Origin of the sequence: Hydrogenophaga sp., from assembly GCF_050250835.1 — a bacterium.
Lineage (GTDB): Bacteria > Pseudomonadota > Gammaproteobacteria > Burkholderiales > Burkholderiaceae_C > Hydrogenophaga.
The window spans coordinates 1-111,571 of the sequence record NZ_JBFWNX010000003.1 but is presented as its reverse complement, the minus strand read 5'-3'; the positions used below and the strand labels follow the sequence as shown (position 1 = coordinate 111,571).

Below are 111,571 nucleotides of genomic sequence, written 5' to 3'. Positions count from 1 at the left end.
TCGGCGAGGTCGGGCAGGCTGGACGTGGGTTCGAGCTGCAGCCAGTGGCATTGACCCGAGGCGTCCAGACCGATGAGTCCGAACGGCTCGCCCAGCACCACGTACTCCACCCAGTGCTGCTCCGTGTAGGCCCGCAGGGCCTGGGCCACCGAAGGAATCTGCAGCATGGACTGTTGCGCCGGGCGCAGTGCGGCACGCCACAGCGTGTTCAGGCGCGGATGCGGCGTCTGTGACAGTTTGCGCAAAACGCCCAGCAGGTGGCGCGTGATGTCGGTGGTCTGCTTGGGCACGAACTGGTCGATCAGGCCGTTGTTGAACGCCTGGATGGCGATCTGCTCGTCGGCCTGGCCCGTGAGCAGCACGCGTGAACTTGGCCAGTCCAGCAGCGTGTTGAGCACCTTGAGCCCATCGGTGCCCGGCATGGCGTAGTCCACCACGCAGGTCTGGGCAAGTTCGTAGCGCGATGCGTTGATGGCCCAGTAGCGCAGCACCTGGGGCAACAACGGCTGGCCCTGGCGCCAGCGCTCGATCATCTGCAACTGGGTCATGGCGTCTGCCTCCCAGCGGGCGGGCTCGTTCTGCATGCGTGCGAAGAAACCGGAGGGGCGGGAATAAAGCTCGACTTGCCAGTGAGCCGGAATGACCATGCCCAGCATTTCCAGGTAGTCCGTGTCGTCATCCAGGAAAAGAATGCCTCCTGGCCTGTGAAAGAGTGAAATCGTGAGTGCCATGGTGTCGTCAGCCTGGTGCAACCTCGGTCGGGTCGGCGGGGTTGTTGAGCGGCAGGTCGATCATGAAGACCGCGCCGAGCCCGGGTTCGGAGTGCACGCTGAGTCGGCCGTGGGCCGTCTCCACCACGTTCTTGCAGAACGTGAGGCCCAGGCCATTCCCCGCGCCGGCCTGGGTCGAGAAAAAGGGTTCGAAGATGCGTTGTTGCTGTTCGTGGGTGATGCCGATGCCATCATCCGACACGGCAATCCGTCCTTTGCCGTGGTGGATGCCGACGTCGACACGCAAGTCGCCCGGACTGGGTGCGTTGCTTGCAGCGGCCAGCGCATGCAGCGCGTTCTTTAACAGGTTCGTCAGGACCTGGGCGAACAACGGTCGCGATGCGAGGAAGCAGAAGTCATGCTGGATGTGAACCTGCACGCAGTCACGCTCGCGCGAAGAGCGGTAAGGATACTGGCTTACCACTTCCTGTACGAGCTCGGCCGCCATGATGGCGGACTGCTCCCGCGGCAGCCGCATCAATTGGGCGTTGGAGATCTGGGTGTCGATCTGGCGGTTCATGCTGCGCACGAGGTTTTGCAGACGTGTGGCCAGCTCCTCCAGCTTCTTGCGCTTGGCTTCGGGGACCTCGTGCTGCACCAGGTTGCGCAATACATCGCCCATGAGATTCACCGTGGCCAGCGGTGTGCGCAACTCATGCGCCATCACGCCCATGGTGCTCAAGGTGTTGAGCAGGCGGGCACGGCGCAGGTTGGCGCTGGAGAAGCCGAGCATCAAGCCCATCAGCCAGGCGAAGACAATCACCACCGTGTTGGCCAGCGGTTGTTCGATAGCGTGCGTGGAGCCGCTCAGGAATTCGGCAGACAGCCACCCGGCGGTGCCGCCAGAGATCAGCCCCAGGGTCGCCAGTCGCCAGTCGGTGGCGTGGTAGTAGATCAGGATCATGGCCGCCACACTGGCCACCCAGGCCGCGTTGCCCCCATTCATCCAGTACATCCAGGTGAAGAACCAAGGCAGCTGGATCCAGGTGGCGATGCTGAACAGGCGGCCACTTTCGGTGGAGGTGGGGTCCCTGCATGTCTTGGGCAGGACGTAGATGAGCGCCAGAAATGCCATGAGCAGGCGGGCCCAGACGTTCTCATAAGGTTGGGGCACCCAGTGGCCCCAGATGCCATAGATGAGCAGGTGGCCCGAGAAGGTGAATGCGCCGATCCACAACAACCGATTCCGGGAAGGGTGCAGAATAGGCTCCATGGGCGCGTGGACGACCTCGTCCAGCAGCCACCGCCAGAATCGGGCTCTGGCGCTGACCATCCACAACCGGTCCAAAGACAATATGCACTCCTTCGTTCGTCGGACACCTGCCGCGTATGACAACTCCCATCCTGACCCAGATGGCATTGTCTATGCAACAGGGTGTTGCAAACCATGACCTTGCCTGTCAACTTTGACAGTGTCGGCCTGGATGGCATTCTGGCTGACTGGCTGGCAGCCCTTCGCGAGCAAGGTGTGGAAGCGGTGCTGGTGCTGGGCCCCGATCCACTCGGTGGGCGAGACCAGCGCGATGTGCTGGCAGTGCACCCGCCCCGTTTGCTGGGCCCGGCCCAGGCGCTGGCCGAGAGCCTGGACTTCGGCGCCGGCTGGCGCGACAGCGACGCGCCTCTTGTTGCCTGGCAGGATATTTCCAAATCTGCCTTCGAACAGTCGAGCCGCTGGCGGCGCCTGTGGCTCGCTCACGGCTACCAGACCCTGGTGCGCGTGGCCTTCAGCCTGCCGGCGGGTCGCGCGTTCGAATGCTTCATGTTCAGTCCGAGGGCCTTCGCGGATCGCTCGGAAGCGGCGGCGCTGGCATGGTCGGCGTTCAACGTATGGCCCATGCTGCGCCGCTCGATCGCCGAGCAGCGCGTGGCGCTGAGCCCACGCGAGCTGGAGAGCCTCAACCTCGCCTTCGAGGGACTGACTGCGCGCGAGACCGCGCAGCGCATGGACTGCTCCGAGCGCACGGTGAATTACCACCTGGCCAATGCCATGGGCAAGTTGCAGACCGACAACAAACTGGCCGCAGTTCAACGGGCCTGCTGGATCGGGTTGATCTGAACGCATCCCCTCGGCCTGGGGCGGCCCGGCGCCGAACCGTTGAGGACATCTTGCTGCATCGCACCAAACGAACGATCGCCCGGTGGTCATAATCCGCGCATGACTTTTCTGGCCCTTGATGTAGGGAACACCCGTCTCAAGTGGGCCCTGTACGAAGCTCCTCGCGTGGGAGCACCCCTGCTGGCCAGCGGAGCGCAGTTCCTGGAAAACATCGAATCTCTGCAAGACGGCGACTGGCACGACCTGCCCGCGCCGCACAAGGTGTTGGGCTGCGTGGTGGCCGGCGACGCGGTCAAGCGCCGGGTCGAGGAACAAATGGAGATGTGGGACGTGGTGCCCCAGTGGGTCGTCTCCAGCAGCGCAGAGGCAGGGCTGAGCAATGGCTACGACCATCCGGCCCGACTGGGCTCCGACCGGTGGGTGGCCATGATCGGTGCGCGCCAGCGCATGTTGGCGCGGGGATTGCAGCGGCCGTGCGTCGTGGTGATGGTGGGCACAGCCGTGACTGTGGAGGCCATCGACACCGAGGGTCGCTTCCTCGGCGGCATCATCCTGCCGGGCCACGGCATCATGCTGCGCGCGCTCGAATCCGGCACTGCCGGCTTGCATGTGCCTACCGGTGAAGTGTGCGACTTTCCCACCAACACCAGCGACGCCCTCACCAGCGGCGGCACCTTCGCCATTGCCGGTGCGGTCGAGCGCATGGTGGACAACCTGCGCCGCCACTGTGGCGAAGAACCGGTGTGTTTCATGACTGGCGGTGCAGGCTGGAAGATGGCGCCGAGCATGTCCACGCCGGTGGAGCTGGTGGAGAGCCTGATCTTCGACGGGCTGCTGGAGATCGCCGATCGCCGTCTTGCGATGGCTTGACCGAGCGATCTGGCGCCAGGCCGCCCAAGCCGGATCAGCCCCCTCAAGGGGCAGCGACCCGCGAAGCGGCGGAGCGTGGGGGGCTCGTACCGGCCTCACCCCAGGGCAGCATCAAGGTCAGGGTTAGCAAGCGCGCAAACTCGGGCTCGAACTGGTCGATGATTTTCTGCGGGTCCGGGCACAGCGTGGTGTCGGCGATCACGCCAAACTGCACGCCGCCGCCGTAGCTCAGAATCGACACACCCAGGCCCACGGTGCCGGTCTGCGGTACCCAGAACATGGTTTGCTCCAGTGTCGAGCCGCACACCTTCAGTTTGGTGGCGGGCCCCGGCACGTTGGTCATGACCGCCGTGGTCTTGCGGCCGAACAGGCTGAGCATCGCGTCCTGTGCCGGTTTGATCAGCAGGCCGGCCACCGACAGCAGCCCGAAGGTCAGCAGCGGTTGCAGACTGCCCTTGAGGTTGTTCATGCGCGAGCGCACGGTGAACACGCGTTCGATCGGGTTGTCCAGCCCGATGGGCAGCACCAGCGGCACCAGGCCGAAGCGGTTGCCCAGTTTCCAGGCGTCTTCCATCGGACGCAGGTTGATGGGCACCATGGCGCGGATCTCCTTGCCCTGGGTGTCGTCGCCCAGATCGCGCAGGTAGGCGCCGATGGCGCCCGCCACGCAGCCCAGCAGCACATCGTTGACGGAGCTGTTCAGCGCCTTTCCAATGGCTTTCACTTCGTCGAGTGGAATGGGCTGGCACCAGGCGACGCGCTTGGCGGTGCCGGGCTGGCCCTTGAGCCGGGTGGGCGAGTCGTCGGGCATGAGCGCCAGCGCTGCGAGGTCGCTGGCGAGCTGACCGCCCATGCGCGCGAGGTCCGCCGCCTGACCCAGTGTGTCGCTCAGGCTTTGCTGCGGCGCGGCCAGCATCGAGAAAGACTTGGCGGCTCCTCCGCCTGCCGCTTCCAAGGCCTTCGCCGTGATGTCACCGAAGGGTCGGATCAAGGTGTCGGCCAGCCAGTCCTCGGCGCTCTCCAGGCCGGCCCTGGTAGTGCGGCGCTTGCGCTGTGGCGGCGCTCCGCCACCGTCGACCAGGCTCATCATCACGCTGATGAGGGCAATGCCGTCGGCGATGCAGTGGTGGATGCGCGCGATGAGCGCCGAGCCGCCGCCGTACTGTTCGATCAGCTCGAAGCGCCAGAGCGGATGCGCATGGTCCAGCGGCTGCATGGCGAGTTCGGCCACGCGGGCCTGGAGTGCTTCCTGTTCGGTCTGGCCCCGGCTCCGGGCCAGCCGATGGGTGACCACATGGCGGTCCAACTGGAAATCGGTGTCGTCGGCCCAGTGCGCACCTGCAGCGTCCTCGCGGGCGACCTGTACAAAGCGTCGGTAGGGCAGCAGCCGATCCCGCACGCGCTCGCAAAGTGCTGCATGGCCAATGCCGGGGCGCAGGATCCACACGCCCACGATCATCATGAGGTTGGACGGCGAGTCCATGCGCAACCAGGCCGTATCGACCTTGCTCATGCGCTCGCCTTCGATGCCGAGCGTGGTGGCCAGGGTCTGCTTGACCAGTGGCAGCGGCCCCGAGCGGTTGGTGCGAGTTGCGGTCTTGCGCACAGAGGTGCCGCTGCGGGCGGCAACGCGTTGAACCATGAATGCTCCTCGGGTGCGTGAGCCGGGTCGATGTTGCCCGGCGCCGCTGGTCTTGGGGGTGTGGCCCTATTGTGCAGACAGCCCAGCCCGTAAGATAGCGGGACAGCCCTAAGCCCGGCCTCATCGAGCCGGGCGTTTCAATCCCATCAGGAGCAAACTTCATGGCCGATCTCAAGTCCCGTTTCGACGCCGCCGTGGCGAATTCCAAGAACCTGAGCGAGCGGCCGGACAATGCCACGCTGCTGAAGATCTACGCGCTGTACAAACAGGCCACCACTGGTGACAACGCGGAGAAGAAACCCGGCTTTGGCGACATGGTGGGTCGCGCCAAGTGGGACGCCTGGAATGGCTTGAAAGGCACGTCTGGCGATGACGCGATGCAGCAATACGTCGACCTGATCGAGAACCTGAACGGGTCCTAGGTTCCGCGAACGTCCTGAGGAAACCGAAAGCCGGCTCAATCAGCCGGTTTTCTTCTTTTTGGCGGCGGGTTTTTTCTTTGCCAGCAGATCGTCCAGGTTTTTCACGATCTCGCTTTCAATGCGGTCTTTGAACGCGCCGAGCAGGAAGCCCAGCCGGGCGTCAAGTTCGAAGCGCTCGGCCGACACCTTGAGCGTGCCGCTCACGCCTGAGCGCGTGAACTGGACCTCGTCGCATTCGTCACCTTCTTCGTAGGTGCAACTCATGTCGAACTCGCTTTCGGCCTGTTCGGCCCAGCGCCAGGCCAGCTTGCGCGCGCCGCTCAAGCCCAGTTGGTGATCGCGCTCGATGTGGATGTCTGCCATGGTGGTCTTCAACGATGTGTTTCAGGGTCGCCCGGTGGCGCCGCTCGCCATGGCGGTGCCGGCCAGACCATGCAGGCTGGCCTGCCGTTCTTCTTTGGGTCGCGCGGCCAGCGCCCGCACCGCATCATAGAACCGGGCGAAATCCCGGCCCTCGCGCTCGAACAGCGCCAGGAATCCCGGCACCAGTTCGTCGTAGGCCGCCTGGGTGGCGAAGCTGGCGTTGTTGGCGCGGGCCACGAACTGGTCGTATCCCGCAAAGCCTTCCCATCGGGTGCGCAGCCCGGCGTAGTCGCGACGGAAATCGTCCATGATCGTGGCCTTGCGACGGAGCTTGGTGGTGTCGTCGAGCGTCCTGTCGCGATACAGCGTTTGCAGGTGCTGGCGCACGGAGGCGGTGAGGGCCCGGAAGGCTTGGCGGCGCTGGTCAAAGCGCTTGTAGTCTGCTTGCGCCTGTTCGCCCGCGCGGGTCTGCAGCCAGCGTGCGCCGCCCAGGCGCTCGACGGCGGTGGCAAAGGATTCGTTGAACACCGTGTCGTTGCGCACATAGACCACCTGATGGGCAAGCTCGTGGAAGACGATGCGCGCGAGCTCTCCCTCCGGGTAGCCGATGAAGGTGTTGAGCAGCGGGTCACCGCCAGCCCAGTTCATCCAGCCCAGGGTGGAGTACGCCGGCACGGGGTAGACGTTCACCTCCAGGGAGGGGTCCAGGCTGCGCCCGAAGGCCTGGGCGTCTTCTTCACTGAAATAGCCGCGGTAGCCCACACAGCCGACCACCGGAAAACACCAGGATTGCAATGTCAGCGAAAGCTCGGGCGCAGCCACCACGTTGTAGACGGCGGCACGGCGTTGCAGGTCGGCGTAGCGGTGGTAGCTGGCGTTGTCGGGCAGGGCCAGATCACTCACCGCGAAGGCGCGGATCTGCTGTGCCAGGGCCAGGCGGCTCTTGAGCGCCGCCGGGGTCTGTCCGTCGGCCAGCCAGTGCTCCACCGGGCGCGCGGCCTGCATCAGCCGCAAGTGACCGGTGACCGACTGCCAGTAGTAGCCCACGCCCGTGGTGCTGGCGCAGCCAGCGCCAGCCAGGGCCAGCAGCAGGAGCGCCAGGCGAGCGCGCATCAGGCGGCGGCGGGCTCGCCCGCGACTTCAACCAGGCAGTCGTAGAACACCGGTCCCCGGCCCATGTCGGTGATTTTCTGGCTGGTGACCTGGTTGACGTTGGTGCCATCGAAGCCGAGCTTGCGCCACCAGATGCCCAGGCCATTGACCACGCCGGGCCGGGCACGACTGGACACGCGGGCCTTGCAGCGGTACTCGCCCCGGTCGTTGAACACCCGCACCATCTGACCGCTCTGGATGCCGCGCGGCGTGGCGTCGTCGGCGTGAATCTCCAGCAGCGGCTCACCCTCGATGTCGCGCAGGCTTTGCACATTCACAAAACTGGAGTTGAGGAAGTTTCGGGCGGGCGGCGAGATCATCGCCAGCGGGTAGTGCGCGGAACTGCCGGGTGTCTCGAAATTGGGCAGGTGGTCGGGCAGGCCGTCCTGCCCCTGCGCCACCAGCCGGGCGCTGTGGAACTCGCAACGGCCCGAGGGCGTGGGAAAGCCGCCCTGCGCGAATGGCGCTTCGGGTACGGCCAGGGTGGCATAGCCCTGATCGAGCAATTGCTCGAAGTCCACCGCCTTGCCAAATGCTGCGCGGCACAGCGCAAGATCGTCGTCGTCGAAGCAGGGATCGTCGAAGCCCATTCGCGCGGCCAGGGCGCGAAAGATGTCGGTGTTGGTGCGCGCCTGGCCCACCGGGGCGATGGCGGGCCGGTTGAGCAGCACGTCGGTGTGGCCGTAGCTGGTGTGAATGTCCCAGTGTTCGAGTTGTGTGGTGGCCGGAAGGATGTAGTCGGCGTGGTCGGCGGTGTCGGTCTGGAAGTGTTCCAGTACCACGGTGAAGAGGTCTTCGCGCAGAAACCCCTGCACCACCTGGTCCGACTCCGGCGCCACGGCCACGGGGTTGCTGTTGTAGACGATCAGCGCCTCGATCCTGGGGCCGAAGCCGGGCGAACTTTCGCGCAGCAGGTCGTCGCCGATGGTGATCATGTTGATGGTGCGGGGGCGGCGTGCGCCCAGCAGGTCGGGGCGCTGAAGCGCCGCCCGGTCCACCGGGAAGTGGCCCGATGCCGAGAGCAGCATGCCGCCGGCCGGATCGCGCCAGGCGCCCACCAGGGCGGGCAGGCAGGCGATCGCGCGCACCGCATTGCCACCGCCTCGCACGCGCTGCATGCCATAGTTCAGGCGAATGGCCGCCGGCTTCGTGGTGCCGTAGTCGCGCGCCAGGTCCACGATCTGCTGCACCGGCACGCCGCAGACCTCGGCCGCGCGCTCGGGGGGCCACTGCAGGGCACGCTCGCGCAGGCCCTCCCAGCCGAGGGTGTGGCGTTCGATGTAGTCGTGGTCGAGCCAGTCGCAAGTGATCAACTGGTGCATGAGCGCCAGGGCAAGTGCCGCGTCCGTGCCGGGGCGCAGGGCGATGTGCTCGTGGCATTTGTCAGCCGTTTCGGTGCGACGGGGGTCGATGCAGACCAGTCGCGCCCCTTCACGCTTGGCTTGCTGCGCCAGACGCCAGAAATGCAGGTTGCTGCCAATGGAGTTGCTGCCCCAGATCAGGATGAGCTTCGAGCGCGCGAAATGCTCCACCTTCATGCCGACCTTGCCACCCAGCGTCTGCAGCAGCGCTTCGCCGCCCGCCGAAGAGCAGATGGTTCGGTCCAGAAACGAAGCGCCGAGGCGGTGGAAAAAGCGCCCCGCCATGGCCTCGCCTTGCACCTGGCCCATGGTGCCGGCGTAGCTGTAGGGCACGATGGCTTGCGGATCGCGCGCCGCAATGGCGCCGAGCCGTGCGGCGATGTCGTCCAGTGCCGTGTCCCAGTCCACTCGCTCGTATCGACCGCTGCCCTTGGGGCCGTTGCGCCGCAGTGGGTGCAGCAATCGCTCTGGGTGGTAGCTGCGCTCGGTGTAGCGCGACACCTTGGTGCACAGCGCGCCGTCTGTGTGCCGGTGCGCCGGGTTGCCCTGCACGCGAACCGCGACGCCGTCTTCCACCGTGGTGATGAGGGCGCAGGTGTCGGGGCAGTCGTGCGGACAGGCGCCGCGCACATGCAAGGTGGTGTCGGTCGCGGGGGTGTTGCTCATGGTCGTGAGGTCTGGCGAGAGGTCCTGAGGGTGATGATACGGACCCCCGGAAATGGCCCCAGGCGACAAACGGATTCATTGCGGGGATGAGCGTCGGTATCGGTGGGTATTGTGAGAACAAATCCCTTTGCCGATAGGAGGGAAATCGCATACGCTGACCAGCACCCATGACAACACGGAGCGAGCAGACAATGCGACGCAGAGAGCTACTCGGATACGCGGGCCAGATTGCAGGCCTGCACGCATTGGCCAGCGTGGCCCCTCTGGCCCACGCCCAGGCCCCGTCGGCAGGCGTGAGCGACAACCGCATCCTGCTGGGCCAGTCTGCCCCATTCAGCGGCGCAGCCGAGCAACTGGGCCTGCAGTTCCACCTGGGCGCGCAGCTCTATTTCGAGGCGCTGAACCAGAAAGGTGGCGTCAACGGCCGGCGAGTTGAATTGCGCCGCCTCGACGATGGCTACGAGCCCGAGCGCTGCGCGGCCAACACAAAGCAGCTCATCGGCGAGGGTGTGTTCGCGCTCTTTGGCTACATCGGCACGCCTACGAGTGTCGTGGCCCTGCCACTGGCCACCGAGGCCAAGGTGCCGTTCTTCGCACCCTTCACCGGTGCCGAGGTGCTGCGCGATCCCTTCAACCGCTACGCCATTCATGTGCGCGCGTCCTATTACGACGAGACCGCTTCCATCGTGCGCCAGACCACGTCCACCGGCATCAAGAAGATCGCGGTCTTCTACCAGAACGATGCCTACGGCAAGGCCGGCCTCGAAGGCGTGAGCCGAGCGCTCAAGGCGCTGAGCCTGCAGCCGGTGGCGCTGGGCACGGTGGAGCGCAATACCGTGGACGTGGTCAAGGCGGTCAACGACATCATGGCGCAGCGCCCTGAGGCGATCGTGCAGATCAGCGCCTACAAATCCTGCGCGGCCTTCATCCGCGAGGCGCGCAAGCGCGGCTTCGTCGGCAACTTCTACAACGTCTCATTCGTCGGTACCCAGGCCTTGCTGGATGAGCTCGGCCCCGACGCCAAGGGCGTGGTGGTCAGCCAGGTGATGCCCTTCCCCTACACGCCGGTGACCGCCATCTCGGGCGAATACCTCGCTGCGGTCCGGGCCAAGCAAGGCCGTGCCGCCAATTATTCGGGCATGGAGGGCTTCGTGGCGGCCAAGGTGTTCACCGAGGCGGTCAACCGGGCGGGGCGAAACCTCACGCGAGACGGCTTCATCTCGGCCATCCAGAGCATGCGCAACATGGACATGGGTGGCTTCCCGGTGGATTTCGGTCCCAACAAACACACCGGATCGAAATTCGTCGAGCTCACCTTGCTCACCGAAGACGGCCGAATCCGACGCTGAATTCCCGCAGCGGGCCGGGCAAAGCCCCTGCAACCGCTTGGTTGTCGCGCTCGTGGCCCTCGCGCGAGCGGGTCTTCGCTACCATGGCTCCTTTGAAAATCGCTGTGCCCGGCCCGGGCGCTCAGAGGTGCCCATGAAACTGATCGACTCCATCCTCACCCAGGCCGCCGGCATCGCCGCCGTGCGCCGCGACATCCACGCGCACCCCGAGCTCTGCTTCGAAGAGGTGCGCACCGCCGATGTGGTGGCGCAGAAACTCACCGACTGGGGCATCCCCGTTCACCGTGGCATGGGCACCACCGGCGTGGTCGGCATTGTGCACGGACGCGATGGGGGCGCCTGCGGCCGTGCGATCGGCCTGCGCGCCGACATGGACGCGCTGCCCATGCAGGAGTACAACACCTTCGGCCACGCCAGCCAGCACGCGGGCAAGATGCACGCCTGTGGCCACGACGGCCACACCGCCATGCTGCTGGCGGCAGGCCAGCACTTCGCCAAACACCGCAACTTCGATGGCACTGTCTACCTGATTTTCCAGCCCGCCGAAGAGGGCGGCGGCGGCGCGCGCGAGATGATCAAGGACGGCCTGTTCGAAAAATTCCCGGTGGAGGCCGCCTTTGGCATGCACAACTGGCCGGGCATGGCGGTGGGCACCTTTGCCGCCAGCGCTGGTCCGGTGATGGCCTCGAGCAACGAGTTCCACATCGTCATTCGAGGCAAAGGCGCGCACGCCGCGCTGCCACACAACGGCATCGACCCGGTGCCGGTGGCCTGCCAGATGGTGATGGCCTTCCAGACCATCATCTCGCGCAACAAGAAGCCGGTGGACGCCGGCGTGGTCTCGGTCACCATGATCCACACCGGCGAGGCCACCAACGTGGTGCCGGACAGCTGCGAGATCCAGGGAACGGTGCGCACCTTCACCTACGAGGTCCTCGACCTGATCGAGCGCCGCATGCAGGAGATTGCCGAGCACACCTGCGCCGCCTTTGGCGCTACCGTCGAGTTCAAGTTCAAGCGCAACTACCCGCCCACCATCAACCACGTCGCTGAGACCGCTTTCGCGCGCGAAGTCATGGCCGAGATCGTGGGCCACGAGCACGTGGTGGAGCAGGAGCCCACCATGGGCGCCGAGGACTTTGCCTACATGCTGCAGGCGCGTCCCGGCTGCTACGCCTTCATTGCCAATGGCGACGGCGCCCATCGCGAGATGGGCCATGGCGGCGGACCGTGCATGCTGCACAACCCGAGCTACGACTTCAACGACGACCTGATTCCGCTGGGCGCCACCTATTGGGTCCGACTCGCCGAAAAATGGCTGAGTCGCCCACGCGCCGGGGGCGCCGCATGATCTCGCCACAGGCAGCTTTCTCACGGTCCTACGCCAGCGCCCGCATCAAGTTCCTGGAAGGCGCTGCGGCGGCCGGCATGGCCATCTCCAGCCACAACCACCCGCTGCCCGGGCGTGACGGCGAAACCCTGGCCATGGACGTGGCGCTCGATGGCTCGCCCGACGCCGAACGCCTGCTGGTCGTCAGCAGCGCCTGCCACGGTGTGGAGGGCTATTGCGGCTCGGGTGTGCAGGTGTTTGCCGCGCACGACGCCGAGTGGCGTGAGCACGCCCGCAGTGCCGCAGTGGCGGTGCTCTACATCCATGCGCTCAACCCCCATGGCTTTTCGTGGGTGCGCCGCGTCACGCATGAAAACGTGGACCTGAACCGCAACTTCCAGGACTTCAGCCAACCGTTGCCGACCAACCCGGCTTACGCTGAGATCCACCACCTGCTGTTGCCGGACCAGTGGCCCCCGGGAGCCGCCAACCAGGCCGCCGTGCAGGCCTACATCCAGGAGCGCGGCCTCGCGCGGTACCAGGCGGCGGTCTCGCAAGGGCAGCATTCGCACGCCGACGGTCTGTTTTTCGGTGGCACCGCGCCCACCTGGAGCAACCAGACATTGCGCCAGGTGTTGCGCCGGTATGGACGCCGGGCGCAGCAGCTCGCGTGGATCGACCTGCACACCGGGCTTGGCGAGAGTGGCGTGGGTGAGCGCATCTGTGCCTGCCGCGACGACGCCGCCGCTCTGGCACGTGCGCGCGCCTGGTGGGGCGGTGACGGTAAGACGCCGGTCACTTCCATCTACGACGGCTCGTCCACGTCAGCCTTGCTGACCGGGCTGATGTGGAGTGCCGCTTACGAGGAATGTCCGCAGGCCGAGTACACCGGCATCGCCATGGAATACGGCACGGTGCCCATCACTGAGGTGATCGACGCACTGCGCGCCGACCACTGGCAGCACCTGCACCCCGAGGCCGCGCCCGAAATGCGCGCCGCCATCAAGCAGCGCATCCTGGCGGCGTTCTACACCGACACCGACGAGTGGAAAGCGCAGATCGTGGCGCAGGCCCGCCAGTCGATGTTCCAGGCCGTCGACGGCCTGGCCCGTCAGCCCTCCAGCGCCGCGCGGGCCGAGGTCACGTAAAGCCGTTCCATCGCGTCCAGCGGCTCCATGGCGGCGGCACGGTCCAGAAGGGCGGTGGCTTCTGCGAGCCGTTTCTCCCCCTCCAGCATCATCAGGCCGTTGGCGTACTCGGTCAGCGTCACGGCCGAGTCGGGGTTCAGGCTCATGGCCGTTTCGTAAAGGCTCAGGCCGGTCGCCTTGTTGGCGCCGTAGGTCATGCCGCCGATGAGCTGTCCCACCTTGTCGATCACCTCGGCGTGAAACGTGGCCAGCGCCAAGTGCGCATCGGCATGCTGGGGGCAGCGCGCAATCGTGGTTTCCAGGGCGTTCTTGATGCGCACCCCGAGCCCCTGGGTGAGGGCCTTGGCCACGCTGATGCCCTGGCTGTAGCGGCCCAGCGCGTAGGCCTGCCAGTACCACGCGCCTGGATTGTCGGGCTGGTGGTGTTGCAGCTTCCCGGCACGCGCAGCGGTCTCCAGCAGCAGGTCCTGGCGGGTGGCCTCTCGGCGTTCCACGTAGTTGGCGTGGATGGCGGTGGCCTTGTTGGCCACGTTCAGGCCAGCGTCGCCCAGTGCCAGGCCCTCCTGTGCGGCGCGTTCGAACGCGCCGTTGTGAAACAGCAGCCAGGCGTGCTGCAGCGCGGGATCGGTGGGCCAGGGCTCCGCATCACCTTTGTGCAAACGGCTCCAGAGGGCCTGGAGCCGTTCGCCATCCAGCGGCTTGTCACCTGATGAAATGTAGGCGGTCCATTCGGTCATCATGTCTCCTCATGGTTCCGGCTCAGGGTGAGGCGCCATAGGCCCCGGTGATCTGTTGGAGGTGCTGGCGTTGTGCCGTTTCCAGATACGGCGCGAGCAGATTCAGCACGTGCCAGGCGCCCCGCAGCAACGCCTGTTGCGCGTTCTCCGGTTCCAGCGCATGGCGCGGATCGCGCACGTACTCAAAGCTCAACCAGTAGGTGAGCACCACCACCATGCAAGTGGCCGTGGGCTCGACTTCGCGGCTGTCGATGTTCATCGCGCCGTGGCGGCTCAAACCATCCAGCACATGCCGGATCGCACGTGTCTTGTTTTTCAGCACGGCCTGGAAGCGCGTTTCCAGCAGCCGGTTCTTGGAGAGCAGGTCGTTCAGGTCCCGGTAGAGAAAGCGGTACTGCCAGATCAGCTCAAACAGGGAGTGCAGGAAGAACCAGGCGTCCTCGGCGTTGCGCACGCCTTCGCTTGCGCCCAGCAACTCGCCGAGCGAGCGCTCGTAGCGTTCGAAGAGCGAGTTGATCAGCTCGTCCTTGGCCGGATAGTGGTAGTACAGGTTGCCAGGGCTGATGCCGAGTTCGGCCGAGATCAGTGTGGTCGAGACATTGGGTTCGCCGAAGCGGTTGAACAGCTCCAGCGTCACCTCCAGGATGCGCTCGGCGGTGCGGCGTGGGGCTTTCTTGGCCATTCGCGGCGTTCAGCGGCTGCGCGCCGGGCCAGGCACTGGGCGCACGGCACGTTCCAGTTGGCCTTGCAGTTGGTCCAACGTGGCGTGCAGGCGGTTCGCGAGCGCGCTGCGCGCCGGAGGCGTCCGGTTCTGCAGCAAATGCCGTGCGGGGTCCTGCAGCGCCAGGATGTTCAGCTCCACACCGTGACGGGCCAGCATGGGCGCCAGTTGTTGCCGCCGCTCCAGCAGCATGCGCCGCGTTTCCTGGTAGGCGTGTTCGGCGATCTCGCGACGCTGGCGGTAGCTGAAGGTGTTGGCGAAGAACAGTGTGGCGTCGCGCTGGTCGGGTTCGAGCAGGAGGATGTCGCTGTCCGGATAGGCGCGCTCGTAATGCTTCAAACCCAGGGCCAGTCGCGAGTGGATCATGGAACGGAACGTCTGGCTCATGACCGCAGGCAGCCCACCCTCCACCAGCGAAGGAATGCGCCGGCCGTCGCGCAGGCTGGGGCTGGTGTGGAACGGCACAAGCGGGTTCAGGCACAGCAGCAAATCGGCTCCTTCGTCCAGCGCCACCGTGGCGTGCAGCGTTTTCTTGAGCGCACCGTCCACGTAGTGCTGACCGTGAATGTCCACCGGCGGGAACAGCCCGGGCAACGCCGCACTGGCCTGAATGGCGCGCGAGATCGGCACGTGGTCCCAGCCGGGTCGGCCAAAGGGAGCGGCATCGCCCGTGTCGAGCTGTGTCGCCACCAGTGTCAGGCGGGTTCGCAACTGGCGGAAATCGTTGGTGCGGCCAGGCTGGCTGAACAGGCGCTCGATCTGCCGATGAATGCCGTCGTTGTCGAGCACGCCGGTGGGCAGGACTGCGCCCATGCGCTCGAAGGCGCTGGTGAACGATCTGCCTTGCACCGCCCAGTCCCAGGTGGCTTCTCGCAGCAGGCCAGGCAGGCGGCGCAGCCGCGCACCGAACTCACCCCACGCGGGCTTGAGCAGCCAAGACGGATCAAAGTTGTCCTCGCTCGGCCGGTCCTCGATGAAAGCCTCGCAGAGCTGGCGAGGCCGAATGCCATTGGCCAGGCCCGCCGCGATGAAGCCGCCTGCGGACACGCCGACGTAGTGATCACAGTCGTTGAGGTCCAGGCCGATCAGGCCGTCGTCGAGCGCACACAGAGCGCCGATCTCGTAGATTGCACCGAGCGGCCCGCCGCCTGCCAGCGCGAGTGCCATGCGCGGACGACCACCCCGGCGCGAACGGGTGCTGGAGACAGCCTTGCGGCGACGGGCGGGTGAGGACATCGTCATGCGATCGAGTGTAGACGCCGGGGGTCGAATGACTTGCTGCGATGCAGCATGGACAGGGGACGTAAAAACGGGGCGTCGAGCGCCCCGTTCTGATGTGCCATCCGCGGCCTGTGCCCGGGTCAGGCTGCCTTGGTGCTGCGCGCGGTCTTGCGTGCCACTTTGGCGGGGGCCTTCTTGGCTGGGGCGGCCTTGCGGGCGGCGGTCTTGGTGGGCGCCTTCGTGCTGAGGCGTTGCACGTGCTGGTTCAGCGCGTCGATGCGCTCGATCAGCGCCTCCACATCGCGCGCCGAGGGCACGCCGAGCTTGTTCAGCGCCTTGGCCACGCGCTCTTCAAAGATGTTCTCCAGCTTGTCCCACTGGCCTGCGGCCTTGGAGGAAATGTCGGTGGCCATGCTGGTGACGCGGTTGGTGGCCTCGGAGATGCGTTCCTCGGCCACGGCCTGCGTCTTGCGCTGGATCGACAAGCCCTCCTTGACCAGCGATTCAAAGGCCTTGCCGCCTTCTTCCTGCGCCTTGGAGAAAGCACCCAGGCCGGCCAGCCAGATCTGTTGTGCGGAATCCTTGATGGCGCCCGAGAGGGGCGAGCCGGAAGCGGATGAAGCCGCTTGGCTGCTGCTGCCGGTTTTCTGGATTTTCTTGACCATGGGAACTCCTGAAAGAGAAAGTGAGGGGAGTGGCGGCGCCACAGCGTTCGGCCAATGTACGGCCCACGCCGTGCGGCTGTGTAGGGGCGCGCGACTAAACGAACCCCTTGTGGGCCGCGCCTCACGCGGGTTTTTGCGGAAGGCGTGGGCACTTGTGATGGTGAAGAATGGCAGGCTGTCTTTTGCCATTCGGTTTGCAACCTCAACGTCCCAGGAGACCCTCCATGCATTATTTCGTGACCGGTGCCACCGGCTTCATTGGCAAGCGCCTCGTGGGCAAGTTGCTGCAGCGCAAGGGAGCGGTGGTGCACTTCCTGATCCGCAAGGAAAGCGAAGGCAAGGTGGCGGCGTTGCGCGAGCACTGGGGCGTGAGCGCTTCGCGCGCGGTGCCGGTTTTCGGCGACCTCACGAGCAAGAAGCTGGGTGTCTCGGCCGATGACGTGAAGGCGCTCAAGGGCGAGGTCGATCACTTCTACCACCTGGCTGCGGTGTACGACCTGGAGGCCGACGAGGAAAGCCAGATTGCGGTGAACGTGGACGGCACCCGCAACACGGTGGAGTTTGCCAAGGCCATCGGCGCCGGTCATTTCCATCACGTGTCCTCCATCGCAGCCGCTGGCCTGTATGAAGGTGTGTTCCGCGAGGACATGTTCGACGAAGCCGAGAACTACGAGCACCCCTACTTCATGACCAAGCACGAGAGCGAGAAGATCGTGCGCGAGGAATGCAAGGTGCCCTGGAGCGTGTACCGACCGGCTGCGGTCGTGGGCGACTCGCGCACCGGCGAGATGGACAAGATCGACGGGCCCTACTATTTCTTCAAACTGATCCAGCGCATGCGCCAGATCCTGCCGCCCTGGATGCCCAGCGTAGGCCTGGAGGGCGGGCGCATCAACATCGTGCCGGTGGATTTCGTGGTCGATGCACTCGACCACATCAGTCACCAGAAACGCAACAGCGGCGCCTGCTTCCACCTGGTCGATCCCATGGGCTACCGCGTGGGCGATGTGCTCGACATCCTGAGCAAGGCGGCCCATGCGCCAAAGATGAACCTGTTCGTCAACGCCGCGCTGATGGGATTCATTCCCAAGAGCGTGAAGAAGGGGCTGATGGCGCTGGCGCCGGTGCGCCGCGTCTACAGGGCCGTCATGCAGGACCTCGGGCTTCCCGAGGACATGATGACGTTCGTCAACTACCCCACGCGTTTCGACTGCCGGGAAACGCTGGCGGCCCTCAAGGGCAGCGGCATCGCCTGCCCGAACCTGAAGGACTATGCCTGGCGACTCTGGGACTACTGGGAACGCCACCTCGACCCCGACCTGCACATCGACCGCAGCCTGAAGGGCACCGTGGGCGGCAAGGTGGTGCTGGTCACCGGCGGCAGCTCGGGCATTGGTCTGGCGGCGGCGCACAAGTTTGCCGAGGCGGGTGCCACCACCATCATCTGCGGACGCGATCAGGACAAACTGGACGAGGCCTGCAAGGAAGCGAAAGACAAGGGCTACCAGTTCATCGCCTATCCGGCCGACATCGCCGACATGGCGGACGCCGACCGCTTCGTTCAAGTGCTGATCCAGAACCACGGCGGTGTCGATTTCCTCATCAACAACGCGGGCCGCTCGATCCGCCGCGCCATTGAAGGCAGCTACGACCGCTTCCACGATTTCGAGCGCACCATGCAGCTCAACTACTTCGGCTGCCTGCGCGTGACCATGGGCTTGCTTCCCGGCATGGTGGCCAAGCGCAAGGGCCACGTGGTGAACATCAGCTCCATCGGCGTGCTCACGAACGCACCGCGTTTCTCGGCCTACGTGGCGAGCAAAGCGGCGCTCGACGCATGGACTCGCTGCGCCAGCAGTGAGTTCGCCGACCAGGGCATCAGCTTCACCACCATCAACATGCCGCTGGTGCGCACGCCCATGATCGCGCCCACCAAGATCTACCAGAACGTGCCCACGCTCGCGCCCGAGGAGGCCGCCGACATGATTGCGCAGGCCTGCATCTTCAAGCCCGTGCGCATCGCCACCCGCCTGGGTGTGACGGGCCAGATGATGCACGCCATGGTGCCGCGTGTGGCGCAGATCGTGATGAACACCAGCTTCCGCATGTTCCCCGACTCTTCGGCGGCCAAGGGCGAGAAGGGCGCCAAGCCCCAGTTGTCGGCCGAAGCGGTGGCGATGCAGCAGATGATGCGGGGCATCCACTTCTAGCCCCCGCCGCGCTGCGCGCGACTCCCTTTCAGGGGGCAACACCTGCGGCCCGGCGAAGCCGGTTCCGCGGTGTTTCTCGATGGAGGGTTGGCGCTCGAGAAGGTGGTGCTCCGGCCCTAGAATTTGGCTTTGCCCGAACAGCAGGAAATCCCGCATGACCACGCCCGCCGACATCACCTCCATTCCGCCACGCGACAAGGCCGAGATCCTTGCGCAGGCGCTGCCCTATATCCGCAAGTACCACGGCAAGACCATGGTCATCAAGTACGGCGGCAACGCCATGACCGACCCCGCCCTGCAGCAGGACTTCGCCGAAGACGTGGTGCTGCTCAAGCTGGTCGGCATCAACCCGGTGGTGGTGCACGGTGGTGGCCCGCAGATCGAGACGCTGCTCAAGCGTCTGGGCAAGCAGGGCCAGTTCATCCAGGGCATGCGCGTGACCGACCCCGAGACCATGGAGGTGGTGGAGTGGGTGCTGGCCGGCGAGGTGCAGCAGGATATCGTGGGCCTGATCAACCAGGCGGGCGGCAAGGCAGTGGGCCTCACCGGGCGAGATGGCGCCATGATCCGGGCGCGCAAATTGCGCATGACCGACCAGAAAGATCCCAGCCTGGAACACGACGTCGGCCAGGTGGGCGACATCGAAAGCATCGACCCCGCCGTGGTGAAGGCCTTGCAGGATGACCAGTTCATCCCGGTGGTCAGCCCGATCGGCTTCGGTGAACAGAACGAGAGCTACAACATCAACGCCGACGTGGTAGCCGCCAAGCTGGCCACCGTGCTGCAGGCCGAGAAGCTGCTCATGCTCACCAACATACGGGGCGTGCTCGACAAAGACGGTCAGTTGCTCACCGAGCTCACGCCGCGTCGCATCGACGAGCTGGTGGAGGACGGCACCATTTCAGGCGGCATGATCCCCAAGATTGCGGGCGCCCTGGACGCGGCCAAGAGCGGTGTGAACGCGGTACACATCATTGACGGGCGCGTGCCGCATGCCCTGCTGCTCGAAGTGCTGGGCAACGAACCTTTCGGGACGATGATCAAGGCGCACTGAAATGCAAACTCACACGCCCTGTTCCGGAGCAAGGCACCTGTTCCCGGGCACCCGAGGATCCGGCTTTGCCGGTCCCAGGGTGCGTCCCCCTCCAGAGGAATGCGCCAAATGCGGCAGGGGGAGTCACTAGATGCGACTCCTGCTGGTTGAAGACGACGTGATGGTGGCCAGCGGGATCAAGCTGGGGCTTTGCGACGCCGGTTACACGGTGGACTGGGTGGGCAGTGCAGAGCGCGCCGCGCAGGCCCTTCAAAGCGACAGCTTCGATCTCGCCATCGTCGACATCGGCCTGCCCGGCATTGACGGTCTTGAGCTCACACGTCGCCTGCGCATCGGCGGGCTCCAGATGCCGGTGCTGATCCTGACCGCGCGCGATGCCTTGCACGACCGTGTGCAGGGTCTTGACCTTGGCGCCGACGATTACATGGTCAAACCCTTCGAACTGCCCGAGCTGCTGGCGCGGCTGCGGGCTCTGTTGCGCCGCTCACAGGCCGCCACCTCGGCGGTGCTGGGCTTTGGCCCACTGGAGATGGACACTGCACACCGTCGCGTCACGCTCGGTGGGCAGCCCATGGAGCTGGGCCCGCGTGAATGGACCGTGTTGGAGTACCTGCTCATGCAGGTGCCCAAGCCCGCCGCCAAAGACAAGCTGCTGCAGGTGTTGACCGGGTGGGACAAGGAGATCACGCCCAATGCGATCGAGGTCTACATCTCGCGCCTGCGCGCCAAGCTTGAGCCTGCGGGCATCTGCCTGCGTGCGATCCGGGGATTCGGCTACCGGCTCGAACTGGCCGAGAGCCCCGGTCATGCGACCCTCGCCTGAGGGCTTCGCACCGGGCGGCATGATCTGGGGCCTGCAGCGGCGCCTGCTGGTGCTGTTGCTGATCACCGTCGGCGTGATCGTCTCGGTCAGCGTCTTTTTTCATTACCAGAGCGCCGGTACGGCCGCCTTGCAGCAGGACCAGCGCCTGCTCCGGCTGGTGCCCCTGCTGGCGGACTCGGTGGTGGTGAGAAGCCTGAACGCCGATGAGCGCGTGGACCTGGATGAGCCCTTGCAGCGCGCCGCTGACGTGTTGAACCCGCCCGGGCTGTCCATGCTGCTGGCGCCGGCCGTGGCTGAGTTCCTGTCGGAGCGGCGGGGCTTCGCGGCCTTCGGCGTGTTCAACGACCTGGGGAGCCAGATGCTGGGCGAACGCTGGTTGCCCACGGTGCTGCCCAACACGCGCGATGCGGAGTTCCTCAGCGTGGTCGAGGCCGGTGTCACCTATCGTGTGGTGGCGCAGCGCGTAACCACCGATGCCGGGGACCTCATCGTGATGCTGGCCGACGGCTCCGACGCGCGTCAGCAGTGGTTTCGCAATGTGATGCTGCGCGTGCTGCTGCCCAATCTGATCCTGTTCGCCGTGGCGGCTGCGGTGATCGCCTGGGGCGTGGCGCGGGCCTTGCAGCCACTCATCGACCTCAAGCAGGCGGTAGAGAACCGATCCCCGCGCGACCTCAACCCGATTGACGTCGCCGACGTACCGGCCGAAGTTCGTCCGCTGGTGGTCTCGCTCAATCGCCTTTTTTTCCTCGTCAACGCGCAGACCGAAGCTCAGCGACGCTTCGTGGCTGATGCCGCGCACCAGTTGCGCACGCCACTGGCGGGTCTGCAGGCGCAAGTGGAAGCCTGGGCACAAGCTGCGCGCAGCATGGACGGCGGCGATTGGCTCAGCCTGCGCGCGGGTCAGGTCCTGCGCCTGCGCGATGCCACCCGGCGGACCTCGCAGCTCGCCAACCAGTTGCTCGCGCTTTCTCGCGCGGATGCCGTGAGCGCCGACGCACAGCCCATGCAGCGAGTGGATCTGATGGCGCTGTGCGAGAACATGCTCGCCCTATACCTGGATGCCGCAGCCGCCAAACACATCGACCTCGGGCTGGAGACGCGTCCCGCGCAGACCCTTGGGCACGCCTGGCTGCTGCGCGAGCTGCTGCTCAATCTGGTGGACAACGCCATCAAATACACCCCGTCGGGAGGTCGCATCACGCTGCGTTGTGGTCTGGACAACGGGCCCAGGGGCGCACAGGCCTGGATGGAAGTGGAGGACGACGGGCCCGGCATTCCACCCGACGAGCGACTGCGCGTTCTGCAGCGCTTCTACCGCGTGCCGGGCACCCTGGGCGAGGGCAATGGACTGGGCCTGGCGATTGCCGACGAAATCGCCCGCGCCCATGACACACACCTGCATCTCGACGCCGGCGCGCAGGGGTTGGGCCTGCGCATGCGGGTAGCTTTCGAGGCGGTCACTCACTGACTGCGCGCGGGCCTGCCACGCTGGTCGCGGAGGCTTGTAACCGTGTGCGAGAATCGCCGGACGGAAGACACACCAGGGCCGGGTACACGGTCCAGCAGCTCATCACGAACGGACCGATCACCCATGACCTCCAACGTCCCTGAGTCCCCTTCCCCCGCCGATGATGCGGCGCAGGAGGCCGCACACGCCATCGCGGCTGCTGCCCAGCCAGACGGTGCCGCACGCAAACGCCCCAAGCCAGGCGAACGCCGCGTGCAGATCCTGCAGGCGTTGGCCACCATGCTGGAGCAGCCTGGGACGGAACGCATCACCACCGCTGCGCTCGCCGCCCGGCTCGACGTGAGCGAGGCCGCGCTCTACCGCCACTTCGCCAGCAAGGCCCAGATGTTCGAAGGCCTGATCGAATTCATCGAGCAGTCGGTGTTTGGCCTGGTCAATCAGCTTGCCGATCGTGAGCCCGACGCCAACGCCCGCTCGCGCAAGCTGGTCACGCTGCTGCTTCAGTTCGGTGAGAAGAACCCGGGCATGGCCCGTGTCATGGTTGGCGATGCCCTGGTGTTCGAGAACGACCGCCTGCAACAACGCATGAACCTCTTCTTCGACAAGATCGAATCCACCCTGCGCCAGAACCTGCGCGAAACCTCGGTGGTGGCCGGCGTGGCCACGCCCACGGTGGATGCGCAGGCCGATGCCTCGGTCATTGCGTCCTTCTGTGTCGGGCGTCTGCAACGCTTTGCGCGCAGCGGCTTCAAGCGCTCGCCCTGCGAGAGCCTGGAACACAGCCTGAATCTGCTGCTGCCCGACGGCAAGCTCTGAAACCTGAGCCGTGGTGGCGTGATTTAGGGCGCAGCCCCTAGATAAACGCCGCTCGATGGGCCCGCCGGATTGCACCAGGCGGGGGTTTTGCGGTAAAAATAGAACGACCGTTCGATTTATTCGAGCGGTTTCTTCTTTTCACCCGACCCACCGAGGACCGTATCCATGAGCGTCACCCCGATCGCCCGCCGCCCGCGCGCCGACGCCTCGGCGCAGAAGCCACTGCAAAAGGGTCAGCAGACCAAGGCCGCCATTGTGGACGCCGCGCTCGGCCTGGCCACGCAGATCGGCCTCGAAGGCCTCTCCATCGGCGCGCTGGCCGAAGTCATGCAGATGAGCAAGTCCGGCGTGTTCGCCCATTTTGGTTCTCGGGAAGAACTGCAGATCTCGGTGGTGCGGGAGTACCACACCCGCTTCGAGGAAGAGGTGTTCTACCCCGCCCTGGACGCACCTCGCGGTCTGCCGCGCCTGCGCAAACTGTTCGACAACTGGATGAAGCGGACCTCGGTCGAGATCGACTCGGGTTGCATTTACATCAGCGGCGCGGTCGAGTTCGACGATCGGCCGGGCCCGGTGCGAGATGCCTTGGCCAGTTCGGTGAACACCTGGCTCACGGCCATGCGCCGCGCCATTGAAATGGCCATACAGGAAAGCCACCTCGATGCCACCACGGACGCCGCACAGATGGCATTCGAGGTACACGCGCTGATCCTGGCGCTGCACTACGAAGCGCGCTTCCTGCGCAGCCCCGATTCGGTGCAGCGCGCCCTCACGGCCTTTGAAGGCATCGTGCAGCGCTACGGTGGCCTGCCTTCGGTTCAGGACATGTCTTTGCCATCCCCTGGCGCCGCGCGCACACAGGGCTGATCCGCTTTTCGTTTTCACAAACCCAGCACAGGAGTTCCCCCATGCCCGTTTACAACCCACCTCTGCGAGACATGCAGTTCGTGATGCACGAGGTGCTCAAGGTCACCGACGAGTTCAAGGCGATCCCCCAACACGCCGACACCGATGCCGACACCATCAACGCCGTGCTGGAAGAGGCCGGCAAGTTTGCGTCTCAGGTGATCTTCCCGCTCAACATCAGCGGAGATACCGAGGGCTGCAAGCTCGACCAGAAGACACACGAGGTGACCACACCCAAGGGCTTCAAGGAGGCTTACAAGACCTACGTGGAAGGTGGCTGGGCCGCGCTCTCGTGCGACCCCGAGTTTGGTGGCCAGGGCTTGCCGCTGGTGGTGAACCAGTGCCTGTACGAGATGATGAACTCGGCCAATCAGGCCTGGACCATGTACCCCGGCCTCACCCACGGCGCGTATGCCGCGCTGCACACCTACGGCACCGACGAACAGAAGAAGACCTACCTGCCCAGGATGACCAGCGGCGAGTGGACCGGCACCATGTGCCTGACGGAGCCCCATTGCGGCACCGATCTGGGCCTGATGCGCACCAAGGCCGAGCCGCAACCCGACGGCACCTACAAGCTCACCGGCAACAAGATTTTCATCAGTGCCGGTGAACACGACATGGCTGAAAACATCGTCCACCTGGTGCTGGCTCGCCTGCCCGACGCGCCCCCCGGCATCAAGGGCGTGAGCCTGTTCATCGTGCCCAAGTACAACGTGAATGCCGATGGAACGCTTGGCGAGCGCAACGCCATTCATTGCGGCGGCCTGGAACACAAGATGGGCATCCACGGCAACGCCACCGCGCAGATCGTGATCGACGGCGCCATCGGCACCATCGTGGGTCAGCCCAACAAGGGCATGCAGGCCATGTTCGTGATGATGAACGCCGCCCGCCTGGGCGTGGGCAACCAGTCGCTGGGCCTGACCGAAGTGGCCTACCAGAACGCACTCGCCTATGCGAAAGACCGCATCCAGATGCGCAGCCTGACCGGCCCGAAGGCCAAGGACAAACCGGCCGATCCGATCATCGTGCACCCCGACGTGCGCCGCATGCTGCTCACCGCCAAGGCGTATGCCGAGGGGGGCCGCGCGCTGGCCATCTATTGCTCGGTGCTGCTGGAGAAGGTGCACCACCACCCGGACGAAAAAGTGCGCAAGGACAGCGACGACATGCTCTCGCTGCTCACGCCGATCACCAAGGCCTTCCTGACCGACAACGGCTACAACGCCGCCACCCAGTGCCAGCAAGTCTTCGGTGGGCACGGCTACATCAAGGAATGGGGCATGGAGCAATATGTGCGCGATGCCCGCATCAACATGATCTACGAAGGGACCAACACCATTCAGAGCCTGGACCTGCTGGGTCGCAAGGTGCTGGGCAACAACGGCGCCACGCTCAAGAAGTTTGGCAAGCTGGTGGGCGCGCTGGTGATGGAAGAGGGCGTGAACGAAAAGATGGCCGAGTTCATCAACCCGCTGGCGGTGCTGGGCGAGCAGATCACCAAGTTCACCACCGAGATCGGCTTCAAGGGCTTGCAGAACGCCGACGAAGTGGGCGCTGCGGCGGTGGACTACCTGCGTGTGGCGGGTCACCTGGTGTTCGGTTACTTCTGGGCCCGCATGGCGCAGGTCGCGCTGCGCGAGATCGCGGCCGGCAACACCGACCCGTTCTACGCCGCCAAACTGCAGACCGCACGCTTCTACTTCGCCAAGCTGTTCCCGGAGACCGCGACGCTCATGCGCACAGCCCGCGCCGGTTCAAAGGTCGTGATGGACACCGACGCAGCGCTCGCGTGAAATGAGCACCCCTGCGGCGCTGCGCGCCACCCCCTCAAGGGGGCAACACCAGCGGCCTGGCAAAGCCAGTTCCGCGGTGTTTCTGGAATGAGTTTTTTCACACCCGGGAGACAAGCATGATCAAGACCGCACTGACCGCCGTTGCCCTTTCAATGGCTTCCCTGTCTGCGTTCGCGCAGATGTCGCCCGTGGGGCTTTGGAAGACCATCGACGACGACACCAAGAAGGAAAAATCGCTGGTGCGAATCACGGAAAGCAACGGCGTCTACAGCGGCAAGATCGAGAAGTTTCTTGATCCGGACAGCAAGCCCGATGCGGTGTGCGACAAGTGCACCGACGAGCGCAAGGACAAACCCATTCTGGGCATGACCATCCTGCGCAACCTCAAGCAGAGCGCCGACGACAAGACCGTTTATGACGGTGGTGACATCGTCGATCCCAACAACGGCAAGGTCTATCGCAGCCGCCTCAAGCCCATCGAAGACGGCAAGAAGCTGGAGATGCGCGGCTACATCGGCCCGTTCTACCGAACGCAAGTGTGGCTCCGGGTCGAGTGAACGCGGGCCTCATCCCTCTCATGGAAAACCAATGAACCGATTCCAAGTGAAAAAAGTCGCCGTGCTCGGCGCGGGCGTGATGGGCGCGCAGATCGCTGCGCACCTGGTCAACGTCAAGGTGCCCGTGGTCCTGTTTGACCTGCCGGCGAAGGAAGGCTCGAAGAACGGCATCGTCACCCGCGCGGTGGAAGGCCTGAAGAAGCTCAAGCCCTCGCCGCTGGGTGTGGCGACCGACGCCGACCTGATCGGCCAGGCCAACTACGAAGAGCACATGGCGCAGTTGAAGGACTGCGACCTGATCATCGAGGCCATCGCCGAGCGCATGGACTGGAAGCTCGACCTGTACACGAAGATCGCGCCCTTCATTGCCGAGCACGCCATCGTGGCCTCGAACACCTCGGGACTTTCCATCACCAGGCTCAGTGAAGCGCTGCCCGAAGCGATCAAGCCGCGTTTCTGCGGCATTCACTTCTTCAACCCGCCGCGTTACATGACGCTGGTGGAGCTGATCGCCACGCCCACCACCGAGCCGCAGATCCTCAACGACCTGGAGACCTTCGTCACCAGTGGCCTGGGCAAGGGCGTGGTGCGCGCGAAAGACACGCCCAACTTCGTGGCCAACCGCATCGGCATCGCCGGCATGCTGGCCACCATGAAAGAGGTGGAGAACTTCGGTCTCACCTACGATGTGGTGGACGACCTGACCGGCAAGCGTCTGGGGCGCGCGAGCAGCGGCACTTTCCGCACCGCCGACGTGGTGGGCCTGGACACCATGGCCCATGTGATCAAGACCTTGCAGGACAACCTGAACCTGGAGACCGACCCGTTTTACGGCAGCTTCGGCACGCCGCCCGTGCTCAAGGCGCTCATCGACGCCGGCAACCTCGGCCAGAAGGCCAAAGCCGGTTTCTTCAAGAAGGTCGGCCGCGACATCCTGCGCTTCGACCTCGCCAGCGGCGACTACGTGCCCGCCGGCGAAAAGGCCGACGAGGTGTATGGCCGCATGCTCAAGCGCCCCGCCGCTGAACGCCTGAAATTGCTGCGCAACGCCGAGGGCCCCCAAGGCCAGTTCCTATGGGCCATCCTGCGCAACAGCTTCCACTACGCGGCGGTGCACCTGGCCACCATCGCCGAGACCGCGCGCGACGTGGACCAGGCCATGCGCTGGGGTTTTGGCATGAAGCAAGGGCCGTTCGAGCTCTGGCAGGAAGCCGGTTGGCTGGAAGTGGCGAAGATGGTCCAGGAAGACATTGATGCGGGCAAGGCGCTGAGCAAGGCGCCGCTGCCCGAGTGGGTGTTCAGCGGCCCGGTGGCCGAGGCCGGTGGCGTACACACGGCGCAGGGTTCCTGGAACCCGGGCAAGGGTGAATTTGAAGGCCGCCTGCAGTTGCCGGTGTACCAGCGCCAGCACTTCCCGGAGTTGCTGCTGGGCGAAGCGGGTCCGAAATTCGAGACGGCTGGTCACACCGTCGAGGAAAACGATTCGATCCGCGTGTGGACGCTGGACGAGCAGGTGCTGATCGCCAGCCTCAAGACCAAGATGCACGCCATCAGCCCCGAGGCGTGCGAGGGCCTGCTGGCCGCCGTGGACCTGGCCGAGAAGGCGTACCAGGGCCTGGTGATCTGGTCGGGCGATGAACCTTTCAGCGCCGGCGCAGATTTGCAGGCCATGCTGCCGGCTTTCATGGCAGTGGGCGTGAGCGCCATTGAAGACGCCGAAGGCTTCATGCAGCAGACCATGCTGCGCCTGCGCTACGCCAACGTGCCGGTGATCTCTGCCGTGCGCGGCCTGGCGCTGGGCGGAGGCTGCGAAATGGCCGTGTACAGCGCGCGTCGCGTGGTGCACATGGAGAGCTACATCGGCCTGGTCGAAGTGGGCGTGGGCCTGGTGCCCGGCGCCGGTGGCCTTACCTACATCGCCCGCCGCGCGGCCGAGAACGCCGAGACCTCGACCGGCAAAGACCTGCTGCCCTTCCTCACCGAAGGCTTCACGGCCGCGGCCATGGCCAAGGTGGGGACGAGCGCGCTGGAGTCGCGCCAGCTCGGCTACGTGCTGCACTCCGACGTGATCGTGCCGCACAAGGACGAACTGCTTTTCGTGGCGATCAACGAAGCGAAGAGCCTGTTCAACGGCGGCTACCGGGCGCCGCACAAGCGCCTGTTCCCCGTGGCCGGGCGCGATGGCAGGGCCACCATCCTGGGCAGCCTGGTCAACATGCGCGACGGCGGATTCATCAGCCAGCACGACTTTCACATTGCGTCGCTGATTGCGAACGTGGTGACCGGTGGCGACGTGGAGCCCGGCACGCTGGTGAGCGAGGAGTACCTGATGACGCTGGAGCGACGCGCGTTCTGTTCGCTGATCGTGCATCCGAAGACGCAGGAGCGGATTCTGGGGATGTTGAACACGGGCAAGCCGGTGCGGAACTGAGGTGATGAAACCCGCTGAGGCCAACGTGACCTACCCCCTCTCGCGCGCGTGGGAGAGGGTTGGGGTGAGGGCGGACGCCAAGGAAAAAGCGCGTGAGTTGCGCGGTCGGATGACGGAGGCCGAGAACTTGCTGTGGTTGCAGCTGAAGGGCCGCCGCTTCCAGGGCTTCAAGTTCCGTCGCCAGCGTCCTCTTGGTCCCTACGTCCTCGACTTCATCTGTCTCGAGGCCGGTCTGGTTATCGAGATCGATGGTGGTCAGCACGACGCACAACAGGTCTACGACCAGGCGCGAACTGCGCTGATTGAAGCGCAAGGACTCTCTGTCATCCGGTTCTGGAACCACGAAGTCATGAACGAAACACCTGCTGTGCTGGAAAAGATCTGGCAGACGCTGCAGGCCCTCACTCCAACCCTCTCCCACAAGCGGGAGAGGGGGCAAGACACTTAGGACCCACCATGAGCAAACAGATTCAAGACGCCTACATCGTCGCCGCCACCCGAACCCCCATCGGCCGTTCACACAAAGGCGCCTTCAAGAACCTGCGCCCGGACGACATGCTCGCTCTCGCGCTGCGCTCCGCGCTCAGCCAGGTGCCGGGACTCGACCCGAAGGCGATCGAAGACGTGATCTGCGGCTGCGCCATTCCCGAGGCCCAGCAGGGCCTGAACGTGGCGCGCATCGGCGCCATCCTGGCCGGCCTGCCCAACAGCGTGGGCGGCATCACCGTCAACCGCTTCTGCGCCTCCGGCCTTTCAGCCGTGCAGATGGCGGCGGACCGCATTCGTGTGGGCGAGGCCGACGTGATGATCGCCGCCGGCACCGAGAGCATGAGCATGGTGCCCATGATGGGCAACTCGCCCAGCCTGTCGCCCACCATCTTCACCAACACCGATGATGTGGAGAGCTACGGCATCGCCTACGGCATGGGTCTCACGGCAGAGAAAGTGGCACAGCAGTGGAAGGTGTCGCGCGAGGCTCAGGACGCCTTCGCCCTCCAGTCGCACCAGCGCGCCCTGCTGGCGATGAAGAACGGTGAATTCACCGACGAGATCACCCCGGTGGAAGTGACCGAGCGCAGCGTGAACCTGGACAGCGCCGAAATCACCACCAGCTCACGCACCGTGAGCCTGGACGAAGGCGCGCGTCCCGACACTTCCATCGAAGGCCTTGCGAAGCTGCGCACCGTGTTCGCCGCGCGCGGTTCGGTCACCGCCGGCAACAGCTCGCAAACCAGCGACGGCGCCGGCGCGCTCATCCTGGCCAGCGAATCGGCCATCAAGCGGTTTGGCCTCACGCCGCTGGCGCGCTTCGTCAGCTACGCCTCGCGCGGTGTGCCTCCGCACCTCATGGGCATCGGCCCCATCGAAGCGATTCCTGCTGCGCTGAAATGCGCCGGCCTCACGCAGGACGCGATCGACTGGATCGAGCTCAACGAGGCATTTGCCGCGCAGTCGCTCGCCGTCATCAACACACTGGGCCTGGACCCGAGCAAGGTGAACCCCATGGGTGGTGCCATTGCGCTCGGTCACCCGCTGGGCGCCACCGGCGCCATCCGCTCGGCCACCGTGGTGCATGCGCTCAAGCGCCACAACAAGAAGTACGGCATGGTGACCATGTGCGTCGGCATGGGCCAGGGCGCCGCCGCGGTATTCGAGCGGGTCTGACGACGCAGGCGGCGCGGGGGGAGCCCAGCTACGGCCTACCCAGAAAAAGGTAGAGACCCGTGTAGCCGCGCGGCGCGCTCACGATGCTCAGGTAGAGCGGCCCGATGCCGGTGTCTGCGCCCACGAAGAGGCTGCTGCCAGCGCGCATGCCGCGCAGTGTGATGTCGCGGCGCTGTGTCCAGGCGTTGCCGGCTTCCAGCGAGCCGCCCACGAAGAGTGCGCGGGCCACGCCCACGCTGTAGGGCAAACGCTGGTAGTAGGTGAGTCGGCCAAACACCAGGTAGTTGCCGGCCACCTGGCCCACGCGGTAGCCCGAGAGTTGCTGGAAACCCCCGAGCGCGTACTCGTCCACGGCCCCGATGGGGATCTGGCTGGCGTACGCCAACCGAGCGCCGGCATTGAGCGTGTGCACCCCCCAGGTCTTCACACCAGTCGCGGTGCCTTCCAGGCGCGTAAAGCTGTCGCTGCCCGAAGCCACGCCATAGTAGGTGCGCCGCCCCAGCACCACTTCGCCCTTGGCACGGTACCCGTGCGACGGGAAATTGGCGTAGTCGAGCTGGTCGGCAATGACTGCGCCGCGCACGCCCACTTCGTTCCAGCGCAGCGAGCCCACCAGGTCCTGTGGCTGCACACCGGCGATGAGCTCGGGCGTGACCTTGCGGTGCGCCGCCACCAGGCCCACGCGCATGTCTCCCACATTGCCCAGCAAGCCCATGGGCCAGCCCAGGTCCAGGCCGGCCTGGATGCCCTGTCGCCGCACCAGTGCGACCGATTGACCGATGTCGTTGTACAGCTCCACGCGCCTCAGATTGGCGTCCACATAGCCTGACACGAAGCGGTCGCTCTTGAGCGTCAATGGCTGGAACAGCTCCGAGTACAAGCCCAGGGTCTCGCCCAGTTGCACCCGGTTGCGCCACTCAGCTCCGCTCTCGTTGAGCCAGTGGCGGTTGTGGCTCAGGCGCAGGTTGAACGCGCCCTGGCCCTGGAAGTCGGTGCGCAGGTCCAGCCCCACACGCAGGTAGTTAGGTCCCCAGGTGTTCTCGGTCAGCCGCAACGTGAGGTCTTCGGCGCCGTCTTCGCGCCGTGTGAGGCTGTAGTCCACCCGCTCGTAGTCACCTGTGGCCGCCAGTTTCTGCAGGTCGCGTTCAAGACGGGGCACGTCCAGGCGCTGGCCTTCGGTGGTGTCGAGCGCGGTGGCCAGCCGCGCGGCGTGCGCCTCGTTCACGCCTTCGAACTTCACCGAAGCCACCGCGCCGATGCGCGCGGCGTTGGCCGTCGCCCGGGTCTCCCGCGTCTGGGCCCATTGCCGGTAGCGCGGCGCGTCAACGCTGAAACGGGCCAATGCCTCGCCCACCGTCTTGCCGTAGTCGTTGCCCAGCTTTACCAGCTCGGCCACCTTGCCGAAGTCTGCCGAGGTGAGGGCCCCCAGCGGTGGCTGCAACAGCAGGTCGTCGGTCGTGAGCGTGGCGATGCTGGCGCGCACGTTCTGCTCGGTCAGGATGTGCACCATCTGCATGGTCACGCCAAACAGCGTACCGAGCGAAGCACGTCCACCCAGTGGCGTGCCGATGTCCACCGCGATCACCACATCCGCGCCCATGCGCCGCGCCACATCCACCGGCAGATTGTTCACCAGGCCGCCGTCGCCCAGCAGCCGGCCTTCCAGATCCAGTGGTGCAAACACACCAGGCACCGACATGCTGGCGCGCAGCGCGGCGGCCAGGTCGCCATGGTCCAGCACCACGGGCTGGCCATTCTCCATGTCGGTGGCCACGGCACGAAACGGTGTGGGCAGGCCGTCGAAGTTCGCCAGGTGGCGCGTGGAGAGTGTGTAGCGCCGCAACAGCATTTCCAGCGAGCGCGATGACACCGCGCCACTGGGCAGGATGAATTGACCGTTGCGAAAGCCCAGCGACAGCACGGGCGAGAGTTCGAAGTCTTCTTCCTTGCGCCGTTGCGAGAGCAATTGTCTCGGCTCGCGGCGGTCGAACAGGTCGCCCCAATCGACCGCCTGGATCTCGCGCTCCAGTTCGTCGGCGCTCATGCCGCTGGCGTAGAGTCCTCCGACGATGGCGCCCATCGACGTGCCCACGATCACATCCACCGGCACCCGCGCCGCTTCCAGCGCCTTGATCACGCCCACATGGGCAAACCCGCGAGCGCCGCCACCCGAGAGCACCAGGCCAATGCGCGGTCGTCCGGGTGCGCTGGGCTGCGCATTCTGCTCGGGCTGGGCCAGTGCAGAAGGTCCTGAGAAGGCGACGGCAAACCACACGGCGAGTCCGAGCACCGCGGACAGGCCAGGGAACGCAAAACGGGAGCGGCGAAGCAACATGGGGCAGCGCGTGAAAGTAGCGGCAAGTGTAGGCGGCTCATGGTAAGTTTCTCGCTTTCCCACGTTCCCAGCGAGACCACCATGAGCGACATCCTCGTCCACACCGAAGCCGGCGTCTGCACCATCACCTTCAATCGGCCTGACAAGAAAAATTCCATCACCGCCGCCATGTACGGCACCATGGCCGAGGCTTTGCAGTCTGCGCAGGACGATGCTGCGGTCCGCTGCGTGGTGTTCCAGGGCAGCGAGACCATGTTCTCGGCTGGGAACGACATCGCCGATTTCCTGAACAATCCGCCCGCTTCCGCCGGTTCGCCGGTGTTTCTGTTCCTGCGCGGCATCGCGCAGTTTCCCAAGCCTCTCCTGGCGGCCGTGTGCGGCCCTGCGGTCGGCGTGGGCACCACCATGCTGTTTCACTGCGACCTGGTCTACGCTGGCGACAATGCCGCTTTCTCCATGCCCTTCGTCAACCTTGGCCTGTGCCCCGAGGCGGCGTCCAGCCTGCTGGTGCCGCAGATGCTGGGCTACCACCGTGCCGCTGAGGCATTGCTGCTCGGTGAGCCGTTCATGGCCGAGGCCGCGCTCGAAGTGGGCCTGGTGAACCGCGTGCTGCCCCCCACCGAAGCCGCTGGCTACGCGCAATCGGTGGCGCGCAAGTTGGCCGCCAAACCCATCAGCGCGCTGATGGAGACCAAGCGCCTCATGAAGAAGAACCAGGCATCCCAGGTGCTGGAGGTGATGAACGAGGAAGGTGCGAGTTTTGGCCGCATGCTGCGCGAGCCTGCCGCCCGCGAAGCGTTCGGCGCATTCATGGAGCGGCGCAAGCCGGACTTTTCGAAGGTGTGAAAGCGCGGCGGAACATGGGTGGCCGTCTGGAACAAGGCGGGTCCGACCGCGTCGGTGGCCCGTCTGGGACAATCGCGCTTTGCGTTTCAGAAGCCTGCATGTCCACCACCCTGGAGCCCGACGCCTCCATCTCCGCATCCACCGAATCGCTGCCCAATGGCGCCCTGGCGCGTGAAGCCATTGCGCTCGCGGCTTTTGACCACGTGGTGGCCAAGGCACCGGGCTACCGCGCGCGCCCCGGGCAACGCGAAATGGCCGCGCACATTGCGCACACGCTCTCGGGCGTGACGCCGGGTGACGGCGCGGTGAGTGGTGATGCGGGCCTGCCAGCGCGCGGCATCGCCGTGGTGCAGGCGGGCACGGGCGTGGGCAAGTCGGCCGCGTATGCGTCCACGGTGATTCCTCTGGCCCTGGCGCAGCAGAAGCGCGTGATCATCTCTACGGCCACCGTGGCGCTGCAGGAGCAGCTCATGGCCAAGGACCTGCCCGCGCTGGCCGCCGTGCTGCCGCAGCCCTTCAGCTTCGCACTGGCCAAGGGTCGTGGCCGCTATGTGTGTCGCCTCAAGCTGGATCAGCTCAGTGGCGGTGACGCGGCCAGTGCCGATCTGTTCGAAGGCGATGAGCCGGCGCCAGGTGCCGATGCCAGCGCGCGCTGGAAGGAGCGGGGCGTGCAGTACACGCAGTGGGCCAGCGAACTCGACGGCGGCACCTGGGACGGCGACCGTGACCGGCTCGACGATCCACCCGAGGGCGGTCTTTGGGGGCCGGTTGCGGCCGAGCGCCACAGTTGTACCGCACGACACTGCCCCAGTTACAACGGCTGCAGCTACTACCAGGCGCGTGCGCGGCTGGCGCAGGCACAGGTGATCGTGGTCAACCACGATCTGCTGCTCTCCACCCTGGGCCTGCACGCGTTGCCCGCGCCGCAGGATTGTTATGTGGTGTTCGACGAGGCCCACCACCTGCCCGGCGTGGCTCAGGGGCAGTTCACCGCCTCGATGGATCTGATGCATGGCCGCTGGCTCGACCGCCTGCCCCGGGCGGTGGAAGAGGTGGCAGGCGCGCTGGAGCACACGCCCTCCGCCGACGTGGCGTCGCTGGCGAAGGAGCTGAAAAGCGCGCAGGCCGAGCTCGCGCGGCTGGGCATGCAGCGCATCGGGGGGGTCTCCGAGCGACCCTCCGTTCGCCCTGAGCTTGTCGAAGGGCCTGCGCGCGCTGGGCTTCGACAGGCTCAGCCCGAACGGGGAAAGGGAGCGCAACCCGAAAGGGAAAATGGAGCGCAGTCGGAAAGGGGAAATGGAGCGCAGTCGGAAAGGTGGGGTGACAGCCCCACTGTCGACCGCTTCGAGAACGGCCAGCTCCCCACCGGCTGGCGCGAGACGGTGGAGAAGCTGCATGCGAACGCGAGCGCATTGCTCAAGGTGTTCGAAGCCCTGGCCACCCAGCTCAAGGCCAGCGCGCGCGACAACCCCGGCGACGCTGCGCGCTGCGCCAAGCTTTACAGCCGCCTGGGCGTGCTTGCGCCGCGCTTGCAGAGCGCGCAGGAAACCGCAGCGCTGTGGCTGCAAGACAGCGGCGAAGGCCAGCCACCGCTGGCCAAGTGGCTCGAATCGGGTGTGAGCCACGGCCTCGTCACGCTCACCGCGCACGCCTGCCCGCTGCAGCCAGGCAGTCTGCTGCGCAACCACCTCTGGAGCCAGGTGCGCGCAGCGGTGGTCACATCTGCATCGCTCGTCACGTGCGGCAGTTTCGATCACTTCCTCGCCGAGTCTGGCCTGGCCTTCGACGAGGCGGTGGCTGCGCGCGAGGTGCAGAGCCCCTTCGACCACGCGCGGCAAGGCCGCCTGGTCGTGGTGCAGACCGAAGCCGATCCGAAGCACGTGGACGCCTACACGCGCGAGATGCTCGCGGCGCTCATGACCGATCTGCGCGAAGTGCAGCGCGGCGCGCTGGTGCTGTTCACCTCGCGTGCGCAGATGCGGCAGGCGCAGGCGCTCCTTGAACGCGGTGAACACGCGGCGCTGCGCGATGCTGTGCTGGTGCAAGGCGAGGCCTCGCGCACGCTGCTGTTGCGTCGTCATGCCGAGCGCGTGCAGGCCGGCGGCGCGTCCATCCTGTTTGGCCTGCAGTCGTTCGGTGAAGGGCTCGATCTGCCGGGTGAACTGTGCGAATGGGTGTTCATCACCAAGCTGCCGTTTGCCTCACCCGGTGACCCGGTGGGCCAGGCGCGCTCGGACTGGCTCAAGGGCCAGGGCCGCGATCCGTTCAGCGAGCTCGTGGTTCCTGCCACTGGCGCGCGCCTGCTGCAATGGACGGGCCGAGCCCTGCGCAGCGAGACCGACGAAGCGGTGGTGATTTGCTACGATGCCCGGCTGTTGCGCCAATCGTATGGACGGCGCATGCTCAAAGGCCTGCCGCCTTACCGCCTGCAGCAACGCCGCCCCGATGGCGCCCTGCTCGACGTCTGAACCCTGAATCGAACCCCTGACCATGATCTACGCTGTCCTCCAACTCATCCACGTGCTTGCCATCGTCTTGTGGGTGGGAGGGATGGCGTTCGCCCACTTCTTCCTGCGTCCGGCCGCACAGTTCCTGGAGCCGCCCTTGCGCATCCGCCTCATGCACGGCGTGCTCAGGCGCTTTTTCACGGCGGTGCTGGCCGCCATCCTGTTGGTGCTGGGCACCGGTCTGTGGATGATTGGCCGCGTGGCCAAGGAATCGGTTCAGGCCGGGCTGGAGTTCAACATGCCGATGGACTGGATCATCATGGCCACCTTGGGCATCGTGATGATGGCGATCTTCGGCCACATCCGCTTCGCGCTGTTCAAACGCCTTGGCCGCGCCGTGGCATCGAGCGACTGGCCTGCGGGTGCTGCGGCGCTCGCGTCCATCCGCACCTGGGTGGGTATCAACCTCGCCCTCGGCGTGTTCATCATCGCCGTCACCCTGGCGATGTGACTGCCGTTCCCAGCCGGGGCGTTCCTGGTGGCACCAGCGGTGAGGGCAGCGGCTCGCCCCGGAGGCGGCGCCACAACCAGGGCAGGGCGATGCCCAGGTCGGGTCGAAAGCCTGCCTGAGTGGGCCGGTGGCCGCCGTTGGCCCGCGCCGCTTCTGTGCCGAGGTCGAAGTGGAAGGTGTAGCTGGGCTCCTGGCCCATGCGCAGGTCGGTCACGTACAGGTGACCGTGACTTTCCGAGACGCTGTGAAAGCCGTGCGTGAAGGCGGCCATGCGCGCCACGCTGGGCTCGTTCCTGTAGCGCTCCATCAACGCCGCGCCGCGGTCGTGCACCGACCACGCGATGCCTGGGGTCCGGTCCAGCAGCGAATAGTGGCCTTCCAGGTATTGCGTGGGGGTGGTGGCCACCAGCCGCCACAGCACGGTGTTGAACGGCGCGGGAGTGACCAGCAGGCCCTGCGGCGTGATGCCCTCGCGCTGTAGAGAGGCAAGCGCCACCTGCGTGGCCTGCTGCTGTGCCAGCACGCTCCAGCCCAGGTAGAGCGAGCTCAGCAACAGGCCAGCGGCGTTCCACCGGAAGCCGCGGGTGGACTTCAGGCGAAGCGCTGCCACCACGCCCACGATCAGAGGCACGGTGTAGAGCGGGTCGATGATAAAGATGCTGCCCACGCCATAGGGCTCGCTGGTGAAGGGTTGCAGCAGTTGCGTGCCGTACACCGTCATGGCGTCGAGCAATGGGTGGGTGATGAGCACCAGCCACAGGGCGAGCCACCAGCGCTTGAACAGCGCGGCCTCGCCGTGGATGCGGGAGACGACCCACGCCATCAACGGGGCGAAAAGCGTCAGCACCGGCAGCGCGTGGCTTTCGGCGCGGTGGCGCGTCATGTTCTGAATGGCATCGCCGTGGTCGATGAAGGCATCCAGGTCGGGCAGGGTGCCGGCCACCGCACCCCACAGCGCGGCTTTCCACACGGCGGTTCGGCGGCCCATCACGGCCACGCCCACGGCCGAGCCCAGAGCGATCTGCGTGAGCGAGTCCATCAGGCCTGCACGGCGATGGGGAAGGTGGCGCGCACACCGTCGCTGCCGCTCATGAACGGCACGGTGAGTGCCGCGCGTCCTTCTTCGGTGAGGCGGCGCCAGAGGAAGTCGCGCTCGTTGCCCGGATCGCCAGCCACGTACAGCTGGGTGGTGAGCAGCTCCATGCGGTCCAGGCGCACCTTGACGTGGATGTGCGGCGTGCGGCCGCTGTAAGGCACTGGCTTCAGGGTGCGGAAGCGGTAGCGGCCGTCGCGCCCTACGGTCACTTTGCCAAAGCCCTGGAAGGCCGGATCGGCTCGGCCACCATCGCCAGGGTGGTGGTAGTGGCCAGCATGGTCACACTGCCAGATCTCCACCACCGCACCCGCCACCGGCGCACCCCCCAGGTCGGTCAGCGTGCCCTCCACCCAGGCCGGCTGGCCCTTTCCGTAGATGGCATTGCCGTTCTTCAGCAGGTCGGCGTCGCTGTCGGCCGGCAGGTTCACCGGGTAGAACGGGCCTTCGGTCTGGCTGGGCGTGGGGCGCAGGTTTCGCGCCTGCGCCAGCGCCGGTGAGAGCCAGGCGGGGGCGGCCAGGACAGCAGCGCTGGCCAGGACAAGGCGGCGGCGGGTGCGAATGGGGTTCATGGCTGGGATTCGGCGGCGGTTTGAAGGTCCAGCGTCACGAGACGCACCTCGTGGTCGCCCGGGTCGCTGGGGCTGTCCGACTCTTGGAAGCCGAGCGAGCGAGCAAGTTCCAGCATGCCGGTGTTCTCTCGCAGCACCGTGCCCACCAGGCGCTGCGTGCCGCGTTCGCGCAGGTGCTCGATCAACTTGCCCATCAGGCGATGGCCGAGGCCGCTGCCCTTGAGATCGGATCGCACGATCACGCCGAACTCGGCGGCGTGGTTGTCCGGGTCCACAGAAGCACGCACCGCACCCAGGGTTTCCTCGGCGTCCTGGGGCCCGATGCGCGTGGCAATGAACGCCATCTCGCGCGCATAGTCGATCTGGGTGAGCCGGGCCAGCTCGCTGTGCTCGATGTGGCGCCGGCTGTAGAACACGCGCAGGCGAATGTCCTCGGGGTCGAGCTTTTCCAGAAAAGTGCGGTGTTGCGCCTCATCCTCCGGTCGGATCGGGCGCAGCGTGAGCAACTGATCCTGCCACACGAAGGTCTCCACCAGTTCCTGCGGGTAGGGACGGATGGCGAAGTTCGCCGCACCGGCAGGCCGCGCAGCCGACACGCGCACGCGCGCGTCCAGAGCCACCGCGCCTTCGTGGTTGGCCAGCAGCGGGTTGATGTCGAGCTCGGCGAGCTCGGGTACGTCCACCAGCAGTTGCGACACGGCCACCAGCACCTGAGCGATGGCGTCGATGTCGGCGGCGGGTTCGTCGCGGTAGCCGCGCAGCAGTCTGGCCACGCGGGTGCGGGCGATTTGCGACAGCGCCAGCGGCGTGTTGAGCGGAGGCAGCGCGAGCGAGCGGTCGGCCAGCACCTCCACCGCCACACCACCCTGGCCAAACAGCAGCACCGGGCCGAATACCGGGTCCACGCTGGCGCCGACGATGAGTTCGTGCGCGTGCTTCTTGCGCACCATGGGCTGCACGGTGAAACCCTGCACGGTGACGTCTGGCCGCTGTTCGCCCACCCGCGCCAGCATGGTGGCGCAGGCTTCGTGCAGCTCGGCCGCGCTGCCGATGTTCAGGCGCACGCCGCCCACGTCGGATTTGTGCGTGATCTCGTGCGAGAGCACTTTCAGAGCCACCGGGTAGCCCAGCGCCTCGGCCGCTTCCACGGCAGCCTGTGCCTGTGGTTCCACCACGCTCGTGGGCACCACAGGAAGGCCGGCAGCGGCCAGCAGGTCCTTGGCTTCGGGTTCGGTCAGAAGTTCGCGTCCACTGGTGAGCACGCCCTCGACGATGGCGCGTATGCGTGGCAGGTCCACCGGGCGCGTCGCACTGCGCGCTGGTGGCGTCTGCAGCAGCTCTTCCTGGTGCCGGCGGTAGGTGCTGAGCAGCGAGACGGCACGCACCGCGTCTTCCGGGGTGTTGAAATCGGGCACGCCGGCGCTTCGGAAGCGTTCTCGCGCATCGGCCACTGCCGCATCGCCGAGCCAGCAGCCGAGCACACGCCTTGGTGTGGCCGACGCCAGGGGCAATAACGCTTCGGCGATTTCCAGGCTGGGCACGATGGCGGTGGGGGCGTGGATGAACAGCACGGCGCTGCTCTCGTCGCGGACCAACGCATCCAGTGCGGCGACGTAGCGCGCTGACGGCGCGTCGCCAATGATGTCCACCGGGTTGGCATGCGACCAATTGGCGGGCAGCACTTGGTCCAGTCGTGCCTTCGTGTCGGCGTCGAGTTCGACGAGCGGCACATCTTCCGCAGCGGCGGCGTCGGCCGCCATCACGCCGGCACCACCACCGTTGGTGAGCACGATGAGGCGCTCGGCGCGGTTGTCTCGGAAGCGCGAGAGAGTTTCGGCGGCAAGGAAGAGGTCTTGCAAAGTGTTGACGCGCAGCATGCCGGCGCGTGCAATGGCCGCGTCGAACACGGCGTCAGAGCCCGCCAGCGCACCGGTGTGCGAGGCCGCCGCCTGCTGGCCGGCAGCCGAACGGCCGGCCTTGACCACGATCACCGGCTTGTTGCGCGCCGCAGCGCGTGCGGCCGACATGAACTTGCGAGGTGCGTCAATGCTCTCGATGTAGAGCAGGATGGATCGGGTGTTCGGGTCGCTCCCGAGGAAATCGAGCATGTCGCCAAAATCCACGTCGGCGCGCTCGCCAAGCGAGACGAAATGAGAGAAGCCGATGCCGCGCGAGCCCGCCCAGTCGAGCATGGCGGTGACCAGCGCGCCCGACTGCGAGACAAAGGCCAGCTCGCCCGGTGGCGCGTCGCGGTGCGCGAAGCTGGCGTTCAGGCCCAGGTGGGGCACCAGCATGCCGATGCAGTTGGGCCCGAGGATGCGCAGTGTGTGCTTGCGAGCCGCGTCGAGCATCGCCTGTTTCTGTGTGGCATCCAGCCCAGCCGTGACCACGATGGCCGCCCGCGTGCCCCGGGCGCCGAGTTCGGCGATGAGCGAAGCCACGGTGGCGGCCGGTGTGCAGACGATGGCGAGCTCGGGCGCCTGCGGCAGATCGGACACACGGGCAAAAGTGGGCACGCCGTCGAGATGGGCGTGCCTGGGATTGACGGGGTAGAGCGGCCCCTGGTACCCGCTGGCGTTGATGTTGCGCCACACCGTGCCTCCCACGCTGGCTGGGCGCAAGGAGGCGCCGATCACCGCCACCGACGACGGGGCGAACAGGGCGTCCAGGTGGCGGATGCTCATGGGGGCTGGCTCAAGTGCGGGGAGTGGTGGGGGCGTCGGCGTCGGTCCCGCGAGAGGTCGCCATCCACGCCAGCAGCGATGAGCGCATCGCCTCTTCGACCGACATGTCGATCGGCAGGATCCAGCTGCGCGGAACGAAGATGGTGTAGCCGCCGATCATGTAGCCCATGGGCAGGTACACGGCCACCTGGTCGAGTTCGGCCAGTCCCGGCGGCAGGCCGTCCATGTTCTGGCGGGTGACCAGGCCGACGATCGACATCTCGTTGCCGGGGATGCGCAACACCACCACCTGCTGCTGGGCTTCCTTCTTGTGTGGCGAGAAATAGTCGGCAAAGCTCTTGAGCGACGAGTAGATGCTTTTGACCACCGGCAGGTTGGTGAACGGCAGCTCGAACAGCGCCAGCCACCGCGCAATGGAAGGCTGGGAAATCAGAAAGCCCAGGCCCACGATCATCGCTGCGCCCAGCACGATGCCCAGGCCAGGCAGGTAGAAGTCACCGACAAATGGGCGGATCAGCCACATGGCGGCCGACTCGACCCAGCTCACGAAAAGAAACAGCACCCAGATCGTGAGCGCCACCGGCAGGAAGGTGATCAGGCCACGAAAGAAATACTGGTAAATCGGTTTCATGGGAACCCTGGAAGAAGCGCGAGCGCGGGCGGCACGCGATGGTGAACGAGCATATCAGTGGCTCCACCGCGCTGCGCACGACCCACGACGCATGAAACAGAGCGTTTCAGGGGGCGAGAAGCGGTGCGGGGGGAGGTTCCCCATCTTCTTGCAAAGCGGCAGAATGGCCGCACCTGCTTGCTGTTTGCCTCGAAAAGCCAGTTTTCAGGCAGAAATGCCTGGCGCGCGCGCCAGTTTCGGAACTCCCACAGGCCACGCGCCTCTTTCATCCATGAACGGAATCCTCGACTTCTTTGGCCGCCTGGTGCGCGGCGTGCTCAAGCTGGCGCTGGGCCTGATGGCCCTGGTGTTCGTGTTGAGCCTGCTGCTGGCCACGCTGGTGGTGGTGCTCGGCGTGACGCTCTGGGCTGTGATCACCGGCCGCAAGCCGGCGCCCGCCGTGGTGTTCACCCGCTTCCGGCAGACTTCGCAGCGCTACACACAGGGCATGTGGCCGACCGGGACCGCCCGCCGCCCCGCGGGCGACGTGGTCGACGTGCAGGCCACCGAGGTGCCCGAGTCAGCGGAAGCACCGCCGCGCCGCAACGGGACCGATCCCATGGCGCGAGTGATGCATTGATCCGCCCTTAGGCGTCGCCGGTCTGGCGGCGCGCGAGCGCAGCCTCGTACAACGCGTTGCGCGGCTGACCGGTGATCTCGGCGCACAGCCGCACGGCGGTCTTGAGTGGCAATTCGGCCAACAGCAGGTCCAGGGTGCGCAGGCTTCCGGCGTCGGGTCCCTCATCCGTTGCACCGCCTGCCGCCTGCGGATGCACCATCAATACGAATTCCCCACGCGTGCGGTGCGCGCCGGCCTGCAGCCAGGCGCTGAAATCCTGTGCCGCCAGGTGGGCCACCTCCTCGAACTGCTTGGTGAGTTCGCGCCCCACGGTGAGCATGCGTGGCCCCAGTGCCACCAAGTCTTTGGCGAGCGCCTCGATGCGGTGGGGTGCTTCCAGCAGCACGCAGGCGCGCGCGTCGTCACCCATTTCTCTCACCTCGCGTTGCCGTTCGGCCGACTTGCTGGAAAGAAATCCGGCGAACACGAAGCGCCCGTCCCAGCCGCTGTGTCCCGTCACGCTGAGCAAGGCCGTGATGCTGCTGGCGCCCGGCACCGGGAGGCTGCGCAGGCCGGCGGCGTCCACCGCTGCGACCAGCCGCGCACCCGGATCGCTCACACCCGGCGTGCCAGCGTCGCTGACATAGGCCACGCGCTGGCCTTCGCGCAGTCGCAACAACACCGTCTGCGCCGCCTCTGCCTCGTTGTGTTCATGAAGCGCCAGCAGAGGTTTGTGCAGGCCGTAGCCCTGCAGGAGCGATGCGGTGTGGCGGGTGTCCTCGCAGGCCACGGTGTCCACCATCGAGAGCACCTGCAGAGCGCGAAGCCCGATGTCGGCCAGATTGCCGATGGGCGTGGCGACCATGTAGAGCGCGCCCTGCGGATAATGCTGGTGCGCCGCCGCCTCGCGGGCGGCCTGCAACAGGGATGGAGTGCTTGCCGACAATGTGGAGTTCCAGAAATCAGAGGCCGCCGACGCGGCCCGATGCGACCACCAAGGCGCGTGGCGACGCCGCCGAAGATGCTGCCCTCGTCCACCTGCGGCACCACGGGCTCGCGCTGGTGCAGCGCAATTTCAGGACACCCGGGCGCGGTGGCGGCGAAGTCGATTTGATTATGCGCGAGCCCGATGGCACGCTGGTGTTTGTCGAGGTTCGCCAGCGCGCCAGTGCCTGCCAGGGCGGGGCGGGCGCCAGCATCACCGGCGTCAAGCAAAGGCGCGTGGTGCTCGCCGCGCGGCACTTTTTGCTGCGGCTCGGCTCAGAGCCTCCATGCCGCTTCGATGTCGTGCTGCTGGAAGGTGGGCGCATCGAATGGTTGCGCGCGGCCTTTGATGCATCGACCGCATTTTGATACATCCCCCACCGCTATGATCGCGCCATGCTCCTGCAACGCATCCAGCAACAGTTCATCGACAGCGCCGACCTGAAGTACCAGTGCGCGCAAGCGCTGGCGCCGCAGGTCGAGGCGGCCATCGGTGCCGTGCTGGCCAGCGTCACTGGCGGCGGCAAGGTGCTGTCGTGTGGCAATGGCGCCTCGGCAGCGGCGGCGCAGCATTTCGCGGCCAGCTTCATGGGTCGCTACGACCGCGAACGTCCCGAACTCGCCGCCTTCTCGCTGTCGTCCGATGCCGCCGTGCTCACCGGCATCGCCACCGATTTCGACGCTCGTTCGGTGTTTGCGCGCCAGGTGCGCGCGCTCGGGCAGGGCGGCGACGTGCTGCTCGCCCTGTCCACCAGCGGCAATTCGGCCAACGTGCTGGCCGCCGTGGAGGCCGCGCACGAGCGCGAGATGACCGTGGTGGCGCTCACCGGCGCGCGCGGCGGACAGCTCGCGCAGCAATTGCGCGACACCGACGTGCACCTGTGCGTGCCGCACGACTTGCCGGCCCGAATCCTCGAAGTGCATCACCTCGTGCTGCACTGCATTTGCGACGGCGTGGATGCCCAGCTGCTGGGCCTGCCCGACGCTTCCGTTCCTCACCTGGAGAGTTCCTCATGAACCTGTCTCATCACCAACGCTCGTTGAGCCGACTGATCGCCGCCGGCCTGGCCGCGGCCTCTTTGGGCGCAGCCCTCTCGGCCTGCGCGCCCCTGGTGGTGGCGGGCGCGGCCACTGGCGCGCTCGTCGTCGTGGACCGCCGCACATCAGGCGCGCAGCTTGACGACCAGGGCATCGAGCTGCGAGCGGGCAATCGCGTGCGCGAACAGATTGCCGAAGGTCGTGCGCGCGTGGCCGTGACCAGCTACAACCGACGCGTGCTGCTCACCGGCGAGGCCGCCAGCGAAGCGATCAAGACCCAGGTGGGGCAGATCGTGTCGCAGGTGGAAAACGTCAAGGAGGTCATCAACGAACTGGGCGTGACCTCCAGCCCGTCGCTCAAGGAGCGCGCCACCGACACGCTGATCACCGGCCGGCTCAAGGCCAGCCTCGTGGACGCGAAGGACATCTCGGCCAGCGCGTTCAAGGTGACGACCGAACGCAGCACCGTCTACCTGATGGGCCGCGTGACGCAGCGCGAAGCCGATCGCGCCACGGACATTGCGCGCAACATCTCCGGGGTGGCGCGCGTGGTGCGAGCCTTCGAGATCGTCACCGAGGCCGAACTGGCCGGCATGCAGACGCAACCGGCTCCCGCCAAGTAAGGTGCCTACCTGAGCCTTTTGATGAGGCTCGACGTGTCGAAGCGCTGACCGCCCATGGCCTGGACGTCCGCGTAGAACTGGTCCACCAGCGCCGTCACCGGCAGGCGCGCGCCGTTGCGCTTGGCTTCGTCGAGCACGAGGCCCAGGTCCTTGCGCATCCAGTCCACCGCGAAGCCGAAGTCGAACTTGTCGGCCACCATGGTCTTGCCCCGGTTGTCGAGCTGCCAGCTTTGGGCGGCGCCCTTGCCGATCACATCGAGCACCTGATTCATGTCCAGCCCAGCCTTCTGACCGAAGGCAATCGCTTCCGACAGGCCCTGCACCAGGCCTGCAATGCAGATCTGGTTCACCATCTTGGTGAGTTGGCCGGCGCCGCTCTCGCCCATGAGCGTGAAGGCGCGTGAGAACGCCATGGCCACCTGCTTCGCCCGGTCGAACGCCTCGACGTCACCCCCGCACATCACAGTGAGTGCGCCGTTCTGCGCGCCGGCCTGACCGCCCGACACCGGCGCATCCACGAAAGCGATGCCCAGCGCCTTGCCCGCCCGGTGCAGTTCGCGCGCCACATCGGCAGACGCGGTGGTGTGGTCCACAAACACGGTGTCCGGCGACATGCCGGCAAAGGCGCCATCGGCACCGAGCGTGATCGAGCGCAGGTCGTCATCGTTGCCCACGCAGGCGAACACGATGTCCGCCCCCTGCGCCGCCTCGCGCGGCGTGGGCTTGCTTGAACCTCCGAACGCCGCCACCCACGCCACGGCCTTGCCACCCGAGCGGTTGTAGACCGTCACCGAATGCCCGGCACGCGCGAGATGCCCGGCCATGGGATAACCCATGACACCGAGGCCAAGAAAGGCGACGCGAAGCGAGGGCGTGGATTCGTAGTTCTTGTCTGCAATGCTGCTCATGAAAAGGTCTCTCCAAAAAAGAAATGCCGCAGAACCGGCTCTGCCGGGCTGCAGGCATGGCCCCCTTGAGGGGGTGACGCGCCGCAGGCGCGGCGCGGGCGCAGGTCAAACGATCGTGAGGTGCTCGGTGCCCGCAGCCAGATCGAGCGATTTTGCACGCTGGCTGTTGAGCTTGATCTGCAGGCGCAGGTCGTTGAGCGAGTCTGCGTTGCGCAGCGCGTCTTCCAGCGTGATGAGATTGGTCTCGAAGGCGTTGAAGAGTGCCTGGTCGAAGGTTTGCATGCCCATCTGCGTGCTCTTCTTCATGATCTCCTTGATTTCCGCGACATCGCCCTTGAAGATCAGGTCGGAGATCAGCGGTGAGTTCAACATGATCTCCACCGCCGCGTGACGCCCCTTGTTGTCCTGTCGCGGCACCAGACGCTGGGAAATCAGCGCACGCAGGTTCAGCGAAAGGTCCATCAGCAATTGCGCGCGGCGCTCTTCGGGGAAGAAGTTGATGATGCGGTCCAGCGCCTGGTTGGCGCTGTTGGCGTGCAGGGTGGCCAGGCAGAGGTGACCGGTTTCCGAGAACTGGATCGCATGCTCCATGGTCTCTCGGTCGCGAATCTCGCCCATCAGGATCACGTCGGGCGCCTGGCGCAGCGTGTTCTTGAGCGCCGCCTCCCAACTGTCGGTGTCCAGCCCCACTTCGCGTTGTGTGACCACGCAGTTCTTGTGCGGATGCACGAACTCCACCGGGTCTTCGATGGTGATGATGTGGCCGTGTGTGTTCTCGTTGCGCCAGTCGACCATGGCCGCCAGCGACGTGGATTTGCCCGAGCCGGTGGCCCCCACCAGGATGCACAGGCCGCGCTTGGACAGCACAATGTCCTTGAGCACCTGGGGCAGGCCAAGCTTGTCGATGGTGGGCAGCACGGCGGGGATGGTTCGCAGCACCATGCCGACCTTGCCCTGTTGCACGAAGGCGCTCACACGGAAGCGGCCAATGGAGGGTGGCGAGATCGCGAAATTGCACTCCTTGGTGCGCTCGAACTCGGCCGCCTGTTTGTCGTTCATGATCGCGCGCGCCAGTGACAGCGTGTGCGTGGCGTTCAGTGGCTGCGGCGATACCTTGACGACCGAGCCATCGACCTTGATCGCGGGCGGAAAGTCGGCCGTGATGAACAGGTCGCTGCCGGTCCTGCTGAGCATGAGGCGCAGCAGGTCGTTGATGAATTTGGATGCCTGGTCGCGTTCCATGAAAGTGTCCTTTTGATCAACTGCAAGGGCCGCCGCGCAGGGCCGCCCCAAGCAAGGCCAGCCCCCTTGGGCGGCAGTGACCCGCGCAGCGGTGGAGCGTGGGGGTCGTCATGTTCAGCCTGGGAAGTTCTCGGGAATCTTCGCCTTGCTGCGGGCTTCCGCAGGACTGATGACATTGCGCTTGACCAGATCCGAAAGGTTCTGGTCGAGCGTCTGCATGCCCACGCTGTTGCCGGTCTGGATGGCCGAGTACATCTGTGCCACCTTGGCTTCGCGGATCAGGTTGCGGATGGCACTGGTGCCCAGCATGATCTCGTGCGCGGCCACGCGGCCCGATCCGTCCTTGTTCTTGCACAGCGTCTGCGAGATCACCGCCACCAGCGATTCAGACAACATGGCGCGCACCATGTCCTTCTCTTCGGCCGGGAACACGTCGATGATGCGGTCAATCGTCTTGGCCGCACTCGATGTGTGCAGCGTGCCGAAGACCAGGTGTCCGGTCTCGGCTGCGGTCATGGCCAGGCGGATGGTCTCCAGGTCCCGCATTTCGCCGACCAGGATGGCATCTGGGTCTTCGCGCAGTGCCGAGCGCAGTGCGTTGGCAAAACTCAGCGTGTGCGGCCCGACCTCGCGCTGGTTCACCAGGCATTTCTTGGACTCATGCACGAATTCCACCGGGTCTTCCACCGTGAGGATGTGGCCGTACTCGGTTTCATTGAGATGGTTGACCATGCCGGCCAGCGTGGTGGACTTGCCCGAGCCCGTGGGGCCGGTCACCAGCACCAGGCCGCGTGGCCGCAGGGCGAGGTCGCCGAATATCTTGGGCGCATTGAGTTGTTCGAGCGTGAGGATCTTGCTCGGGATCGTGCGGAACACCGCGCCAGCGCCGCGGTTGTGGTTGAAGGCGTTGACGCGAAAACGAGACAGCCCTTCGATCTCGAACGAGAAGTCGCACTCCAGGAACTCTTCATACTGCTTGCGCTGGCTGTCGTTCATGATGTCGTACACCATGCCATGGACCGACTTGTGGTCCAGCGGTTCGACATTGATGCGTCGCACGTCGCCATGCACCCGTATCATGGGCGGAAGACCCGCGGAGAGGTGAAGATCGGACGCTTTGTTCTTGACGCTGAAGGCCAGCAGTTGGGTGATGTCCATCCCGGGTTCCGTGTTGTGGTTGGGTAATGACGGCAGATTATGACGACGATTGAAGGCAATCTCCAAACCGTACGGGGGCGGGTTTTGCGCGCTTGTAGGCAGGCCGGCCGCGATGTGAACGAGGTCACACTGCTGGCGGTTTCCAAGACCTTCGGACCCGATGCCGTTCGTCAGGCGCAGGCCGCCGGCCAGCGCGCGTTTGGCGAGAACTATGTGCAGGAAGGCGTGGAGAAGATCCTGGCATTGCGCGAGTCCGCAGCGCCTTTGCCGATCGAGTGGCATTGCATCGGGCCGGTGCAGAGCAACAAGACGCGCCTCGTGGCCAGCCACTTCGACTGGGTGCAGTCGGTCGATCGCCTCAAGATTGCCGAGCGCCTGAATGAACAGCGCCCTGCCGAGTTGGCACCGTTGCAGGTCTGCCTGCAGGTCAACGTCGATGGCGGGGCTACGAAGTCGGGCGTCTCGCCCGCAGAACTGCCCGCCCTCGCACGCGCCGTGAGCGAATTGCCGCGGTTGCGTTTGCGCGGCCTCATGTGCATTCCCGAACCCGCTGCGGATTTCGAGGCGCAAAGCGCGGTGTTCCTGCGCGCACGCGCCTTGTGGGACGAGTTGCGTGCGGGGGGCTTCGAGATCGACACCCTGTCCATGGGCATGAGCGACGACCTGGAGGCCGCCATCTCGGCGGGTTCGACCCTGGTTCGCGTGGGGCGCTCGATTTTCGGCAGCCGCCAGCGCCCGGTCACTTCAGCGGCTTGACGTTCCCGCAGTTGGCCGAGAGCCACTTGCCCTGACCGTCCAGGGTGACGTTCTGCGGCTTGCCCTGGTGCGTCGTCTTCATGAGCATCTTCATGGTGTAGGCGCTGTCGCCCTGGAAGGTGTAAGTGCCTTCGCCGCTGGAGGGCGGGTTCTTGCACACGAAGTTCATCTTCACCACGTTGGCGCTGCGTGAGGTGACGGTGGTGGTGCAATCGCCTTCTGTCTGTACCGGCATTTCCTGTTTCGCCGCCATGTCGGGCGTGATGCACATCTTCATGCTCATGCCGCCACCAGCTGCCGGCGCCGGCATGGCCACACCTTGTTTGGCCATCATGTCCTGCATCATCTTGCGCTCCGCGGGCGACATGCCGGCCATCTGCTTCTGCATCTGCGCCATGGCCTGGTCCATCTCGGCGTTGCCTCCCATCTTCTGCGTCATTTCCCACAGGCCGGGTTTGGTGCTCTGGGCGTGAGCAAGTGCGGGGGCGAAGAGGGCGCAGAACAGCAGTGCGGCGTGACGGTTCATGTTGTCTCCGTGGAAGAAGCTTTTCATTTTGCGATGCTTTGGTGCGTTGTCAACGCGGACCTCGAGGGCGTGACGCAAGCACGCGCCTTCTTGCACTGCTCCCCGGAGCATGAGTAGTTCCAAATGACTATATTCCGCTCCTGTTTTCCAACAGGACTCAGGGGGGCTCGCTATGAAAAATGCTGTTGGCAATGGCGAAATTTCGACCGTGCGTGTGTTGCAGTTCGCGCTTGCGCTGGTCGGATGTGGCGGAGGCGGTGATGCCCGCAATAAAACATCGACGCTCACTCCTCAGGAGGAGATTGCCCGGTTGGAAGCCAGTGGCGATCTGCCGACACTCGAGCGCGGCGCCAGCTTGGGTGGGATTGACGACAACCACAACGGTGGTGCCGTGAACTGTCGAGGTGCCGTCTTTCCAGGAATCGAAGGATTCAAGGATGCCTACAGGATGTCACAAGAGATGGAGGCATTGACCACCAACACCTTGCAGCGATTGAAGGCGTACATGGCGTACAACAAGGCGGTCAGTGGAACTGTCTCCCAACTTCCAACGGGAGACACTTGTGATTGACTTCTTGTCTGAAAACTGAAGGCAGCTCTGTGTACCTTGGTCTTTGCATCGGTGGAGACTCCCTTGCCGGTTCACGCTGAGGGCACTTGCGAGGCCGAGGGGGTGGTATTCGGCTTTTTCAATGGTGTACAAAACACCAAAGAGAAGGCCAACAACGCACGGTACTTTCTTCGGCAAACTTTCTCGACCGAGACTCCCGACGGCGACCCGTTCGTCCGCTCATATATCGGTGGGCGGCTCCGCAGCGTCAGGCAGATCCGTTCGGTTCATGTCAGGGATCGTCCCGCTCTGGATCAGGGAAACGCAGGATCGGCGTGAGTGGAGTGAGCCCTACGTGCTGCAAGCAGGCGGATGGGAGAACCTGGAGGCGTATCAGGCCTGGCAGGCAGATTGGGAGGCTCATCAGACCAGCGAGCTTCGACGGCTGGAACGCGATCAGGAAGAGCGTGAAGCCTACGAGGCCAGTGACTGCGCCAACAAATAGACCTCTTACAACGGCAACCTCGCACTGTCCTTCACCTCTTCCATCACCGCATAGGTGCGCGTCTCGCGCACGCCGGGCAACTGCCAGAGCACGTTGCCGGCGAATTCGCGGTAGGCGGCCATGTCGGCCATGCGGGTCTTGAGCAGATAGTCGAAGCCGCCGGCCACCATGTGGCATTCCATGATCTCGTCGCGCACGTGCACGGCGGCCTTGAACTCGTTGAACACGTTGGGCGTGGTGCGGTCCAGCAGCACCTCCACAAAAACCATCATGCCGCGACCCAGCTTGAGCGGATTGAGCCGCGCCTCGTAGCCCAGGATGTAGCCGTCGCGTTGCAGGCGCTGCGTGCGCGCCAGCACGGCCGTGGGCGAGAGCGCCACCGTTTCGGCAAGCTTCAGATTGGTGATGCGGCCATCGGCCTGCAGCAGCTTGAGCAGCTTGAGGTCGATGCGGTCCAGGCTGGTTTCGTCGGCGGGCATGGGTGTGGATTATCCGGTTGCATGAGGCTTTTATGGCGAAAAATTTGGTAAATGAACCATCAACATACGCACACTCTCAAAATCATGGCCTTTTCTGGAGCCTTCCATGCCGCGTCCATTTGACTTGCTTCCCTCTCCCTACCGCTCGGAAACCGGCGTGCTGGCGCACCGGCTCGCCACCCTGCAGGGGGCGCTGGACTGGTCTGCCGCTGCCGCCGTGGCCGCGCCCTGGGTGCAGGCTGTGCGCCGAAGCCCGCCACCGTTCTGGGCCATGGAGAGCCTGCTCAAGGAATACCCGATTTCCAGCGCCGAGGGCTTGGCCCTGATGCGGCTGGCCGAGGCGTTGCTGCGGGTGCCGGATGCCGAGACCGCCATCGCGCTCACGGCGGACCAACTGGGGCGAGCCGACTTTGATGGCGCGGCGGACTCGACGTTGGCACGCCTGTCGTCCACCGCGATCGCCATGTCGAAGAAGTTCCTGCCCGAAGCGGGCAACGAACCTGGCCTCCTGTCCAAACTCGGGGCGCGCACCGTGGTGGCCGCCACCCTGCGAGCTGTGCAGTTGCTGGGCCGCCAGTTCGTATTGGGGCAGACCATCGAGGAGGGCATGAAGGAGGCCGCCTCTGCGAAGAAGGCGCAACGCCAGCTGAGCTTCAGTTTCGACATGCTGGGTGAGGGCGCCCGCACGGATGAAGATGCGCTGCGTTACCTGGCGAGTTACCAGCAGGCCATTGCGGCGATTGCACGTGAGGCGGATGCCTCGCGCCACCCGAGTCAGAACGACGGCATTTCCATCAAGCTCAGCGCCTTGCATCCGCGGTACGAGGACGCGCAGCACGAACGTGTGCTGGAAGAACTGGTGCCGCGTGTGTGGCCGCTGTGCGAGGCGGCCGCCGCGTCCAACCTCAATCTCACCATCGACGCCGAGGAGGTCGATCGCCTGGAGCTTTCGCTGGCGGTGTTCGAAGCCCTGGCGAAGCGGGTGGCGCAGCAGTGTCCGCAATGGCAGGGTTTTGGCCTGGCGCTTCAGGCCTACCAGACGCGTGCGGTGGAACTGATCGAGCACGTGACCGCGCTGGCGCGTCGACACCGGCTCAAGTTCATGTGCCGCCTGGTCAAGGGGGCCTACTGGGACGCCGAGATCAAGCGCGCCCAGGAACTGGGCCTGGCCGCCTACCCGGTGTTCACGCGCAAGCCGCACACCGACGTGAGTTATCTGGCTTGCGCGCGCGCCCTGCTGGTCGCGTCAGACGCGATCTTTCCGCAATTCGCCACGCACAACGCCGGCACCATTGCGGCAATCCTGCAAATGGCGTCTGAGGAGCGGGTGCCTTTCGAGCTGCAGCGACTGCACGGCATGGGCGAGGGCATCTACCGCGAGGTGCTCAAGCATCCGCACGTGGGTTGCCGCGTCTACGCGCCGGTGGGCGCTCATCGCGACCTGCTGGCCTACCTGGTTCGTCGCCTGCTGGAGAACGGAGCCAACTCGTCGTTTGTGCATCAGCTGGCCGACGAATCGGTGGGCATGGACGAGCTGCTCGTCTCGCCACTGGAACAGTCGCGGCCCGATGCGCCCGACGCCGATCGCCTGCCCTTGCCACCGCAGTTGTATGGCGCAAACCGGGCCAACAGCCAGGGCCTGGATCTCGCCGTGGTCGCACACCGCCAGGCGTTGATGGATGCCTACGCAGTGACATCGGTGGGTCGTGTTCCCGAGGCGGAGGCGGACGACGTGCAGACCGCGTGCGAGCGCGCCGTGCGTGCTTTCCCGGGCTGGAACCACACACCGGTGGCCGAGCGCGCCGCTACCTTGCGGCGCGCTGCCGACGCCATGCAACAGCAAATGCCTGCCCTGTGTGCCTTGCTGGTGAAGGAAGCGCACAAGACCTGGGGTGATGCGGTTTCCGAGGTGCGTGAGGCGATGGACTTCCTGCGTTACTACGCCAACGAGGCCGAGCGCATTCAATCGCCCACCGCGCTGCCGGGACCCACCGGCGAGAGCAACACGTTGCGGCTGGAAGGCCGTGGTGCCTGGGTGTGCATCAGTCCCTGGAATTTCCCCCTGGCCATCTTCGTCGGTCAGGTGGCTGCCGCGCTGGCCACCGGCAATACCGTGCTCGCCAAGCCAGCCGAGCAGACGCCAGCCGTGGCGATGGCGGCCGTGAAGCTGCTGCATGCCGCTGGCGTGCCGGCGGCTGCGCTGCAAATGCTGCACGGTGCGGGCGAAACCGTCGGCGCGGCGCTGGTGGCGCAGCCAGGCATGGCCGGCGTGGTGTTCACCGGTTCCACCCAGGTGGCTCGCATCATTCACCGCGCGCTGGCCGCCAAGGACGGTCCCATCGTGCCGTTGATCGCCGAAACCGGAGGCATCAACGCCATGCTGGTCGACAGCACGGCGTTGCCCGAGCAGGTGGCCGATGCGGTGGTGCAGAGCGCTTTTCGCAGCGCGGGCCAACGCTGCTCGGCATTGCGCCTGCTGTGCCTGCACGAGGCCATCGCGGACGGCGTGATCGCCATGATTCAGGGCGCCGCCCGCGAGCTTCAGGTGGGCAACCCCGCCGATCTCGCCACGGACCTCGGTCCCGTGATCGACGCCGAGGCCTTCGATGGCATCGGCGCTCACCTCGAACGCCTGCATGCCGGGGCCCGAGCGCTGCTGCCGCCGTCCATGCCCTCGCATGTCGTGCCGAACCTCATCGAGCCCCAGATGTTCGAAGTGCCCGCCATCGCCGCCGTGAAGCAGGAGATTTTCGGTCCGGTGCTGCAGGTGGTGCGCTGGGATGGCGACCCGATGGTGGTGATCCAGCAGATCAATGCGCTGGGCTATGGCCTCACGCTGGGCATCCAGACCCGCATCGACAGCCGGGCGCAGGCCCTGGCCGCCGCCGCCCGGGTGGGCAACGTCTACGTGAACCGCAACATGATCGGCGCCGTGGTGGGCGTGCAGCCCTTCGGTGGTGAAGGCCTGAGCGGCACCGGTCCCAAGGCGGGTGGGCCAAACTACCTCCTGCGCTTCTGCGCCGAACAGACGTTGACCATCAACACCACCGCTGCAGGCGGCAACGTGGCGCTGTTCACCAGCTGAACGACCCACCAGGGCTGGGCGCGGGCGGTGAGATACTGGCGCTCGCATGAGCACGACGTCGACGCCCCGCATTCCCGCTGCCCCCCGTCCACTTGAGGCCGGATTTCGCGCGCTGGACGCCGGCTGGCGCCAGTGGATCGCCGAGAACCGTCTGAGAAACTGCACACCCGAGTCCATGCTGGCGACCATGGTCCAGGCTGGTCTGGACCCCGGCGAGTGTGAGCCTGCCATCCGTGCCGTGGAGACCGACCCGGTCTTTCTTGCCGCTCGGCGCGTTCAGCAACTGCAAGCCAAGCTGGAGTCGGTGGTGGCCAATCAGCAAAAGCTGCACGAGCTCGACCCGCTGTATGGCCATGTGGAGAAACGCAGCCGCGTGGCGCTGGGCGAGTTCCTCGACAAATACGTCATGGGCAGCCGCCCCGTGGTGCTGACCGACGTGGCGCGCGACTGGCCTGCGCTCGGCCGCTGGTCGCCGCAGGACTTGCGCGAGCGCTTCGGCCACCTGGAAGTGGAGGTGCAGGCCGAGCGCAGCGCCGATCCGGACTACGAAGTCAACAAGCTCGACCACCAGCGCAAGACGCGGCTGGCCGACTTTGTCGACCGCGTGCTCGCCGGCGGCCCGACCAACGATTACTACCTCACGGCCAACAACGAGATGCTCAGCCGCCCTGGCTTTGCCCCCTTGCTGAGCGACATCGGTACGCTGCCCGAGTTTTGCGACCACTCGCAGCTCGCTCGGCGCGCCTCGTTCTGGTTCGGGCCAGCCGGCACCGTGACGCCGCTGCACCACGACACCATCATGCTCTGCCACACGCAGATCGTGGGTCGCAAGCGCTGGCGGTTCATCTCGCCGCTGCAGACGCCCCTGCTCTACAACCACTTCGACGTCTACAGCCCCATCGACCTGGACCATCCCGACCTGGCGCGCTACCCGCTTTTCGCACAAGCCACGGTGCTTGATGTGGTGGTCGAGCCAGGCGAAACCGTGTTTCTGCCGCTGGGCTGGTGGCACCAGGTCAGCTCGCTCGATGTGAGTCTCTCGTTTTCGTTCTCCAACATCGCCGTGCCGAACGAATACACATTCGACAACCCTCGCATCGCCAACTGGTGACCCATGAAACGCCCTCGCGGCACTGCGCGCCAGTGCCGCCGCTCACCGCTGGGTCAGGGCCCGCCCTGGGAGCCACCCGGCGGTGGGCCCGCAGCGACTATGACAGTACCAGCATCCCCGCAGTGGGGTTCTGCAGCAACGCATCCAGCGCCTCGATCGGCAAAGGCTTGGCGAACAGGTGGCCCTGGAACTGGTCGCAACCCTGGTAGGCCAGAAAGTCGCGTTGCTCCTGCGTCTCCACGCCTTCGGCCACCACCTGCAGGCTCAGGCTCTGCGCCAGCGCAATGATGGCGCGTGAGATCGCTGCATCGTTGGGATCGGTCAACACGTCGGCCACGAAGCCTTTGTCGATCTTGAGCTGATCCAGCGGCAGGCGCTTGAGCACCGATAGCGAGGAGTAGCCGACACCGAAGTCGTCCAGAGAGAGCGTGACGCCCAGCGCCTTGAGCATGCCCATCTTGTCGATGGTGATCTCCATGCGGTCGGCCAGCAGGCTCTCGGTGAGTTCGAGTTTGAGCCTGTGCGGACGGATGCCGGTGCGCTTGATCGCGGCCATCACCATGTCCACGAAGTCGGGGTGGCGGAACTGGCGCACGCTCACGTTCACCGCGATGCTTAGGTTGGCGGTCTGCGCGCGGTCAGCCCAGGCAGCGAGCTGTTCGCAGGCGGTTTCCAGCACCCATTGACCCAGCGGCAGAATCAGGCCGGTGTCCTCGGCCACGGGAATGAAATCGGCCGGTCGCATCAGTCCGCGCTGTGGATGTTGCCAACGCACCAGAGCCTCCACGCCCGTGATCACCCCCACCCGGTCCACCTGCGGCTGGTAATACACGACGAACTGTTGTTCGTTCAAGGCCACGCGCAGGTCTGAACCCACGGTGGCGTTGGCGCTGACCGTGGCCTGCATGCCCGGGTCGAAAAAGCACAGCGTGTTGCGACCCAGCGACTTGGCCTGGTACATCGCCAGATCCGCCTGTTTGAGCAGCTCGCCCACGTCGCTCTGCTGGCCGGTGAACGAGGTCACGCCGATGCTGGGCGTGGCGAAGTGCTGGTGTCCGGTGAGCTGGAAGGGCTCGCGCAGGGTGTTGAGCACTTTCTCGGCCAGCGCGCGCGCCTTGAAGGCTGCAGCTTCGGCGTCGGTGCTCAGGTCGTCGACCATCACCACGAATTCGTCGCCGCCCAGGCGCGCGACCATGTCCGTCTTGCGCACGCTCTTGGTCAAGCGTTGCGCGACCTTTTGCAGCAATTGGTCCCCCATGTGGTGGCCCAGCGTGTCATTGAGGATCTTGAAGTTGTCCAGGTCAATGAACATCAGTGCGCCGTGCTGCCCCGAACGCGCGCTCGCCGCCAGTGCCTGCTGCAGGCGGTCCAGCAACAGCTGCCGGTTGGGCAGGTCGGTCAGGGCGTCGTAGAACGCCAGGTGACGGATCATGTCTTCGGCGGTCTTGCGCTGCGTGATGTCTCGCCCGACCGCCACCCAGTGGGTGATGTCCTCGGCCGTGGCCTGGACCGATACCACCTCCAGCTCCACCCAGAACATGGCGCCGTTCTTGCGGCGCACCATCAGCTCGGTGCGCGCCTGCTGGGTCTGTTGCAGGCCTTTGGCCAATTCGCGCAGCTTGGTGATCGCCGGGTCGAGTTCGAGCAGCATGCGCGGTGTCTGCCCTAACACCTCCGCCCGGCTGTAGCCAGTGTGCTGCTCGAAGGCGTCGTTGACGAAGACGATGCGCGGCTCCTGATCGCTGCCGGCGCCAGTCTCCGCGATCGCCACGATATCGTTGAGCCGCGAAACGCTGGTCTCCAGCAGCATGAGCTGCTCCTGCGAGCGGCGGCGCTCGGTGACGTCGCGGAAATACACTGCCAGCCCCTCGGCAAACGGGTATGCGCGCACTTCCAGCCACTTGCCCAGCGTGGGAAAGAAATCCTCCAGCTCCACGCGTCGGTTGGTGTGCAGTGATTTGGTGAGCTGGTCTTTCAGGCGCTGCGCCAGTCCCGGGCTGAAATCCTGCCAGACCTCCATGCCCAGGAGGTCTGCCGTGGTCTTCTGCAACAGCCGCTCGCTTTCCTGGTTCAGGTAGGTGAAGCAGCACTGGCGATCCAGGGTGACGAAGGCTTCGGTGATGCTGGCCAGCGTGGTGGTCAGGCGCATGGCCAGGCGCAGCGTGTCCTGCTGGGCCTGCTTTTGCGCCGAGATGTCCTGGATCGCTCCCTGGATGCGTGCGATCTCGCCGTCGGCGCGCCGCACCGCCGTGCCGACCGTGCGCACCCATTTCGGGCTGCCGCCCTCCACCAGCACCTGGATCTCCTCATCGAAAGACTCGCCGTTCTGCGCGCAGCGCTCCAGCCTCTGACGGATGCCGCTGCGCCACTCGGGCGTGTAGCGCTGGACCATGGCTTCCAGGTCCTTGACCTGTTCGTGATCGCTCAGACCGAGGATGGTGGCGAACTCGTCTGAGTGCACCACCTTGCGTGTGGACAACTGCAGCGACCAGCTGCCCGCACCAGCCGTGTGCTCGGTCAGGTTCAGGCGGCTCTCGCTTTCGCGCAGCACGTTGGCGTTGTATTGCTCGATCTGGTCGTAGCGGCGCGACAGCGCGAGCACGTCGGCTGCGTGGCTGGCCAGCAGGCGCAGCGCGGGCGCAGCGGGCTGATTCTGGCGGCCGGTCTCGGCATCGAGCAGCAGCAGGCCGGCTTGAGCGGACGACGTTGCCGCCGCCGTCAACGGCAGCCAGTGCGCACAGCGCCAAGCCAGGCGAGGGGCGCGGCCTTTGCCTGCGGGAGCCAGCAACCAGTCTTCAAAGGCGGGTTGGTCCAGCAGGTCCGCGCAGGCCGCCAGCGTCGCCGCAACCGCATCGGGTGCCATTCCAGACGCGCCCAGCACCTCGGCCGGCTTGCGAGCTGCATCCACCAGAAGCGCCGCCCCCGAGTTCGCCAGCTGCGCTGCGATCTCGGCCAGGCGATCGAACTCAATGCGCTGGTTGAACGCCGGAAACGCACCGGTGCGCTCGAAGGCCATGTCAGAGACCAGTGGAGAGCGGTTGATGTCGTGTGCGGGACGCATGGTGGGCGGGGGCGTTTCAAACGGTGCGACGGGGGTGGCACAGAGCGAGCATACAGAGCGGCATGGTTCGCGCGAGGCGTCGCGCATGGAAGTGATCGTGAAGTTCTGCACGCGAACGGCGCGCGCGCGGGGAATTTGTAACAAAGATGTTAGATTTTGTAGCCTTTGCCCTAACATCAGCTATCGCCAGGCTGCGGGCGCCGTCCTGGCACTTAACGCTTTCTGTCGCAGCCGAACCGAACTTTGGAGGGAGTTGATTGTGAGCACACTCGCAGAACTCAGGCAATACAACGACGTCACCAGTCTCAAATCCGCGTTGCACCAGCTGTGCAGCGAGTTCGGGCGCATCACCCGTCTGGACATCCTCACCGCCATGCACGAAGGCACCAAGCAGGCGATCTGCTTCCTGCGCATGGAGCGCCCCGAACAGGAGCAAGTGCTCATGAAAAGCCTGGGCGTGGGCCGCTTTGGTGGCGAGGTGGTGTTCGTGCTCAACCTGAACATGCCGGTGACGGCAGAAGAGGGACCCTCGTCCCAGTGGGCCGACTCGGACATCTATTGATACCCCCTGCGTCGCCTTCGGCGCCTCCCCCCTGAGAGGGGGCGACACCTGGGGCCGGCGGAGCCGGACCTTCGGTGTCTCTGGACGGGTACATCTCTCTCCAACTTTCCCTCTGTCTCGTGATTGACCCGCGCGTTCCTGGCGGCCGCGCAGAATCTGCGCATGGAATCCTTGCGCTCTCCCTTGTCCGCACAGATTGTCCAATGGCTGGTCGCGCCTGGGGATGTGGTGCGGGCGGGTGATGTGCTGGTGGTGCTGGAGTCCATGAAGATGGAGCACGAGGTGCGTGCGCCGTCGGCGGCGCGGGTGCTCGAAGTCTTCTGCGCCGTGGGTGAGGCGGTTCAGGTAGGTGATGTGCTGCTGCGCTCGGAGTCGGCGCTGGGCGATGCTCGGGGTGAAGTGCCGGCCGCACCCTCACAGGCGCCTTCTCCTGCGCCGCGCGCCGACCTGGAGCGGTTGCTCAAGCGCCAGGCTTTCACACTCGATGCGGCGCGACCCGAAGCGGTGGCGCGGCGCCATGCGCAGGGCCAGCGCACGGCGCGCGAGAACATCGCCGACCTGTGCGATAAGGGCAGCTTTCTCGAATACGGCGCGCTCGCCGTGGCCGCGCAGCGAAGCCGCCGCAGCGAAGAGGACCTGATCGCAAACACGCCAGCCGACGGCATGGTCACCGGCATGGGTTCGGTCAATGGTGGCCGCACCGTGGTGATGGCCTACGACGCCACCGTGCTTGCGGGCACGCAGGGCATGCGCAACCACCAGAAGACCGACCGGCTGCTGGGCATTGCGCTCGACCAGCGCCTGCCCGTGGTGCTGTTTGCCGAAGGCGGTGGCGGGCGGCCTGGCGACACCGACATGCCCATCGTCGCCGGTCTGCACGTGAGTACCTTTGCTGCGTTCGCTCGCCTGAGCGGCCAGGTGCCGGTGGTGGGCATTGCCAGTGGCCGCTGTTTTGCCGGCAACGCCGCCTTGCTGGGCTGCAGTGACGTGATCATCGCCACCCGGGGAAGCAACATCGGCATGGGTGGCCCGGCCATGGTGGAGGGCGGCGGCCTTGGTCGCTTCCGGCCCGAGGAGATTGGCCCCAGTGAAGTGCAGCATGGCAATGGCGTGATCGACGTGCTGGTGGACGACGAGGCGCAGGCGGTGGTCGCCGCGCGCCATTACCTCTCCTTTTTTCAGGGCCGCCAGGGCGACTGGCTCGCACCCGATGCGATGGCCCTGCGCGAGGTGGTGCCGGAAAACCGGCTGCGCGTGTACGACAGCACCGCCGCCATGGTGGGGCTCGTCGACCAGGGCAGCCTGCTCGCGCTGCGCACGGGCTTTGGTGCCGGCATCCACACCGCACTCGCGCGCATCGAGGGCCGACCTGTCGGGCTGATCGCCAGCAACCCGCAGCATCTGGGTGGTGCCATCGACGCCGATGCTGCCGACAAGGCGGCGCGCTTCATGCAACTGTGCAATGCCCATGGCCTGCCCATGGTCAGCCTGGTGGATACGCCAGGTTTCATGGTCGGCCCTGCCACAGAGACGCGGGCCCAGGTTCGGCATGCCAGTCGCCTGTTCGTGGTCGCGGCGAACCTGCGCGTGCCCTTCTTCAGCGTGGTGCTGCGCAAGGGCTATGGCCTGGGCGCCATGGGCCTCACGGCAGGCGGTTTTCATGCGCCGATCTTCACCGTGGCATGGCCCACCGCCGAGTTCGGGGCCATGGGCCTGGAGGGTGCGGTCCGGCTGGGTTACCGCAAGGAACTGGAGGCCGAGCCCGAGGGGCCGCAGCGCGACGCCTTGTTCGAGAGGCTCCTGGCGGGGCAGTACGCGAATGGCTCTGCGGTGCAGATGGCGGCCACGCTGGAGATCGACGCCGTGATCGACCCTGCGCAGACGCGGGACTGGCTGGCCAGAGGGCTGGCGGGGGCCCGGGTGGCCGCGATGAGAGAGACGCGGTTCATTGACCCCTGGTGAGGTCCGCCGTCACATCAGGTCGCCGAACCCCGTGGTGCGCACGCCCGCGCTGGGCAGCTGGGGCGCGGTCTGGTTGATGTTGATCCAGAACTCGCACACGTGTTTCATGGCGCTGAGGAACTGCGAGAACTCGGTGGGCTTCGCGATGTAGGCGTTGGTGCCGGCATCGTAAGCGCGCAGCAGGTCGCTCGGCTCCGTGGATGAGGTCAGCACCACCACGGGGATGTGGTGCAGGCTGTCAGAGCCTTTGATTTCCTTGAGCACGCCGATGCCGTCGAGCAAAGGCATTTTCAGGTCCAGCAGCACCAGCATGGGGTTGCTGCCCGATCGGTTCATGAAGCCGTTGCGTCGGTGCAGGTAGTCCAGCGCCTGCATGCCGTCGGAGACGTGCGTCACACGCCCGTCGAGCCCATGGCGCGCCAGCGCCAGCTTGGTCAGTTCGGCATCGTCGGGGTTGTCCTCGACGAGCAGGATGGCATCGGCATTTTTGGTCATGATTCCAGTGCGGCGGGCATGGAGTCCATGGGGGACTCGAAACCGTGTGGCCCTTCGAAGGGAAGCGAGAAGAAGAAAGTACTACCTTCACCAAGCTGGCTTTCGGCCCAGATACTGCCCCCGTGCCGCTCGATGATGCGCCGGGTGAGTGCAAGACCTATGCCCGTGCCCTCGAATTCCGAGGCCCGGTGCAAGCGTTGGAAGACGCCAAACAGCTTCTGGGCGTATTTTGTGTCAAAACCCACACCGTTGTCACGGACAAAGAAGGTGTAACCCATCACCGGATCAACGCTCCAGCCCACTTCGATGCGGGTGCGCTCGCGTGGACGGGTGTACTTGTAGGCGTTGCCCAGCAGGTTGGCCCAGACCTCGCGCAGCAGCAGTGCGTCGCCCTGCACCACTGGCAGATCGGGCGCGATCACCCAGTCCACCACGCGGCCTTCGGTGTCGTGACCCAGCTGGCCCACCACCGCGTCCACCAGCAAGGTGAAATCGACCGGCGTGAGGTTGACCGCCGAGCGTCCCAGGCGGGAGAACGCGAGCAGGCCGTCGATGAGCTGGCTCATGTGCCGGGCGGAGTTGCCGATCGTGCTCAGGTAGCGGGCGCTGACTTCGTCGCACTGGCCGCCCAGGTGCTCTTCCAGCAGGCTCACGAAACTGGAGATGTGGCGCAGCGGTGAGCGCAGATCGTGCGAGACCGAATACGAGAACGACTCCAGGTCCTTGTTGGCCGCCAGCAATTGCTCGGTGCGTTCCACCACCCGGTTCTCCAGCTCGTCGTTGATGTTGCGCATCAGGTCGTCGAGCCGCTTGGCGTCGGTCATGTCGCGGTTGATCTTGGCAAATCCGCGCAGCTCGCCGCTGTCGTCGCGCAGGGCAATCAGCACCGAGTGCGACCAGTATTGCGAGCCATCCTTGCGCGAATGCCAGTTGTGCAGTTCGTGCTGCCCGCGCGAGGCGGCCAGGCGCAACATCTGGTTGGCGCTCACTTTGCCGTGTTCGGGGTTGGCCGGATCGAACAGCACCCCGTAGTGCCGTCCCACCATCTGGGTGGGCGAGTAGCCATCCATGCGCTGGGCGCTGTCGGTCCAGTCGGTGATGTTGCCATCGGCGTCCATGAAGAAAATGCAGTAGTCGCGCAGGTTGTCCACCATCAGGCGGAAGCGCTGCTCGCTCTCCAGCAACTCAGCCGACCGCTCGCTGATGCGTTGTTCCAGTTCCTCGTTGAGGTGGATCACCCGTTCCTCGATGCGCTTGCGCTCGGTGATGTCGATGATCTGCACGAACAGTCCTTTGACTCGGCCCTCGTTGACATCGGGCAGGTAGTTCACGCTCACGAAGATCTCGTCGCCGTCTGCCGTGGGTCGCCAGGTCTCGAAATGCTGAGGCTGGCCGGCCAGCGCACCTTCCATTCTGGGCCGGATGTCGGCCCATACCTCGGGGCGCACGCATTCGCTGACGTGGCGACCGACGATGTAGGCGGGGTCCATGCCGTACACACGCAGGTGCTCGGCATTGGCAAACTGGAACACCAGTCTGCCGTCGAGGTAGGCGATGAGACCTGGCACGTGGTCGGTGATGGTCTGCAGGAAGCGCTGGTTGTCGCGCAGCGCTGTCTCCGCGGCCTTGCGCCGGGTGATGTCCACCACGGTGGTGTTGCTGCGCAGGAAGCGGCCCTCGACGTCGCGCACCGCAGACGAAGACAGGAGCGCGTGGAATGTGCTGCCATCCCGGCGGCGCAGTTCGTACTCCGCCGCATCGAGCGCATCGTCCTGCAGGATCTTCTGCATGCGGCTGTCCAGCAGGCCGGCTTGCTCGGGCAGCATCACGTCGCGAAAATTCATCTTGCCAACCACTTCTTCGCGCGAGTAACCCAGCCAGTCCAGCTCGGTGTCGTTCAGCGAGACGAAGTTGCCCGCGACATCCAGCGAGTGGTAGCCACAGGGAGCCTGGTTGTAGAGTGCCTGCGCCTGTTGCAGCGCCTGGTTGAGCTGCAAGTTGGCCTGGCTGACCCGGTCCTCGGACGCCTTGCGTTCCGAGATGTCGATCATCTGGATGATGATGCCCTGCACCTGCCCATCCTGCCAGTAAGGCGTGTATTCGATGCTGGCGTAGAAGCGATGGCCGTCAGGGAAGGCGCGTTCCCCCTCGAAGCGCTGGATTTCGCCCGCGAGCGCTGCCTGCAGGTGAGCCTGCGCAGACTGGAAGTCTTGCGGGCGAGCGATCTCGCTGAGGTGGCGGTCCACCAGCCTGCTGCTGTCGCCGCTCACCCAGCGGGCGTAACTCGCATTGGCGAAACGGCAGATGAGGTCGCGATCAAAAAAGGCCAGTTGCACCGGCACGCTGTTGGTGATGGCTTGCAGGAAATTGCGCTGGGCGGCCAGTGCATTTTCGGCGGCCTTGCGCGCGGTGATGTCGATCACCGAGCTGTTGCTTCGCACAAACTGGCCCTGCCGGTCGAAGACGGCGGTGCTGTTGAGCAGGGCGAGGAAGGTGCTGCCGTCTCGACGGCGCATGCTCACCTCGATGGGCTCCAGCTTGCCGTCGCGCATCAGCCGTTGCAGCCGGTCCTCGGACACCTCGAGATCGGACGTCCCGAAGACATCGCGGAAACTCAGGCGACCCAGCACCTCTTCGCGTTCGTAGCCCAGCCAGTCGAGCTCCGTGCGGTTCATCAGCACAAAAACGCCTCGGGCGTCCACCGAGTGGTAGCCGCAAGGTGCCTGGTTGTAGATGGTCTGCGCATCTCGCAGGGCCAGCGCGATGCGCTCCTTGGCCTCGGCAAGTTCGTCGGTGCGCTCGCGCACGCGCTGCTCCAGCGCTGCGTTGAAGCGCTGGATTTCCTGCTGTTGCTCGTGCAATGAGGTGATGTCGCGCGACACCGCCAGCAGCATGACGGCGCGGCCCTGGGAGTCGCAAATGGGGGTGACCATGGTGTCCCACCACTTGGGCGTTCCCTTGAAGGTCGTGCCGTAGGCGACGAATCGCGCGCTCTTGCCTTCGCGGGCGCCATCGACCGCCTCGCGTGCGAGCAGGGCGCCTTCTTCCGGCCACCAGGTGGCCCAGTCGCTCAGTCTCACCTGTTCGAAGTCATCGACCTCGACCAGCCGGCAACCCTGCGCCGTCATTTGCACCACGCGGCCCTGCAGATCCAGCACCTTGGTGCAGTCAGGGCTGCTGGCGATGATCTGGCGGTTGAGTTCGTCCTTGATGCGGGCGTCGGCCTCCAGCGTGCGCATGGGGGTGATGTCCTGCACGAAGCCCAACTGGCTGGTGATCACGCCGTTGGCATCGCGCAAAGGCGCGTTGCGCACCAGCACATGAATCACATCGTTGCCCGGTCGAACCAGGCGGAACTCCACGCTCAGGCCTTCGCCCCGCGAGACCGCCTGCACCCAGTGCTGCTGGACCCGCTCCAGATCCTCGGGGTGCACGCGGCAGAGCCAGCCGAAGTTGGGGAAGTCACGGCGTTCGAGGGCGAAGATGTTCTGCAGCTGCTCGTCCACGTGGGTGAGCACGCCGGCCTGATCGGTGCGAAACACCCCGATCGGGAACACACTGGCCATGGCCGCAAAGAGGGCTTCGTATTCAAGCTGGGCGTTTTGCGGATTCTGTTCGGGAGGGACGTCGAGCGCTGAAGAGAGCGGCAGCGGCAGCGGCGCATGCAGGTCGTGCACGATGTGATCGCGCGGCACGCCCTGGCTGTCCAGCAGTTGTGCGTAGCTGCGGCGCAGGTGCTCGTTTTCCGCTCGCAGGGTTTCGAGTTCGAGCAGCAAGGCGCGTTCTCGCTCCTGAGCCACTCTCTCGGGCCGGTGCGTGTCAAGACGTCGGTCTTGAGAGGGAAGAAGCGCGCTCATTGAGCGCAAATGTACCCCAGGGTACCAATTGTCAAGCGTGATATTTGACAGTCAGAAACGGGGCAGTTCTGGATGCGAAATCGCGCCCGCGCGCACCAGCATGCGACCGTATTCAGCACAACGTTGCAGGGTGGGAATGACCTTGCCCGGATTCAGTAGCCCTTTGGTATCAAACGCCCGCTTCACAGCAAACATCTGCGCGTTTTCTTCGGCGGAAAACTGAACGCACATGCTGTTGAGTTTTTCCACACCCACGCCATGTTCGCCCGTGACGGTACCGCCCATGGCCACGCTGGTTTCCAGAATATCCGCACCGAAGCGTTCACACCGCTGCAACTGGTCGGCGTCGTTGGCGTCGAAAAGAATCAGTGGGTGCAGGTTGCCGTCGCCCGCATGGAACACGTTGGCGCAGCGCAGGCCGTATTTCTTTTCCATCTCTGCGATGGCGAGCAAGATGTCAGCCAGGCGTTTGCGCGGAATGGTGGAGTCCATGCACATGTAGTCCGGGCTGATGCGACCGCTTGCAGGAAACGCGTTCTTGCGGCCGCTCCAGAAACGCAGGCGCTCCGCCTCGTCGCGGCTGACAGCGATGGCGGTGGCGCCGCAGCCGCGCAGCACATCGCTCATGCGGCCGATCTCTTCCTCCACTTCCTCGGGCGTCCCGTCACTTTCGCACAGCAGGATGGCCTCGGCGTCCAGGTCGTAGCCGGCATGCACGAAATCCTCCACCGCTGCGGTCATGGGCTTGTCCATCATCTCCAGGCCGGCCGGAATGATGCCTGCCGCGATCACCGAGGCCACGGCGTCGCCGGCTTTGCGGATGTCGTCGAAGCTGGCCATGATGCAGCGCGCCAGCAGCGGCCTGGGCACCAGTTTCACGGTGACTTCGGTGGTCACCGCCAGCATGCCTTCGCTGCCGATCACCAGCGGCAGCAAATCGAGACCGGGCGCGTCGAGCGCCTCAGCGCCGAAGGCGATCGGTTCGCCCTCGACCGTGAAGCCGCGCACGGCCAGCACGTTGTGCAGCGTCAGGCCGTACTTGAGGCAATGCACGCCCCCTGAGTTCTCGGCCACGTTGCCGCCGATGGTGCAGGCGATCTGGCTGCTGGGATCGGGCGCGTAGTACAGGCCAAGCGGGGCGGCCGCTTCAGAGATGGCGAGGTTGCGCACGCCAGCCTGCACCACTGCCGTGCGTGAGAGAGGGTCGATGCGCAGGATGCGGTTGAACTTCGCCAGCGACAGGGTCACGCCCTGGGTGTGCGGCATGGCGCCGCCCGACAGACCGGTGCCTGCGCCGCGCGCCACCACTGGCACCCCCAGGCGATGGCAGGCCTTGAGCACCGCAGCCACCTGGTCTTGCGTCTGCGGCAGCGCCACCACCAGCGGCCGGGCGCGGTAGGCGGTCAGGCCATCGCATTCGTACGGCACCGTGTCTTCTGCCTGCCAGAGCAGTGCGTGCGCCGGCAGCACGGCTTGCAGCGCCCGGACCACCTCGGCCTGGCGGGCCGCGCGCTCAACCTGGGTGGGCTCTGGGGGGCGGGCAGTTGCGTTCATGGCGAGGGCCAGTTTATGCCAACGGTTCCCGCCTGGTTTGAAGAAACTTGCAGCGGGCTGTGAATGCGGGCGATGGCCGGCCTCTTGAAATCCCATGACCCCGGCATCAATTTCCGTGCATGCCAGGCGCTGCTCGCGCCCGATGGCATTCAACCCATTTCAAGGAGTCTTGCCATGAACAGTCTGATTGCACGCCGTGGTCTTCTCGACGATTTCTTCCGCGATGTCGGCCCAGGTTTCTACGTCAAGCCACTGCACGGCGATGCGCTGCCCACGCAGATCCGCATCGACGTGAAGGAAACGCCCGAAGCCTACGCCGTGCTGGCCGAAGTGCCAGGCGTGGCGCGCGAAGACATCCAGGTCACCGTGGACGGTGGCATCGTCACGCTGCGCGCCGAAGTCAAGCAGCAGGATCGCCAGTCCGACGGTGAGAAGGTGCTGCGCAGCGAGCGCTTCTATGGTGCGGTGACGCGCAGTTTCCAGCTGCCGCAGGACATCGACAACGCGGCGTCGCGCGCCAGGTACGAGAACGGTGTGCTGCAGCTCACGTTGCCCAAGAAGGCGGCCTCGACCAGCCAGCGCCTCACGATCGAGTGAGGGCGCTCACTCCGGGCGGATGCTGGTGAGTTCAAGAACCTCGTCCACCAGAAACGCGGTGGAGCCTGCGCCGCCGCGTGTGCGCGCGTCGAAGCGCACCACGCGGCCGAGTTCCGGTGAGTACCAGGCGCTGGCCTCATAGCTTGCCCCCGAGGCCAGCGCGCTGAACCCCCTGCGGGTGTAGCCCTTGAAGATCACTCGCACAATGGCCAGTTCGCGCTCGCCAATGCGCACGGTGGACTCTTCTGCCGCCTGAGCTGTCAGCTCCAGTTCCGCAAACCCGCCCAGTGACGGCACCTTGTAGTTCAACTGCCAGGTGGCGCCTTTCTGAGGGGGCTTGCTGACCCAGCCGCCAGGCGGCATGGCGAAGTCGTATTCACCGCCGATGGGGTTGCCTCGCGTGATCACCTCACCATTGGCTCGCTCCACACGGGTGCCCTGGTTGAAGATGCGCGTGTCGCCATCGACCCGGTCGAGCTTGTAAATGACGGTCTGGCTGTTGCCGGTGCTGCGGTCTCGCAGCTTGTATTCGAACACGCGGTCGCCGGTGGGTGCTGCGGCGGCCGCGTTCGCACTCGCCAGGGCCGTGGCCTTGCTGCGCTCCTGGCGTGCCGCAAGGGCGGCCTGCGCGCGCGCAGGGACCTCGGCGATCCAGGTGGCCGGCAGCGCGAAGTTCAGGTTCTGGCCTTCCTTGATGTAGAAGGTGGTGATGCCGATCAGGCGGCCTTGCGCGTCGAACAGGCCGCCGCCGCTGGAGCCGGCCGAGATGGGCACGGTGATCTGCAGTGCGGTGAAGTCGTTGGTGTCGCTGCGCCGGATGCCGGAGAGCAGGCCATCGCTGATGGTGGTCTCCAGGCCGCGCGGGTTGCCAATGGCGTAGACACGTGAGCCCACGCGCAGGCTCTCGGCTGGTGCCATGGTGATTGCCGGGGCCGTGAAGTTCGCCACCTTGAGCTGGCACAGGTCGCGCTCGGTGTCGGGGTGCTCCAGCGTGGCGCCGTAGGTGACGTTCTCGCGCGAGACCGTCACCCGCTTCGCGCGCACCAGCACGTGGCAGTTCGTGATCAGCGAGCCCGCGCCGATCACGACCGCGCTGCCTTTGGCCATGAGCCGGTCGGCATCGTCGTGGGCATTGACCACCCACACACTGGGCGCGACGCGCTCGAAGAGCACTTCGGGCGCCAGGGCGGAGGGTGTCTGCGCCTGGGCCTGGGCCCAGGCGGTGAAAAACAGCATGCTGGTGGCCAACAGGGAGCAGCGTGGCATGGTGGTGTCCTTTCAGCGAGCGGGGAGCAGGCTGCCCAGATCGTCCAGTGTGACCTGGCCGGGCGGCGCCGCACGGCTGGGGGCGGGGCCCGAAGGCAGCGCGTCGGCCTGTCGCGAGCGCGCCGGCCCCGGGACCAGCGGCACGGCACCGGTGTAAGCGAGTGCCGCCAGTTGAGGAACCGCCGTCGCGGGGCTTTGCAGCGTGAGCCGGGGGTGGCCGACAAAGAGCCCCATGGAAATGCCGAACTGCACGTACACCGTGGCTCCATCGGCCAGATCCAGCTCGGCCGTGGTCCGCACCTCCGTGCTCGCGGTGAGGGTGTAGCGGCCGACAGCCCGGTCGACAAAGAAGAAGCCCTCGGGTTGCGCCTTGCCGATCAGTTCGCCATTGAGCAGCAGCTCGGGCTGAACCGCAGCGCCCAGGCCTGCGGGGCGGTACACCAGCACGCGGCCGTATCCGGCCCGCAGCGTGGGAAAGGCGGACTCGACCTCGGCGTAGCGCGGGCCCGTGGCCGCACAGCCGGTCAACACCACCGCGGCCGCCACCAGCAGCCATCGAAACCCTCGAAACATGCGCTTCTCCCGCTCGTTATGGAGCGAGCAAGAATGTAACACCTTGGTTACGTTTGGGCGTGTCCGGAAGGCATCAGGCCTGTTGGATTCACCCCACGCTGTGGCGCAGCCAATCGGCAAAGGCCGTGCATTCCCAGCGGTCCATGGAACCGGTGCGCCAGCACAGGTGGTGGGCGTGCGGGCTGGGGATGCGGCGCTCGTAGAGCGGGACCAGGGTGCCGTTTTCCAGCCAGGGCGCGGCGAGTTTCAGGCGCACCAGCGCCACGCCCATGCCGGCGGCGGCGGCATCGCACATGAGTCCGATGTCGTTGAACTGGGAGCCTTCGTGGGGTTCTGGCCAGTCGAGTTCGTGCGCGGCGAACCAGGTTCGCCAGGGCTCCAGCGGGCTGCGCAGCAAAGGCACGCCTTCCAGGTCTCGCGCCGTGTCGAAGGGCCCCTGCTCGCGCGCGAACGAGGGCGACGCCAGGGGCGTGATCTCGTCTTTCATGAGGCAGACATGTTCGACGTCTGCGTACCTGCCGGTGCCGAAGCGCACCATCAGGTCGGCGTCTTCGGCCACCACGTCCAGCAGTGGAATGCTCACCTGCAGTGTGAGGTCGATCTCGGGATAGCTTTCGATGAACTGCTTGAGACGCGGCAGCAGGATGGAGCGCGCGAACGTGGGCGTGACCGCCACGCGCAGTTTGCGCCGACCCTGCGCGGTGGCCTGACTGGGAAAGCGCTGCAGCGAGGCCAGGCCTTCGCGCACGTGGGCCAGGTATTCGCTGCCTTCGGTGGTGAGCGAAAAGTCGGCGCGGCCAAACAACTTGGTGCCCAGGATCTGCTCAAGCTGACGCACCCGGTGGCTCACCGCGCTGGGCGTGACGTTGAGCTCTTCCCCGGTCTGCGTCACGCTGCGCAGGCGCGCCAGGGCCTCGAAGGTGAGGAGGCACTGGATGGGAGGAATCCGGAGGGTCAAGGCGCTTTGACCGTGAAGTGCAGGCTTCCATCCGGGTGGAGATGCTCCAGGACATCGCCCCGCTTTTGAAGCACGCCGCATCCCTTGTAGTCCCAGTTGCGCCACGCCAGGCACAGCCTGCCCTGTTCGACTTTCCATTGGCCGGAATCGGTACCGCCCTGGTTGCTGCCGTACACCCTGCCATCGTCCCTGAAGTCCAGCGCCACCGCACCGAAGCGCGCGTTGTGGGTGGAGAGTTTCTTGCCTTTGACCGAAAGCAGGGCTTCTTCCTGGGTCAGAGGCGCGGGATCGGCGGCGGACCCTGTTGAGGCCGCCAGCGCCGCGCACAGCATCAACAGCGATTGCAAAGGGGCTCGAAGGTGGATCAACATGACATCTCCTGGTGAGTCAAAAAGCTGGGGGTGGGGGGACTCTTGCTATTTGAAAACGACGGTCTTGTGCCCGTTGAGCAGCACTCGGTGTTCGCTGTGCCATTTCACCGCGCGGGCCAGCACCTGGCTCTCGGTGTCCCGGCCCAGGGCGGTGAGGTCCTCCACCGTATCGGTGTGGTCCACGCGGGCCACGTCCTGTTCGATGATCGGACCCTCGTCCAGGTCGGCCGTGACGTAGTGGGCGGTGGCCCCGATGAGCTTCACGCCCCGGTCGTGCGCCTGGTAGTAGGGCTTGGCACCCTTGAAGCTGGGCAGGAAACTGTGGTGGATGTTGATCGCCTTGCCCGCGAGCTTGGCGCAGAGTTCGTTGCTCAGAATCTGCATGTAGCGCGCCAGCACCACCAGCTCTGCGCCCTCACTCTGGATGATCTCCAGTTGCTTGGCTTCGGCCTGCGCCCGTGTGGCCGCCGTCACCGGGATGTGGTGGAAGGGCACGTTGTAGCTGGCGGCAAGTTGGTAGAAATCGCGGTGGTTGCTCACGATGGCGCGGATGTCCAGCGGCAGCAGGCCACTTTTCCAGCGGAACATCAGGTCGTTCAGGCAGTGGCCTTCCTTGCTCACGAAGATCACCGTGCGCACCGGCTCGGCCAACGGGTGCAGGGTCCAGCTCATCGCGAAGGTGTCGGCGAAGACCCGCAGATGCACGCGCAGATCGTCCTGCGTGAGCTGGGCGCAGGCGAACTGCACCCGCATGAAGAACAGGCCGGTGTCGTGGTCGTTGTACTGGGCGGCTTCTTCGATGTTGCCGCCGTGCTCGAACAGGAAACCCGAGACCGCGTGCACGATGCCCGGGCGGTCCTGGCAGGACAGGGTGAGAACGTAGGTGTGTTGCATGGCCCGCGCATTGTCGCAGCAGAGCCTCGGTGGGCCTGGTCCACCAAGGCGCAATGGCGCCGGGACGGGCCGGCCGGTGGTGCCACAATCCCGCCGTTGAAAACTTTTGTTTAAGGAGACCTGGCCATGGCCTACAACGAGCTTCGCATGGACAACCAATGGTTGCCTTTCACCCCCAATCGCGCATTCCAGAAGGACCCGCGCATTTTTGTGGCGGCGGAAGGCATGCACTTCACCACCCACGACGGGCGGCAGGTGATCGACGGCATCTCCAGCCTGTGGTGCGTGGGTGCGGGCCACAACCGCCAGCCCATCAACGAGGCCATCAAGAAGCAGCTCGATACGCTGGACTACGCCACTGCCTTCAGCGTGAGCAACGACAAGGCTTTCAGAGCGGCGGAAATGATCGCCGCCATGGCCCCGGGCGACCTGAACAAGGTGCTGTTCTGCAACTCAGGCTCCGAGGCGGCCGATACCTCCATGAAGGTCGCGCTGGCCTACCACCGCGCGCGAGGCGAAGGCCACCGCAACCTCTTCATTGGCCGGGAGAGGGGATACCACGGGGTGGGCTTCGGCGGCATGAGCGTGGGAGGCATTCCCGCCAACCGCAAGGTCTACGGCACCAGCCTGTTGCCGCGCGTGGACCACCTGCGCTTCATCCACGATCCGGTGAAGCACGCCTACGTGCACAACACCGAACCGGTGTGGGACGAGGACTTGTTGCTCGAACTGGAAAACCGCATCCTGCCGCTGCACGACCCGAGCAACGTGGCGGCCGTGATCGTGGAGCCAGTGGCCGGCAGCGCGGGCTGGTACGTGCCGCCGCAGGGCTACCTCAAGCGCCTTCGGGAGATCTGCGACAAGCACGGCATCCTGCTGATCTTCGATGAAGTCATCACCGGCTTCGGCCGCCTGGGCACTGCATTTGCATCCGATCACTACGGAGTGCAGCCCGACATGCTGAACTTCGCCAAAGCGGTGACCAACGGCGTCATTCCGCTGGGCGGCGTGGTCTGCACTGACCGCATCTACGACGCCATGATGGGCGCACACGGCAGCGCGCCCGACCATGCCATCGAGTTCTTCCACGGCTACACCTATTCGGGTCATCCGGTGGCCTGCGCGGCTGCCATCGCCACGCTGGAGCTGTTCCGGGAAGAAAAGCTGTTCGAGCGCGCAGGCGAGATGGGTCCGGTGCTGGGCGACGCCATGCACGCCGCGCTCGAGGGCTTGCCCAACGTGATCGGTATCCGCAGCTACGGCCTGGCCGCTGCCGTGGAGCTTGCACCGCTACCGGGCCTGCCGGGCAAGCGCGCCTTCGACGTGTTCATGGATTGCTACCACCGGGGCGTGCTGGTGCGCAACGCCGGCGACAACCTGGTGTTCGCACCGCCCTTCATCGTGGATCGCGCTCAGATTGAAACCATGGTCGGCACCCTGGCCGACGCGGTCAAGAGAGTGAAGTAGCTCGCCCTGCGCCGCTGACGCGCCAGAGAGGTGGGAAGCCGCGTCAGCGGCGCAGGGGGGCGCGTCTGAGTTCAGCGCAGTGGTCACGCGCGGGCAGTGGCGGCGTGCGCCAGATCGCATCGGCCAGTTCACCTTCGACATTCGCTTCGCCTGCCTGCGCCATCACCACCTGATGCTTCAGGCTCGAGGGCAGGTGCAGCGGTACACCCAGATCGCGCCGCACGTGGCCGTTGCCGGCCACCAGCACCACCGTTTTTCCGTCGCCCGCGCGCTGCACGGCGCTGGCCAGCGCCTGCGCCATGGCCCGGTCGCGCGCGAGCTGGATGCGAGCCATCGGTGCGATCTGGCTCTCAGGCAGCAGGCCGCAATGGCCTTCCCGGATCGCTTCGCGTTGCTGTCGCAGCGCTTCGGCGCCAATGAGGCCATCGAGCGCAGCCTCACCCATGACGTTTCGCATCCTTGAACGCGGCAGGTTGCCGCCCATCACCGGCGCACCCGAGCGCACGGCGGCCATCACCACTGGACCGTAGGTGGCCCAGGGCCAGCCGCCTTCCGACTTCCAGCCAAGGGCCTCGCGCACCCTTTCTTCGCTGGCGTCGGACGGCAGGCCCGAGGTGTCGCGCCCTTGCTCGGTCATCTCCATCACCAGGCCGCCGAGTCGCCCGGCCGAGGCCAGCGCCAGCACCACGTCGCGCTGCAGCGTCTGGTGTTCGGTGGCGTCGTGCTGTTCCCCGATCAACAGGGCCTGCGTGGGCAACAGGCGATCGAGCAGGGCGGGCACCGACGGCGCCGCCGATGGGCTCACGCAGGCCGACAGCAGCGAGACGGCGAGGGTGAAGAGGACAGCGATTCGACAGGCCATGAGCGGATACTACGGGCTCCGTTGCCCGTTGCGGCGCCCACTTCCTGCTCCCGCTTGCCTTCCCTGTCTGCCTTTGGCCCGAGCTCTTGGCCGCGTGTCCTGCTCACCCTGGTGCTCGCCCTGGTCGCCGCGTGGCTGTGCCGCTGGCTGAACACGCCCATTCCCTGGATGATCGGTCCGCTGATGGCGACCTCGCTGGTTTCCATGATGGGCGCGCGCACCGAGAGTTGGACGCCGCTGCGCAACGCGGGCCAGTGGGTGATCGGTGCGGCGCTGGGCCTTTACTTCACGCCGGAGGTGGGCGCCCTGGTGGCCAGCCTGTGGTGGGCGATTGCACTGGGCATTGCCTGGGCGCTGCTGCTCGGCCTGGGATTCGGCACCTGTCTGGCCCGCTGGCACGCCGGTCACCTGGCCGGGCTCTCGCCGTCGCAGTTGCGCAGCACCACCTATTTCGCCGGTGCCATCGGCGGCGCCTCCGAAATGACGCTGATCGCCGAGCGCCAGGGCGCCCGAACCGACCTGGTGGCTGCTTCGCACAGTCTGCGCGTGTTGATGGTGACGCTGACGATTCCCTTTGCCATGCAGTTCTGGGGCTTGAGGGGTCTGGACACGCTGCCCCCCAGCATTCGCGAGGTGCAACCGCCGGGCCTTCTGGGCCTGGCGGCGTTGACGCTGGCAGGTGCGTTGCTGATGCAACGCCTCGGCCGCGCCAATCCCTGGTTCATGGGGGCGCTGGTGACCACCATGGTGGTCACGCTGTGTGGCTTCACGCTGTCGGCGATTCCACAGGCTTGGTCCAACGCGGCCCAACTGGTGATCGGCGTGAGCCTGGGCGTGCGCTTCACGCCCGCTTTCGTGCACACCGCACCCCGGTGGCTGGCTTCGGTCGCCCTCGCCACGGTCGTCATGATGGTGCTGTGTGCGGGCTTTGCTTGGGGCCTGTCGACCCTGACCGGCCTGCACCCGGCCACGCTGATCCTCGGCACGGCCCCTGGCGGCATCGCCGAAATGGCCATCACCGCCAAGGTGCTGCAACTCGGCGTGCCCGTGGTGACTGCGTTCCAGGTCTGTCGACTCGTGGCCGTGCTGATCCTCGCGGAGCAGGTTTACCGCTGGAAGTACGTCCAGAAATAGAAAGCCCGGCAAGTGCCGGGCAACGAGCGAGGGGGAGTCAGTCGAGAGCGCCGCGAATCTGGCTCTGCCAGTCCGCAGGCGTTGCCCCCTGGGGGTGACGCGCCGCAGGCGCGGCGCGGGGGTAGCACGGTCAATGCATCACGACAGGCATCTGCGCCAGCGTGGCGTAGCCTTCCAGCGTGTCTTCCACCTCTTCTTGCGAAGGGGTGCTGTTCTGCCAGGCAGTGATCTGGAGCTGGAACATTTCGGCCCAGGAACCATCGAGGTAAACCTCTTTGCCCGAGCGTTTGTCCACGATCTCGAAACCGTGGCGGGGAATCTGCGGGCCGTCGGCCACTGCGTCTTCACCCTCGGCTGGCGCGTTGGCGAGGATGTGGACCACAGCGAAGGCATCTGAGTCGTAGAGCATGTGCATGACTGAAATATCCTTGAAATGAAAAACCTGCGTTCCTGATGCCCTTATATCGGCAAAACCGGGCCGGCATGAAGATCAGGGTCCCCTTTACATGGCAACGTTCATTTCATCTTCAAGATGTGTGTCCTTTTGAGCACATCCGAGCGCCTCAGGGCTTTTGCGCGAGCTGCTGATCGGCCATGTCGCCATTGGCCTGCGTGACCTTCAGGCGCACCGGCAGGTGCTTCAGGTCCGGGGCGAGCCACATCTCCACGGTGCTGTCGAACTCCTTGCGCGGCAGGCGCACCAGGTGGCGCACGCGCAACTCGCCAGCCGGCAAGGCCAGGGTGATTTCCTCGCCCACCTGGAAGCGCCAGATCTCGGCGTCGCCGGTGCCGGCCACCTGCATGTCGATCACCTGTCCGCTCGCATAGGCTTGCGGGCGCGCCTGCAGCAAGCCGGCGATCTGCATGAACAGGCTCAATCGGTCCTGCGCGCCGGGCAGCAGCTCGGCCTCGGGGGTGTTCACGCTGAAGCGGATGCGATGTTGCGCGCGCTCGAAGTGCGCCGCGCGTTCGCTGCGACCCTTGTCGGCGAAGCGCTCGGGCATCAGGCCCTCGGGGCCGACGCTGCCTGTGCTGGTCTGAACCCGGCTGCCGAGCAGGGGCATGCGCATTTCCATGCGCGCGCTGTACCGGTCTCCCGCCAGTTCCCAATCCAGCGTGCCGGTCGCGCTGTACGAAAAGCCCTTGATCTTCCCCGCCACCACGTACTGCAGGCGCGCGCTGGCCGGCGGTTGGGCGGGTGGCAGGGGCAGGCCCTTGGGCGGCTTGGAGAGCCCGGCCATGGGCATGGCGGGCTCAGCCGCAACCGCCTGGGCCAGGATGGCGGGGTCTTCCGGCGCCGCGGCTTCATGGGCCGGAGCTGGCAGAGGTTCCGCCGCTGGCGCGTCGAGAACGGGTGCCGCGGGCTTGGCGGCGGCGGCCTTCGCAGACGTTTTTTTCGTCGGTGTGGTGGGCGCAACCTGACGAACAGGTTCGGGTGACGAGGCGGGCGCCGGCACGATCCAGCGCACCTGGCTGATGTGTACCGAGGCGCTTCTCGCCATCGCCTCGGACGAGCGGGGCGTCGGGTCCGACTTCAGCGCCGTGGGCGGATCGGCCAGGCTGGCGGGGGCGCTGCGCGCAGAGAAGTCCGGCAGGCCGCCCGTCAGCAACACCAGATGCAGCACCAGCACGCCCAGGCCGAGCCCGAGCAGCGTGGGCCAGCGCGGGGCTGGGTCTGGCGAAATGGGCCCCTGGGTCACGTCAGGCATGGCCCAGGTCGGCGCTGAGCTGGCGGGCGCAGCGCAGCAGGGCCGTGGCCGGTGGGCCATCCCATTCGGTGTCCAGCGTGGCCACCGAACCCAGCACCACCAGGCCGAGCGCCAGTCGGCCCTGGGCGTCGAACACCGGGGCGCAGAAGCCGCCCACGCCAGGCAGCAGGCTGTGCACCACCCGGGCCACGCCGCGCTGGCGGGTTTCCTCCAGCACGGCTTGCACCTCCGCCTGGCTGCGGGGGACATCCACCAGGGGGAGGCCGCTGCGCGGCAGATTTTTCAGATGGGCCAACTCGTCCCGAACCATCGGTTCGATCCGCTGGACATCGCGCTCATTCTGGCCCATGAATGCAGCAAAACAGCGACCTGTGGCCGAAGTGAGCAGTGGCATCACATCGCCCAGGCGCAGTGTCACAGGCACCGATTGCGGGGCCTCCACCCAGTGCACCATGGTGGGGCCCTGGTTGCCCCAGACCGCAATGGCCAGGGTGTGGCCGGTCTGGGCAAGCAGGCTCTCGATGCGTTCGCGCGCCAGGCGCACGGCGTCGATGCGCGCCAGGCTCGCCAGCCCCAGGCGCAGGGCTGCCGGGCCGAGGTCGTACCGGGTGCTCAGCGGGTCCTGGACCACCAGGCCCATGCGTTGAAAACTCACCAGATAACGGTGCGCCTTGGCCGCGCTCATGCCGGCGGCGGCGGCCAGGTCACGCAGCATCAGCGCGCCAGGCGCCTGCGACAGGGCGTTGAGCAGTTCAAAACCCACTTCCACCGACTGGATGCCGGCGCGCATCGGCTCTGTGTCGACCACATCCAGGGCGTCGGGCAGGGAAGGTTCTGAGGCCAGGGGGGGGCGTTGGGCAGCGGGCATGGTCAGGTGAAGCACCGAAGTTGGAGGGCGGGTGGGCGATCAGGTTCCGGTCGGATGGAATAGAATCCGATTTTTACGCATAGGTTAATCGGTTTTACTATTCGTAATCATTGGGGCCACACACGCCCGACACCGAGGGGGCAGAATCGTCCCGTTCAACCCAACCCGGCAGCAGGAGACTTGCATGAAACTCGCCACTTACAAAGATGGCTCGCGCGACGGACAACTGGTGGTGGTTTCCCGCGACCTGAGCACGGCGCATTATGCGACCGGCATCGCGCACAAGCTGCAGCAGGCACTGGACGACTGGAACTTCATCAGCCCGCAGCTGCAGGACCTGTACGTCACGCTCAACCAGGGCAAGGCGCGCCACGCGTTCCCCTTCGATCCCGCCCAGTGCATGGCGCCGCTGCCGCGCGCTTATCAATGGGCCGACGGCTCGGCCTACATCAACCATGTGGAGCTGGTGCGTGCCGCCCGCAACAGCGAGGTTCCCGAGTCGTTCTACACCGACCCGCTCATGTACCAGGGCGGCAGCGACGACTTCATCGGCCCTTGCGACGACGTGGTGGTGCCCAGCGAGGATTTCGGCATCGACTTCGAGGCCGAAATCGCCGTGATCACGGGCGATGTGCCCATGAGCGTGTCGCCCGAGCAGGCGCTGGACGGCATTCGTCTGTTGATGCTGGTCAATGACGTCTCGCTGCGCAACCTGATCCCGGCCGAACTGGCCAAGGGCTTCGGCTTCTTCCAGAGCAAGCCCGCCACGGCGTTCAGCCCGGTGGCGGTTACGCCCGACGAACTTGGCGACGCCTGGCAGGGCGGACGCGTGCATCTCACGCTGCAGTCCACCTGGAACGGGCGCAAGGTCGGCATGTGCGAAGCGGGTCCCGAGATGACCTTCCACTTCGGCCAGCTCGTCGCTCACATCGGCAAGACGCGCAACGTGCGGGCCGGCTCCATCGTGGGCAGTGGCACCGTCAGCAACAAGGGGGTGGAGATCGACGGTCGCAAGGAATGGCCCAAGGGCTACAGCTGCATCGCCGAAAAGCGCGCGATCGAGACCATCCTGGATGGCAAGCCCTCCACCGAATTCATGAAGTTCGGCGACACCATCCGCATCGAGATGAAGGGCAAGGACGGCCAGAGCATCTTTGGTGCCATCGAACAGAAGATCGCTCCCCTGCAGGTTTGAGCGACCTCCTTCCGTGCTGAGCCCGAACGGGAGAGGTCAGCTGGCGTAGACCTGTTCCAGCGACGCAAAGCCTTTCACCTCGATCGGGTTGCCGAAAGGGTCGCAGAAGAACATCGTCCACTGCTCGCCAGGCGCGCCTTCGAAGCGCACCTGGGGTGGCAGCACGAAGTCCACACCCGCGCCCTGAAGCCGCGCGGCCAGCGCCTTCCATTCCGGCAACAGCAGCACCAGGCCGAAGTGCGGCATGGGAACAAGGTGCTCACCCACGTGGCCGGTGCGCGCGGTGGGAAAGGGCTCACCCAGGTGCAGCGAGATCTGGTGGCTGAAGAAATCAAAGTCCACCCAGGTCTCGCTGCTGCGGCCCTCGGCGCAGCCCAGCACGCCGCCGTAGAAACGGCGAGCAGCTTCCAGATCGGTGACGTTGAAGGCGAAGTGGAACAGGCTGCGGGTGGTCAGGGTGGGGCCAGGCGTTGTCATGGCGCCAAGCATACCCAGGAAGCGCGGACTCAGCGCCGCGAGGGGTCGATGGCCTGCTGGTCGAACCGCACGAAATACTGCCTGGCCATGGCCACCAGCTGCGGGTCGCTGGGATGGTCGCTGCTGACCACATCCACCACGGCCTTGTCCACCGCATGGGCGTTGTGGCGGCAGAACTCGCGGAATTCATGTTTCGCGTTGGCGGGGCCGGTGATCAGCACCTCGCTCACACCCTGGAGCGCCTGCGCGACCTGCTGAAAGAAGTCCTTGTCCGCACCCACATGGCCGTGCTTGGAGGTGTGGTGGCTGCGCGCCTTGATGCGCTGCGCCTCGACGTGTTCGCGGTCGAACATCAGCACGTGGGCCTGACTGTGGTCGATCCAGACGACGGCGTGAAAAGTGGTCATGGGAGTGGGTCCTGAGAGGATGAAAAGTGGGAGCCCGTGTCAGGCCTTGGACTGGCCCTGTTCCAGCGCGGTCTGGCACGCCACACAACGCAGGGCGGTCGGGTTCGCGTGCAACCGGGCGGTGGGAATGGAAACGCCGCAATCCAGGCAAAGGCCGTAGCTGCCGTCGGCGATGCGCTCCAGGGCTGCGTCGATCGCGACCAGTTCGGCCGACTCGCGTTCTTCCAGGGTGAACGCCAGGCCACGTTGCGCATCCGCGCTGGCCTGGTCGTCGCTGGCCGAGGCGAGCGCGTCGGCGGCCGCTTCGGCGCGGCCCACGGCGCCGCCGCGTTGTGCGCGAAGCTGGGCCATGGCGTCCGCACGCAAGGCGACGAGCTGGATCTTGAAGGTGTCGGACAACGGGACATTCATGTTCATCTCCTGAGCGATTGAGCCATCTTGCGCCGACGCGACCGGCGCCGGCTTGACCCAGGTCAAGCACAATCGCCAGAGCGGCGTGCGCCTGGACGCAGGCCCTCGCTCAACACCTCATCGGAGACCTGCATGACCCCCGTGGACTACAGCCGTTACCAGACCCTTGCCATCACCCGACGCGGTCCCCACGTGGACGGCGTTCCGTCCGTGCTTGACATCCAGATGCGCGCCGACGGCCCTGGTGGCAACGGCAAACTGCCCACCGCCGGGCACGAGGGCCACTGGGAGCTCAGCGAGATCTGGCGCGATGTGGGGCGCGACGACAGCGTGCGCTGTGCCGTGTTGCGCGGCAGCGGCATGGGCTTCTCGGGTGGAGGCGACCTGGCGCTGGTGCAAGACATGGCGACCGACTTCGAGGTGCGCACCCGTGTGTGGAAGGAAGCGCGCGACCTGGTCTACAACGTCATCAACTGCGACAAGCCCATCGTGAGCGCCATGCACGGCCCAGCCGTGGGCGCGGGCCTGGTGGCCGGCCTGCTGGCCGACATTTCCATCGCCGCGAAGTCGGCGAAGATCGTCGACGGCCACACCCGGCTGGGGGTGGCGGCGGGCGACCATGCGGCCATTGTCTGGCCTCTGCTGTGTGGCCTGGCCAAGGCCAAGTACTACCTCATGCTTTGCGACCCCATCAGCGGCGAGGAAGCCGAACGCATCGGGCTGGTCTCGCTCGCGGTGGAAGACGCGGCACTGCTGGAGAAGGCCTACGAGGTGGCCGACCGGCTGGCCAGCGGCAGCCAGTCGGCCATCCGCTGGACCAAGTACTCGCTCAACAACTGGCTGCGCCAGGCGGGCCCGGCATTCGACACTTCGCTGGCGCTCGAATTCATGGGCTTTGCCGGCCCCGATGTGCGCGAAGGTGTGGCATCCTTGCGTGAGCGCCGAGCACCCCGCTATGGCGTGGACGAATGACCAGGAGACCTCCATGAGCGACGCCCCCAGCAGCGGTTTCGGCAAGTTCGTTCCCGGCTTCGAGTTTCTGCAGAACCTCGCGGGTCAGGCGGCCGGCGGGGTGGCGCAAGGCATCAGCCAGAACATTCCGCAACTGCCCAACCTTGGCCACTGGGTGGCACCCACGTTCAATGTGGAAGACCTGGAGAAGCGCATCGAGGAACTCAAAGCGGTGCACTTCTGGCTCGACCAGAATTCCAAGGCCCTGGGGGCCACTATCCAGGCGCTGGAGGTGCAGAAGATGACGCTGTCCACGCTGAAGACGATGAACTTCAGCATGGGCGACGTGGCCAATGCGCTCAAGATCAAGGCCGCCGACACGCTGGCCGGCTTCACTGGTGCTGTGGCGACCGCACCAGCGCCCTCGCAGTTCGCCGGGCTTGAGATTCCGCCACGCACCTACGGCAAGACCGAGGTCGAGCCTCAAGCGCCTGCACCGCACGCTCCGGCCAGGCGCCGCAAGGCCCGACCGGCCAGCAAGTCCGCCAAGGTCACCGCCGCCAGCGCACCCGCCGGTGGCGTGGTGGACCCGGTGCAGTGGTGGGGAGCCCTGTCGCAGCAGTTCCAGCAGATTGCCACCAATGCCATGAAGGACGCCGCAAAACAGTCGGCGCTTGACACGACCCGCCAGGTCGCCAGTGGCCTCACCGGCCAGGCCATGAAAACCGCCACCGGTGTGGCCGGCAAGGTCACGCGCAACCTCACCGACACCGTGGCGCGCAATGTGGGCATGGCCGCCGGCGTGGGCCGCGCAGCAGCCAAGGCCGCAGGTGGTTCGCGTGCGGCCCCCGCGCCCGCGCGCAAGGCAGTGGCGAAAAAGACCGCGCCGAAGAAAGCAGCGGGTCGCCCGCGCTGACGCCATGAAGCTCTTTCCCTACGCTCACGCCACGCATCCGCAGTGGCGCATGGCCGCCGCCCTGGTGCTGGCTCAGCTCCGTGCGCAGATGGCCCTGCCCGACTTCGCCTCCGCGCCCTCGCTGGCGCTGCTCTACATCACCGACCACTACGCCGATGAAGCCCAGGCGATCCTGGAGCATTTCAGTGCCGAGCTGCCCGAGGTCACCGATTGGGCGGGCACCGTCGGCGTGGGCATCGCGTCCAACAATGTCGAGTATTTCGACGAACCCGCACTGTGCGTGATGCTGTGCGACCTGAGCCCGGACCAGTACCGCGTGTTCAGTGGTGTCGCCCCGCTGATGGCCAGTGGTCGTGCCGCTGGGGCGCACGGTTTCGAGGCCCACACGGCGCTGGTGCATGCCGATGCCCGCACGCCCGAGCTGTCCGAGCTCATTGCCGAAGTGGCGGAGCGCACGAGCAGCGGCTACGTGTTTGGTGGCCTGGCCGGCAGCCGGGGCACCAGCGTGCAGTTCTCACTGGGCAGCGCGGGCAACCTCAGCGGGCAGGGCGCGGCCAGTGGTGTGTACGACGGCGGCCTGAGCGGCGTGGCCTTCGGGCCGGACGTGGGCGTGGTCTCGCGCGTGACGCAGGGCGCGCAGCCGGTCGACCGCGAACGCACCGTCACCGCCGCCGACGGCAATCTCGTGTTGGAGCTCGATGGGGAACCCGCGCTGGACGTATTGCTGCGCGAGCGCGTGATTTCGCTTGAGCGGCCCGAACAGGCCATGCCGCGCCTGCGCTCCACGCTGGTTGGTCTCACGCATGCCGAGCCTGACGACGCAGGGCAGCCCGTGGTCACGGACAAGTCTCGCATGCGCGGCCAGTTCGGTACCGAGGTGATGGTGCGCCATCTGATCGGGCTGGATCCTGGGCGGCGCGGCATTGCCATTGCCGATGTGGCGCCGGTCGGTACGCGCCTGGCCTTCTGCGAGCGCAATGTGCAGGCTGCGCGGGCCGATCTCATTCGCATGTGCGCCGAAGTGCGCGAAGAGCTGGAACCCGAGGAACTCGGCTTGAGCACCGCCAGTGCCCTGGCCAGCCCTGAACCCGATGCCATGCCCCACCCGGCGCGCCGCATCGCGGGTGCGGTGTACGTGAGTTGTGCAGGCCGGGGAGGACCGCATTTCGGCAGCCCCAGCGCCGAACTTCAAACGGTTCGCCGCGCCCTGGGCGATGTGCCGCTGGTGGGCTACTTTGCCGGCGGCGAGATCGCCCACCACCGGCTCTACGGCTACACCGGCGTGCTGACGGTGTTCACCATGCCGTCGGTGCCGGGCTGAGCCGGCCCAGGCCCACGCCGCGTGCTCGGGCGCGCTTCAGCAGGAAGATCACGATGCCGACATTGAGCAGGTTGAAGCCGATGCCGTTGACGAAGGCCGCCTGGTAGGAGCCGGTCAGGTCGAAGATGGCGCCCGACATCCAGCCACCCAGCGCCATGCCCAGCAGCGTGGCCATGAGCACCGTCCCCGTGCGCACACCGGCCTGCACGGGTGAGAAGTGCTCCCGGATGATGAGCGCGTAGCTCGGCACGATGCCACCCTGGAACAGGCCGAACATGCCCGATATCAGGTAGAGCGGCACCAGACCGTCAAACGGCAGAAACATCAGCAGCGCCACACCTTGCAGCACCGAGCCCAGCAAGAGCGTGCGAAGTCCGCCGATGCGGTCCGAAATCCAGCCGGAAATCAGGCGGCTTGCCACGCCCATGCCGAGCATGATGGAGAGCATCTCGGCACCACGCGCCGCACCGAAGCCAAGGTCGGTGCAGTAGGCCACGATATGCACCTGCGGCATCGACATCGCCACACAGCACGACACGCCGGCCACGCAGAGCAAGGCCTGCAGCGTGGCCGGCGACAGGCCCAATGGTCGCTCGCTGGCGCCCAGTGTGGACGTGGGAGGCGCGCCACCCGGCACTGGCTCGGCGCTGGCGAGCGCGGGCGGCTGGCGCCGCAGCACCAGCGCCAGCGGCAGCATCACGACCAGGCAGATCGCCCCGATGGTGAAGTAGGACTGGCGCCAGCCGCCGTTGTCGATGAAGTGCTGCACCACTGGCGGCCAGATCGCACCGGCGAGGTAGTTGCCGCTCATGCAGATGGCCAGCGCGATCCCCCGGCGACGCGTGAACCAGCGCGACGTGTCGGCCACCAGTGGCGCGAAGGTTGCCGAGGTGCCGAGCAGGCCGATCAGCAAGCCCTGGATCAGGCTGAACTGCCACAGGCTCGTGGCAGCACCGGCGGCTATGAAACCCAGCCCCAGGCCCACGGCGCCGCCGAGCACCGGCACCATCACGCCGAAGCGGTCCGAGAGCTTGCCCATGAGGATGCCGCCCACCCCGAAGCCGATCATGGTCAGCGTGTAGGGAAAAGAGGCCGCGCCGCGGTCGATGCCGAAATCGGCCTGGATGCGGGGCAGCACCACCGTGACCGAGTACATGCCCGCGCCGCCCAGCGTCATGAGCGCGAGCGACACCGTCAGCCGCCACCACGCATAAGGCGATTCGGCTTCGGCGGGCGTGGCGGCCATGCGATTCAGGTCCTGGGACTGAGCCGGGCGCGAGCACGCTCCAGCGTTCGCCGGGCTTCCTGCACGGGCATGCCGTACATGTCGGCAAACGCCTCGACGGGTTTGCCGCTCGACTCGAACGCACGCAACAGGGCCGCATCGCGCGCCATGCGTCCACTGGCGTCGGTCAGCGCGAGCCGCGTGATCTCGTTGACCACCTCATCCCGGCTTCGCGTGGCGGCGGCATAGGCTTCCTCGCCGAGGCCCGAGGCCTCGAACGCCTGAGCGATGCGCTGGCGCAGCTTGGGTACCAGGTCTTCGGGCGTGCGCCCCTGGCGACGGCGGAACACCTCGACCAGCGCGTGATGCACCTGGTCAGTGGTGAGCGGCTCCACTGGCTCGCCGGCAAGGTCGTGCCGCTGTTCGCCCGAGGCCACCGCCGTCAGGTAGCGGGTGGAGCGCGTGTGCAGCGCCAGCGCTGCCTTCAGGCTTTCGGCCTCCAGCACGCCGGGCTGCGCGTCGAGCAGGTCCTGGTAGATGCCGCGCTTGAGCGGCTTGAGCGTTTCGCCGAACAGCGCGGGGTAGAGCTGCGCGAGCTGATCGAGCACGGGGTGCTGTCGCTGGGCCGTTGGACGCCCCTGGGTGGGCGGCTGTCCAGCGGGGCTGCGGCGGCGGCGATCGGGGCGTCGTGCCGCGGGTGCGGCGGGGCCGGAGGTGGCTGTCGGTGGAGTCGAGTCGTTCATGGGAGCCTGGGACGAAAGCCCGTCATCATGCCAGCGTCGCCAGCCTCCAGAGGCAGGGTGAACCCCGTCACCTCCGCAGTCGACCAAAGGCCTCGAACTCCCAGCTCCGCATGGCCAGCACCAGCGTGAAGCCCTCGCGGTCCTTCCCGGCCAGCTTTTGATCGGTCTGGTGCTGCTGGGCAAAGTCCTGCGCCACACGCTGCAGCCGTTCCAGAAACATGGGCGCCAGCGTGCGGCTGACCGAGCCATGCACCAGCATCAGTCCTTCGCCGCTGCCGTCGAAGCCGCCGGAGAAATAGTCGAGCACAGCGTGGTCGCGGAAGTAGTTCATCACCGGGCCGTGCGGGCGCCAGCGGAAGGTCTTGGCCAGCTTGAGTCGGTAGCGGTTGAGCGGGCGCAGCTCAATGATGCCGATGCGGTCGAGCTGCGCGAGGCACTTCACGCACTCGGCCTCGTTCAGGCGGTAAGCGGTGGTGATCTGCTCCAGCGTCCACTGGCTGAGCACGCAGATCGCCACCAGCAGCAATTTCTTGTCGGCCACCACCGCACGCTCCTGCTCCTGCGTCATCTCGCGCAACAGCGGCTGCGCATCCGCCACTCGCCGCGCCAGGTCGGCGAAATCCAGCTTGAGGGCGCGGCAGATTGCGTCCACGCGAGAGAGCGACATATCGCCCTTGGCCAGCATGCGCTTCACGCTCGATTCGGCCATGCCCATGGCCTTCGCCAGGTCGGCGTAGGTCATTTGCGCGGACTTCAGTTCCTTCTTCACGGCAAGCACGAGGTCGGTGGTGGTGCTCATGGGGCTCCTGCGGATTCTGTGGGAAAGGTATTGAAATGCAATACCGGTGCCTTGAACGAATTCGACTGTATCGAATTCTGATCCCGCTCGTGGGTGATGTTGCCGGACACTGCCATTCGCACGACCTCAGTGAAGCGCCTGCCGCTGCGGCAGAATCCAGCGGCACGGCGCTGAAATCACTCACAACTCAACCACAGCCCGACAGGAGGAGACCCCATGTCTGCAACCCCATCCACCCACGAAGTCGGCCAGTTCGCCCTGCTCGGGCAGCGCCGTTTTGCCCCGTTCTTCTGAACCCAGTTTCTCGGCGCGGCCAACGACAACCTCTTCAAGTTCGCCTTCACCGTGCTGGTGACCTACCAGCTGCAGGTGGCTTGGCTGCCGGCCGATCTCGCCGGTCTGGTGATCGGCGCACTTTTCATCCTGCCGTTCCTTCTGTTCTCTGCCACCAGCGGGCAACTGGCCGACAAGCTGGACCGACGCACCATGATCGTCTGGCTCAAGCGGGCCGAGGTCGGCATCATGGCGCTGGCCGCCTGGGGCTTCTTCGTGCAGGACATCCCCCTGTTGCTGGCCAGCATTTTTTTCATGGGCTTGCAGTCGGCCGTGTTCGGCCCGGTGAAGTTCGCCTATCTGCCACAACACCTCGGTGAACGTGAGCTCACGGGCGGCAACGGTGTGGTGGAAATGGGCACTTTCGTGGCCATCCTGCTGGGCAACGTGGCGGGTGGCCTCATCATTGCGGTGCCTGAGATTGGCGCTCATCACGTCGGCCTGACCTGCGTGGCGCTGGCGGTGCTGGGTCGCGTGGCGTCGCACTACATTCCCGCCTCTCCAGCGATGGACCCCGGGCTGGTGATGAACTGGAACCCGGTGACCGAAACCTGGCGCAACCTCAAGCTGGCCCATGGCAACACGGTGGTCTTCCGCTCGGTGCTCGGCATCAGCTGGATGTGGTTCTTCGGCGCCGTCTTTCTGAGTCTGTTCCCTGCGTTTTCCAAGGACGTGTTACACGGTGACGAGCAGGTGGCCTCGCTGCTGCTCGTCGTGTTCTCCATCGGCATCGGCACCGGTTCGCTGCTTTGCGAGGTGCTCTCGCGTCGCCATGTTGAAATCGGCCTGGTGCCGCTGGGCGCCATCGGCATGAGCATTTTCTCGATCGACCTGTACTTCGCTACCCGTGGCCTGGCGCCCGCCAGCGGGCTGGGGCTGCAGGCCTTCGTGGCCGATGCGGCCCACTGGCGGGTGCTGGCCGATCTGGCCTTGCTCAGCCTGTTCGCCGGCCTCTACAGCGTGCCGATGTACGCGCTGATCCAGATGCGAAGCCAGCCCACGCACCGCGCACGCATCATCGCGGCCAACAACATCCTCAACGCGCTGTTCATGATCGCCAGCGCGGTCATTGCCGGCGCGTTGCTCCAGGCCGGCTTCACCATCCCGCAGATGTTCCTGCTGGTGGGGGTGGCCAACGCGGTGGTGGCGTTCTACATCTTCATGCTGGTGCCGGAGTACCTGCTTCGTTTCGTGGCCTGGGTCGCTTCGCGCCTGGTCTACCGCTTCCGCGTTCAGGGCGATGCGCACATACCCACCGAAGGCGCAGCGGTGATCGTCTGCAACCACGTGAGCTTTGTCGACGCCGTGCTGCTTATGGCCGCGAGCCCGCGCCCCATCCGCTTCCTGATGGATCACCGCATCTTCCGCGTGCCGGTGCTGGGCTGGCTGTTCCGCCTGGCCAAGGCCATTCCCATCGCGCCGCAGAAAGAAGATCCCGCCGCCTATGACGCCGCTTTCGAAGCCGCCACCGCCGCGCTGCGCGAAGGCGAGTTGCTGGCCATCTTCCCCGAGGGTGGTATCACCCGCGACGGCCAGTTGCAGCCCTTCAAGGGCGGCGTGATGAAGATCCTGGAACTCGCGGCGCGTGAAGGCCTGCACCCTCAGGTGGTTCCGATGGGCCTGACCAACCTGTGGGGTTCGTTCTTCAGCCGCGTGGAAGAGCGCGATGGCGAGCGCGTGGCCATGGTGCGGCCGTTTCGCCGTGGCTTCTTCAACCGTGTGGGCCTCCATGTGGGTGAGCCGGTGTCGCCGGCATCGGTGTCGCCGGAGCTGTTGCACCAGCGGGTGGGGGGCTTGCTGGCCTGAGGCTGAACGCCAGCGCGTGTCCCTGCTGACGCAGCGCCAGCGCTGCCTGCGTGCTGCGCCGGCCGCTTTGGCAGCAGAACACCACCGGTACTTCGGCCGGGAGTTCGAGCCACCGCGGCAGGTGCTCCGGCAGCCCAGACAAGGGTGCCGACTCGAAAGCCCACCCTGCGCCCAGTGGCGACGCGCCCGACCCGTTCTGCTCATGCCGCTCCCGGACGTCCACCAGCACCGTCCCGGGTGTGGTCTGCCGCAGCGCAAGCACCTGTGCCGCATTCAGTTCCAGATCATCCACGGACCCGCCAGCGCGCAGCGAGGTCCCGCAGGCTTGAATGCGTGTGCAGGCGGCCTCAATCAGGTCGCTGTCGTCTGCCGCGCCGAACGACAGGCGAATCGCACCGGCCGCTTGCCATGCCGGCAAACCCATGGCCACGAGCACATCGCTGGGCTGCGCCTTCGAGGCGCCGCAGGCGGATCCGCCGCTGACCCGCAGTCCGGCAGCGTCGAACACCGACTGCAGTGACTGGGACGAGAAACCCGGTACGGAAACGTTCAGCGTGGTGGGCAGGCAGATGTCGGATGGTGCGTTGAACACCAGGCCCGGGAAGGCGCTCTGGAGGGCGCTGGCCAGGCGCTGGCGATGTCGGTGCAGGGTGGCCGGGCTGTGGAATGCCTGACCCCTTTCCAGCGCCTCCAGCACCGCACCGAACGCCGCGATGCCAGCCATGTTCTCGGTGCCCGCGCGCATCGCGCCTTCCTGGCCGCCGCCGGTGAGCAGCGGCGTGAAGGGTGCGCCCTCGCGCACGTAGAGCAAGCCCACGCCCTTGGGCGCGTACAGCTTGTGGCCGGAGAACGGCGCGTAGTGAATGCGCCGCTCGACCAGCTTGAGCGGCAGCTTGCCAAGCGCCTGAACGCTGTCCACCATCCAGAGCGCCGGGCTGCTCGTCAGGGCGTCCGCGATGCCATCGAGGTCGCTGATCACGCCGGTTTCGTTGTTGGCGGCCATGGTGCAGACCAGGCCAGCGTGCGGTGCATGCGCGGCCAGCCATGCCAGATCGTGTCGACCGTCCCGCCCGACCGGAATGGGCTGAATCGCGAGGTCCAGGCCCAGCAGGCCATTCCAGTGCTTCAGGGCAGCCGGCACCGCCTTGTGCTCGGTGGCGCCGTACAGCAGCAAGGTCGGCATGTCGCCACCGGCGGCGCGGTGCGTGCGCAGCTCGATGAGTGCGGACAGCACGGCGGTCTGGATGCCCTCGGTGGCGCCGCTGGTGAACAGCATGTGCCCGGTGGGCGCGTCCAGCACCCGGCGGGCGCGGGCGCGCACCCGGTCCAGCAGGGCATGGGCCCGCAACCCGCTGCCGTGGACGCTGCTGGGGTTGCCGAAATCTTCGGCCATGGCGGCGAGCGCGGCGGCGCGCGCCTGGGGCAAAACCGGGGTGGTGGCGTTGGCGTCGAGGTAGATATCCATGGCCGGAATTGTCCGGGGCGCCTGGCGCAATGCGCTTGCCTTCTGTTCGAAGAATCAGATGAATTAAGGCATTCAATTCCAACTATCATGTGATTCATGAAACTGGATTCCATCGACGTGCGCATCCTGGACATCCTGCAGCGCGATGCAGAGCAGCAGGTGGCCCAGATTGCGGCACAGGTTGGCCTGTCGGCCACGCCCTGCTGGCGGCGCATTCAGCGGCTCAAGGAGGCGGGCGTCATCACACGCCAGGTGGCCCTGGTCGATCCGCAGAAGGTCAACGTGGGCGTGACGGTTTTCGTCTCGGTGCGCACCAGCACCCACACGCAGGCCTGGTTCGAGCAGTTTCGCGCCACGGTGCAGGCCATTCCCGAGGTGGTGGAGTTCTATCGCATGAGTGGCGACGTGGACTACCTGCTGCGCGTGGTGGTGCCGGACATCGCCGCCTACGACCGCGTCTACAAACGCCTGACGGACGGCACACGTCTGCACGACGTGAGCTCCAGTTTCGCCATGGAAGAGCTCAAGCTGACGACCGCACTGCCGCTGTCGTACGCCCACTGAACCCACCATGAAGAAAGCCCGCGGCCTGTAGGGCGGCGGGCTTTGGCAGGAAAGGCGGACGGATCAGAACGGAATGTCGTCGTCCATGTCGTCGAAACCGCTGGACTGGCGAGCCGGTGCGGCTGCCGGGGCCTGGCGCGGCGCGGTGGGCGCGGCCGCACGCGGGGCCGCCGCGGGGCGCGAGTAGTTGCCACCACCGCCGCCACCGCCACCTTCGTCACCACCGGGGCCGCCCATGCCCTGGCGGCTACCCAGCAGCTGCATTTCGCTGGCGATGATGTCGGTGGCGTTTTTCTCGATGCCGTCCTTGTCGGTGTACTTGCGGTAGGTCAGGCGGCCTTCGACGTAGATGGGGGTGCCTTTTTTCACATATTCGCCCACGATCTCGGCCAGACGTTCGAAGAAGGTGACGCGGTGCCACTGGGTCTCTTCGATGAACTCGCCGGAGTTGCGGTCCTTGCGGCGGCTGGTGGTGGCGATGCTGATGTTCGCCACGGCACCGCCCGAGGGCAGGTAGCGGATCTCGGGGTCGCGGCCACAGTTGCCGACGAGGATGACTTTGTTGACAGATGCCATGGTGGTGTCCTGAGGTGGGCGCGGCGACCCCTGGTGGGCGCAGCCGCAAAACGACCTGACATTGTGCCGCAAGCCGCTTTGTCGGCCGCCCGGATTCGTCAGGGGGAATAATGCGGGGAGTATGAAACAACGCGAGCCAGACTTTTTCCAGAATCTCCAGGACGAAATCAAGGACGGACGGGCCTGGCTGGACCGAACCATTGTTCTGGGATATGCGGTGATCGCTGGCCTGTTCGTGGTCGCTTTCACCTACCTCAGCGAAACCGCGTTCGAATGGTTCAAACACCTGCACACGGTGGCACCCTGGGCTGTGCTCATCTGGACGCCCTGCCTCACCGCGCTGATCGTCTGGTGTACGCGGCGCTTCTTCCCTGGCGCTTCCGGATCGGGCATTCCGCAGGTGATTGCCGCGATCGATCCGCGTGTGTCGAAGCAGTCCAGGCGCCACCTCGTGTCGCTCAGGCTGACGCTGGCCAAGATGGCACTGGGTGCGGGCAGCATGCTGGCGGGGTTGTCGGCGGGCCGCGAGGGTCCCTCGGTGCAGATCGCAGCCGGGGTGATGCACGATGCCCGCCGCTGGCTGAGGCCAGGTTCTGCCATGAACGACCACGCATTGCTGGTGGCTGGCGGCGCAGCCGGCATTGCTGCAGCCTTCAACGCGCCTCTGGCCGGCGTGGTATTTGCCATCGAGGAACTCTCCAAGAAGATGGAATCGCGCAACAACGGCCTCATCATCGCCGCCATCGTGGTGGCAGGTCTGGTCGGCATTTCCTTCTTCGGCAACCTGACCTACTTCGGCTCCATCGAGGTGCCCCGCCTGAGCTGGGGCGCGTTTCTGCCTGGTCTGGTGGTGGTCATCATCTCTGGCGTGCTGGGCGGACTGTTCAGCAGGCTCCTGGCCGCCTCACTGGAGGGCTTGCCCGATCGATTCAGCGCATTCCGGCGGCGCTTTCCGGTGCGCTTCGCCGCCGGAGCCGGGCTCGCGGTGGCCGTCATCGGGCTGGTCAGCGGCGGCGCCACATTTGGTGCCGGCGCCGAAGAGGTGCGCGCCATGCTGGCTGGCGACAGCGACGTCTCGCGCCTGTATGTGTTGCTCAAGCTGGTGGCCACCTGGCTGACCACCTGGAGTGGTGTACCTGGCGGCATCTTTGCGCCCTCGCTGTCCATAGGGGGAGGCATTGGCCACGATGTGGCGCAGATTTTCGGTGGCTCCAACACCACTGCGATCGCGCCCAGTCTCATCGCGCTGGGCATGGCGGCCTTTCTCGCAGCCACCACGCAGGCGCCGCTGACCTCTTTCATCATCGTGATGGAGATGATCAACGGCCGTTCGATGGTGCTCAGCCTGATGGCGGGCGCCATGCTGGCCAGCCTGATCGCTCGCCTGCTCAGCCGCCCGCTTTACACGGCCTTGTCGACCTTGATGATCAACGCGCTGGCTCGGTCGGATGTCCCTCCGAAGGCGGAGCCAACAACGCCGGTGTCCGATCATTCCGGGGGAGACCCCCCGGCTGACAAACCCTAGGACGGTTCGCTCCCGCCGCGCCCGTTCGATGTTGCTTTCATGCCCCAGGCGGTGCAGAGCCACAGGCCCATCAGCAGGGCGCTGGCGGTGAAGATGCCCGCACTGCCCCAGGCCTTGACCACCACGCCTCCCAGGCTGCCGCCGGCAAAGATGCCAAGCGACATGAGCGTGTTGTAGACGCCCAGTGCCGCACCCCGCTGGCGCGGCTCGGCCAGGCGCGATGCCAGGCTGGGCTGGCTGGCCTCCTGGGTGTTGAAGCCCACGAAGTAGAGACACAGCAGCAGCGCTGCCAGCCACAGCGATGGCGCCTGCAGGCTGAGCAGGAAGCCCAGTTGCACCAGGGCGATGAGCGCAATCGAACCCAGGTACACCGCCTTGAAATGGCCCATGCGCTCCAGGCGGAACAGCAGGCCGCCCATGATCAGCAGCGAAGCGAGCACGGCGGGAAGGTAGATCTTCCAGTGCTCGGCCGTGGGCACGCCGGTTTCCACCAGCAGCGCGGGCACGGCCATCCACATGGCAATCTGCACTGCATGCAGCACGAACACGCCGAGGTCCACGCGCAGCAGCTCGGCATGGGCCAGCACCTCGCGCAATCCACTCCGGCCAGCGGCCTTTGGCAGCGGTGGCTCGGGCGGCACCACCCAGGCCACCACCGCCATGCCGGCGAGCGCGAGCGCTGCGGTGAGGGCGAAGAGGCCGGCCAGGCCGATGTGGGGCACCAGCAGCGGCGCGAGCACCAGCGAGAGCGCGAACATGAGCGCGATGCTGATGCCCACCAGCGCCATCGACTTGGTGCGCACCTGGTCGCGCGTGAGGTCGGCCAGCAAGGCCGTGACCGCCGCCGAGATGGCGCCCGCGCCTTGCAGCGCGCGCCCGGCCACCAGCCAGTGCAGCGTGGGCGCCCAGGCTGCGAGCAGGCTGCCCAGCGCGAACAGCGCCAGCCCGGCCAGAATCACCGGCTTGCGGCCCAGGCGGTCCGAGGCCATGCCCAGTGGCACTTGCAGCAGCGCCTGCGTGAGGCCGTAGATGCCCATGGCCAGGCCCACCAGGGCGGGATCGTCCCCACCGGGGTAGTGGCGGGCCTGCAGGGCGAACACCGGCAACACCAGGAACAGGCCCAGCATGCGCAGCGCGTAGATGGAGGCCAGCGCCCCACTGGCGCGCCGTTCGGCGGGCGTCATGCGCGTGGCAGCGCTCGCTTCGTGCGCGGGGACGGAGGTGAGAGAGGACGGGGGAGACGACAAGACGGAGCGGCAGGGTGCGGGGAGACCGGTATTGTCAGCGAAAGCGTCGGGCGTACCCGGCCGGGTCGCACGAAAACACAGCGCGGCTTATCATGTCGGGTTGCCCTGAACACCCCCGAGCGCGCCTTGAACCAGAATCTGCCCCCGGCCCTGAACCTCACCGATCTGGCCCCGGCGCTGCGCCACGCCAGCGCCTTTCTGTCGGTGCGTGGTGCTCGCACGCACAACCTCAAGAACATCGACCTCGACATCCCCAAGCACTCTCTGGTGGTGGTCACGGGGCTGTCGGGCTCGGGCAAGTCCAGTCTGGCGTTCGACACGCTGTATGCCGAGGGCCAGCGCCGCTATGTGGAGAGTCTTTCGGCCTACGCACGCCAGTTCCTGCAGCTCATGGACAAACCCGACGTGGACCTGATCGAAGGCCTGTCGCCGGCGATCGCCATCGAGCAGAAGGCCACCAGCCACAACCCGCGCTCCACCGTGGGCACGGTCACCGAGATTCACGACTACCTGCGCCTGCTGTTCGCGCGCGCGGGCACGCCGCACTGCCCCGACCACGACGTGCCGCTCACCTCGCAGAGCGTGGCGCAGATGGTCGACACCGTGCTGGCCCTGCCTGAAGGCACGCGGCTGATGATCCTGGCGCCTGTGGCGCGAGAGAAGAAGGGCGAGTTCGTCGAGCTGTTTGCCGACATGCAGGCCCAGGGCTACGTGCGCTTTCGCGTCGATGGCACGGTGCTCGAGTTCGATGCGCTGCCTGCGCTGAAGAAGACCGAGAAGCACAACATCGACGTCGTGATTGACCGCATCAAGGTTCGCGCCGATGACGAAGACGAAGGCGTCAATCCGCTGCGGCAAAGGCTCGCGGAAAGTTTCGAGGCGGCGCTGCGTCTGGCCGATGGCAAGGCCATCGCCATGGAAATGGACGGCGATGAAGGCACCACGACGCAACCGCATGAGCACACCTTCTCCGCACGCTTCGCCTGCCCGCTGTGCCACTACACCGTGGGCGAGCTGGAGCCGCGTCTGTTCTCCTTCAATTCACCCATGGGCGCTTGCCCCACGTGCGATGGCCTGGGCCACACCGAGTTCTTCGACCCGGCGCGCGTGGTGGGCTTCCCGAGCTTGAGCCTGGCCAGCGGCGCCATCAAGGGCTGGGACCGGCGCAACGGCTATTACTTCTCCCTGATCGAAAGCCTGGCGGCGCACTACCGGTTCGACGCCGACGCGCCCTGGGAAGCGCTGCCGCAGGCCGTGCGGCAGGTGCTGCTGTACGGCTCTGGCGAGGAAGAGGTGAAGTTCAGCTACGCACTGGAATCGGGCGAGCGCGCGGGCAAGCGCATCACCAGGAAGCACGCCTTCGAAGGCATCATCCGCAACTTTGAACGCCGCTACCGCGAAACCGACAGCGTGGCGGTGCGCGAGGAGCTGGCGCGCTACCGCGCCGTGCAGCCGTGTCCTGAGTGCGGTGGCTCGCGTCTGCGTCGTGAGGCGCGCCATGTGTTCGTGGGCGCAGGCGAACAGAAGCAGCCCATCTACAACATCAGCCACGTCACGCTGGGCGAGGCGCTGGCGTACTTCCAGAAACTGGAGCTGAAGGGTGCCAAGGCCGATATCGCGGCGCGTGTGATCAACGAAATCCGACAGCGCCTGAAGTTCCTCAACGATGTCGGTCTGAACTACCTCAGCCTGGACCGCAGTGCCGACACGCTGTCTGGTGGCGAGGCGCAGCGCATCCGCCTGGCCAGCCAGATCGGCAGCGGCCTCACGGGGGTGATGTACGTGCTCGATGAACCCAGCATCGGCCTGCACCAGCGCGACAACGACCGCCTGATCGGCACCCTGCAACACCTGCGCGACCTGGGCAATACGGTGCTGGTGGTCGAGCACGACGAAGACATGATCCGCACCGCCGATCACGTGATCGACATGGGCCCCGGCGCGGGCGTGCATGGCGGTCGTGTGATGGCACAGGGCAGTTGCGCCGACGTGATGGCCGCGCCCGACTCGCTCACTGGTCAATACCTCAGTGGCACGCGGTGCATTCCCGTGCCTGAGCGCCGAACGCCCTGGCTGCCGGTGGTTCACCAGGCCGGCATGGCTTCCCCGCCCAAGCCCCGCTTCCCACCCAGCCCGGCGGCCGAGCGGCGCGCTGCGCGCGAGGCCGCACACCAGGCCACGTTGGGCGCATTGCAGGAAATCCGTGTGGTCAATGGCACCGGCCACAACCTCCAGGGCGTGAGCGTGGCGTTTCCGGTCGGCCTGCTCACCTGCGTCACAGGCGTCTCCGGTTCCGGTAAATCCACCCTGGTCAACGACACGCTCTATGCCGCGGTCTCGCGGACGCTGTACCGCTCGCACGAAGAGCCCGCCGCGCACGACGCCATCGAAGGCATCGAGCATTTCGACAAAGTGATCAATGTCGACCAGTCGCCCATCGGCCGCACGCCTCGCAGCAACCCGGCCACCTACACCGGCCTCTTCACAGGCATCCGCGAACTCATGGCCGAAGTGCCCACTGCACGCGAACGCGGCTATGGTCCCGGGCGCTTCAGCTTCAACGTCGCTGGTGGCCGCTGCGAGGCCTGCCAGGGCGACGGCGTGGTCAAGGTGGAGATGCATTTCCTGCCCGACGTCTACGTGCCCTGCGAGGTCTGCCATGGCCAGCGCTACAACCGCGAGACGCTGGACGTGCAGTACAAGGGCCGCAACATCGCGCAGATCCTGGACATGACCGTGGAGCAGGCGCACGCCTTCTTCAGCGCCGTGCCCACGCTGCACCGCAAGCTGCAGACCCTGCTGGACGTGGGCCTGTCCTACATCCAGCTTGGCCAGAGCGCCACCACGCTCTCGGGCGGCGAGGCACAGCGCGTCAAGCTTGCGCTGGAACTCTCCAAACGCGACACCGGCCGCACGCTCTACATCCTCGATGAGCCCACCACCGGCCTGCACTTTGCAGACATCGAGCTGCTGCTCAAAGTGCTGCACCAGTTGCGCGACGCCGGCAACACCATCGTCGTGATCGAACACAACCTCGACGTCATCAAGACGGCGGACTGGGTGATCGACATGGGTCCCGAAGGCGGCGCGGGCGGTGGCACGGTGGTGGCACAAGGCACGCCGGAAGACGTGGCGGCGAACCCGGCCAGCCACACGGGGCACTACCTGCGGCGCTTGCTGGAGCGCGTCACCGCAAACTGATCCAGGGGCTCAGTGGTTCCGGTACGCCAGCCCCACCGTGGCGCTGTAGACCGTTTTCCGGCCCACCAGGGGGCTGCGTGCCGCCGCCCCCTGCAGTTGTGAGGCGCCGACGCCACCGTACATCACCCAGTGCCGGTTCAGGGCCGACGTGAGGCGCCAGCCCACGGACGCCGTGTCCCAGCCCGCGCCGGGGCGGTAGGCGGGCAAGCCGGTGGCCTGGGCGTCGCTGGGTGCGATGCCGTAGTAGGTTCTGGCGTGGGTGGCGTTGGCCCAGCCCACGCCCAGCGACAGGTCCCAATGCGTCTGCGACGAGATGGGATACCGGTAGCCCAGGCCACTGTCGATGCGCAGGCCACCTTCGCGCCCGAGCAGGTCTTGCGAGCCGCGCACCGAAGCGCTCCACCGTTTGCCCAGCGCCACGTTGGCGGTCAGGCGCCCGCGCAGCGTGCCGCGGACGTCGGGCAGGCCGTTCAGTCGCGCATCACCATCCCAGGATCGGCCTTCGTCGATGCGCAGCGACGTGCTCATCGACCAGCGATCGCTGCCTGCCACCACCGTGCTCACGCCGGTGTCGACCGACTGGCGGCCCTGGGTGAGCAGGGCGCTGGCGCCCGAGCTGGCGAACCGGAAACGGCCCAGTTGAAAGGCCCACATCGGGCGTGCGCGTGTGCTCTGGCCGGTGTCGCTGCCCAGCTGCGCGGCAGACGAAACCACCGAGACGCCGATCAGGTAGTCGCGACTGGCGTCCAGCGACACCGGTGCAGGCGGTTCATCGGCCCGCGCCGCGCCCGCCAGGCACAGCAGCCCGGCCAGCAGTCCCTTGCACGCGGCTTGCGGTCGTTGCATGCGTGGTCAGAGGCGACCCAGGTCTTCGATCGCGTCGACCACCATGCCGGTGCCGATGGCGATGAGCAGGATGTCGGCCGCCACACGCACGTATTTGTGGCCCGCCGGCGGCAGCCCGAGCTGGATCGAGACGCCGCTGGGCACCGGGTAATACACCACGTCGTGCGGCAGCGGGCGACCCAGTTGCCACTTCTTCGCCTGGCCCGGTGGCATGCAGCCGTTGTTCTTCTTGGCCAGGCCCGGCGGGCAGTTGCCGGCCTTGAAGCGCGGGGCGTAGTACTCACGCGCGGCCATGCGCTGGGGCTCGCCGAAGTAACCACCAATCTGCACCTGGATGGAGACGTTCGAGGAGGAAGAGGAACCCCGATCACGGCCGCCGTCCCGCACAGGCGCGCGGTCGTCGTGTCGAAGCTCCTTTGGGGGCTTCTCGCCTTTGCCCGGCTTGCCTGCCCAATCGGGTTTTTCAGCCCACGAGGAGGCTGCTCCCAGGGCCAGCGCCAGTCCGAGAACGAGGGCAGAAACTTGCGCTGTTTTGAAAGTGATCATGGGAATGTGTCGTGGGATGAATCCCGGCTTGGCGGCCGGACTCTGGACATTGTGAGCGGTGGTCCTGACCTGCCGGTTACAGGGTGTAATCGCGTGCCGTCACGGTGCCAAGGTGGTGCGATTCGTTTCATGCTGGCAGACTCCCCGATTCCCATTGCCCGGCTCGCCACCCGCTCCATGTCCCTGGAAACCGAACTCAAACTCGAACTGCACCCGCAGGACCTGCCGCGGCTGCTGGCCCACCCGGTGCTCGCCGCGCGAGCGCCCCGACGCGAGCGACTGCTCAACACCTATTTCGACACCTCCACGCTGGCGCTACGCGCTCAGCGCATGGCGGTGCGCGAACGCCGCGTGGGCCGCCGCACCCTGCTGACGGTGAAGACCGCGGGTGTTTCTGTGGGCGGCCTTTCACGGCGCGGCGAATGGGAAGCCGTCAGCCGTCCCGGCGCCTTCGATTTCGCCGCCCTGGTCGACGACGAGGCGTTGGTGCAACTGCTCAGCGGTGTGGCCTGGCAACTGGTGCCCGTGTTCCGCACCGACTTCGCGCGACGCACCTGGTTGATCACGCATGGCGCTGCGCAAGTGGAACTGGCACTGGACCAGGGGTTCATCGCCACGGGCAGCCAGCGCCAGCCCATCCTGGAGCTCGAACTGGAGTTGCTGTCGGGCCCGGTGGATGCCCTGCTGGACCTCGCACACACGCTGGCCCTGGGGCCAAAAGGTCGTGCCGCCGAAGGGTTGCGGCTTTTGCCGGCCAACCGCAGCAAGGCCGAACGGGGCTACGCACTTTTCATGGGCGAGCGGGCGCAGCCGCAAAAGGCCGCACCGCTTCAGCTCGATCCCGGCATGCACCCGGTGCAGGCCTTCCGTGCTGCCGCGCTTGGCTGCCTGTCGCACTTGCAGGCCAACGAAGGCGGCGTGTGCCAGCGGGGTGCAGACGGTTCGCCGCCCGATCCGGAATTCGTGCACCAGACCCGAGTGGCATTGCGTCGCCTTCGCACGGGCCTGAGGCTGTTTCGGCCGCACCTGCCGCAGCGCTTTGCCAGCCACTGGGCCGGCGAGTGGAAACAGCTGGCCAACCAGCTGGGTGATGCGCGCAACTGGGATGTGTTTGCCACCGAATGGCTTCCCGGCCTGTTGTCGGAACTGGCGCCCGATGCCGCGTCCACGGGACAGGTCGACGACTTGCTGGCCTGGGTGGGCGCCGAACGCCACGCCGCCGGAGAGCGCGCCGCGACAGCGCTCAGCGACAGCGCGCACGCCTTGCGCCTGCTGGCCTTCACCCGTGGGTTGCTGAGCCTGCTGCCGGCCGATCCACCGCCAAACACCCCTTGGCCCGAGGCGGGGCTGGCCCGCTGGGCGCACGCCACACTGCGCGCAGGCCATGCGGGCTTGCGGCGCGAGGCCCGCATGGCCCGCCGCCTGGGGCCGGAAGGCCGGCACGAATTGCGCATTGCGCTCAAGAAGCTGCGCTACTCGCAGGAATTCCTGGGCAGCCTGGTCGCTCCCAGGCGCCTGGCTCGCAGCGCCGCTGCCCTGGTGGATGCGCAAGCTCTGCTCGGCGGGCTCAACGACCTCAGCACCGCTCAGGGTCTTCTGGCCCACGCGCCTGCCACGCTGGCGCCAACCATCGTGGCGGGTCTGCAGGCGGGCTTGCAACAGCGGCTGGATACTGGGCTGCAGGCCTTGCCGGCGATGGAAGAAGCGCTGGAGCAGACCTCCACGCCCTGGCGCTGAGCTTCCTTACAGCGCTGAAGGCCGGGCGGCCACGCGGTCGCGCCAGGCCTGCAGTGCGTGCAAGCCCGATTCAGACGGCTTGAAGCGCACGAGTCGCGCAAATTCCACTGTGCAGAAGGCGGTGATGTCGGCGATGGTGAATCGGTCGCCCGCCACCCAGTCGTGGCGTTGCAACTCGGCATCGAGCCAGGTGGCGGTTTCCATCGCCTTGGGCAGTTGTGACTGGCCGAATTCGGCGATCTGCGGTTGCTCCAGCGGTGCCAGGCCCGGGTGCGTGTGGCGGATCGAGTTCGCCAGTGGGAGCATGAAGTACCACTCCACGCGGCGATCGGCCATTTCAATGAAAGCACGCTCGTCGGCGTCCTCGCCCATCAGGTTGGGCGTGGGCCAGTGGCCTTCCAGCCAGGTGCAGATCGCACGCGTCTCGCTGAGCATGCGGCCGTCATCGAGCTCGAGCACCGGCACGCGCGCGAGAGCGCTCTTTTGCCGGAATTCGGCGGCCTTGTGCTCGTTGGCATTGAGATCGACGTTGACCTGTTCGATGTGGTGGATGCCCTTCTCGGCCAGGAACATCTGCACGCGGCGCGGGTTCGGCGCACGCGGCGCCACATAGAGCCTCATGCCGCACCCCGGCCGGTTTCCACCATCGTGAGCGCTTCCTCAGAGAACCGCCTGGCTCCCTCGTCGCCGTCGCGCGTCAAATCCACCTTCGACGGCGGTTGCTCAATACCGCGCTGCACGGCCGCTCGCTGCCGGATCGCGTCGCGCCAGCGCTTGAGGTGCGGCAGGTCGTCGATCTCCACGCCCGACCAGCGGTGCGTGCGCACCCAGGCCCAGTTGGCGATGTCGGCGATGGAGTAGTCGCCAGCCAGGTATTCGTGGTGTTGCAGATGCCCGTCGAGCACGCGAAAGAGTCGCTTGCACTCGCCCTGGTAGCGGTCGATGGCGGCCGGAATCTTTTCGGGAAAGTAGCGAAAGAACACATTGGCCTGGCCCATCATGGGACCGATGCCGCCCATCTGGAACATCAGCCATTGCAGCACGCGCGAACGGCCCTTGGTGTCGGAGGGCATGAGGCGGCCGGTCTTTTCAGCCAGGTAGATCAGGCAGGCGCCCGACTCGAACACCGCGAAGTCGTCGGCCTCGCGATCGACGATGGCGGGAATGCGCCCGTTGGGGTTGATGGCGAGGAACGCTGGCGTGCGCTGCTCACCAGCGGTGAGGTCGATCACCTTCAGCGTGTAGGGCAGGCCCAGTTCTTCCAGCGCGATGGACACTTTGTGTCCGTTGGGTGTGGCGGCGGTGTAGAGGTCGATCATGGAGGGCCCTGTTGAAAACCAGGCGCCATCCTATCGCCGATGCGAAATTCCTTCAGGCCATGAAGCCGAGATCGCGTGGGTAGTCGACGCTGTTGAAATTCGTGAGGTTCGGCAAGATGCCATTCATCTCGGCGCCCTGCACACCAAACCAGGTGGCCATGGTGCCGGCGTACTGGTCCACCGACGTGCTGGGCAGCAGGCGGCCCTGGCCCACGTGCCACTGGTCGTTGGCATCCACGGCGGAGTTCGTCACGCTCACGGGTGGGGCCTTGCCATAGAAGGCCTTGCCGCGCACCGCGCCACCCACCATGAAGTGGTGGCTGCCCCAGCCATGGTCGGAGCCGTCGCCGTTGGAGGTGAGCGTGCGCCCGAAGTCCGAGGCGGTGAAAGCGGTCACCTGGTTGGCCACGCCCAGTGCCACGGTGGAGGCGTGGAAGGCGGTCAGCGCTGCGCTCAGGCGCCCCATCAGCGTGGCCTGGCCCGAAATCAGGTTGTCGTGCAGGTCGAAGCCGCCCATCGAAACGAAGAACACCTGGCGGCGGTTGCCCAGATCGTTGCGTGCGGCAATAAGACGCGCCACCAGCTTGAGCTGGTCGGCCAGGTTGTTGCCGGTGGGGAAAGCGCTGAACGCGGCGGCGTTGGCCGGGTAGCTGGCCAGCGCAGCGGTGATGGCGCTTTCGGCGCCCACGGCGCGCGCCGTCACGAGGTTGTATTCGTTCTCCAGCACGTGCGTGCGGGTTTGCAGCGCGAGTTGCGTCATGGCGCCGCGCACAGCGGCCGAGTTGTAGACGTTGCCGTTGAGCGCGTTGATCTTCACCGCGCCGCCGGTGCTGACCTGGTAGGACAGCGCGCTGTCGCCCGAAAGGAACACCGTGTTGCCCGTGACCGAAATGCAGGTGAGCACGCGGCTGGTGTTGGAGGACAGCGCGAGATCGCCGATGTGGCCGCCCCAGCCCGTGGTGGCCCCTTCTGGCTGCGACGATTGCCACACCGACTGCTGGTCGTTGTGCGAGAACAGCTTGGGCGGAATCGGATAGAGCGTGCGGTTGCTGCCCTGGTACTGCTGACGCGTGATGGGCACCACCAGCGGACCCACGTTGAGCTGCACCGCCGCTGCGCCGCTGTTGAACAGGCCGGCAAGACCCGTCATGGCGGGGTGCATGGCGTACTGCTTTCCTCCAGGCAGCGCCACGGTCGGGTTGAGCAGCGTGGGCGTGAGGTCGGCTTGCGCCAGCGCAATGCCGCCTGCGGTGCGTCCTGCACCACCGCCCCGGATGGCGCTGTACTGGTCGTAGCTGGCGTTGTCGTAGTTGATGACGGTGTTGGCGTAGTCGTTGCCACCGTTGAGGAACACGCACACCAGGGCCTTGTAGTCGGTGGCATCGAACGCCGCAGCGTCGGCCATGGCGGCCAGGTTCAGGGCGGTGGGCAGGGCCGCGCCCGTGAAGGCGAGCTGGCCGGCACGGCGCAGGAAGGCGCGGCGCGTGTGTTTGTCGGGCTGGATGAAGTGCATGGTGTGCCCCTTACTTCTGAATGAGGTATTCGGCCGAAGCCATGATCATCAGGATCGCCGCCCACACTCGGCGTCGTCGGACGGTGTCGGTGCTGCTCGCGGTCACGGGTGTGGCGTCCAGTGCCGTCACCATCACCTGCCGGGTCGCGGCCGAAAGCTGGCCCGCCGTCATCACCAGCGCGAGGTGGTTCACCAGGGCCGTGGCATCGGTCACCAGCGCGAGTTCACGGCTGTAGCTGGCGACCACGTCGTAGGCGTAGTTGTTGTAGGCGGCGTAGGGCACGCCCGGATTGGGGCAGTTGATGCCGCGCTCGATGACACCCTGCATGAAGTTGAGGTAGCCGCCGACCGAGGTCTCGTTCACGAGCTGGAATTCTGGCGCGGTGGCGCCGGACGCCGAGAGTGCGGTGCCCGGTGGCACGTAGCCGGGCCGGAAATAGTTGAACACCGAGGGCGGTCGCAAAGGGCTCTGGCCGATCTGGCTGGCCGGGTTGACCAGTTCAAAAATTTTCCAGCTGCCGGCCAGCGACGCGCCGCCAAAGGTGCGTGCCCACTGCACGAAACGCAGCATGGGTTCGCGCAGCTTGCCGAAAGTGGTGCTCTGCAACGACGCCGCGCCGCGTGCTTCATCGTCGAGCAAAATGGCGACCCAGACCGCCTTGAGGTCGCCGCGAACGCCGGAGCCGTTGTTGTTGAAGCGAGCCGCCACCCGCGCCACGTAGGCCGGGCTGGGGTCGCTCGTCACCAGGCGCTGGATCATCTGACGCGCGAAGAAGGGGCCGACGTTGGGGTGGTTGAAGAGCGTGTCCAGCGCGATTCGCAGCGCTTCGCGACCAGGCGTGTTCGCCGGCACGGTGGTGCCCAGGAAGGTCGCGGCCAACGTGGAGTGTCGGCTCGCATTGAGCGACATCGGCTTGCGCGCGAACTCCTTGGACTCGATGGTGTAGGTCTCACCCGGCACCGTGTGGCGGATGTTGTCCGAGCGGTCGAAGTCATAGCCGGTGAACACGCGCGCGAGGTTGGTCACGTCGTCCTGCGTGTAGGTCTCCAACGGCACGCCGCCGCTGGTCTTCACCGAGCCGTCCAGGTTGAGCTGGTACACGCCCAGGCTGAAGAGCTGCATCACCTCGCGCGAGTAGTTCTCGTCGGGCACGCGGCCGGTGGACACGTTCTCTTTCTGGTTGCCCTTGGTGTTGAGAAAGTAGCCCATGGCCGGATGCAGTGTCACGTCTTCCAGCAACTGGCGGTAGTTGCCAAATGCGTTTCGCATCAGCGTGTCCCACCAGCTCGCGTAGGCGTGGGCGCGCCAGGTGAACTCGGCCGTGGTGAGTGAGGTGACGAAGAACTCGGAGAGTGCCAGCGCCACGCGCTTGCGCATCATGTCCGGACCGCTGAGCAGCTGGTTCCAGATCATGAAGTCCGCTGGGTAGTGGTTGAAGTAGTAGTGGTTCGTGTCCACCGCACCGTAGCCACGCGCTTCCAGCCAGTTCCAGCCGGTGATGCTGCGGTAGTTGGCGAACTGGTTGGCCAGCCATTGTGCGTAGCTGCCGTTGCCCCGCAACTCCGTGATCTCTGCCGTGGTGGAAGAGAACTGCGCCTGCTGCAGGAAGCGCGCGGCTTCGGCGTCCGAGGTCGGCGCTGGATTCGAAAAGCCATTGGTGGGGAAGTCGACCACGCCAATGATGGGTGGTGCCTCTGCGGTGTCTCCACCACCGCCTCCGCCGCCGCAGGCGGCGAGAAGAGCCGCGGCGGCCGCCGCCGTGGCCAATGGCGCCAGGTTCAATGACTCTGGTGCAGGTCCTGGCGCTTGCACGCCATCGCTTTTCGGGGGCGACTCGATGTCCGTCATGGGATTCCTCCTCAGTTTGACGAGCGCGAGTCTAGGTGGCCGCTTTTTGTTACATGGCCGCTTTTCAAGTCGTTACAGGTGGCTGTGGCGTGCCAGCGGCAGCCGCCGAACGGTCATGCCGCTCGGCGTTGAGCGGCTGCCGCTGGTCGAAAGTCAGGTGCGCGCGGCGTGCAATTCGTCCCGCGTTTTCTGCGCGGCGCGGCGCGCAGCGTCTGCAAAATCGGCACCGCTGGAGGCATACAGAATGGCGCGCGAGGAGTTCACGATGATCGACCCCGTGGTGGTCTCGCCCTGTGTGCGCAGGCCGGCTTTCACGGTGGCGACGGCGTCGCCGCCCTGTGCGCCCACGCCAGGAATCAGCAGCGGCAGCGTGGGTGCAATCTCTCGCACGCGCTCGATTTCTGCCGGGTAGGTGGCGCCCACCACCAGGCCAAGCTGGCCATTGAGGTTCCAGGGTCCCTGGGCAAGGCGCGCCACGTGTTCGAACAACAGTGGCTGTCCGTCCACCGAGGCCAGGCGCTGGTTCTGCAGGTCGTCCCCACCGGGGTTGGAGGTGCGACAGAGCAGGAACGCGCCCTTGCCGTGGAACTGCAGATACGGTTGCACCGAATCGAAGCCCATGAAGGGCGAGAGCGTTACAGCGTCGGCGCCATAGCGCTCGAAGGCTTCCAGGGCGTATTGCTGTGCGGTGCTGCCGATATCGCCTCGCTTGGCATCCAGGATCACCGGCACCTGTGGCGCCGTGTTTCGCATGAATTCCATCAGACGCTCGAGCTGGGCTTCGGCGCGGTGCGCCGCGAAGTAGGCAATCTGGGGCTTGAAGGCGATGGCCGTGTCGGCCGTGGCTTCGACAATGGCAGCGCAGAAATCGTAGATGCGGCTGGCGTCGTTTTTCAGGTGAGCAGGGAAGCGGGTGGGGTCCGGGTCCAGGCCCACGCACAGCAGGGAACGGTTCTGGCGCTCGGCGCTGCGCAGCTTGTCGAGAAAAGTCATCTGCCGATTCTAGTTTGCGGTGTTGGCCCCCACGCTCCACCGCTGCGCGGGTCGCTGCCCCCCGGGGGGGCTGATCCAGCTTGGGACGGCCCGGCGCTGGATCTGTGGCCCCCACGCTCCGCCGCTGCGCGGGTCGCTGCCCCCCGGGGGGGTGGCCCTGCTTGGGGCGGCCCGGCGCTGGATCTGTGGCCCCCACGCTCCGCCGCTGCGCGGGTCGCTGCCCCCCGGGGGGGTTGGCCCTGCTTGGGGCGGCCCGGCGCTGCGGCCTCTAAGATCACCCCCATGCAAGCCCTCTCCCGCCGGCAATTGATCGTCCTCGTGCTGCTCACGCTGGTCTGGGGCATCAACTGGCCCATCATGAAACTGGGCGTGACCGATTTCCCGCCGCTCACCTTCCGCACACTCAGCATGTGGATCGGCCTGCCGTTTCTGGCGCTGGTGCTGGTCTGGCGGCGGGTGCCTTTTCGCATCGAACGTGCGCACTGGCGTGAGGTGGGCGTGCTGACCCTGTTCAACATGCTGATCTGGCACACGCTGGTGATGCTGGCGCTGCAGACGCTGTCCGGCGGGCGAACGGCGATCCTGGGCTACACCATGCCGGTGTTCTCTGCGATGGTGGGCGCCTGGTGGTTCGGGCAATGGCTACCCGGGCGCGCCTGGGGTGGCGTGGCGGCGGCAGGCACTGGTGTGGTGCTGCTGCTGTGGCACGAGATCACGCAACTCTCGGGCGGACCTATGGGTGTGGCGATGATGTTGCTGGCCGCCCTGGCATGGGCACTGGGCACGCAGATGCTGCGCCGCACGCGATTGCCCGAATCCACGCTCACCATTTCGTTCTGGATGACGGTGATCACCATGGTGTGGATGACCCTGCTCTCCATGTTGTTTGAACGCGAGGCCTGGGCCTGGCCGACGCTGCCGGTGTGGGGCGCGATCGTCTACAACGCGTTGGGCGTGTTCGCCTTCGCGCAGGTGGCCTGGCTCACGCTGGCGCGCGATCTGCCACCGATCGCATCCACGCTGTCGGTGATGTTCATTCCCGTGCTGGGCGTGTTCAGCGGCGCGTTGTGGCTCGGCGAGGTGCTGCACTGGCAGGACTGGGCGGCCGTGATCCTCATCATGGTGGCCATCGCGAGTGTGTTGTGGCCCCCACGCTCCACCGCTGCGCGGGTCGCTGCCCCCCGGGGGGGCTGATCCAGCTTGGGACGGCCCGGCGCTGGATCGTTGTGGCCCCCACGCTCCACCGCTGCGCGGGTCGCTGCCCCCCCGAGGGAGGCTGATCCAGCTTGGGACGGCCCGGCGCTGGATCGTTGTGGCCCCCACGCTCCACCGCTGCGCGGGTCGCTGCCCCCCGGGGGGCTGATCCAGCTTGGGGCGGCCCGGCGCTGGATCGTTGTGGCCCCCACTGCGTTGAATTCAGCTATTTCTTGATGGCCGCCTGCAAGGGCGCCTGCGCCTGGCCCACCGCCTGGGAAAGGTCGCGGTCGGGCTGGCGCCGGAACTCGTTCAGGTAGCCCCAATACACCAGACGTTGCTGTTCGTAGGCCAGGTAGTAAGGGTCGATTTGCAGGCCGTTGTTGAGGCGGTAGGCGTGGATCTCGAACACGCGCGCGCCGAGCTCGACCCGGTGCCGCGCCAGCGGAGCCTGCGTGAGGCGGGTTTCCACCTCGAGCGTGGACAGGCCTTTGTCGAGCGAGGAGAGCTGGCCTTGAAAAATTTGCGGGCCTGCGCAGGCCGCGAGCATCGAGAGCAACAGCAGCGTGGCCGCTGCACGCCAGGAAAACGCGGGCCTCATGGCTTCTTGCTCGCGGCGGCGGCTGCAGCGGCGGCTTCCAGGCGCTGCTTGACCGTGGGCATGAGCGCGCTCACTTCGATGTCGGCATCCTTGCTGAGTTCTTCCGGCGTGCCCCAGGCGAGAAGTTCCTTGCCGGGCAGACGCTGGATCACGACGTACTCCACCATCACCGGCACGGTAATCATGATGGGAAAGCAAGCGGGTGTGCAGACCATGGTCATGTCCTGGCGGGTGCCGGTCTGCAACTGGTAGCGGCGTGCGTTGTACTGGCGATTGCCCATTTGCACGTCGGTCTGCGCGATGGAGGTGGCTTTGCCCAGGATCTGTTCGAGGTCGGCGGGCCGCGTGTCGCGCGAAAGGGCGTCGATCTGGCCGCGCTGCAGGGGCACGGTACCGGCGCACCCCGCGAGAAGAACGAACACGAGGAGAACCAACCGTCTTGCGATCATGGGCAACGCTTTCTTCTGAGGGTTTGCGGGCACCTGCGGCCCGTGCGGGGGTGAATTGCGCGGGATTATGTCACCGCGCCCGGGCCGGTTCAGGTCGCGGACGCGGCATCCTCCAGCGTCTGCATCGCCAGGCACAGGTCGGCCCAGGCCTTGCCTTTGTCGGCCGGGGTGCGCAGCAAGTAGGCGGGGTGGTAGCTCACGATCACTGGCACGCCCTCGTAGCGGTGTACACGCCCGCGCAGGCGGCCGATGGGCTCGGTGGTCTTGAGCAACGACTGCACCGCGAAGCGCCCCATGGCGACAATGACGCGCGGCTGGATCAGCGCCACCTGGCGCGCCAGATAGGGCTCGCACTGCATCACTTCTTCGGGATGAGGGTTGCGGTTGGCTGGCGGGCGGCACTTGAGCACGTTGGCAATGTAGGCGCCCTGCGCACCCTGGCCGGTGCGGCTGCGGCCCACGGCGTGCAGCATGTTGTCGAGCAACTGCCCGGCCGCACCCACGAAGGGTTCGCCCCGCAGGTCCTCGTTTTCGCCGGGCGCCTCGCCCACGATCATCCAGTCCGCCTGCTCATGGCCCACGCCGAACACCGTGTTCTTGCGGCTCTTGCACAGGCCGCAGGCTTCACAGCCCGCCACCGTTTCGCGCAGGGTGGCCCAGTCCATGCTCTGCACGCCGGCGTCGCGCGCGGGTCGCAGGGCCAGGGGCGTTTCTGTCGCCGGTGGCGCAGACGGGCGTGCGGCGGGCGCCGCACTTCGGGTGACGGCGGAGGCGGCCGCCACGGAAGGCTCGGGCGCTGCTGCAACCGCCGCCGACCGGGGCTTGGGCGCCCACACGCGCACACCCATTTCGGCCAGCATGGCGCGCTGGCGCGCGTCGAGTTGCGGCACGAAAGAGGTGTCGGAGGGTTCGCTCATGTCGGGTCGGTGGCAGGTGCGTCGAGCTGCAGGCTCATCACCACCGCGTCCTCGCGCTGGATGTGTCCCGTGGGGTAGTAGCCTTTGCGCAGCCCGACCTGGGTGAAGCCATGGCTCTCGTACAGGCGGCGCGCGGGCAGGTTGCTCTCGCGAACTTCGAGCCAGAGCCAGTGCGCGTGCTGGCCGCGCGACCACAGCGCCAGCGCATCGAGCATGAAGCGCGCCCAGCCCTGGCGCTGGTGCGCAGGGGCCACGGTGATGTTGAGCAGGTGCACCTCGTCCACGCCCGACATGGCCACCAGATAGCCGAGCAGGCGGCGCCCGTCGGCGCGCAGCCCCGTCGGGTTTTCGCCCCGCAGCGGTTCGCCCAGCAGCATCACGGCCGGGTAGCCCGCCTGCAGCGAGTCCCGGAAATGTTTGCGCGACCAGGGGTGGGCATAGGCGCTGGTCTCCAGCGCGTGCACGGCGTCGAGGTCGGCCATGGTCATGGGCTCGAAGGCCACCCTGCGTTCCGCCAGGGTGGTCGTGCCCGGGCGGGTCAGAGGTACCGATGGCCCCGGCCACAGGCCGCTGGCCCAGGCCGGGAGTTCGACGCCCGCGCCCTCCAGCCCCAGGGCGCCGCCGTTCCATGCGCCGCTCATGAGCCGGCCTCCGTGGCGGCAGCGGTGCGCAGGCCTTCGCGCTCGGCGGTGGTCCGGGCCACCTTGTCGCGCACGTAGAGTGGCAGCGCGTCGCGCGCGGCCAGGGCAGCCCCGCTGGCGAGCAGGCGTGGCGCCAGCCGCAGCAAGGCGCTGGCGGTGGGCAAGGCATGGGCGTGCACGCCGCGCACGTTGGCCAGGAGCTGCGGGTAGGCCTGCAAGGCGTTGCCAGCAAGCAGTGGCGACGCACCGGCGGGCAGGACGCCGTCCAGGTAGGCGGCCAGGTCGGCCGGTGCGCACAGGCGCGCGGGGGCGAGGGCGCGCAAACCCTCGGCGTCGCAGGCGTACGGCGTCACGTACAACTCGTTCATGCGCGCGTCGAGCAGCGCCACGATGGCGCCGGGCAGGGACTCGCCGATTTGCTGATGGGCGTGGCGGGCTTCTTCAGCCAGCGCGAGCAAGGTGTCCACGGGCAGCACCGGCACGCCTTCGGCGCGCGCGCCGAAGGCCAGGCCCTGGGCCACGGCGCAAGCGGTGCGCAGGCCGGTGAACGAGCCCGGCCCCCGGCCGAACACCACCGCGTCCAGGCTGGCGAGTGGCCAGCCTGCCTGGTCCAGCAGGTCGCGCACCAGCGGCAACAGCGTGGCCGAAGCCTGCGCTGCGCCCGGTCCGCTGTGTTGCCAGAGCGCACCGCCCGGCGTACCCGAACCCAGGGCCACCGAGAGCGTGTCGGTGCTGGTTTCAATGGCGAGCAGGCGCTTCGTTTCGGGCATCCGGGCATTATCGGCCACCGTGTCAGTCTGCACGGTCGGGCGGCAGTCTGTCTCGCCTGAGCCTCATCGTGTGCCTGTAGGTTCCCTGAGGCCGCGCGCGCGTCTCATAATGAAACAGCCATGCCGCTCACCCACTTGACTGATCGCTTCACCTTCCTGCCACGCCGCTTTCGCGCGCTGATCCTCGGCCTGCTGACGGGGCTGAGCCTGCCCGCCTGCGCGCAATTGCCCGGCCGAGGCGAGCCGTTGCCGCCGGCCGTGCTCGCTGCGTTGCAGCGCGCCCAGGTGCCACCGAGCGCGCTGTCCACGCTGGTGGTGTCCATCGAACCGGGCGGCCACGAGCGCCTGCGCCATCGGGCCAACACCGCCGTGAACCCGGCATCGGTCATGAAGCTGGTGACCACCTATGCCGCCATCGACATGCTCGGCCCCGATTTCACCTGGGCCACCCGCTTCTACACCGATGGCCTGGTCGAGCAGGGTGTGTTGCGCGGGAACTTGTACGTGCGCGGCGGCGGAGACCCCAAGTTCGTGCTCGAACGCATCCAGCAGGCTTTTTATGCCTTGCAGGCGCAGGGCGTGAACGTGATCCTGGGCGACATGGTTCTGGACCACAGCGCGTTCGAGCTGCCCGTGATCGACCCCGGCGCCTTCGACGGCGAGGCCCTGCGTCCATACAACGCCACACCCGATGCCTTGCTGGTGAACTTCAAGTCGGTCATCCTCACGTTCCAGCCCGACCCGGCCAACGGCGTGGCCCGTGTGCTGAGCGAGCCCCCCATGGCACGCCTGGCCATCGACGCCACCGTGCCGCTGGCGCGCGCCGGTGGTTGTGGCGACTGGCGAAGTGGCCTGCAGGCGCGCTTCGACGACGCCAACACCATCCGCTTCGAAGGCCGCTATCCCCAGAGTTGCGGTGAACTCAAATGGCCCGTGGCCTACCAGGAGCCCGCCAGCTACGCCGCCCGCGCCATGGAAGGCGTGTGGCGCGCAGCCGGAGGCTCCATCACCGGCGAAGTGCGCACCGGCCTCACCCCGCCTGGTGTGCAATTGCTGCACGAGGCGCGCTCGCTGCCGCTGTCCGACATCATCGTGGACGTGAACCAGTGGAGCAACAACGTCATGGCGCAGCAGTTGTTTCTCACGCTCGGACAGCTCTCGCCGGTGAACTACGTGTCGCAGGGCTCCATCGCCGATCGCCAGACGCTGGTGCGCCCCGGCCGCTTCGAGCGTTCGCGCGAGGTGCTGGCCGAGTGGTGGCAACGCACCTTCGGCCCGCGCGCCATCGCGCCCGTGCTCGACAATGGCTCCGGCCTCTCGCGGGACGAACGCATCACCCCCGAATCGCTCGCCGGCCTGCTGCGGCACGCCGCCCTGCATCCCCAGGGGGCACAGTTCGTGCAGTCACTTTCAGTGGCCGGCGTCAACGGCACCGCTTCCCGCCTGGCCCGCAGCGCCTCCAGCGCTGCTCGCGGCAATGCCTGGATCAAGACCGGCACCCTGCGCGACGTGACCGGCATCGCCGGCTACGTCAACGCCGTCAATGGCGCCCGCTACGCCGTCGTTGGCTTCATCAACCACCCCAACGCGCCGGCGGCGCGCCCGGCGCTGGATGCGTTGCTGGAGTGGGTGGCACAGCAGCCGGATTGATCCCTTCGTCGCGCGGGAGGTGAAGTGATTCATGGCCGGGATGCCGCCGTTGGTTCCGGTCTTGATGTTGCCCGTGCCTTTGAGTAATCATTTCTACCTCACTGTAGAGAATCCCTCGCTTGATTGAAGCGTGCCACGCGCACAAAGCCCCTCAGCGGGTTGCGTGGTCATCACAACAAGGGGGCCTCTGAAGTCGATCTGAAACAGGCAGGCCCCCAGCGGAGGGTTTGTCATGTTTCTCAATGTCCTGTTGCGCCCGGGCCTTGCTCGCCGCTTGCTTGTCGTTTTGCCAGCGAGTGTCTGCCTG

The 111,571-nt window shown here is 66.2% G+C and carries 99 protein-coding genes and 1 pseudogene (1 of these 100 cut by a window edge); 45 read left to right on the top strand and 55 right to left on the bottom strand.

Annotated features, from left to right (window positions below; translation table 11 throughout):
* Positions 1–731 carry the 5' portion of a response regulator gene (locus AB7F11_RS05630; protein WP_428299909.1) on the bottom strand. Its footprint begins 256 nt before the window's first position, so 731 of the gene's 987 nt are visible here — the first part of the coding sequence; its start codon is at positions 729–731; its stop codon lies off the left edge, out of view.
* A 7-nt stretch (positions 732–738) separates the two neighbouring features.
* The gene (locus AB7F11_RS05625; RefSeq protein ID WP_428300728.1) at positions 739–2,064 is read right to left on the bottom strand and encodes a sensor histidine kinase; all 1,326 of its coding nucleotides are present in this window, start codon (positions 2,062–2,064) and stop codon (positions 739–741) included.
* Positions 2,065–2,157: 93 nt separating this feature from the next.
* Between AB7F11_RS05625 and AB7F11_RS05620 the strand changes: the two genes are divergently transcribed.
* Positions 2,158–2,826 carry a LuxR C-terminal-related transcriptional regulator gene (locus tag AB7F11_RS05620; protein WP_428289337.1) on the top strand — a complete coding sequence of 223 codons (669 nt, stop codon included), beginning with the start codon at positions 2,158–2,160 and terminating at the stop codon, positions 2,824–2,826.
* 99 nt (positions 2,827–2,925) lie between these two features.
* Positions 2,926–3,696, top strand: a complete 771-nt coding sequence (locus AB7F11_RS05615; protein WP_428289338.1) for a type III pantothenate kinase — start codon at positions 2,926–2,928, stop codon at positions 3,694–3,696.
* 43 nt (positions 3,697–3,739) lie between these two features.
* Here AB7F11_RS05615 and AB7F11_RS05610 read toward each other — a convergent pair whose 3' ends face one another.
* On the bottom strand, positions 3,740–5,209 hold the full coding sequence (locus AB7F11_RS05610; RefSeq protein WP_428289358.1) for a wax ester/triacylglycerol synthase family O-acyltransferase: 1,470 nt from the start codon (positions 5,207–5,209) through the stop codon (positions 3,740–3,742).
* A 290-nt stretch (positions 5,210–5,499) separates the two neighbouring features.
* Here AB7F11_RS05610 and AB7F11_RS05605 point away from each other — a divergent pair, with 290 nt between their 5' ends.
* The gene (locus AB7F11_RS05605; RefSeq protein ID WP_428289339.1) at positions 5,500–5,760 is read left to right on the top strand and encodes an acyl-CoA-binding protein; all 261 of its coding nucleotides are present in this window, start codon (positions 5,500–5,502) and stop codon (positions 5,758–5,760) included.
* A 39-nt stretch (positions 5,761–5,799) separates the two neighbouring features.
* Here AB7F11_RS05605 and AB7F11_RS05600 read toward each other — a convergent pair whose 3' ends face one another.
* Genes AB7F11_RS05600 through AB7F11_RS05590 form a run of 3 tightly spaced genes read right to left on the bottom strand, consistent with a single transcriptional unit; the run spans position 5,800 to position 9,302 of the window.
* A complete protein-coding gene (locus tag AB7F11_RS05600; RefSeq protein WP_428289340.1) occupies positions 5,800–6,123 on the bottom strand; it encodes a polyhydroxyalkanoic acid system family protein in 324 nt (107 codons plus the stop codon).
* A 21-nt stretch (positions 6,124–6,144) separates the two neighbouring features.
* Positions 6,145–7,236, bottom strand: a complete 1,092-nt coding sequence (locus AB7F11_RS05595) for an aminopeptidase (protein WP_428289341.1) — start codon at positions 7,234–7,236, stop codon at positions 6,145–6,147.
* Entirely contained in the window at positions 7,236–9,302 is a 2,067-nt protein-coding gene (locus tag AB7F11_RS05590) for a molybdopterin-containing oxidoreductase family protein (RefSeq protein ID WP_428299911.1), read from the bottom strand. Before AB7F11_RS05590 ends, AB7F11_RS05595 begins: the two co-directional genes overlap by 1 nt.
* Before the next feature lie 191 nt (positions 9,303–9,493).
* Between AB7F11_RS05590 and AB7F11_RS05585 the strand changes: the two genes are divergently transcribed.
* The 3 genes from AB7F11_RS05585 to AB7F11_RS05575 all read left to right on the top strand — a co-directional run bounded on the left by AB7F11_RS05585 (position 9,494) and on the right by AB7F11_RS05575 (position 13,129).
* The gene (locus AB7F11_RS05585; RefSeq protein ID WP_428289343.1) at positions 9,494–10,651 is read left to right on the top strand and encodes an ABC transporter substrate-binding protein; all 1,158 of its coding nucleotides are present in this window, start codon (positions 9,494–9,496) and stop codon (positions 10,649–10,651) included.
* A gap of 133 nt (positions 10,652–10,784) precedes the next feature.
* Positions 10,785–12,002: a M20 aminoacylase family protein gene (locus tag AB7F11_RS05580; protein ID WP_428289344.1), complete on the top strand. Its 1,218-nt coding sequence runs from the start codon at positions 10,785–10,787 to the stop codon at positions 12,000–12,002.
* Complete coding sequence (locus tag AB7F11_RS05575; protein ID WP_428289345.1) at positions 11,999–13,129, top strand: M14 family metallopeptidase; 1,131 nt, start codon at positions 11,999–12,001, stop codon at positions 13,127–13,129. Before AB7F11_RS05580 ends, AB7F11_RS05575 begins: the two co-directional genes overlap by 4 nt.
* On the opposite strand, the gene AB7F11_RS05570 is transcribed toward AB7F11_RS05575, so the two are convergent.
* From AB7F11_RS05570 to AB7F11_RS05555, 4 genes are all read right to left on the bottom strand, one after another.
* Positions 13,093–13,866 (bottom strand): hypothetical protein, encoded by a 774-nt coding sequence (locus AB7F11_RS05570; protein ID WP_428289346.1) that lies wholly within the window; start codon positions 13,864–13,866, stop codon positions 13,093–13,095. The genes AB7F11_RS05575 and AB7F11_RS05570 overlap by 37 nt on opposite strands.
* A gap of 22 nt (positions 13,867–13,888) precedes the next feature.
* On the bottom strand, positions 13,889–14,548 hold the full coding sequence (locus AB7F11_RS05565; protein WP_428289347.1) for a TetR/AcrR family transcriptional regulator: 660 nt from the start codon (positions 14,546–14,548) through the stop codon (positions 13,889–13,891).
* A 9-nt stretch (positions 14,549–14,557) separates the two neighbouring features.
* Positions 14,558–15,823, bottom strand: coding sequence for a patatin-like phospholipase family protein (locus AB7F11_RS05560; RefSeq protein ID WP_428289348.1), 1,266 nt, complete (start codon positions 15,821–15,823; stop codon positions 14,558–14,560).
* A 125-nt stretch (positions 15,824–15,948) separates the two neighbouring features.
* The gene (locus tag AB7F11_RS05555; protein ID WP_428289349.1) at positions 15,949–16,473 is read right to left on the bottom strand and encodes a phasin family protein; all 525 of its coding nucleotides are present in this window, start codon (positions 16,471–16,473) and stop codon (positions 15,949–15,951) included.
* 224 nt (positions 16,474–16,697) lie between these two features.
* Between AB7F11_RS05555 and AB7F11_RS05550 the strand changes: the two genes are divergently transcribed.
* The 11 genes from AB7F11_RS05550 (at position 16,698) to AB7F11_RS05500 (ending at position 30,205) form a co-directional block, all read left to right on the top strand.
* Complete coding sequence (locus AB7F11_RS05550) at positions 16,698–18,683, top strand: SDR family oxidoreductase (RefSeq protein WP_428289350.1); 1,986 nt, start codon at positions 16,698–16,700, stop codon at positions 18,681–18,683.
* A 154-nt stretch (positions 18,684–18,837) separates the two neighbouring features.
* Positions 18,838–19,737, top strand: coding sequence for an acetylglutamate kinase (gene argB, locus AB7F11_RS05545; protein WP_428289351.1), 900 nt, complete (start codon positions 18,838–18,840; stop codon positions 19,735–19,737).
* Positions 19,738–19,867: 130 nt separating this feature from the next.
* Positions 19,868–20,560 (top strand): response regulator, encoded by a 693-nt coding sequence (locus AB7F11_RS05540; RefSeq protein ID WP_428289352.1) that lies wholly within the window; start codon positions 19,868–19,870, stop codon positions 20,558–20,560.
* A complete protein-coding gene (locus AB7F11_RS05535) occupies positions 20,544–22,031 on the top strand; it encodes an ATP-binding protein (protein WP_428289353.1) in 1,488 nt (495 codons plus the stop codon). Before AB7F11_RS05540 ends, AB7F11_RS05535 begins: the two co-directional genes overlap by 17 nt.
* Positions 22,032–22,154: 123 nt before the next feature.
* Positions 22,155–22,847, top strand: a complete 693-nt coding sequence (gene slmA / locus AB7F11_RS05530) for a nucleoid occlusion factor SlmA (protein WP_428289354.1) — start codon at positions 22,155–22,157, stop codon at positions 22,845–22,847.
* Between the two features lie 165 nt (positions 22,848–23,012).
* Complete coding sequence (locus tag AB7F11_RS05525; RefSeq protein ID WP_428299912.1) at positions 23,013–23,714, top strand: TetR/AcrR family transcriptional regulator; 702 nt, start codon at positions 23,013–23,015, stop codon at positions 23,712–23,714.
* 41 nt (positions 23,715–23,755) lie between these two features.
* Positions 23,756–25,552: an acyl-CoA dehydrogenase C-terminal domain-containing protein gene (locus AB7F11_RS05520; RefSeq protein WP_428291155.1), complete on the top strand. Its 1,797-nt coding sequence runs from the start codon at positions 23,756–23,758 to the stop codon at positions 25,550–25,552.
* A gap of 116 nt (positions 25,553–25,668) precedes the next feature.
* A complete protein-coding gene (locus AB7F11_RS05515) occupies positions 25,669–26,109 on the top strand; it encodes a DUF2147 domain-containing protein (RefSeq protein ID WP_428291154.1) in 441 nt (146 codons plus the stop codon).
* A 31-nt stretch (positions 26,110–26,140) separates the two neighbouring features.
* Positions 26,141–28,540, top strand: a complete 2,400-nt coding sequence (locus AB7F11_RS05510) for a 3-hydroxyacyl-CoA dehydrogenase NAD-binding domain-containing protein (RefSeq protein WP_428291153.1) — start codon at positions 26,141–26,143, stop codon at positions 28,538–28,540.
* Positions 28,541–28,565: 25 nt separating this feature from the next.
* The gene (locus tag AB7F11_RS05505; protein WP_428300727.1) at positions 28,566–28,988 is read left to right on the top strand and encodes an endonuclease domain-containing protein; all 423 of its coding nucleotides are present in this window, start codon (positions 28,566–28,568) and stop codon (positions 28,986–28,988) included.
* An 8-nt stretch (positions 28,989–28,996) separates the two neighbouring features.
* Positions 28,997–30,205 carry an acetyl-CoA C-acyltransferase gene (locus AB7F11_RS05500; protein ID WP_428291151.1) on the top strand — a complete coding sequence of 403 codons (1,209 nt, stop codon included), beginning with the start codon at positions 28,997–28,999 and terminating at the stop codon, positions 30,203–30,205.
* A gap of 28 nt (positions 30,206–30,233) precedes the next feature.
* Here the strand turns inward: AB7F11_RS05500 and AB7F11_RS05495 are convergent, their stop codons facing one another.
* Positions 30,234–32,540 carry a patatin-like phospholipase family protein gene (locus AB7F11_RS05495; protein WP_428291150.1) on the bottom strand — a complete coding sequence of 769 codons (2,307 nt, stop codon included), beginning with the start codon at positions 32,538–32,540 and terminating at the stop codon, positions 30,234–30,236.
* A gap of 81 nt (positions 32,541–32,621) precedes the next feature.
* On the opposite strand from AB7F11_RS05495, the gene AB7F11_RS05490 reads away from it, so the two are divergent.
* The 3 genes from AB7F11_RS05490 to AB7F11_RS05480 all read left to right on the top strand — a co-directional run bounded on the left by AB7F11_RS05490 (position 32,622) and on the right by AB7F11_RS05480 (position 36,344).
* Entirely contained in the window at positions 32,622–33,386 is a 765-nt protein-coding gene (locus AB7F11_RS05490) for an enoyl-CoA hydratase (RefSeq protein ID WP_428291149.1), read from the top strand.
* 98 nt (positions 33,387–33,484) lie between these two features.
* Positions 33,485–35,854, top strand: coding sequence for an ATP-dependent DNA helicase DinG (gene dinG / locus AB7F11_RS05485; protein WP_428291148.1), 2,370 nt, complete (start codon positions 33,485–33,487; stop codon positions 35,852–35,854).
* A gap of 22 nt (positions 35,855–35,876) precedes the next feature.
* The gene (locus AB7F11_RS05480; protein ID WP_428291147.1) at positions 35,877–36,344 is read left to right on the top strand and encodes a CopD family protein; all 468 of its coding nucleotides are present in this window, start codon (positions 35,877–35,879) and stop codon (positions 36,342–36,344) included.
* Here the strand turns inward: AB7F11_RS05480 and AB7F11_RS05475 are convergent.
* From AB7F11_RS05475 to AB7F11_RS05460, 4 genes are read right to left on the bottom strand one after another with little or no spacing between them, the layout of a single operon-like run.
* Positions 36,328–37,383 carry a metal-dependent hydrolase gene (locus AB7F11_RS05475; RefSeq protein ID WP_428291146.1) on the bottom strand — a complete coding sequence of 352 codons (1,056 nt, stop codon included), beginning with the start codon at positions 37,381–37,383 and terminating at the stop codon, positions 36,328–36,330. The two genes, AB7F11_RS05480 and AB7F11_RS05475, sit on opposite strands and share 17 nt — an antisense overlap.
* Positions 37,383–38,009, bottom strand: coding sequence for an intradiol ring-cleavage dioxygenase (locus AB7F11_RS05470; RefSeq protein WP_428291145.1), 627 nt, complete (start codon positions 38,007–38,009; stop codon positions 37,383–37,385). Before AB7F11_RS05470 ends, AB7F11_RS05475 begins: the two co-directional genes overlap by 1 nt.
* Positions 38,006–40,693, bottom strand: coding sequence for a GNAT family N-acetyltransferase (locus AB7F11_RS05465; RefSeq protein WP_428291144.1), 2,688 nt, complete (start codon positions 40,691–40,693; stop codon positions 38,006–38,008). The genes AB7F11_RS05470 and AB7F11_RS05465 overlap by 4 nt, the downstream gene beginning before the upstream one ends.
* 10 nt (positions 40,694–40,703) lie before the next feature.
* Positions 40,704–41,324 (bottom strand): DUF502 domain-containing protein, encoded by a 621-nt coding sequence (locus tag AB7F11_RS05460; RefSeq protein WP_428291143.1) that lies wholly within the window; start codon positions 41,322–41,324, stop codon positions 40,704–40,706.
* 271 nt (positions 41,325–41,595) lie between these two features.
* Between AB7F11_RS05460 and AB7F11_RS05455 the strand changes: the two genes are divergently transcribed.
* Positions 41,596–41,943, top strand: coding sequence for a hypothetical protein (locus AB7F11_RS05455; RefSeq protein WP_428291142.1), 348 nt, complete (start codon positions 41,596–41,598; stop codon positions 41,941–41,943).
* Positions 41,944–41,950: 7 nt separating this feature from the next.
* Here AB7F11_RS05455 and rsmI read toward each other — a convergent pair whose 3' ends face one another.
* Entirely contained in the window at positions 41,951–42,868 is a 918-nt protein-coding gene (gene rsmI, locus AB7F11_RS05450; RefSeq protein WP_428291141.1) for a 16S rRNA (cytidine(1402)-2'-O)-methyltransferase, read from the bottom strand.
* Here rsmI and AB7F11_RS05445 point away from each other — a divergent pair.
* From AB7F11_RS05445 to AB7F11_RS05435, 3 genes are read left to right on the top strand one after another with little or no spacing between them, the layout of a single operon-like run.
* The gene (locus AB7F11_RS05445; protein ID WP_428291156.1) at positions 42,868–43,275 is read left to right on the top strand and encodes a YraN family protein; all 408 of its coding nucleotides are present in this window, start codon (positions 42,868–42,870) and stop codon (positions 43,273–43,275) included. The two genes, rsmI and AB7F11_RS05445, sit on opposite strands and share 1 nt — an antisense overlap.
* 27 nt (positions 43,276–43,302) lie before the next feature.
* The gene (locus AB7F11_RS05440) at positions 43,303–43,923 is read left to right on the top strand and encodes an SIS domain-containing protein (RefSeq protein WP_428291140.1); all 621 of its coding nucleotides are present in this window, start codon (positions 43,303–43,305) and stop codon (positions 43,921–43,923) included.
* Positions 43,920–44,567 (top strand): BON domain-containing protein, encoded by a 648-nt coding sequence (locus AB7F11_RS05435; RefSeq protein ID WP_428291139.1) that lies wholly within the window; start codon positions 43,920–43,922, stop codon positions 44,565–44,567. The genes AB7F11_RS05440 and AB7F11_RS05435 overlap by 4 nt, the downstream gene beginning before the upstream one ends.
* Before the next feature lie 5 nt (positions 44,568–44,572).
* On the opposite strand, the gene AB7F11_RS05430 is transcribed toward AB7F11_RS05435, so the two are convergent.
* The 3 genes from AB7F11_RS05430 to AB7F11_RS05420 all read right to left on the bottom strand — a co-directional run bounded on the left by AB7F11_RS05430 (position 44,573) and on the right by AB7F11_RS05420 (position 47,875).
* The gene (locus tag AB7F11_RS05430; protein ID WP_428291138.1) at positions 44,573–45,475 is read right to left on the bottom strand and encodes an NAD(P)-dependent oxidoreductase; all 903 of its coding nucleotides are present in this window, start codon (positions 45,473–45,475) and stop codon (positions 44,573–44,575) included.
* Between the two features lie 105 nt (positions 45,476–45,580).
* Positions 45,581–46,717 (bottom strand): PilT/PilU family type 4a pilus ATPase, encoded by a 1,137-nt coding sequence (locus tag AB7F11_RS05425; protein WP_428291137.1) that lies wholly within the window; start codon positions 46,715–46,717, stop codon positions 45,581–45,583.
* A 114-nt stretch (positions 46,718–46,831) separates the two neighbouring features.
* Complete coding sequence (locus AB7F11_RS05420; RefSeq protein WP_428291136.1) at positions 46,832–47,875, bottom strand: type IV pilus twitching motility protein PilT; 1,044 nt, start codon at positions 47,873–47,875, stop codon at positions 46,832–46,834.
* 39 nt (positions 47,876–47,914) lie between these two features.
* On the opposite strand from AB7F11_RS05420, the gene AB7F11_RS05415 reads away from it, so the two are divergent.
* The gene (locus AB7F11_RS05415) at positions 47,915–48,631 is read left to right on the top strand and encodes a YggS family pyridoxal phosphate-dependent enzyme (protein ID WP_428291135.1); all 717 of its coding nucleotides are present in this window, start codon (positions 47,915–47,917) and stop codon (positions 48,629–48,631) included.
* Here AB7F11_RS05415 and AB7F11_RS05410 read toward each other — a convergent pair.
* Positions 48,615–49,157: a DUF3617 domain-containing protein gene (locus AB7F11_RS05410; protein WP_428299913.1), complete on the bottom strand. Its 543-nt coding sequence runs from the start codon at positions 49,155–49,157 to the stop codon at positions 48,615–48,617. The two genes, AB7F11_RS05415 and AB7F11_RS05410, sit on opposite strands and share 17 nt — an antisense overlap.
* Positions 49,158–49,329: 172 nt before the next feature.
* Between AB7F11_RS05410 and AB7F11_RS05405 the strand changes: the two genes are divergently transcribed.
* On the top strand, positions 49,330–49,728 hold the full coding sequence (locus AB7F11_RS05405) for a hypothetical protein (RefSeq protein WP_428289921.1): 399 nt from the start codon (positions 49,330–49,332) through the stop codon (positions 49,726–49,728).
* Positions 49,729–49,996: 268 nt separating this feature from the next.
* The gene (locus tag AB7F11_RS05400; protein ID WP_428289922.1) at positions 49,997–50,212 is read left to right on the top strand and encodes a hypothetical protein; all 216 of its coding nucleotides are present in this window, start codon (positions 49,997–49,999) and stop codon (positions 50,210–50,212) included.
* Positions 50,213–50,217: 5 nt separating this feature from the next.
* Here AB7F11_RS05400 and AB7F11_RS05395 read toward each other — a convergent pair whose 3' ends face one another.
* Positions 50,218–50,691: an Lrp/AsnC ligand binding domain-containing protein gene (locus AB7F11_RS05395; RefSeq protein WP_428289923.1), complete on the bottom strand. Its 474-nt coding sequence runs from the start codon at positions 50,689–50,691 to the stop codon at positions 50,218–50,220.
* Positions 50,692–50,797: 106 nt separating this feature from the next.
* Here AB7F11_RS05395 and AB7F11_RS05390 point away from each other — a divergent pair, with 106 nt between their 5' ends.
* Together AB7F11_RS05390 and AB7F11_RS05385 are read left to right on the top strand one after the other, a co-directional pair.
* Positions 50,798–53,776 carry an L-glutamate gamma-semialdehyde dehydrogenase gene (locus AB7F11_RS05390; protein ID WP_428289924.1) on the top strand — a complete coding sequence of 993 codons (2,979 nt, stop codon included), beginning with the start codon at positions 50,798–50,800 and terminating at the stop codon, positions 53,774–53,776.
* 46 nt (positions 53,777–53,822) lie between these two features.
* Positions 53,823–54,887, top strand: a complete 1,065-nt coding sequence (locus tag AB7F11_RS05385; RefSeq protein ID WP_428289925.1) for a cupin-like domain-containing protein — start codon at positions 53,823–53,825, stop codon at positions 54,885–54,887.
* Positions 54,888–54,984: 97 nt separating this feature from the next.
* On the opposite strand, the gene AB7F11_RS05380 is transcribed toward AB7F11_RS05385, so the two are convergent.
* On the bottom strand, positions 54,985–57,948 hold the full coding sequence (locus AB7F11_RS05380) for a sensor domain-containing protein (protein ID WP_428289926.1): 2,964 nt from the start codon (positions 57,946–57,948) through the stop codon (positions 54,985–54,987).
* Positions 57,949–58,207: 259 nt separating this feature from the next.
* Between AB7F11_RS05380 and AB7F11_RS05375 the strand changes: the two genes are divergently transcribed.
* Together AB7F11_RS05375 and AB7F11_RS05370 are read left to right on the top strand one after the other, a co-directional pair.
* Positions 58,208–58,510, top strand: coding sequence for an RNA-binding protein (locus AB7F11_RS05375; protein WP_428289927.1), 303 nt, complete (start codon positions 58,208–58,210; stop codon positions 58,508–58,510).
* 171 nt (positions 58,511–58,681) lie between these two features.
* Positions 58,682–60,472, top strand: a complete 1,791-nt coding sequence (locus AB7F11_RS05370; protein WP_428289971.1) for a carboxyl transferase domain-containing protein — start codon at positions 58,682–58,684, stop codon at positions 60,470–60,472.
* Positions 60,473–60,481: 9 nt separating this feature from the next.
* On the opposite strand, the gene AB7F11_RS05365 is transcribed toward AB7F11_RS05370, so the two are convergent.
* The 3 genes from AB7F11_RS05365 to AB7F11_RS05355 form a co-directional block, all read right to left on the bottom strand.
* On the bottom strand, positions 60,482–60,967 hold the full coding sequence (locus tag AB7F11_RS05365; RefSeq protein ID WP_428289928.1) for a response regulator: 486 nt from the start codon (positions 60,965–60,967) through the stop codon (positions 60,482–60,484).
* Complete coding sequence (locus AB7F11_RS05360; protein WP_428289929.1) at positions 60,964–64,743, bottom strand: PAS domain-containing sensor histidine kinase; 3,780 nt, start codon at positions 64,741–64,743, stop codon at positions 60,964–60,966. Before AB7F11_RS05360 ends, AB7F11_RS05365 begins: the two co-directional genes overlap by 4 nt.
* A gap of 132 nt (positions 64,744–64,875) precedes the next feature.
* The gene (locus tag AB7F11_RS05355) at positions 64,876–66,378 is read right to left on the bottom strand and encodes an FAD-linked oxidase C-terminal domain-containing protein (RefSeq protein WP_428289930.1); all 1,503 of its coding nucleotides are present in this window, start codon (positions 66,376–66,378) and stop codon (positions 64,876–64,878) included.
* Between the two features lie 174 nt (positions 66,379–66,552).
* On the opposite strand from AB7F11_RS05355, the gene AB7F11_RS05350 reads away from it, so the two are divergent.
* On the top strand, positions 66,553–66,975 hold the full coding sequence (locus tag AB7F11_RS05350; protein WP_428289931.1) for an Hsp20/alpha crystallin family protein: 423 nt from the start codon (positions 66,553–66,555) through the stop codon (positions 66,973–66,975).
* A 6-nt stretch (positions 66,976–66,981) separates the two neighbouring features.
* Here AB7F11_RS05350 and AB7F11_RS05345 read toward each other — a convergent pair whose 3' ends face one another.
* From AB7F11_RS05345 to purU, 5 genes are all read right to left on the bottom strand, one after another.
* Positions 66,982–68,241, bottom strand: coding sequence for a S1C family serine protease (locus tag AB7F11_RS05345; protein WP_428289932.1), 1,260 nt, complete (start codon positions 68,239–68,241; stop codon positions 66,982–66,984).
* A 12-nt stretch (positions 68,242–68,253) separates the two neighbouring features.
* Positions 68,254–68,814 (bottom strand): DUF2846 domain-containing protein, encoded by a 561-nt coding sequence (locus AB7F11_RS05340; protein ID WP_428289933.1) that lies wholly within the window; start codon positions 68,812–68,814, stop codon positions 68,254–68,256.
* 88 nt (positions 68,815–68,902) lie between these two features.
* Positions 68,903–69,772 carry a LysR substrate-binding domain-containing protein gene (locus AB7F11_RS05335; protein ID WP_428289934.1) on the bottom strand — a complete coding sequence of 290 codons (870 nt, stop codon included), beginning with the start codon at positions 69,770–69,772 and terminating at the stop codon, positions 68,903–68,905.
* The gene (locus tag AB7F11_RS05330; protein WP_428289935.1) at positions 69,769–70,143 is read right to left on the bottom strand and encodes a hypothetical protein; all 375 of its coding nucleotides are present in this window, start codon (positions 70,141–70,143) and stop codon (positions 69,769–69,771) included. The genes AB7F11_RS05335 and AB7F11_RS05330 overlap by 4 nt, the downstream gene beginning before the upstream one ends.
* 45 nt (positions 70,144–70,188) lie before the next feature.
* A complete protein-coding gene (purU, locus tag AB7F11_RS05325) occupies positions 70,189–71,037 on the bottom strand; it encodes a formyltetrahydrofolate deformylase (protein WP_428289936.1) in 849 nt (282 codons plus the stop codon).
* A gap of 126 nt (positions 71,038–71,163) precedes the next feature.
* On the opposite strand from purU, the gene AB7F11_RS05320 reads away from it, so the two are divergent.
* Complete coding sequence (locus tag AB7F11_RS05320; protein ID WP_428289937.1) at positions 71,164–72,504, top strand: aspartate aminotransferase family protein; 1,341 nt, start codon at positions 71,164–71,166, stop codon at positions 72,502–72,504.
* A gap of 43 nt (positions 72,505–72,547) precedes the next feature.
* On the opposite strand, the gene AB7F11_RS05315 is transcribed toward AB7F11_RS05320, so the two are convergent.
* Positions 72,548–73,366: a ChaN family lipoprotein gene (locus tag AB7F11_RS05315; protein ID WP_428289938.1), complete on the bottom strand. Its 819-nt coding sequence runs from the start codon at positions 73,364–73,366 to the stop codon at positions 72,548–72,550.
* A gap of 54 nt (positions 73,367–73,420) precedes the next feature.
* Here AB7F11_RS05315 and AB7F11_RS05310 point away from each other — a divergent pair, with 54 nt between their 5' ends.
* On the top strand, positions 73,421–74,500 hold the full coding sequence (locus AB7F11_RS05310) for an AbrB family transcriptional regulator (RefSeq protein ID WP_428289939.1): 1,080 nt from the start codon (positions 73,421–73,423) through the stop codon (positions 74,498–74,500).
* Between the two features lie 130 nt (positions 74,501–74,630).
* On the opposite strand, the gene AB7F11_RS05305 is transcribed toward AB7F11_RS05310, so the two are convergent.
* The 3 genes from AB7F11_RS05305 to AB7F11_RS05295 form a co-directional block, all read right to left on the bottom strand.
* Positions 74,631–74,915, bottom strand: coding sequence for a BTH_I0359 family protein (locus tag AB7F11_RS05305; RefSeq protein WP_428289940.1), 285 nt, complete (start codon positions 74,913–74,915; stop codon positions 74,631–74,633).
* A 148-nt stretch (positions 74,916–75,063) separates the two neighbouring features.
* On the bottom strand, positions 75,064–76,209 hold the full coding sequence (locus tag AB7F11_RS05300; protein ID WP_428289941.1) for a DUF3108 domain-containing protein: 1,146 nt from the start codon (positions 76,207–76,209) through the stop codon (positions 75,064–75,066).
* Positions 76,202–77,077, bottom strand: coding sequence for an IclR family transcriptional regulator (locus tag AB7F11_RS05295; RefSeq protein ID WP_428289942.1), 876 nt, complete (start codon positions 77,075–77,077; stop codon positions 76,202–76,204). The genes AB7F11_RS05300 and AB7F11_RS05295 overlap by 8 nt, the downstream gene beginning before the upstream one ends.
* A 184-nt stretch (positions 77,078–77,261) precedes the next feature.
* Here AB7F11_RS05295 and AB7F11_RS05290 point away from each other — a divergent pair, with 184 nt between their 5' ends.
* On the top strand, positions 77,262–78,272 hold the full coding sequence (locus AB7F11_RS05290) for a fumarylacetoacetate hydrolase family protein (protein ID WP_428289943.1): 1,011 nt from the start codon (positions 77,262–77,264) through the stop codon (positions 78,270–78,272).
* A 36-nt stretch (positions 78,273–78,308) separates the two neighbouring features.
* On the opposite strand, the gene AB7F11_RS05285 is transcribed toward AB7F11_RS05290, so the two are convergent.
* Genes AB7F11_RS05285 through AB7F11_RS05275 form a run of 3 tightly spaced genes read right to left on the bottom strand, consistent with a single transcriptional unit; the run spans position 78,309 to position 79,567 of the window.
* On the bottom strand, positions 78,309–78,749 hold the full coding sequence (locus AB7F11_RS05285) for a VOC family protein (RefSeq protein WP_428289944.1): 441 nt from the start codon (positions 78,747–78,749) through the stop codon (positions 78,309–78,311).
* Positions 78,750–78,778: 29 nt separating this feature from the next.
* Complete coding sequence (locus AB7F11_RS05280) at positions 78,779–79,156, bottom strand: hypothetical protein (RefSeq protein ID WP_428289945.1); 378 nt, start codon at positions 79,154–79,156, stop codon at positions 78,779–78,781.
* 39 nt (positions 79,157–79,195) lie between these two features.
* On the bottom strand, positions 79,196–79,567 hold the full coding sequence (locus AB7F11_RS05275; protein ID WP_428289946.1) for a TraR/DksA family transcriptional regulator: 372 nt from the start codon (positions 79,565–79,567) through the stop codon (positions 79,196–79,198).
* A 141-nt stretch (positions 79,568–79,708) separates the two neighbouring features.
* Between AB7F11_RS05275 and AB7F11_RS05270 the strand changes: the two genes are divergently transcribed.
* From AB7F11_RS05270 to AB7F11_RS05260, 3 genes are read left to right on the top strand one after another with little or no spacing between them, the layout of a single operon-like run.
* Entirely contained in the window at positions 79,709–80,539 is an 831-nt protein-coding gene (locus tag AB7F11_RS05270) for an enoyl-CoA hydratase/isomerase family protein (RefSeq protein ID WP_428289972.1), read from the top strand.
* A 13-nt stretch (positions 80,540–80,552) separates the two neighbouring features.
* On the top strand, positions 80,553–81,434 hold the full coding sequence (locus AB7F11_RS05265; RefSeq protein WP_428289947.1) for a PhaM family polyhydroxyalkanoate granule multifunctional regulatory protein: 882 nt from the start codon (positions 80,553–80,555) through the stop codon (positions 81,432–81,434).
* Positions 81,435–81,438: 4 nt separating this feature from the next.
* Complete coding sequence (locus AB7F11_RS05260) at positions 81,439–82,755, top strand: FIST signal transduction protein (RefSeq protein WP_428289948.1); 1,317 nt, start codon at positions 81,439–81,441, stop codon at positions 82,753–82,755.
* On the opposite strand, the gene AB7F11_RS05255 is transcribed toward AB7F11_RS05260, so the two are convergent.
* From AB7F11_RS05255 to AB7F11_RS05245, 3 genes are all read right to left on the bottom strand, one after another.
* Positions 82,730–84,001, bottom strand: a complete 1,272-nt coding sequence (locus AB7F11_RS05255) for an MFS transporter (protein WP_428289949.1) — start codon at positions 83,999–84,001, stop codon at positions 82,730–82,732. The two genes, AB7F11_RS05260 and AB7F11_RS05255, sit on opposite strands and share 26 nt — an antisense overlap.
* Positions 84,002–84,006: 5 nt before the next feature.
* On the bottom strand, positions 84,007–84,723 hold the full coding sequence (locus tag AB7F11_RS05250; RefSeq protein WP_428289950.1) for a ProQ/FinO family protein: 717 nt from the start codon (positions 84,721–84,723) through the stop codon (positions 84,007–84,009).
* 67 nt (positions 84,724–84,790) lie between these two features.
* Positions 84,791–85,522 (bottom strand): helix-turn-helix domain-containing protein, encoded by a 732-nt coding sequence (locus AB7F11_RS05245; protein WP_428289951.1) that lies wholly within the window; start codon positions 85,520–85,522, stop codon positions 84,791–84,793.
* A gap of 216 nt (positions 85,523–85,738) precedes the next feature.
* On the opposite strand from AB7F11_RS05245, the pseudogene AB7F11_RS05240 reads away from it, so the two are divergent.
* Positions 85,739–87,661, top strand: a pseudogene (locus tag AB7F11_RS05240) (MFS transporter).
* On the opposite strand, the gene AB7F11_RS05235 reads toward AB7F11_RS05240, so the two are convergent.
* A complete protein-coding gene (locus tag AB7F11_RS05235) occupies positions 87,567–89,126 on the bottom strand; it encodes an aminotransferase class V-fold PLP-dependent enzyme (protein WP_428289952.1) in 1,560 nt (519 codons plus the stop codon). The pseudogene AB7F11_RS05240 and the gene AB7F11_RS05235 overlap by 95 nt on opposite strands.
* 96 nt (positions 89,127–89,222) lie before the next feature.
* On the opposite strand from AB7F11_RS05235, the gene AB7F11_RS05230 reads away from it, so the two are divergent.
* Complete coding sequence (locus tag AB7F11_RS05230; protein ID WP_428289953.1) at positions 89,223–89,690, top strand: Lrp/AsnC family transcriptional regulator; 468 nt, start codon at positions 89,223–89,225, stop codon at positions 89,688–89,690.
* A 63-nt stretch (positions 89,691–89,753) separates the two neighbouring features.
* On the opposite strand, the gene ssb is transcribed toward AB7F11_RS05230, so the two are convergent.
* Positions 89,754–90,266 carry a single-stranded DNA-binding protein gene (ssb, locus tag AB7F11_RS05225; protein ID WP_428289954.1) on the bottom strand — a complete coding sequence of 171 codons (513 nt, stop codon included), beginning with the start codon at positions 90,264–90,266 and terminating at the stop codon, positions 89,754–89,756.
* A gap of 121 nt (positions 90,267–90,387) precedes the next feature.
* On the opposite strand from ssb, the gene AB7F11_RS05220 reads away from it, so the two are divergent.
* Positions 90,388–91,791, top strand: coding sequence for a chloride channel protein (locus tag AB7F11_RS05220; RefSeq protein ID WP_428289955.1), 1,404 nt, complete (start codon positions 90,388–90,390; stop codon positions 91,789–91,791).
* Here AB7F11_RS05220 and AB7F11_RS05215 read toward each other — a convergent pair.
* Positions 91,788–92,975 carry an MFS transporter gene (locus AB7F11_RS05215; RefSeq protein WP_428289956.1) on the bottom strand — a complete coding sequence of 396 codons (1,188 nt, stop codon included), beginning with the start codon at positions 92,973–92,975 and terminating at the stop codon, positions 91,788–91,790. The two genes, AB7F11_RS05220 and AB7F11_RS05215, sit on opposite strands and share 4 nt — an antisense overlap.
* 213 nt (positions 92,976–93,188) lie before the next feature.
* Here AB7F11_RS05215 and uvrA point away from each other — a divergent pair, with 213 nt between their 5' ends.
* Positions 93,189–96,239: an excinuclease ABC subunit UvrA gene (gene uvrA / locus AB7F11_RS05210; protein WP_428289973.1), complete on the top strand. Its 3,051-nt coding sequence runs from the start codon at positions 93,189–93,191 to the stop codon at positions 96,237–96,239.
* Between the two features lie 9 nt (positions 96,240–96,248).
* Here uvrA and AB7F11_RS05205 read toward each other — a convergent pair whose 3' ends face one another.
* Together AB7F11_RS05205 and AB7F11_RS05200 are read right to left on the bottom strand one after the other, a co-directional pair.
* Complete coding sequence (locus AB7F11_RS05205) at positions 96,249–97,085, bottom strand: MipA/OmpV family protein (RefSeq protein WP_428289957.1); 837 nt, start codon at positions 97,083–97,085, stop codon at positions 96,249–96,251.
* A gap of 6 nt (positions 97,086–97,091) precedes the next feature.
* A complete protein-coding gene (locus AB7F11_RS05200) occupies positions 97,092–97,631 on the bottom strand; it encodes a hypothetical protein (protein ID WP_428289958.1) in 540 nt (179 codons plus the stop codon).
* Positions 97,632–97,760: 129 nt separating this feature from the next.
* Between AB7F11_RS05200 and AB7F11_RS05195 the strand changes: the two genes are divergently transcribed.
* The gene (locus AB7F11_RS05195) at positions 97,761–99,368 is read left to right on the top strand and encodes a CHAD domain-containing protein (protein WP_428289959.1); all 1,608 of its coding nucleotides are present in this window, start codon (positions 97,761–97,763) and stop codon (positions 99,366–99,368) included.
* A gap of 6 nt (positions 99,369–99,374) precedes the next feature.
* Here AB7F11_RS05195 and AB7F11_RS05190 read toward each other — a convergent pair whose 3' ends face one another.
* The 5 genes from AB7F11_RS05190 to pyrF all read right to left on the bottom strand — a co-directional run bounded on the left by AB7F11_RS05190 (position 99,375) and on the right by pyrF (position 105,042).
* Positions 99,375–99,989 carry a glutathione S-transferase family protein gene (locus AB7F11_RS05190; protein ID WP_428289960.1) on the bottom strand — a complete coding sequence of 205 codons (615 nt, stop codon included), beginning with the start codon at positions 99,987–99,989 and terminating at the stop codon, positions 99,375–99,377.
* Positions 99,986–100,687 carry a glutathione S-transferase family protein gene (locus AB7F11_RS05185; RefSeq protein ID WP_428289961.1) on the bottom strand — a complete coding sequence of 234 codons (702 nt, stop codon included), beginning with the start codon at positions 100,685–100,687 and terminating at the stop codon, positions 99,986–99,988. Before AB7F11_RS05185 ends, AB7F11_RS05190 begins: the two co-directional genes overlap by 4 nt.
* Positions 100,688–100,739: 52 nt before the next feature.
* Positions 100,740–102,200: a DUF1501 domain-containing protein gene (locus AB7F11_RS05180; protein WP_428289962.1), complete on the bottom strand. Its 1,461-nt coding sequence runs from the start codon at positions 102,198–102,200 to the stop codon at positions 100,740–100,742.
* A 10-nt stretch (positions 102,201–102,210) separates the two neighbouring features.
* Positions 102,211–104,049 (bottom strand): DUF1800 domain-containing protein, encoded by a 1,839-nt coding sequence (locus AB7F11_RS05175; RefSeq protein WP_428289963.1) that lies wholly within the window; start codon positions 104,047–104,049, stop codon positions 102,211–102,213.
* Between the two features lie 153 nt (positions 104,050–104,202).
* Positions 104,203–105,042, bottom strand: coding sequence for an orotidine-5'-phosphate decarboxylase (gene pyrF, locus AB7F11_RS05170; protein WP_428289964.1), 840 nt, complete (start codon positions 105,040–105,042; stop codon positions 104,203–104,205).
* Between the two features lie 282 nt (positions 105,043–105,324).
* Between pyrF and AB7F11_RS05165 the strand changes: the two genes are divergently transcribed.
* The gene (locus AB7F11_RS05165; protein WP_428289965.1) at positions 105,325–106,236 is read left to right on the top strand and encodes a DMT family transporter; all 912 of its coding nucleotides are present in this window, start codon (positions 105,325–105,327) and stop codon (positions 106,234–106,236) included.
* A gap of 226 nt (positions 106,237–106,462) precedes the next feature.
* Here AB7F11_RS05165 and AB7F11_RS05160 read toward each other — a convergent pair whose 3' ends face one another.
* The 5 genes from AB7F11_RS05160 to tsaB all read right to left on the bottom strand — a co-directional run bounded on the left by AB7F11_RS05160 (position 106,463) and on the right by tsaB (position 109,614).
* Positions 106,463–106,837 carry a hypothetical protein gene (locus AB7F11_RS05160; RefSeq protein ID WP_428289966.1) on the bottom strand — a complete coding sequence of 125 codons (375 nt, stop codon included), beginning with the start codon at positions 106,835–106,837 and terminating at the stop codon, positions 106,463–106,465.
* Positions 106,834–107,259 carry a hypothetical protein gene (locus AB7F11_RS05155; protein WP_428289967.1) on the bottom strand — a complete coding sequence of 142 codons (426 nt, stop codon included), beginning with the start codon at positions 107,257–107,259 and terminating at the stop codon, positions 106,834–106,836. Before AB7F11_RS05155 ends, AB7F11_RS05160 begins: the two co-directional genes overlap by 4 nt.
* Before the next feature lie 116 nt (positions 107,260–107,375).
* Positions 107,376–108,203, bottom strand: coding sequence for a uracil-DNA glycosylase (locus AB7F11_RS05150; RefSeq protein WP_428289968.1), 828 nt, complete (start codon positions 108,201–108,203; stop codon positions 107,376–107,378).
* Positions 108,200–108,691: a ribosomal protein S18-alanine N-acetyltransferase gene (rimI, locus tag AB7F11_RS05145; RefSeq protein ID WP_428289974.1), complete on the bottom strand. Its 492-nt coding sequence runs from the start codon at positions 108,689–108,691 to the stop codon at positions 108,200–108,202. The genes AB7F11_RS05150 and rimI overlap by 4 nt, the downstream gene beginning before the upstream one ends.
* A 149-nt stretch (positions 108,692–108,840) precedes the next feature.
* Positions 108,841–109,614, bottom strand: coding sequence for a tRNA (adenosine(37)-N6)-threonylcarbamoyltransferase complex dimerization subunit type 1 TsaB (gene tsaB, locus AB7F11_RS05140; protein WP_428289969.1), 774 nt, complete (start codon positions 109,612–109,614; stop codon positions 108,841–108,843).
* A gap of 120 nt (positions 109,615–109,734) precedes the next feature.
* On the opposite strand from tsaB, the gene dacB reads away from it, so the two are divergent.
* On the top strand, positions 109,735–111,264 hold the full coding sequence (dacB, locus tag AB7F11_RS05135) for a D-alanyl-D-alanine carboxypeptidase/D-alanyl-D-alanine endopeptidase (RefSeq protein ID WP_428289970.1): 1,530 nt from the start codon (positions 109,735–109,737) through the stop codon (positions 111,262–111,264).
* Positions 111,265–111,571 lie beyond the last annotated feature (307 nt).

Coding starts and splice junctions, on each gene's coding strand:
- AB7F11_RS05490 (WP_428291149.1), top strand. CDS start 32,622: ATGAGCGACATCCTCGTCCACACCGAAGCCGGCGTCTGCACCATCACC.
- argB (WP_428289351.1), top strand. CDS start 18,838: ATGACCACGCCCGCCGACATCACCTCCATTCCGCCACGCGACAAGGCC.
- purU (WP_428289936.1), bottom strand. CDS start 71,037: ATGCAACACACCTACGTTCTCACCCTGTCCTGCCAGGACCGCCCGGGC.
- AB7F11_RS05220 (WP_428289955.1), top strand. CDS start 90,388: ATGAAACAACGCGAGCCAGACTTTTTCCAGAATCTCCAGGACGAAATC.
- AB7F11_RS05320 (WP_428289937.1), top strand. CDS start 71,164: ATGGCCTACAACGAGCTTCGCATGGACAACCAATGGTTGCCTTTCACC.
- ssb (WP_428289954.1), bottom strand. CDS start 90,266: ATGGCATCTGTCAACAAAGTCATCCTCGTCGGCAACTGTGGCCGCGAC.
- AB7F11_RS05570 (WP_428289346.1), bottom strand. CDS start 13,866: ATGACCGAATGGACCGCCTACATTTCATCAGGTGACAAGCCGCTGGAT.
- slmA (WP_428289354.1), top strand. CDS start 22,155: ATGACCTCCAACGTCCCTGAGTCCCCTTCCCCCGCCGATGATGCGGCG.
- AB7F11_RS05585 (WP_428289343.1), top strand. CDS start 9,494: ATGCGACGCAGAGAGCTACTCGGATACGCGGGCCAGATTGCAGGCCTG.
- AB7F11_RS05550 (WP_428289350.1), top strand. CDS start 16,698: ATGCATTATTTCGTGACCGGTGCCACCGGCTTCATTGGCAAGCGCCTC.
- AB7F11_RS05255 (WP_428289949.1), bottom strand. CDS start 84,001: ATGGCCGCCACGCCCGCCGAAGCCGAATCGCCTTATGCGTGGTGGCGG.
- AB7F11_RS05425 (WP_428291137.1), bottom strand. CDS start 46,717: ATGGAACGCGACCAGGCATCCAAATTCATCAACGACCTGCTGCGCCTC.
- AB7F11_RS05200 (WP_428289958.1), bottom strand. CDS start 97,631: ATGATCACTTTCAAAACAGCGCAAGTTTCTGCCCTCGTTCTCGGACTG.
- AB7F11_RS05415 (WP_428291135.1), top strand. CDS start 47,915: ATGACGACGATTGAAGGCAATCTCCAAACCGTACGGGGGCGGGTTTTG.
- AB7F11_RS05250 (WP_428289950.1), bottom strand. CDS start 84,723: ATGAACGACTCGACTCCACCGACAGCCACCTCCGGCCCCGCCGCACCC.
- AB7F11_RS05385 (WP_428289925.1), top strand. CDS start 53,823: ATGAGCACGACGTCGACGCCCCGCATTCCCGCTGCCCCCCGTCCACTT.
- AB7F11_RS05600 (WP_428289340.1), bottom strand. CDS start 6,123: ATGGCAGACATCCACATCGAGCGCGATCACCAACTGGGCTTGAGCGGC.
- dacB (WP_428289970.1), top strand. CDS start 109,735: ATGCCGCTCACCCACTTGACTGATCGCTTCACCTTCCTGCCACGCCGC.
- AB7F11_RS05305 (WP_428289940.1), bottom strand. CDS start 74,915: ATGCACATGCTCTACGACTCAGATGCCTTCGCTGTGGTCCACATCCTC.
- AB7F11_RS05580 (WP_428289344.1), top strand. CDS start 10,785: ATGAAACTGATCGACTCCATCCTCACCCAGGCCGCCGGCATCGCCGCC.
- AB7F11_RS05620 (WP_428289337.1), top strand. CDS start 2,158: ATGACCTTGCCTGTCAACTTTGACAGTGTCGGCCTGGATGGCATTCTG.
- AB7F11_RS05460 (WP_428291143.1), bottom strand. CDS start 41,324: ATGAAACCGATTTACCAGTATTTCTTTCGTGGCCTGATCACCTTCCTG.
- AB7F11_RS05445 (WP_428291156.1), top strand. CDS start 42,868: ATGTGGAGTTCCAGAAATCAGAGGCCGCCGACGCGGCCCGATGCGACC.
- AB7F11_RS05535 (WP_428289353.1), top strand. CDS start 20,544: ATGCGACCCTCGCCTGAGGGCTTCGCACCGGGCGGCATGATCTGGGGC.
- AB7F11_RS05470 (WP_428291145.1), bottom strand. CDS start 38,009: ATGAACCCCATTCGCACCCGCCGCCGCCTTGTCCTGGCCAGCGCTGCT.
- AB7F11_RS05165 (WP_428289965.1), top strand. CDS start 105,325: ATGCAAGCCCTCTCCCGCCGGCAATTGATCGTCCTCGTGCTGCTCACG.
- AB7F11_RS05590 (WP_428299911.1), bottom strand. CDS start 9,302: ATGAGCAACACCCCCGCGACCGACACCACCTTGCATGTGCGCGGCGCC.
- AB7F11_RS05515 (WP_428291154.1), top strand. CDS start 25,669: ATGATCAAGACCGCACTGACCGCCGTTGCCCTTTCAATGGCTTCCCTG.
- AB7F11_RS05575 (WP_428289345.1), top strand. CDS start 11,999: ATGATCTCGCCACAGGCAGCTTTCTCACGGTCCTACGCCAGCGCCCGC.
- AB7F11_RS05480 (WP_428291147.1), top strand. CDS start 35,877: ATGATCTACGCTGTCCTCCAACTCATCCACGTGCTTGCCATCGTCTTG.
- AB7F11_RS05315 (WP_428289938.1), bottom strand. CDS start 73,366: ATGGCCTGTCGAATCGCTGTCCTCTTCACCCTCGCCGTCTCGCTGCTG.
- AB7F11_RS05345 (WP_428289932.1), bottom strand. CDS start 68,241: ATGCCACGCTGCTCCCTGTTGGCCACCAGCATGCTGTTTTTCACCGCC.
- AB7F11_RS05400 (WP_428289922.1), top strand. CDS start 49,997: ATGTCAGGGATCGTCCCGCTCTGGATCAGGGAAACGCAGGATCGGCGT.
- AB7F11_RS05555 (WP_428289349.1), bottom strand. CDS start 16,473: ATGGTCAAGAAAATCCAGAAAACCGGCAGCAGCAGCCAAGCGGCTTCA.
- AB7F11_RS05175 (WP_428289963.1), bottom strand. CDS start 104,049: ATGACGGACATCGAGTCGCCCCCGAAAAGCGATGGCGTGCAAGCGCCA.
- pyrF (WP_428289964.1), bottom strand. CDS start 105,042: ATGACTTTTCTCGACAAGCTGCGCAGCGCCGAGCGCCAGAACCGTTCC.
- AB7F11_RS05285 (WP_428289944.1), bottom strand. CDS start 78,749: ATGACAACGCCTGGCCCCACCCTGACCACCCGCAGCCTGTTCCACTTC.
- AB7F11_RS05260 (WP_428289948.1), top strand. CDS start 81,439: ATGAAGCTCTTTCCCTACGCTCACGCCACGCATCCGCAGTGGCGCATG.
- AB7F11_RS05185 (WP_428289961.1), bottom strand. CDS start 100,687: ATGATCGACCTCTACACCGCCGCCACACCCAACGGACACAAAGTGTCC.
- AB7F11_RS05520 (WP_428291155.1), top strand. CDS start 23,756: ATGCCCGTTTACAACCCACCTCTGCGAGACATGCAGTTCGTGATGCAC.
- AB7F11_RS05195 (WP_428289959.1), top strand. CDS start 97,761: ATGCTGGCAGACTCCCCGATTCCCATTGCCCGGCTCGCCACCCGCTCC.
- AB7F11_RS05455 (WP_428291142.1), top strand. CDS start 41,596: ATGAACGGAATCCTCGACTTCTTTGGCCGCCTGGTGCGCGGCGTGCTC.
- AB7F11_RS05440 (WP_428291140.1), top strand. CDS start 43,303: ATGCTCCTGCAACGCATCCAGCAACAGTTCATCGACAGCGCCGACCTG.
- AB7F11_RS05350 (WP_428289931.1), top strand. CDS start 66,553: ATGAACAGTCTGATTGCACGCCGTGGTCTTCTCGACGATTTCTTCCGC.
- AB7F11_RS05410 (WP_428299913.1), bottom strand. CDS start 49,157: ATGAACCGTCACGCCGCACTGCTGTTCTGCGCCCTCTTCGCCCCCGCA.
- AB7F11_RS05275 (WP_428289946.1), bottom strand. CDS start 79,567: ATGAATGTCCCGTTGTCCGACACCTTCAAGATCCAGCTCGTCGCCTTG.
- AB7F11_RS05610 (WP_428289358.1), bottom strand. CDS start 5,209: ATGAGCAAGGTCGATACGGCCTGGTTGCGCATGGACTCGCCGTCCAAC.
- AB7F11_RS05465 (WP_428291144.1), bottom strand. CDS start 40,693: ATGAGCATCCGCCACCTGGACGCCCTGTTCGCCCCGTCGTCGGTGGCG.
- AB7F11_RS05595 (WP_428289341.1), bottom strand. CDS start 7,236: ATGCGCGCTCGCCTGGCGCTCCTGCTGCTGGCCCTGGCTGGCGCTGGC.
- AB7F11_RS05525 (WP_428299912.1), top strand. CDS start 23,013: ATGAGCGTCACCCCGATCGCCCGCCGCCCGCGCGCCGACGCCTCGGCG.
- AB7F11_RS05150 (WP_428289968.1), bottom strand. CDS start 108,203: ATGAGCGAACCCTCCGACACCTCTTTCGTGCCGCAACTCGACGCGCGC.
- AB7F11_RS05295 (WP_428289942.1), bottom strand. CDS start 77,077: ATGCCCGCTGCCCAACGCCCCCCCCTGGCCTCAGAACCTTCCCTGCCC.
- AB7F11_RS05475 (WP_428291146.1), bottom strand. CDS start 37,383: ATGGACTCGCTCACGCAGATCGCTCTGGGCTCGGCCGTGGGCGTGGCC.
- AB7F11_RS05540 (WP_428289352.1), top strand. CDS start 19,868: ATGCGACTCCTGCTGGTTGAAGACGACGTGATGGTGGCCAGCGGGATC.
- dinG (WP_428291148.1), top strand. CDS start 33,485: ATGTCCACCACCCTGGAGCCCGACGCCTCCATCTCCGCATCCACCGAA.
- AB7F11_RS05605 (WP_428289339.1), top strand. CDS start 5,500: ATGGCCGATCTCAAGTCCCGTTTCGACGCCGCCGTGGCGAATTCCAAG.
- AB7F11_RS05265 (WP_428289947.1), top strand. CDS start 80,553: ATGAGCGACGCCCCCAGCAGCGGTTTCGGCAAGTTCGTTCCCGGCTTC.
- AB7F11_RS05290 (WP_428289943.1), top strand. CDS start 77,262: ATGAAACTCGCCACTTACAAAGATGGCTCGCGCGACGGACAACTGGTG.
- AB7F11_RS05380 (WP_428289926.1), bottom strand. CDS start 57,948: ATGCGTCCCGCACACGACATCAACCGCTCTCCACTGGTCTCTGACATG.
- AB7F11_RS05280 (WP_428289945.1), bottom strand. CDS start 79,156: ATGACCACTTTTCACGCCGTCGTCTGGATCGACCACAGTCAGGCCCAC.
- AB7F11_RS05340 (WP_428289933.1), bottom strand. CDS start 68,814: ATGTTTCGAGGGTTTCGATGGCTGCTGGTGGCGGCCGCGGTGGTGTTG.
- AB7F11_RS05615 (WP_428289338.1), top strand. CDS start 2,926: ATGACTTTTCTGGCCCTTGATGTAGGGAACACCCGTCTCAAGTGGGCC.
- AB7F11_RS05205 (WP_428289957.1), bottom strand. CDS start 97,085: ATGCAACGACCGCAAGCCGCGTGCAAGGGACTGCTGGCCGGGCTGCTG.
- AB7F11_RS05390 (WP_428289924.1), top strand. CDS start 50,798: ATGCCGCGTCCATTTGACTTGCTTCCCTCTCCCTACCGCTCGGAAACC.
- AB7F11_RS05215 (WP_428289956.1), bottom strand. CDS start 92,975: ATGACGCCCGCCGAACGGCGCGCCAGTGGGGCGCTGGCCTCCATCTAC.
- AB7F11_RS05510 (WP_428291153.1), top strand. CDS start 26,141: ATGAACCGATTCCAAGTGAAAAAAGTCGCCGTGCTCGGCGCGGGCGTG.
- AB7F11_RS05420 (WP_428291136.1), bottom strand. CDS start 47,875: ATGGACATCACCCAACTGCTGGCCTTCAGCGTCAAGAACAAAGCGTCC.
- AB7F11_RS05560 (WP_428289348.1), bottom strand. CDS start 15,823: ATGTCCTCACCCGCCCGTCGCCGCAAGGCTGTCTCCAGCACCCGTTCG.
- AB7F11_RS05235 (WP_428289952.1), bottom strand. CDS start 89,126: ATGGATATCTACCTCGACGCCAACGCCACCACCCCGGTTTTGCCCCAG.
- AB7F11_RS05160 (WP_428289966.1), bottom strand. CDS start 106,837: ATGAGGCCCGCGTTTTCCTGGCGTGCAGCGGCCACGCTGCTGTTGCTC.
- AB7F11_RS05405 (WP_428289921.1), top strand. CDS start 49,330: ATGAAAAATGCTGTTGGCAATGGCGAAATTTCGACCGTGCGTGTGTTG.
- AB7F11_RS05190 (WP_428289960.1), bottom strand. CDS start 99,989: ATGAGGCTCTATGTGGCGCCGCGTGCGCCGAACCCGCGCCGCGTGCAG.
- tsaB (WP_428289969.1), bottom strand. CDS start 109,614: ATGCCCGAAACGAAGCGCCTGCTCGCCATTGAAACCAGCACCGACACG.
- AB7F11_RS05500 (WP_428291151.1), top strand. CDS start 28,997: ATGAGCAAACAGATTCAAGACGCCTACATCGTCGCCGCCACCCGAACC.
- AB7F11_RS05430 (WP_428291138.1), bottom strand. CDS start 45,475: ATGAGCAGCATTGCAGACAAGAACTACGAATCCACGCCCTCGCTTCGC.
- AB7F11_RS05435 (WP_428291139.1), top strand. CDS start 43,920: ATGAACCTGTCTCATCACCAACGCTCGTTGAGCCGACTGATCGCCGCC.
- AB7F11_RS05230 (WP_428289953.1), top strand. CDS start 89,223: ATGAAACTGGATTCCATCGACGTGCGCATCCTGGACATCCTGCAGCGC.
- AB7F11_RS05355 (WP_428289930.1), bottom strand. CDS start 66,378: ATGAACGCAACTGCCCGCCCCCCAGAGCCCACCCAGGTTGAGCGCGCG.
- rimI (WP_428289974.1), bottom strand. CDS start 108,691: ATGACCATGGCCGACCTCGACGCCGTGCACGCGCTGGAGACCAGCGCC.
- AB7F11_RS05395 (WP_428289923.1), bottom strand. CDS start 50,691: ATGCCCGCCGACGAAACCAGCCTGGACCGCATCGACCTCAAGCTGCTC.
- AB7F11_RS05330 (WP_428289935.1), bottom strand. CDS start 70,143: ATGTTGATCCACCTTCGAGCCCCTTTGCAATCGCTGTTGATGCTGTGC.
- AB7F11_RS05180 (WP_428289962.1), bottom strand. CDS start 102,200: ATGCACTTCATCCAGCCCGACAAACACACGCGCCGCGCCTTCCTGCGC.
- AB7F11_RS05365 (WP_428289928.1), bottom strand. CDS start 60,967: ATGACCAAAAATGCCGATGCCATCCTGCTCGTCGAGGACAACCCCGAC.
- AB7F11_RS05300 (WP_428289941.1), bottom strand. CDS start 76,209: ATGCCTGACGTGACCCAGGGGCCCATTTCGCCAGACCCAGCCCCGCGC.
- AB7F11_RS05495 (WP_428291150.1), bottom strand. CDS start 32,540: ATGTTGCTTCGCCGCTCCCGTTTTGCGTTCCCTGGCCTGTCCGCGGTG.
- AB7F11_RS05565 (WP_428289347.1), bottom strand. CDS start 14,548: ATGGCCAAGAAAGCCCCACGCCGCACCGCCGAGCGCATCCTGGAGGTG.
- AB7F11_RS05245 (WP_428289951.1), bottom strand. CDS start 85,522: ATGAGCACCACCACCGACCTCGTGCTTGCCGTGAAGAAGGAACTGAAG.